The 87,236-nt window shown below is 61.1% G+C and carries 88 protein-coding genes and 4 pseudogenes; 32 read left to right on the top strand and 60 right to left on the bottom strand.

Features of this window, described 5'->3' with window-relative positions:
- Window positions 1-138 precede the first annotated feature (138 nt).
- Both istB and istA read right to left on the bottom strand, forming a co-directional pair.
- On the bottom strand, window positions 139-903 hold the full coding sequence (gene istB / locus ACP15R_RS23105) for an IS21-like element helper ATPase IstB (RefSeq protein WP_058317429.1): 765 nt from the start codon (window positions 901-903) through the stop codon (window positions 139-141).
- Window positions 900-2,399 carry an IS21 family transposase gene (gene istA, locus ACP15R_RS23100; protein WP_139246466.1) on the bottom strand — a complete coding sequence of 500 codons (1,500 nt, stop codon included), beginning with the start codon at window positions 2,397-2,399 and terminating at the stop codon, window positions 900-902. The genes istB and istA overlap by 4 nt, the downstream gene beginning before the upstream one ends.
- Before the next feature lie 131 nt (window positions 2,400-2,530).
- On the opposite strand from istA, the gene ACP15R_RS23095 reads away from it, so the two are divergent.
- The gene (locus ACP15R_RS23095; protein ID WP_424988355.1) at window positions 2,531-2,698 is read left to right on the top strand and encodes a hypothetical protein; all 168 of its coding nucleotides are present in this window, start codon (window positions 2,531-2,533) and stop codon (window positions 2,696-2,698) included.
- A 236-nt stretch (window positions 2,699-2,934) separates the two neighbouring features.
- On the opposite strand, the gene ACP15R_RS23090 is transcribed toward ACP15R_RS23095, so the two are convergent.
- From ACP15R_RS23090 to ACP15R_RS23070, 5 genes are all read right to left on the bottom strand, one after another.
- On the bottom strand, window positions 2,935-3,594 hold the full coding sequence (locus ACP15R_RS23090; protein ID WP_424988354.1) for an IS1595 family transposase: 660 nt from the start codon (window positions 3,592-3,594) through the stop codon (window positions 2,935-2,937).
- A 118-nt stretch (window positions 3,595-3,712) separates the two neighbouring features.
- Window positions 3,713-3,982, bottom strand: a complete 270-nt coding sequence (locus ACP15R_RS23085) for a Txe/YoeB family addiction module toxin (protein ID WP_424988353.1) — start codon at window positions 3,980-3,982, stop codon at window positions 3,713-3,715.
- Window positions 3,979-4,230 carry a type II toxin-antitoxin system Phd/YefM family antitoxin gene (locus ACP15R_RS23080; RefSeq protein WP_424988352.1) on the bottom strand — a complete coding sequence of 84 codons (252 nt, stop codon included), beginning with the start codon at window positions 4,228-4,230 and terminating at the stop codon, window positions 3,979-3,981. Before ACP15R_RS23080 ends, ACP15R_RS23085 begins: the two co-directional genes overlap by 4 nt.
- Before the next feature lie 331 nt (window positions 4,231-4,561).
- Window positions 4,562-4,828 (bottom strand): hypothetical protein, encoded by a 267-nt coding sequence (locus ACP15R_RS23075; RefSeq protein WP_424988351.1) that lies wholly within the window; start codon window positions 4,826-4,828, stop codon window positions 4,562-4,564.
- Window positions 4,785-5,642 carry a TRAP transporter substrate-binding protein gene (locus ACP15R_RS23070; protein WP_424988350.1) on the bottom strand — a complete coding sequence of 286 codons (858 nt, stop codon included), beginning with the start codon at window positions 5,640-5,642 and terminating at the stop codon, window positions 4,785-4,787. Before ACP15R_RS23070 ends, ACP15R_RS23075 begins: the two co-directional genes overlap by 44 nt.
- A 276-nt stretch (window positions 5,643-5,918) precedes the next feature.
- Here ACP15R_RS23070 and ACP15R_RS23065 point away from each other — a divergent pair, with 276 nt between their 5' ends.
- The 10 genes and pseudogenes from ACP15R_RS23065 to ACP15R_RS23020 form a co-directional block, all read left to right on the top strand.
- The gene (locus tag ACP15R_RS23065; RefSeq protein ID WP_424988349.1) at window positions 5,919-6,623 is read left to right on the top strand and encodes a GntR family transcriptional regulator; all 705 of its coding nucleotides are present in this window, start codon (window positions 5,919-5,921) and stop codon (window positions 6,621-6,623) included.
- Between the two features lie 23 nt (window positions 6,624-6,646).
- A complete protein-coding gene (locus ACP15R_RS23060) occupies window positions 6,647-7,891 on the top strand; it encodes a pyridoxal phosphate-dependent aminotransferase (protein ID WP_424988348.1) in 1,245 nt (414 codons plus the stop codon).
- On the top strand, window positions 7,888-9,540 hold the full coding sequence (locus ACP15R_RS23055; RefSeq protein WP_424988347.1) for a thiamine pyrophosphate-dependent enzyme: 1,653 nt from the start codon (window positions 7,888-7,890) through the stop codon (window positions 9,538-9,540). Before ACP15R_RS23060 ends, ACP15R_RS23055 begins: the two co-directional genes overlap by 4 nt.
- A 13-nt stretch (window positions 9,541-9,553) precedes the next feature.
- Window positions 9,554-10,804, top strand: coding sequence for a sarcosine oxidase subunit beta family protein (locus tag ACP15R_RS23050; protein ID WP_424988346.1), 1,251 nt, complete (start codon window positions 9,554-9,556; stop codon window positions 10,802-10,804).
- A 9-nt stretch (window positions 10,805-10,813) separates the two neighbouring features.
- Complete coding sequence (locus ACP15R_RS23045; RefSeq protein ID WP_424988345.1) at window positions 10,814-11,089, top strand: sarcosine oxidase subunit delta; 276 nt, start codon at window positions 10,814-10,816, stop codon at window positions 11,087-11,089.
- Window positions 11,086-14,016 carry a sarcosine oxidase subunit alpha family protein gene (locus tag ACP15R_RS23040; protein WP_424988344.1) on the top strand — a complete coding sequence of 977 codons (2,931 nt, stop codon included), beginning with the start codon at window positions 11,086-11,088 and terminating at the stop codon, window positions 14,014-14,016. Before ACP15R_RS23045 ends, ACP15R_RS23040 begins: the two co-directional genes overlap by 4 nt.
- Window positions 14,009-14,575 carry a hypothetical protein gene (locus tag ACP15R_RS23035; protein ID WP_424988343.1) on the top strand — a complete coding sequence of 189 codons (567 nt, stop codon included), beginning with the start codon at window positions 14,009-14,011 and terminating at the stop codon, window positions 14,573-14,575. Before ACP15R_RS23040 ends, ACP15R_RS23035 begins: the two co-directional genes overlap by 8 nt.
- The gene (locus ACP15R_RS23030) at window positions 14,572-15,996 is read left to right on the top strand and encodes an aldehyde dehydrogenase family protein (protein WP_424988342.1); all 1,425 of its coding nucleotides are present in this window, start codon (window positions 14,572-14,574) and stop codon (window positions 15,994-15,996) included. Before ACP15R_RS23035 ends, ACP15R_RS23030 begins: the two co-directional genes overlap by 4 nt.
- Before the next feature lie 3 nt (window positions 15,997-15,999).
- Window positions 16,000-17,394 carry an FAD-binding oxidoreductase gene (locus ACP15R_RS23025; protein WP_424988341.1) on the top strand — a complete coding sequence of 465 codons (1,395 nt, stop codon included), beginning with the start codon at window positions 16,000-16,002 and terminating at the stop codon, window positions 17,392-17,394.
- Window positions 17,395-17,532: 138 nt separating this feature from the next.
- Window positions 17,533-17,739: pseudogene (locus tag ACP15R_RS23020) on the top strand (hypothetical protein); the annotation flags it as partial.
- Between the two features lie 289 nt (window positions 17,740-18,028).
- Here ACP15R_RS23020 and ACP15R_RS23015 read toward each other — a convergent pair.
- From ACP15R_RS23015 to ACP15R_RS22980, 8 genes are all read right to left on the bottom strand, one after another.
- Window positions 18,029-19,195, bottom strand: a complete 1,167-nt coding sequence (locus tag ACP15R_RS23015; RefSeq protein WP_424988340.1) for an ABC transporter substrate-binding protein — start codon at window positions 19,193-19,195, stop codon at window positions 18,029-18,031.
- 48 nt (window positions 19,196-19,243) lie between these two features.
- Window positions 19,244-21,124, bottom strand: coding sequence for an AMP-dependent synthetase/ligase (locus ACP15R_RS23010; protein WP_424988339.1), 1,881 nt, complete (start codon window positions 21,122-21,124; stop codon window positions 19,244-19,246).
- A 9-nt stretch (window positions 21,125-21,133) separates the two neighbouring features.
- A complete protein-coding gene (locus ACP15R_RS23005; protein ID WP_424988338.1) occupies window positions 21,134-21,925 on the bottom strand; it encodes an ABC transporter ATP-binding protein in 792 nt (263 codons plus the stop codon).
- Complete coding sequence (locus ACP15R_RS23000) at window positions 21,922-22,713, bottom strand: ABC transporter ATP-binding protein (protein ID WP_424988337.1); 792 nt, start codon at window positions 22,711-22,713, stop codon at window positions 21,922-21,924. The genes ACP15R_RS23005 and ACP15R_RS23000 overlap by 4 nt, the downstream gene beginning before the upstream one ends.
- Window positions 22,710-23,819, bottom strand: a complete 1,110-nt coding sequence (locus ACP15R_RS22995; RefSeq protein WP_424988336.1) for a branched-chain amino acid ABC transporter permease — start codon at window positions 23,817-23,819, stop codon at window positions 22,710-22,712. The genes ACP15R_RS23000 and ACP15R_RS22995 overlap by 4 nt, the downstream gene beginning before the upstream one ends.
- A gap of 1 nt (window position 23,820) precedes the next feature.
- Complete coding sequence (locus tag ACP15R_RS22990) at window positions 23,821-24,696, bottom strand: branched-chain amino acid ABC transporter permease (RefSeq protein ID WP_424988335.1); 876 nt, start codon at window positions 24,694-24,696, stop codon at window positions 23,821-23,823.
- Between the two features lie 289 nt (window positions 24,697-24,985).
- Window positions 24,986-26,200, bottom strand: a complete 1,215-nt coding sequence (locus ACP15R_RS22985) for a hypothetical protein (RefSeq protein WP_424988334.1) — start codon at window positions 26,198-26,200, stop codon at window positions 24,986-24,988.
- Window positions 26,201-26,310: 110 nt separating this feature from the next.
- Window positions 26,311-26,559 (bottom strand): hypothetical protein, encoded by a 249-nt coding sequence (locus ACP15R_RS22980; RefSeq protein WP_424988333.1) that lies wholly within the window; start codon window positions 26,557-26,559, stop codon window positions 26,311-26,313.
- 191 nt (window positions 26,560-26,750) lie between these two features.
- Between ACP15R_RS22980 and ACP15R_RS22975 the strand changes: the two genes are divergently transcribed.
- Entirely contained in the window at window positions 26,751-26,888 is a 138-nt protein-coding gene (locus ACP15R_RS22975; protein ID WP_424988332.1) for a hypothetical protein, read from the top strand.
- Window positions 26,889-26,978: 90 nt separating this feature from the next.
- On the opposite strand, the gene ACP15R_RS22970 is transcribed toward ACP15R_RS22975, so the two are convergent.
- From ACP15R_RS22970 to nthB, 10 genes are all read right to left on the bottom strand, one after another.
- Entirely contained in the window at window positions 26,979-27,725 is a 747-nt protein-coding gene (locus tag ACP15R_RS22970) for a CbtA family protein (RefSeq protein WP_424988331.1), read from the bottom strand.
- Window positions 27,726-27,784: 59 nt separating this feature from the next.
- The gene (locus ACP15R_RS22965) at window positions 27,785-28,168 is read right to left on the bottom strand and encodes a nitrile hydratase accessory protein (RefSeq protein ID WP_424988330.1); all 384 of its coding nucleotides are present in this window, start codon (window positions 28,166-28,168) and stop codon (window positions 27,785-27,787) included.
- A gap of 69 nt (window positions 28,169-28,237) precedes the next feature.
- Window positions 28,238-28,723 carry a hypothetical protein gene (locus ACP15R_RS22960; RefSeq protein WP_424988329.1) on the bottom strand — a complete coding sequence of 162 codons (486 nt, stop codon included), beginning with the start codon at window positions 28,721-28,723 and terminating at the stop codon, window positions 28,238-28,240.
- A gap of 30 nt (window positions 28,724-28,753) precedes the next feature.
- A complete protein-coding gene (locus ACP15R_RS22955; protein WP_424988328.1) occupies window positions 28,754-29,716 on the bottom strand; it encodes an acetamidase/formamidase family protein in 963 nt (320 codons plus the stop codon).
- A 25-nt stretch (window positions 29,717-29,741) separates the two neighbouring features.
- Window positions 29,742-30,413, bottom strand: a complete 672-nt coding sequence (locus ACP15R_RS22950) for an ANTAR domain-containing response regulator (RefSeq protein ID WP_424988327.1) — start codon at window positions 30,411-30,413, stop codon at window positions 29,742-29,744.
- Complete coding sequence (locus ACP15R_RS22945) at window positions 30,410-31,609, bottom strand: transporter substrate-binding domain-containing protein (protein WP_424988326.1); 1,200 nt, start codon at window positions 31,607-31,609, stop codon at window positions 30,410-30,412. The genes ACP15R_RS22950 and ACP15R_RS22945 overlap by 4 nt, the downstream gene beginning before the upstream one ends.
- A 54-nt stretch (window positions 31,610-31,663) precedes the next feature.
- The gene (locus tag ACP15R_RS22940; RefSeq protein WP_424988325.1) at window positions 31,664-32,194 is read right to left on the bottom strand and encodes a DUF1097 domain-containing protein; all 531 of its coding nucleotides are present in this window, start codon (window positions 32,192-32,194) and stop codon (window positions 31,664-31,666) included.
- A gap of 142 nt (window positions 32,195-32,336) precedes the next feature.
- Complete coding sequence (locus ACP15R_RS22935; RefSeq protein WP_424988324.1) at window positions 32,337-32,537, bottom strand: CbtB domain-containing protein; 201 nt, start codon at window positions 32,535-32,537, stop codon at window positions 32,337-32,339.
- Window positions 32,538-32,565: 28 nt separating this feature from the next.
- Window positions 32,566-33,186: a nitrile hydratase subunit alpha gene (gene nthA / locus ACP15R_RS22930; RefSeq protein WP_424988323.1), complete on the bottom strand. Its 621-nt coding sequence runs from the start codon at window positions 33,184-33,186 to the stop codon at window positions 32,566-32,568.
- Window positions 33,187-33,264: 78 nt separating this feature from the next.
- Window positions 33,265-33,939: a nitrile hydratase subunit beta gene (nthB, locus tag ACP15R_RS22925; protein WP_424988322.1), complete on the bottom strand. Its 675-nt coding sequence runs from the start codon at window positions 33,937-33,939 to the stop codon at window positions 33,265-33,267.
- A 544-nt stretch (window positions 33,940-34,483) separates the two neighbouring features.
- Between nthB and ACP15R_RS22920 the strand changes: the two genes are divergently transcribed.
- Window positions 34,484-34,858, top strand: coding sequence for a DUF1636 family protein (locus ACP15R_RS22920; protein WP_424988321.1), 375 nt, complete (start codon window positions 34,484-34,486; stop codon window positions 34,856-34,858).
- 43 nt (window positions 34,859-34,901) lie between these two features.
- On the opposite strand, the gene ACP15R_RS22915 is transcribed toward ACP15R_RS22920, so the two are convergent.
- From ACP15R_RS22915 to ACP15R_RS22890, 6 genes and pseudogenes are all read right to left on the bottom strand, one after another.
- Window positions 34,902-35,288 carry a LysR family substrate-binding domain-containing protein gene (locus ACP15R_RS22915; protein ID WP_424988320.1) on the bottom strand — a complete coding sequence of 129 codons (387 nt, stop codon included), beginning with the start codon at window positions 35,286-35,288 and terminating at the stop codon, window positions 34,902-34,904.
- Complete coding sequence (locus ACP15R_RS22910; protein WP_424988319.1) at window positions 35,188-35,619, bottom strand: LysR family transcriptional regulator; 432 nt, start codon at window positions 35,617-35,619, stop codon at window positions 35,188-35,190. Before ACP15R_RS22910 ends, ACP15R_RS22915 begins: the two co-directional genes overlap by 101 nt.
- An 11-nt stretch (window positions 35,620-35,630) precedes the next feature.
- Window positions 35,631-36,107 (bottom strand): 3-isopropylmalate dehydratase small subunit, encoded by a 477-nt coding sequence (locus tag ACP15R_RS22905; RefSeq protein ID WP_424988358.1) that lies wholly within the window; start codon window positions 36,105-36,107, stop codon window positions 35,631-35,633.
- Between the two features lie 130 nt (window positions 36,108-36,237).
- Window positions 36,238-36,582, bottom strand: a pseudogene (locus ACP15R_RS22900) (aconitase family protein); the annotation flags it as partial.
- A 30-nt stretch (window positions 36,583-36,612) separates the two neighbouring features.
- Window positions 36,613-36,807, bottom strand: a pseudogene (locus ACP15R_RS22895) (aconitase family protein); the annotation flags it as partial.
- Window positions 36,788-37,273 carry an alpha/beta fold hydrolase gene (locus tag ACP15R_RS22890; RefSeq protein WP_424988318.1) on the bottom strand — a complete coding sequence of 162 codons (486 nt, stop codon included), beginning with the start codon at window positions 37,271-37,273 and terminating at the stop codon, window positions 36,788-36,790. The pseudogene ACP15R_RS22895 and the gene ACP15R_RS22890, both read right to left, overlap by 20 nt.
- Before the next feature lie 11 nt (window positions 37,274-37,284).
- Between ACP15R_RS22890 and ACP15R_RS22885 the strand changes: the two genes are divergently transcribed.
- Both ACP15R_RS22885 and ACP15R_RS22880 read left to right on the top strand, forming a co-directional pair.
- Window positions 37,285-38,172, top strand: a complete 888-nt coding sequence (locus tag ACP15R_RS22885) for a TAXI family TRAP transporter solute-binding subunit (RefSeq protein WP_424988317.1) — start codon at window positions 37,285-37,287, stop codon at window positions 38,170-38,172.
- Between the two features lie 106 nt (window positions 38,173-38,278).
- Window positions 38,279-40,018: pseudogene (locus tag ACP15R_RS22880) on the top strand (TRAP transporter permease); the annotation flags it as partial.
- Window positions 40,019-40,403: 385 nt separating this feature from the next.
- On the opposite strand, the gene ACP15R_RS22875 reads toward ACP15R_RS22880, so the two are convergent.
- Genes ACP15R_RS22875 through ACP15R_RS22865 form a run of 3 tightly spaced genes read right to left on the bottom strand, consistent with a single transcriptional unit; the run spans window position 40,404 to window position 42,805 of the window.
- Window positions 40,404-40,784: a carboxymuconolactone decarboxylase family protein gene (locus ACP15R_RS22875; protein ID WP_424988316.1), complete on the bottom strand. Its 381-nt coding sequence runs from the start codon at window positions 40,782-40,784 to the stop codon at window positions 40,404-40,406.
- A gap of 36 nt (window positions 40,785-40,820) precedes the next feature.
- A complete protein-coding gene (locus tag ACP15R_RS22870) occupies window positions 40,821-41,921 on the bottom strand; it encodes an aromatic ring-hydroxylating oxygenase subunit alpha (protein WP_424988315.1) in 1,101 nt (366 codons plus the stop codon).
- Window positions 41,918-42,805, bottom strand: coding sequence for a MurR/RpiR family transcriptional regulator (locus ACP15R_RS22865; protein WP_424988314.1), 888 nt, complete (start codon window positions 42,803-42,805; stop codon window positions 41,918-41,920). Before ACP15R_RS22865 ends, ACP15R_RS22870 begins: the two co-directional genes overlap by 4 nt.
- 102 nt (window positions 42,806-42,907) lie before the next feature.
- Between ACP15R_RS22865 and ACP15R_RS22860 the strand changes: the two genes are divergently transcribed.
- The 6 genes from ACP15R_RS22860 to ACP15R_RS22835 are packed head-to-tail and all read left to right on the top strand — an operon-like array spanning window position 42,908 to window position 50,266.
- Window positions 42,908-45,382 carry an FAD-dependent oxidoreductase gene (locus ACP15R_RS22860; protein ID WP_424988313.1) on the top strand — a complete coding sequence of 825 codons (2,475 nt, stop codon included), beginning with the start codon at window positions 42,908-42,910 and terminating at the stop codon, window positions 45,380-45,382.
- Window positions 45,379-46,479 carry a zinc-binding dehydrogenase gene (locus ACP15R_RS22855; protein WP_424988312.1) on the top strand — a complete coding sequence of 367 codons (1,101 nt, stop codon included), beginning with the start codon at window positions 45,379-45,381 and terminating at the stop codon, window positions 46,477-46,479. The genes ACP15R_RS22860 and ACP15R_RS22855 overlap by 4 nt, the downstream gene beginning before the upstream one ends.
- A complete protein-coding gene (locus ACP15R_RS22850; RefSeq protein ID WP_424988311.1) occupies window positions 46,476-46,628 on the top strand; it encodes a hypothetical protein in 153 nt (50 codons plus the stop codon). Before ACP15R_RS22855 ends, ACP15R_RS22850 begins: the two co-directional genes overlap by 4 nt.
- Window positions 46,625-47,740 (top strand): mandelate racemase/muconate lactonizing enzyme family protein, encoded by a 1,116-nt coding sequence (locus tag ACP15R_RS22845; RefSeq protein WP_424988310.1) that lies wholly within the window; start codon window positions 46,625-46,627, stop codon window positions 47,738-47,740. The genes ACP15R_RS22850 and ACP15R_RS22845 overlap by 4 nt, the downstream gene beginning before the upstream one ends.
- 33 nt (window positions 47,741-47,773) lie before the next feature.
- A complete protein-coding gene (locus tag ACP15R_RS22840; RefSeq protein ID WP_424988309.1) occupies window positions 47,774-48,877 on the top strand; it encodes a mandelate racemase/muconate lactonizing enzyme family protein in 1,104 nt (367 codons plus the stop codon).
- A gap of 27 nt (window positions 48,878-48,904) precedes the next feature.
- Window positions 48,905-50,266: an aminotransferase class III-fold pyridoxal phosphate-dependent enzyme gene (locus ACP15R_RS22835; RefSeq protein WP_424988308.1), complete on the top strand. Its 1,362-nt coding sequence runs from the start codon at window positions 48,905-48,907 to the stop codon at window positions 50,264-50,266.
- Between the two features lie 189 nt (window positions 50,267-50,455).
- Here ACP15R_RS22835 and ACP15R_RS22830 read toward each other — a convergent pair whose 3' ends face one another.
- The 9 genes from ACP15R_RS22830 to ACP15R_RS22790 all read right to left on the bottom strand — a co-directional run bounded on the left by ACP15R_RS22830 (window position 50,456) and on the right by ACP15R_RS22790 (window position 60,251).
- Complete coding sequence (locus ACP15R_RS22830) at window positions 50,456-51,178, bottom strand: amino acid ABC transporter ATP-binding protein (protein WP_424988357.1); 723 nt, start codon at window positions 51,176-51,178, stop codon at window positions 50,456-50,458.
- A gap of 36 nt (window positions 51,179-51,214) precedes the next feature.
- Entirely contained in the window at window positions 51,215-52,108 is an 894-nt protein-coding gene (locus ACP15R_RS22825; protein ID WP_424988307.1) for an amino acid ABC transporter permease, read from the bottom strand.
- 3 nt (window positions 52,109-52,111) lie between these two features.
- Complete coding sequence (locus ACP15R_RS22820; RefSeq protein WP_424988306.1) at window positions 52,112-52,867, bottom strand: amino acid ABC transporter permease; 756 nt, start codon at window positions 52,865-52,867, stop codon at window positions 52,112-52,114.
- Window positions 52,868-52,945: 78 nt separating this feature from the next.
- Entirely contained in the window at window positions 52,946-53,779 is an 834-nt protein-coding gene (locus ACP15R_RS22815; protein WP_424988305.1) for a transporter substrate-binding domain-containing protein, read from the bottom strand.
- Complete coding sequence (locus tag ACP15R_RS22810) at window positions 53,776-55,137, bottom strand: MmgE/PrpD family protein (protein ID WP_424988304.1); 1,362 nt, start codon at window positions 55,135-55,137, stop codon at window positions 53,776-53,778. The genes ACP15R_RS22815 and ACP15R_RS22810 overlap by 4 nt, the downstream gene beginning before the upstream one ends.
- The gene (locus ACP15R_RS22805; RefSeq protein WP_424988303.1) at window positions 55,134-55,706 is read right to left on the bottom strand and encodes a sarcosine oxidase subunit gamma; all 573 of its coding nucleotides are present in this window, start codon (window positions 55,704-55,706) and stop codon (window positions 55,134-55,136) included. The genes ACP15R_RS22810 and ACP15R_RS22805 overlap by 4 nt, the downstream gene beginning before the upstream one ends.
- Window positions 55,699-58,692: a sarcosine oxidase subunit alpha family protein gene (locus ACP15R_RS22800; protein ID WP_424988302.1), complete on the bottom strand. Its 2,994-nt coding sequence runs from the start codon at window positions 58,690-58,692 to the stop codon at window positions 55,699-55,701. The genes ACP15R_RS22805 and ACP15R_RS22800 overlap by 8 nt, the downstream gene beginning before the upstream one ends.
- On the bottom strand, window positions 58,689-58,985 hold the full coding sequence (locus ACP15R_RS22795) for a sarcosine oxidase subunit delta (protein ID WP_424988301.1): 297 nt from the start codon (window positions 58,983-58,985) through the stop codon (window positions 58,689-58,691). Before ACP15R_RS22795 ends, ACP15R_RS22800 begins: the two co-directional genes overlap by 4 nt.
- Before the next feature lie 9 nt (window positions 58,986-58,994).
- Window positions 58,995-60,251, bottom strand: a complete 1,257-nt coding sequence (locus tag ACP15R_RS22790; protein ID WP_424988300.1) for a sarcosine oxidase subunit beta family protein — start codon at window positions 60,249-60,251, stop codon at window positions 58,995-58,997.
- 152 nt (window positions 60,252-60,403) lie between these two features.
- Between ACP15R_RS22790 and ACP15R_RS22785 the strand changes: the two genes are divergently transcribed.
- Window positions 60,404-61,261 carry a MurR/RpiR family transcriptional regulator gene (locus tag ACP15R_RS22785; protein WP_424988299.1) on the top strand — a complete coding sequence of 286 codons (858 nt, stop codon included), beginning with the start codon at window positions 60,404-60,406 and terminating at the stop codon, window positions 61,259-61,261.
- 193 nt (window positions 61,262-61,454) lie between these two features.
- Window positions 61,455-63,062 carry a BCCT family transporter gene (locus tag ACP15R_RS22780; RefSeq protein ID WP_424988298.1) on the top strand — a complete coding sequence of 536 codons (1,608 nt, stop codon included), beginning with the start codon at window positions 61,455-61,457 and terminating at the stop codon, window positions 63,060-63,062.
- Window positions 63,063-63,113: 51 nt separating this feature from the next.
- Here ACP15R_RS22780 and ACP15R_RS22775 read toward each other — a convergent pair whose 3' ends face one another.
- Entirely contained in the window at window positions 63,114-63,539 is a 426-nt protein-coding gene (locus ACP15R_RS22775) for a universal stress protein (RefSeq protein WP_424988297.1), read from the bottom strand.
- A 104-nt stretch (window positions 63,540-63,643) separates the two neighbouring features.
- Window positions 63,644-63,805: a hypothetical protein gene (locus tag ACP15R_RS22770; protein ID WP_424988296.1), complete on the bottom strand. Its 162-nt coding sequence runs from the start codon at window positions 63,803-63,805 to the stop codon at window positions 63,644-63,646.
- A gap of 93 nt (window positions 63,806-63,898) precedes the next feature.
- On the opposite strand from ACP15R_RS22770, the gene ACP15R_RS22765 reads away from it, so the two are divergent.
- A complete protein-coding gene (locus ACP15R_RS22765) occupies window positions 63,899-64,090 on the top strand; it encodes a pirin-like C-terminal cupin domain-containing protein (RefSeq protein ID WP_424988295.1) in 192 nt (63 codons plus the stop codon).
- 190 nt (window positions 64,091-64,280) lie between these two features.
- On the opposite strand, the gene thiC is transcribed toward ACP15R_RS22765, so the two are convergent.
- From thiC to ACP15R_RS22735, 6 genes are all read right to left on the bottom strand, one after another.
- On the bottom strand, window positions 64,281-66,080 hold the full coding sequence (gene thiC / locus ACP15R_RS22760) for a phosphomethylpyrimidine synthase ThiC (RefSeq protein WP_424988294.1): 1,800 nt from the start codon (window positions 66,078-66,080) through the stop codon (window positions 64,281-64,283).
- A gap of 443 nt (window positions 66,081-66,523) precedes the next feature.
- Window positions 66,524-68,056 (bottom strand): sulfatase family protein, encoded by a 1,533-nt coding sequence (locus tag ACP15R_RS22755; RefSeq protein WP_424988293.1) that lies wholly within the window; start codon window positions 68,054-68,056, stop codon window positions 66,524-66,526.
- A complete protein-coding gene (locus tag ACP15R_RS22750; protein ID WP_424988292.1) occupies window positions 68,053-69,552 on the bottom strand; it encodes a tripartite tricarboxylate transporter permease in 1,500 nt (499 codons plus the stop codon). Before ACP15R_RS22750 ends, ACP15R_RS22755 begins: the two co-directional genes overlap by 4 nt.
- Entirely contained in the window at window positions 69,552-69,992 is a 441-nt protein-coding gene (locus ACP15R_RS22745; RefSeq protein ID WP_424988291.1) for a tripartite tricarboxylate transporter TctB family protein, read from the bottom strand. Before ACP15R_RS22745 ends, ACP15R_RS22750 begins: the two co-directional genes overlap by 1 nt.
- A 78-nt stretch (window positions 69,993-70,070) precedes the next feature.
- The gene (locus ACP15R_RS22740) at window positions 70,071-71,036 is read right to left on the bottom strand and encodes a Bug family tripartite tricarboxylate transporter substrate binding protein (RefSeq protein ID WP_424988290.1); all 966 of its coding nucleotides are present in this window, start codon (window positions 71,034-71,036) and stop codon (window positions 70,071-70,073) included.
- Window positions 71,037-71,173: 137 nt separating this feature from the next.
- Window positions 71,174-72,100: a LysR family transcriptional regulator gene (locus ACP15R_RS22735; protein ID WP_424988289.1), complete on the bottom strand. Its 927-nt coding sequence runs from the start codon at window positions 72,098-72,100 to the stop codon at window positions 71,174-71,176.
- A 126-nt stretch (window positions 72,101-72,226) separates the two neighbouring features.
- Between ACP15R_RS22735 and ACP15R_RS22730 the strand changes: the two genes are divergently transcribed.
- On the top strand, window positions 72,227-72,679 hold the full coding sequence (locus ACP15R_RS22730; protein ID WP_424988288.1) for a hypothetical protein: 453 nt from the start codon (window positions 72,227-72,229) through the stop codon (window positions 72,677-72,679).
- A gap of 137 nt (window positions 72,680-72,816) precedes the next feature.
- Here the strand turns inward: ACP15R_RS22730 and ACP15R_RS22725 are convergent, their stop codons facing one another.
- Both ACP15R_RS22725 and ACP15R_RS22720 read right to left on the bottom strand, forming a co-directional pair.
- On the bottom strand, window positions 72,817-73,935 hold the full coding sequence (locus ACP15R_RS22725) for an isocitrate/isopropylmalate dehydrogenase family protein (protein ID WP_424988287.1): 1,119 nt from the start codon (window positions 73,933-73,935) through the stop codon (window positions 72,817-72,819).
- 26 nt (window positions 73,936-73,961) lie between these two features.
- A complete protein-coding gene (locus ACP15R_RS22720) occupies window positions 73,962-74,183 on the bottom strand; it encodes a hypothetical protein (RefSeq protein ID WP_424988286.1) in 222 nt (73 codons plus the stop codon).
- Between the two features lie 184 nt (window positions 74,184-74,367).
- On the opposite strand from ACP15R_RS22720, the gene dctP reads away from it, so the two are divergent.
- The 4 genes from dctP (at window position 74,368) to ACP15R_RS22700 (ending at window position 77,444) form a co-directional block, all read left to right on the top strand.
- Window positions 74,368-75,390 carry a TRAP transporter substrate-binding protein DctP gene (gene dctP, locus ACP15R_RS22715; RefSeq protein ID WP_424988285.1) on the top strand — a complete coding sequence of 341 codons (1,023 nt, stop codon included), beginning with the start codon at window positions 74,368-74,370 and terminating at the stop codon, window positions 75,388-75,390.
- Window positions 75,391-75,451: 61 nt separating this feature from the next.
- Window positions 75,452-75,988 (top strand): TRAP transporter small permease subunit, encoded by a 537-nt coding sequence (locus ACP15R_RS22710; RefSeq protein WP_424988284.1) that lies wholly within the window; start codon window positions 75,452-75,454, stop codon window positions 75,986-75,988.
- A 4-nt stretch (window positions 75,989-75,992) separates the two neighbouring features.
- Window positions 75,993-77,306 (top strand): TRAP transporter large permease, encoded by a 1,314-nt coding sequence (locus tag ACP15R_RS22705; protein WP_424988283.1) that lies wholly within the window; start codon window positions 75,993-75,995, stop codon window positions 77,304-77,306.
- 12 nt (window positions 77,307-77,318) lie between these two features.
- Complete coding sequence (locus ACP15R_RS22700; protein WP_424988282.1) at window positions 77,319-77,444, top strand: hypothetical protein; 126 nt, start codon at window positions 77,319-77,321, stop codon at window positions 77,442-77,444.
- A 337-nt stretch (window positions 77,445-77,781) separates the two neighbouring features.
- Here ACP15R_RS22700 and ACP15R_RS22695 read toward each other — a convergent pair whose 3' ends face one another.
- The 5 genes from ACP15R_RS22695 to ACP15R_RS22675 form a co-directional block, all read right to left on the bottom strand.
- Window positions 77,782-78,486, bottom strand: coding sequence for an anti-sigma factor (locus tag ACP15R_RS22695; protein ID WP_424988281.1), 705 nt, complete (start codon window positions 78,484-78,486; stop codon window positions 77,782-77,784).
- Complete coding sequence (locus tag ACP15R_RS22690) at window positions 78,483-79,025, bottom strand: sigma-70 family RNA polymerase sigma factor (RefSeq protein ID WP_424988280.1); 543 nt, start codon at window positions 79,023-79,025, stop codon at window positions 78,483-78,485. The genes ACP15R_RS22695 and ACP15R_RS22690 overlap by 4 nt, the downstream gene beginning before the upstream one ends.
- Before the next feature lie 129 nt (window positions 79,026-79,154).
- Window positions 79,155-80,006 carry a DUF4394 domain-containing protein gene (locus ACP15R_RS22685; RefSeq protein ID WP_424988279.1) on the bottom strand — a complete coding sequence of 284 codons (852 nt, stop codon included), beginning with the start codon at window positions 80,004-80,006 and terminating at the stop codon, window positions 79,155-79,157.
- A gap of 335 nt (window positions 80,007-80,341) precedes the next feature.
- A complete protein-coding gene (locus ACP15R_RS22680) occupies window positions 80,342-80,710 on the bottom strand; it encodes a type II toxin-antitoxin system VapC family toxin (protein ID WP_424988278.1) in 369 nt (122 codons plus the stop codon).
- Complete coding sequence (locus tag ACP15R_RS22675) at window positions 80,711-80,950, bottom strand: type II toxin-antitoxin system Phd/YefM family antitoxin (RefSeq protein ID WP_424988277.1); 240 nt, start codon at window positions 80,948-80,950, stop codon at window positions 80,711-80,713.
- A 317-nt stretch (window positions 80,951-81,267) separates the two neighbouring features.
- Between ACP15R_RS22675 and repA the strand changes: the two genes are divergently transcribed.
- The 3 genes from repA (at window position 81,268) to repC (ending at window position 84,834) form a co-directional block, all read left to right on the top strand.
- Complete coding sequence (repA, locus tag ACP15R_RS22670) at window positions 81,268-82,506, top strand: plasmid partitioning protein RepA (RefSeq protein ID WP_424988356.1); 1,239 nt, start codon at window positions 81,268-81,270, stop codon at window positions 82,504-82,506.
- On the top strand, window positions 82,496-83,431 hold the full coding sequence (gene repB, locus ACP15R_RS22665; protein WP_424988276.1) for a plasmid partitioning protein RepB: 936 nt from the start codon (window positions 82,496-82,498) through the stop codon (window positions 83,429-83,431). Before repA ends, repB begins: the two co-directional genes overlap by 11 nt.
- A gap of 203 nt (window positions 83,432-83,634) precedes the next feature.
- Window positions 83,635-84,834 carry a plasmid replication protein RepC gene (gene repC / locus ACP15R_RS22660; RefSeq protein WP_424988275.1) on the top strand — a complete coding sequence of 400 codons (1,200 nt, stop codon included), beginning with the start codon at window positions 83,635-83,637 and terminating at the stop codon, window positions 84,832-84,834.
- 706 nt (window positions 84,835-85,540) lie between these two features.
- Here the strand turns inward: repC and ACP15R_RS22655 are convergent.
- Together ACP15R_RS22655 and ACP15R_RS22650 are read right to left on the bottom strand one after the other, a co-directional pair.
- Complete coding sequence (locus ACP15R_RS22655) at window positions 85,541-86,467, bottom strand: electron transfer flavoprotein subunit alpha/FixB family protein (RefSeq protein WP_424988274.1); 927 nt, start codon at window positions 86,465-86,467, stop codon at window positions 85,541-85,543.
- On the bottom strand, window positions 86,467-87,225 hold the full coding sequence (locus tag ACP15R_RS22650; protein WP_424985798.1) for an electron transfer flavoprotein subunit beta/FixA family protein: 759 nt from the start codon (window positions 87,223-87,225) through the stop codon (window positions 86,467-86,469). Before ACP15R_RS22650 ends, ACP15R_RS22655 begins: the two co-directional genes overlap by 1 nt.
- Window positions 87,226-87,236 lie beyond the last annotated feature (11 nt).

Here is an 87,236-nt window from a genome sequence, read left to right as displayed (position 1 = left end):
TGTCAACGGCGGAGTAAAATTCGGCCATTGTGGCGGAGCAAAAGTCGGCCAGTTTGGGGCGAGCGCCTTGGAGCGTGCGGCCCTCATATAGCAAGCCCGGTCCAAGGCGCATTGGCCGTCAGGCCAATTCTGTGAGGTTCATTTGTTAGCGGCGGCGAGGCGGGCGCGGCTTTGATTGAGGCGGTAGCTTTCGCCGTTCATCTCGAGGATGTTGACGTGGTGTGTCAGCCGGTCCAGCAGCGCGCCGGTCAGGCGTTCGGTGCCGAAGGTTTCGGTCCACTCCTCGAAGGGCAGGTTGCTTGTGATCAGGGTCGACCCTCGCTCGTAGCGCTGTGAGATCAGCTCGAACAGAAGCTCGGCGCCGGTTTTGCTCAAGGGGACGAATCCCAGCTCGTCGATGATCAGCAGTTTGACCTTGGCGAGTTTGCGCTGGAGTTGCAGGAGGCGTTTTTCGTCGCGGGCCTCCATCATCTCGTGCACGAGGGCTGCGGCGGTCACGAAGGCGACAGGCAATCCTTTCTGGCAGGCAGCCAGTCCCAGCCCGAGGGCGACATGGGTCTTGCCGGTGCCGGAGGGACCGAGCGCGATCACATTCTCCTTGCGTTCGATCCATTCGCAGCGCGCCAGCTCCAGCACCATCATCTTGTTGAGCGACGGGATCGCCTTGAAGTCGAAGCTGTCCAGGCTTTTGATGGTCGGGAACTTTGCGGCCTTGATCCGGCGTTCCACCATGCGCCGTTCCCGGTCGATCAGTTCCAGCTCGGTCAGCCGGGCCAGGTAACGCACGTGATCTACGCCTTCAGCGGCGCAGATACGGGCCTGCTTGTCATGTTCACGCAGGAACGTGGGCAGCCGAAGCGTTTTGAGATGGTGGGCCAGCAGCAGTTCGGGTGCATCCGTCATGCCCCACCTCCTGCCAGCAGGCTCATGTAGGATGCGGCGGAGGTGGTGGTGATGTTGGTTCTGGGCAGGAAGGGATAGACATCCAGATCCAGCCTCGGAGGCCTTTGCTCGACCCTGCACAAGATCAGGTGCTTGATTGCATCGAAGCTGACCGCTCCCATTCGCAGGGCATCTTTGACGGCAAGATGCAGCACGTCAATCTCGAAGCGCTCCAGAAGGCGCAGGACCTGCACATACTCGCGCTTGCCGGCCTTTCCCTGCCGGGCTTCCAGCAGTCGGCGCAGGGTTTTGAACGCTTCGGGCAACTCCCAGCCCTGCAGAGGCGCGGCCTGATCGAAGGACATGATCTTGCGTTCGATCAGCGCCAGGTAATGCAGTGGATCAAACACCATGTCGCCGGTGTCATAGGAGCGCGAATGCTCAGCGATCACCTCGGCGCCGCAGCCGATGACAACCCGGGTCACGAAGCCCTTGATCCAGACCGCACGGTGGCCGTAGGCAACCGGCACCGAGTAATCATTGCCGCGATAACGCACCACCGATGTCGATGTGACCTGGCCACTTTGCAACTCACAGGCCTCAAAGGGGGTGCCGGGCAAATCCCGCATCGCCGCGAGATCGGCCTTCAGCCGTTCCCCGATGCTGACCTTGTGGCCACGCAGAACATCACCCTGGCGCTTGCGGCACTGCTCTTCCAGGTGAGCGTTGAACGCGTGCCAGTCCGGAAAGGACGGGATCGGCACCATGAAGTTGCGACGTCCGTAGCCGACCAGCCCCTCCACGGCCCCTTTGTCATTGCCCTTGCCGGGACGGCCATAGCGGTCCCGGATCACGTAATGCGACAACATCGCGCTGAACCGCTGGGTTCTTTGCCGGGAGCCATCCGGCAGAATCCGGGCAACCAGGCAGCGGTCATTGTCATAAAGAACCGACTGGGGAACCGCGCCGAAGAACGCAAAGGCATGGACATGGCCGTCAAGCCACGCCTCGGTATTGGCCGCAGGATAGGCCCGGATGTAGCACGCGTCGCTGTGCGGCAGATCGAGGGCAAAGAAGTGTGCCTTCTGCTCGACGCCGCCGATCACGACAAGCGCTTCACCAAAATCGGCCTGTGCATGACCGGGCGGATGGCTCAGCGGCACGAACATCTCCTTGCCGGTCCGCTTCCGGTCTCGAACGTAATCCTTGACGATGGTGTAGCTGCCATCAAAACCGCACTCGTCCCGCAACCGCTCGAAAATACGCTTGGCGGTGTGACGCTGCTTGCGAGGGCGGCTCCTGTCTTCAGCAAGCCATTGGTCCATCTGGCTGGTGAACGCATCCAGCTTCGGGCGCCTGATCGGCGCTGTCCGCCGATATCCCGGCGGTTCCGAATAGGCCAACATCTTCGCAACACTGTCCCGGCTGATCCCAAAATCCCGGGCAATCTGACGCCCGCTCAATCCATCCTGGAAATGAGCGTGACGCACCTTCAAATACAAGTCCACGGTGTATATCCCCAAGCCCTCCCGAAATCCGAAAGGGCAAAAGTGGACGACTTTTACGCCGCCCGCGACAACACTATGCCGTCGCTACCGTGGCCGAGTATTGCTCCGCCGTTCACACCATCATCGTCGAAGCAATGCGCATGAATGCCATCGGTGAAGCACAAATCATGGCGCTCCTGACCCAAGGCATGGACGTATTCGAGCGCAATGAAAACATGACAAAGCACGAAACTTTCGGCGCAATCGGTACACTCACAAGCGTCTTGGACACGATCAAACGCACGAAAGACGCACAGCTGATAGACTGACCTCTGACGACCGTCCAAACGCAGTCAAGCCGTCAAACGATGGGTGATCAGCCTACGCTTACTACCGACCTCATCCCCGAGCACGTCCGCGCCAACGCCCCGATCGCGCCGCCGCCACCGCCGAAACGCCGTGGACGCCCGCCGAAAGCCAAGAACGGAGCTGCTGATCACTGAAACCGGCTGATCGCCGGACCCGTGCAAGTGGAGAACTTTACTTCGGCACTTTTGGGGAAAATTCAAACGGCGTTGACAGGGGTGTAGTCAGTAACCGGCAGCGCCTTCTGATAAGCCTTGTGCTCATCTGTGTGGACCTCTGAACCGGGTTTCACGTTCTCTACGATTTCTGGAATCAGTGACCACCGGGTCTGATCTGGCACGACCTTTAGCATCGCGTCACCGCCGCGCTCTACCATCCCCATGACAACGGCTTTGCGTTCACGCCAGTCCATGCCCTTTGTGACACCGCCACAAAACGTCTCGTCAACCTCTACGACCTTGCCTTCGCCGCCAATCGGTCCTTCACCGTCTACAGCGGCCATGTGTTCGCGGATAAGCGCCGCCATGCGCCACGCGGTCTTGTACGTCACGCCAAGCTGGCGCTGCAATTCCTTGCCGCTGACACCGTGCTTGGACGTAGTGAACAGGAAGATCGCATAGAACCAGAGTTGCAGCGGCGTGCGGCTCTTTTCAAAGATACTGCCGACTTGCGGGTGGATATGGTGCCCGCACCACTGGCAGGAGAACGCTTGTTCAGACTGCAAGCGATACCATTTCGCGGAGCGTTCACACTTTGGGCATTCGTGACCCTGACCGAAGCGGACGTTGAACAGATGCTCAAGGCAGGCTTCATCTGTGGGGAACTGTGCGAAGAATTGGCGGACGTTTGTCTGTTTCATGCACTATAGGCAGCCTTTCGACTACCGTATGTCAAGGGGATACACCCCAGAAATTCAACTGCACCGCCAGGACTTCGAGTGTCTATCTTATGTGAAAGTTGGCATGCGCGTACGGCGATCAATAGTGATATCGAAGTTGGGCGATTTCTAAGCTTTGACCATCGCCTGTGCCGCTCACTCGGTAGACGAAACGGTGTTCACTTGTTATGCGCCGAGACCACCAGCCGCTGAGATCGCCCTTCAGTGGCTCAGGTTTGACAATCCCTTTGAAGGGAATCCGCTGCGTTCCTTTGATAAGTTCATTGACCCGTTGCAAACCCTTTTCGTTGCCCGAGGATTGCCACCAGAGGCAATCCTCCCAAGCCTGATCGGAGAAGATGAGCCTCACAACTCAATGTCACGCTCGATGCCCTTGCCTGCATTCAATTGCGCGATCGCAGACTGAAGACGCCGCACGTTCTCGGGACTCTTTTGCAAATGCAGCGTTTCCTGTATGGCGTTGTATTCGTCGAGCGAGATCATCACGACAGCTTCACGTTTCTTGCGGGTCACAACGACTTCAATACGATCGTGTATGACACGGTCCATCACGTCTTTGAGCGATGCACGTGCATCGGTATAAGTTACTACGTCCATGTACATCTCCTGCGTTTCCACATAGATATGGACAGAATACCGTACATGCCAAGAGGGCGATCCCGTCTTACTGCGTTGCACGCATTTCGCTCGGGCAATTGCTGTTCCGGACATCGCAACCGACACGGAACTTCCTTTCGGGCATTGCCAGGTTGCTGAAGCCGCCTTGAAGTTGTAGCGCGAAACCACTTTAAATCTGTCTGATCTTCCCGCCTGAATGCGCTTGGGCCGACACCACTAACGGCTATGAAGCGGCGCGAAACGCTGCGGGTTAGGGCATAGCCAAGTGAGGCAGCGATCTCTCGGTGGGGGAGGATCATGTACGCCGGAGCTAAAACTCCTGACGCGCCTTCAGATTCTTGAGTTCCCTGCGCAATCGGATTCCCACATCCAGAAACGGTCGCGGAGGCAGTCGCTTCGGATCGGGGATCGACAGCTGCAGGTTCAAGAGATCGCTTTGCCCGCCTTGCATATACTCCGCCAAAAGCGCGCCGGTCGCCTCTCCTCGGGTCATCGGGGACACGTCGTTTGTCAGGATGGCAAACAGGTTGGTGTCATATTCCCCGAACACCGCGCCGTTGTTGGTGGTAAAGGCCATGGCCCCGCCCCAGCTGTGCTCGAAAGGCAGATCTGTCAAACTCGGCCAACGCGCGATCAACGCTCTGCGGTGCTCGGCGGCCATCCCAGACATCCTTGTTCACCACCACCAGATTGCGCGGCAGCCACATGTTCAGCTCGTAGTAATACTTGAGAACTTCCCACAACTTCTTTTCGACACCGGAAGAGCCCGAGCCAACCGTGGCATCGGCCACGCCGGTCGATAATGCCTGGGTCAGTTCGGCATATTCAACCTGAACACCCTGCGCCCCGGCCAATTCGGCCATGTGCAGGATCCCGGCATTGTAGCCGCGCACCTTCATGCCCTTCAGATCATCGATCGAAGTCAGCTCTTTTTTGGAATACAGGCCTTGCGCGGGCCAGGGAACCGAGAACAGGACAACCAGATTCTGCTCAGCCAGAATTTCGCTCAGCACCGGACGTGAAGCGTCCCATAGGGTCACGCTGTCCTCAAACGATGGCGCAAGGAACGGCACCGAGTCGACGCCAAATACTGCGTTTTCATTGGCATGGGCTGAAATGATGCGCTCACCGATCTGCACCTGACCGGTCTGCACGGCGCGTTTGATCTCATTGCCGGGAAACAGCGAGCCCGACGGATGGATGACGATGTCGATCTCACCACCTGTCGCGATACGCACCGCATCGGCAAAGTCGCGCAAGTTCTCGGTCATGTAGCTGTTGTCAGGATATGCGGTCGGCATGTCCCATTTTTCAGCCATGGCCGTGCTGGCCAGGCCGGCCGCAAGAATTGCGAAAGCGGCCGTTGCACTGCGGAGTTTATTGAGAATCATGGTTTCCCTCCATTGGACTCTCATTTGCATACAAAACAGAAGAGACGCTCGTCAACAAAAATCCCCAACACCCGCCCAGAGCACAGCCAGCTCCAGGGGAAAGCTTGCAAAATATTCCCGCAAATCGCCATAATTTTACTGCGATCGCCAAAAATTTAGACGCCCCACCCTCTCTCGCGCGTTCTCCCCCGACACGGGCCTCTGCAAATTGGGCGCTCAAATTTACTTGACTATTTTCTCATTTGCATACAAATCAATGGGGCGGAGGATAGAGCAATGCATACAAACGAGATCTTTGAGCGCTTCGTCACACGCCCTGCTGCGGAGGTTGACGCCACCCCTCTCCCCAAGGGAAAAAGCGAGCGGGTGGAGCTGCTGTATCGCGATCTGAAATCCGACATTCTCAGTGCAAAGTTCCAACCGGGTGAACGCCTTATCGAAGAACGGCTGACAGAACGCTACAACCTGACCAGTCGCACACCGGTGCGCGAAGTCCTTGCCCGGTTAAAAAGCGAAGGGCATGTCAGCGTGCGTGGGCGGTCTTATATCAGTCCGGAATACGCCGCCGAATCGCTGTTGCAACTTTATGATGTGCGCCTGTCGCTGGAGATTCTGGCCGTTCAGGGGGCCGTCAGCAGTCGCGCGGGAGCGACGACTCTGCGGTCGCGTCTTCAGCTGATGGCAGACGCGCAAGCACGCCATGATCCCATTGCCGTAAACGCCGCTGACGGCCTTTTTCACCTGGCTATTGCAGAAATGACCGGCAATCAGGTGCTGATTGATATGCTTTCGCAAATCCACGAACGCGTGTTCCAGATACGCAACCTGTTCTTTGCAACTGCCGAAGAACAACAAGATATCCTGCCGCCCCATCAGTTGCTGTTAACGGCAATCGAACGCGGCGTGAAAGAGGTCGCGATGGCCGAAATGTCATATCACCTGACCGAGTCGCGCCAAAAGTTCAAAGATCAGTTGAACTGAACCCAGAACAGGGATCCACAACCATGACGGACCATTCCACCTTGGCGGCAACCAGCCGCGCGACACGCATTCAGGGGATGGGTGTCTCGCGCATCCTGCAATTGGCGCAAACGGCGCGGGAAATGAAGGCGCAGGGGATTCCTGTCATAGACCTGTCCGCCGGCCAACCCGACTTTGACACGCCGGGAAATGTGCGCGACGCCGCCATGCGCGCGATTGATCGTGGCGAAACCCGCTATACAGCGCTGGATGGCACCGCCGCAATGAAGGACGCCATTCGCCACAAATTCGCGACCGACAACAAGCTGGCCTTCGCCGAAAACGAAGTCATGGCCGGTGCCGGCGCCAAGCAGCTGTTGTTCAACGCCTTGATGGCCACAATCGACCAAGGCGACGAAGTCATCCTGCCCACGCCTTGCTGGCTGTCCTATTTCGATATCGCAAAAATCACGGGCGGCGTTCCCGTCGCAGTCAGCGGATCGCTTGAAAGCCGCTACAAGATCACGCCCGATCAGCTGCGCAAGGTCATCACGCCGCGTAGCAAATGGATCTTGTTGAACTCGCCTTCGAACCCGTCAGGCGCCGTGTACGCGCATGATGAGCTTGCGGCTCTTCTGGCCGTGATAGAGCAACACCCGACACTCTGTGTCATTGCCGATGATGTCTATGAGCATATCCGTTTCGACGGCACGAGATTCGCCACCCCCGCTGCGGTGCGCCCGGATATGCGTGATCGCATCCTGACGATCAACGCCGTGTCCAAGGCCTTTGCGATGACCGGTTGGCGGCTGGGTTACGCGGGCGGGCCTGCCACGTTGATCAAGGCCATGTCGATCGTACAAAGCCAAAGCACCACGAACCCCTGTTCGATCAGCCAGGCCGCTGCGGTCGAGGCTTTGACCGGTCCCGGCGATTTTCTCGACATGGCCCGAGCGACCTATGCCCGGCGCCGCGAAACGCTGTTTGACGGGTTGGCGCGCATTGACGGGATCGAGGGCGTGCCGCCGGAAGGGTCGTTCTTTGCCTTTGTGCGTATTGCGCAACTGATGGGCACGCAGACGCCGGATGGCACGACGATCACCGATGACACGACCCTTAGCGACTATCTGTTGAACAGCGCAAATGTCGTCACCGTGCCGGGATCGGAGTTCGGTCTGCCCGACCATCTGCGCCTGTCCTTTGCCGTTGCCGATGAAGACATCAAAACCGCCCTGGCCCGCATGGAAATGGCGATCAGCGCGCTGCATCAAAAGAAAGTTCTGGGATGAAACATGACACTCTGAAAACCCGCGCCGCCGATCATCTGGTTGACCAACTGGTCGCCCAGGGCATCGATCAGGTCTATGGCGTGCCCGGCGAAAGCTATCTCCCCGTTCTGGACGCCTTGCATGGGCGCGAGGACGTGATCCGCTATGTGACCTTCCGCCAGGAAGGCGGCGCCGCCATGGCCGCGGATGCGTATGGCAAGCTGACGGGCAAGCCCGGCGTGTGTTTCGTCACCCGTGGCCCCGGCGCAACCAATGCCAGTGCGGGAGTTCATGTCGCGTTTCAGGATTCCACGCCGATGATCCTGTTCATCGGACAGGTGGCCCGAAACATGACCGAACGCGAGGCGTTTCAGGAAATCGATTATCGCCGGATGTTCGGGCAGATGACCAAATGGGTCGCCGAGATCGACGACGCCTCGCGCATTCAGGAATTCGTGACCCGCGCCATGCGCGTTGCGATTTCCGGGCGTCCGGGTCCGGTCGTGCTCTCGCTGCCCGAAGACATGCTCTATGACGAGATTGTTGCACCCCCTGCCCCCGCGCGGATCGACGTGCCGCGCTATGCCCCTGCACCCGACGCGATGGAGGCGCTAAAGGCCCGTATCGCCACGGCGAAGAAACCCCTGATTATCGCTGGTGGTGGTGGCTGGACCAATAGGGGCATTGCCGCCCTGGCAAAGTTTGCCGAAGTTCAGAACCTGCCCGTCGCCGTGTCGTTCCGATCGCAAGCCCTGATGGACAACGATCACCCCAACTATGTCGGCCATTTCAGCGTGGGGCAGACCCCGTATCTGGCCGATGCCCTTGCTGACAGCGACCTTCTGATCGCAATTGGCCCGCGTTTGGGCGAGATGACCACCGCCGGCTATACGCTGCTCGAACCACCGGTCCTGAAACAGGATCTGGCCCATGTCTTCCCGGCGGGCGAGGAAATCGGTCGGGTGTATGAGCCCACCGTTTCGCTGGTGTCGGACACCGAAAGCTTCTGCAGCGCCGCAGCCGCCTGGTCCCGGATTGCACCGGGTACATTCAGCGAGCGCACCGTGGAACTGCGCGCGCAATACGAAGGCTACAACAATCCGGCAACCGTGGGCGACGACCCTTTGGCCCCGATGTTTGCCCATCTGAACGAAGTTCTTCCGCGTGATGCGATTTTCTGTAACGGCGCCGGGAACTACTCGGGCTGGCTGCACCGCTTCGTGCGGTATCGCGCGCCAGGGTCGCAGCTGGCCCCCACGTCCGGATCGATGGGCTATGGCCTGCCCGGAGCCATCGGTGCCGCAACGGCCGCGCCAGATCGCGAAGTCTATGCCTTTGCGGGTGATGGGTGTTTCATGATGACCTGTCAGGAGCTGGCCACCGCCATGCATCACGATCTGAACCTGACCGTGATTGTCATCGACAACAGCCGCTATGGCACGATCCGCGCACATCAGGAACGCGAATACCCCAAACGTATCTCGGGAACTGGCCTGACCAACCCCGATTTCGTGGCCTTCGCGGCGTCGTTTGGTGCGGGAACGGCACGCGTTCATGATCTCGACGGGTTCAAGTCAGCCCTGGCCGAGGCCCGCGCCCGCAAGGGCCTGAACCTGATCGAAATCCCGTTGGACCACGGAATTTTGGCGCCGGGCAAACGGCTGGACTGATTGGAACTGACCCATGAAATACAACGCATGGAACATCTTTCGTCAGGGCCTGACCGGCAATAAGGGCTGGCAGGCAGCCTGGCGCAAGCCTGACCCGAAACCCACCTATGATATCATTGTCGTCGGAGGTGGCGGGCATGGTCTGGCGACCGCATATTATCTTGCCTCCAAGTTTGGCCAGCACCGCGTGGCGGTTCTGGAAAAAGGCTGGATTGGCGGCGGCAATGCCGGGCGCAACACTACGATCGTGCGCTCGAACTATCTGCTTGATGGCAACCAGCCGTTCTACGAATTCTCGCTGAAACTGTGGGAAGGTTTGGAACAAGAGCTGAACTTCAACCTCATGATGTCCCAGCGTGGCATGTTGAACCTGCTGCATTCGGACGCCCAACGCGACGCGGGCGTGCGGAGGGGCAATGCCATGCTGATGTCCGGGGCGGATGCCGAATTGATGGATCGCCCCGCCCTTGAGGCCGCCTATCCGTTCCTCGATTTCGACAACGCCCGCTTTCCGATCAAGGCCGGGCTGATGCAGAGGCGCGCCGGCACAGCCCGCCACGATGGGGTCGTCTGGGGCTATGCCCGCGCCGCCGACAGGCTTGGCGTCGATATCATCGAGAACTGCGAGGTCACCGGGTTCAGCATCGAAAACGGTGTCTGCACCGGCGTCGAAACCACCCGTGGCAAGATCGCCTCCGCCAAGACAGCCGTCTGCGTTGCCGGCAGCTCGGGCCGCGTCATGGCCATGGCCGGAATGCGCCTTCCGATCGAAAGCTTTGCCTTGCAGGCTTTCGTCTCCGAGGGGCTGAAACCGGTATTGCCAATGGCGTTTTCATTCGGGGCCGGGCATTTCTATGTCAGCCAATCCGACAAGGGCGGATTGGTGTTTGGCGGCGATCTGGACGCCTATAACACCTATGCCCAACGCGGTGGGTTGGACGTAGTCCAGGACGTAGCCGAATGTGCCATGGCTGTGATGCCTTCCATCGGGCGCGCGCGGCTGCTGCGCAGCTGGGGCGGGCTGATGGACATGTCGATGGACGGATCGCCCTATATCGACCAGACCCATATCGACGGACTCTTCTTCAATGGCGGCTGGTGCTATGGCGGCTTCAAGGCCACGCCGGGTTCGGGTTGGGCCTATGCGCATCTGCTGGCCACCGGACGCCCGCACGAAATTGCCACGGCCTATCGTCTGGACCGCAGCCTGACTGGCGCGATGGTCGACGAAAAGGGCCAAGGCCCAAACCCCAACAAGCACTGAGGTCGAACGATGATCATTCCTCATCCCCTTCTGGGCCCCCGAGACATGGCTGAATTCACATATCTGGGCGCGGCCAGTTTGATGGACCGCCCATCCCCCGAGGACGGCCTGCACGCGATGCATGAGCATGTCTATTTGCGAGATAACCCCGCCGGCGAGCACCGCGAGCTTTGGTACCACGCACAAGGCGATCGGTCGTGGTTGGTTGTTACACGAAACACGCTGACGCAAGAGATCACCTGCGTCGAACTGGCGCGCGATATTGCCTTGGAGGCATTGGCATGACCCGCCTTGAAGGGGCCCTGGTCGATCAAACCCGCCCGCTGAATTTCACCTTCAACGGCAAGCCAATGCAGGGGTATCACGGCGACACGCTGGCCTCGGCGCTATTGGCCAACGGTCAGAAGCTGGTCGCGCGGTCGTTCAAATACCACCGCCCGCGTGGGGTTTTCAGCGCCGGGTCCGAGGAACCCAACGCGCTGGTCACCTTGCATGACGGGGCCGCGACCACTCCAAACACCCGCGCAACCGTCGTTCCGCTGGTTGATGGGCTGCAAGTGCGCAGCCAGAACCACATGGGATCGCTTGAAAACGATCTGCTTGCGGCCAACGACCGGCTGGCGTCCTTCTTTGGTGCCGGATTTTACTACAAAACCTTCATGTGGCCTGCCGGCCTTTGGGAAAGGCTGTACGAACCCATTATCCGAAGGGCCGCCGGGCTGGGTAGGCTGTCGGATCAGGGCGACCCCGAAGAGTATGGCCGTGTACATGCCCATTGTGACCTGCTGGTCATCGGCGCGGGCCCCGCCGGGCTGATGGCGGCCCTGACCGCCGGTCGCGCAGGGGCGCGGGTGATCCTGGCGGATGAAGACTTCCAGATGGGCGGTCGCCTGAACGCCGAGCGTTTGCGGGTTGGTGACGACAGCGGCCAGGATTGGGCCGCATCTGTTGCCGCAGAGCTGACAAGCCTTCCCAACGTGCGTTTGCTGACCCGGACGACGGTTTGGGGCACCTATGACCACGGCATCTATGCCGCATTGCAACAAGCCCCGTTCACACGGCCCGAGGCAGGCAAGATCGGGTCGGTGCAATGGCGGATCACGGCGCGCCACTCGATCCTGGCCGCTGGTGCCACCGAACGCCCCATCGCTTTCGGCAACAACGATCGCCCTGGCGTCATGCTGGCCGGATCGGTGCGGGCTTATGTGAACCGCTGGGGTGTGGCACCTGGTGACACGGTGACCGTGTTCACCAACAACGATGACGGCTGGAAAACGGCGCATGATCTGACCGCCGCCGGGGTCACCGTTGCCGCGATCATCGACAGCCGCACAGACACGCAAATGACTGCTCCTGACGGGGTCGAAGCCATCTTGGGGACGGCGGTCATTGACACCAAGGGGCACAGGGCGCTGCGTCAGATCACTCTGGGTTCGGGGCGCAAGATTGACACCGATTGCCTTGCGGTTTCGGGCGGGTGGAACCCGAATGTTCACCTCAGCTGTCACCACCGCGCCCGCCCAACGTGGTGTGAGGAGCTGGCGAGCTTCGTTCCCGGAAAAAACCTGCCCCAGGGCATGACCGTGGCAGGTGTCGCCCAAGGCAGTTTCGAATTGGGCGCGGCCCTGGCCGAAGGCGCAAACCGCGCCGCAATCGTGTTGGACGCGCTTGGACGCCCGCACCAGACACCGGATATCCCACGGACTTTCGACACGCCCTATCGCATTCATGCCTTGTGGCAAGCAGGTGCAGGTCGGGCTTGGGTTGACCTGCAAAACGATGTGGGCACCAAGGACATCACCCTGGCCCATCGCGAAGGGTACCAGTCGGTCGAACACCTGAAACGCTATACGACACTGGGCATGGCGACAGATCAGGGGCGCACCGCGAATGTGCTGGGCCTGGCGCTGATGGCCGAAGCCCGCGGCCAATCCATCGAGGAAACCGGCACCACCATGTTCCGCCCGCCTTATACGCCAGTGCCCATCGGAGCGCTTGCTGGCGGGGATCGCGGCATGGCTTTCCGCCCGACCCGACGCACGCCTGCACATGACTGGGCCGAAGCGCAAGGTGCCGTGTTCGTCGAAAGCGGTGCCTGGTTGCGCGCCCAATGGTTCCCGCGTGACGGCGAAACCCATTGGCGCCAGTCCGTCGACCGCGAGGTCACAGCGACACGCGCCTCGGTCGGGATCTGTGATGTGTCGACGCTGGGCAAGATCGACCTCAAGGGGCGCGATGTCGCCACCTTCCTGAACCGCGTCTATGCCAATAAATTCGCCAAACTCGCCGTGGGCAAGACACGCTATGGCCTGATGCTGCGCGAAGATGGCGTGGTCATGGATGATGGCACAACGGCGCGGCTGGGGGAACATCACTATGTGATGACCACAACCACCGCCAATGCTGGCCCTGTGTTTCAACACCTTGAATTCTGCCTGCAATGCCTGTGGCCGGATCTTGATGTGCATTTGCAATCGACCACCGACGCCTGGGCGCAGTTCGCCGTGGCCGGACCCAGATCGCGCGCCTTGCTGGAAAAGCTTGTCGACGCGCCGTTTGATGTCTCGAACCAGGGTTTTCCCTTCATGGCGTGCGGGAACCTGACCATCTGTGGCGGCACGCCAGCCCGGTTGTTCCGTGTCTCGTTCTCGGGCGAGCTGGCCTATGAACTGGCCGTGCCTGCCCGGTTCGGCAATGCCTTGGCCGAGCGACTGATGGCAGACGGCAAGGAATTTGACGTCACCCCCTATGGCACCGAAGCGCTGAATGTCATGCGCATCGAAAAGGGTCACGCCGCGGGCAACGAACTGGACGGGCGCAACGCCGCCATAAATCTGAACATGGCGGGCATGACCGGAAAAGAGGTCGATTTCATTGGCCGCACACTTCAGGCGCGGACCGAAATGCAAGGTGATGAGCTGCCCCGCATGGTTGGTCTCAGAGCAATCGACACGCAGGCAGAACTGAGTGCCGGTGCCCATTTGATTGACCTCGGAGACCGCCCGACCACGCAAAATGATCAGGGTTGGGTCTCTTCGGCAGCGTGGTCGCCCACCTTGGGATGTCCTATCGCGCTTGGATTTCTGCGCGGTGGCCACAAACGCCTGGGCGAACGCCTGCGGGCCTGGGACGGCGTGCGCGGACGGGACTGCGAAGTCGAAGTCGTGTCGCCTCATTTCCATGATCCAGAAGGAGGGCTGCAACGTGGCTGAGACCGGATTGCAAGCGCGCCCATTGGGCGCGGGCATCACCCATAGCATTGGCGAAACGACCCTGTCTGTCATCGCCAGGAAAGAGCTGCTGGCAATTGCATACCCCCCCGCCATGGCGGCGCAGGTAGAGGTTGCCCTAGGCGCTTTGCCCACTCCAGCGACCAGCACCGCACTTTCCACCGGACAGCAGATCCTTTGGGTCGGGGTTGGACAGCTTCTTTGCTTTGGCACCTCCCCGCTGGGCGAAGGTGCCACGGCGGCCAAGCTTGAAGACAGCGGCTATGTCACCGACCTGTCCGACGGCTGGATTGCGCTGGACCTGTCAGGCCCGGACGCCCAGGCCAGATTGGACCTTCTGACCCTGCCGGATCTCAGCGACGAAGCCTTTGCCGTGGGCGCGGTCACCAGCACCCCCATCGGACATCTGCGCGTGGTGATCTGGCGCAAGACACAAACGCAGTTTGTTCTGCTCTCGGCCGCATCTTCCGCCCTGTCGCTGATCCAAACCCTTCAAGATGAACTCGCCCTGCTGGACAGGGTCTCGGAGACCATACGATGAAACAGAACTTGATTGCTGGTAAATGGGTCGCGGGAAGCGATGTTACGGAAAACCGCAATCCGGCCAATCCTGACGAACTGATCGACATCTATGCCCGTGCCACCCAAGCCGATGTCGAGGCCGCGATTGCCGCCGCAAACGAAGCCTTTGATCGATGGTCACAAACCTCGCCACAAGTGCGCGCAGACCTGCTGGACGCGATCGGCACACGCATACTTGCCCGAAAGGACGAGATTGGCCGCCTGTTGGTGCGTGAGGAGGGAAAAACGCTACCCGAAGCCATTGGCGAAACTGTTCGCGCGGGACAGTTGTTCAAGTTTTTCGCGGGCGAAGCGCTGCGGTTTTCCGGGGACCTGGTCGCATCAATCCGCCCTGATGTGGATGTCGATGTCACCCGCGAGGCGGTGGGCGTTGTCGGCTTGATCACTCCGTGGAATTTTCCGATTGCCATTCCCGCCTGGAAAATTGCCCCGGCGCTGGCCTATGGCAATACGGTGGTGTTCAAACCCGCCGACCTGACTCCGGGCTGCGCCCATGTTCTGACTGAAATCCTGCACGACTGTGGCTGCCCCCCGGGGGTGTTCAACATGGTCATGGGGTCGGGATCTCTGATCGGACCCCTGCTGGCGAGCAGCCCGGATGTGGATGCGATTTCCTTTACCGGGTCTGAACCGGTTGGGGCGGGCCTGGCTGAAACCTGCGGGCGCAATCGCAAGAAATTGCAGTTGGAAATGGGCGGAAAGAACCCGATGATCGTCCTGGACGACGCCAACCTCGACATCGCGGTCGATGCCTGCCTGAACGGTGCATTCTTTTCCACCGGACAACGCTGCACCGCATCGTCGCGCCTGATCGTGCAGGCGGGGATTCACGACCGTTTTGTCGACAGCCTGACCAAACGCATGACGTCCTTGCGTATTGGCGATCCGTTGGAGGATAGCACGCAGATGGGCCCGGTTGCCTCGCTCAAGCAGTTGCAAGGGAACCTCGGTTATGTCGACCTGGCCCGCCAGGAAGGGGCCGAGGTGATCGGCGGCGAGGCCTTGGACCGAACCGGATACTTCCAGGCCCCCGCCCTGTTCGTGAATGCAACAAATGACATGCGCAGCACCCAAGACGAGATATTCGGCCCCTGTGCTTCGGTCCTGAAGGTTGCATGTCTGGATGAGGCAATCTCGGTCGCCAATGACACGGTGTTTGGCCTGTCTTCGGGAATTTGCACAACCAGCTTGAAGGCCGCCCGTACCTTCAAGCGACGCTCGCAAGCCGGGATGGTAATGGTCAACCTGCCCACTGCGGGGGTGGACTATCACGTTCCGTTTGGCGGACGAAAAAGATCCAGCTTTGGCCCCCGTGAACAAGGCCGTTACGCGGTCGAGTTCTACAGCTCAGTCAAAACCGCTTATACTCTGGCGGTGTAAGCCATGGACCTGGCAACGGAAATTGGTGCTCTTCTGGGAACATCCGGCTGGCTGGTCGATACCGACGACACCGCGCCCTATACGCGTGACTGGTTGGACCGCTATGGTGTCGCGCCGCTTGGTGTGGCGCGCCCGGGGTCGACGGCAGAGGTCGCTGGCGTCATGCGCCTGTGCCACGCCGCTGGCACAGCCGTTGTGCCTCAGGGCGGGCGCACCGGGTTGGTTGGTGCGTCAGTCAGCGAAGCGCCGGGATCGGTCATACTGTCCCTGTCGCGGCTCAACCAGATCGACCAAATCGACCCGGACGGGTTTACCGCCACCGTGGGCGCCGGGCTTGTGCTCAGCCAATTGCACGATGCGCTGGAGCAGCAGGACCTAGAGTTTCCGTTGCATCTTGGCGCTGAAGGCAGCGCCCAGATCGGAGGGCTTGTGGCCACGAATGCCGGCGGCAGCCACGCGTTTCGCTATGGCACCATGATAGACCAAGTCCTTGGGCTGGAAGTTGTCCTGCCTAATGGTGATGTCTGGGACGGCATGCGCCGCTTGTTGAAGGACAATGCCGGGTTCCAGCTTCGCAAACTGTTTTGCGGCGCCGAGGGGCGTTTGGGCATCGTCACCAAGGCCGTTGTGAAACTGCACCCCGCCCCGAAATCCCGTCTGACCACAATGCTCGCGCTGCCCGATCTGTCCAACCTGCTGAAGATCGGGCGCAGCCTTCGGTCCACCACAGGCGATTTTCTGACCGCACTCGAATTCTTCGACGACGGGATCCTGGACCTTGCGCTGCATCACGTCCCGGATTTGCAGTTTCCAATGGAAACGCGTGCGCCGTTTTATCTTCTGTGCGAACTGGCCACCACATCGGACGGCGTTGACCTGGATGACGTTCTGGAACGCGCCCTGACGCCGGGCTTTGAAAGTGGGCAGATCGCCGATGCGGTATTGGCACAGTCCCACAGCCAACGCGCCGCCTTGTGGCGCATTCGCGAAGACCTGCCCGAAGGCACCCTGCGCGAAGGGCGTCAGCTGAAACATGATATCTCGGTCCCGGTTGCACGGTTCCCCGATTTCCTGACCACATGCGCGCCACGGGTCGATGCGATCCTGCCCGGAACGCGCATCTGGACCTTTGGGCATCTTGGGGATGGCAACATCCATTACAACTTATCCCCGCCCGCGGGTATGGGTGATTTTGGCGGCCATGACTCGGCACTTAACCACGCGATCTATGCCTGCGCCGAGGAACATGACGGCAGCTTTGCCGCCGAACACGGGATCGGTCGGTCGAAGCTGCCCATCGCCAACGCGCTGCGTACGTCCACAGAGCGCGCTCTGATGGCCCGCCTTCACGCCGCGATCGACCCCGAAAACATCATGAACCCGGGGGTCGTCGTGTGAGCCATGCCCCACCCCGCTCTGCGCCATATCCACGCCCTGCTGTTTCCCGAGCACCCGGCCGCCAGCCTATCAACAGCGCTTCCAAGCCGTCCGCCGTCGTGACGCGCTGATCGAGAAACTGGCCTCGCTGCCGGCGGCACCGGGTGCAGCCATCACGCCGATCTCGGGACGAAGAACCAGCGCTTCCGGGTCCACTACCTCCCGGAACCCGGCTGGAAGGCCGCGCCGCAAGCATCCATGACAACACACGCCGAAGCGTGCCGGGCCATGAATCGCTCAGATTACGGACGTATCAGCTTCTTGCGAAACCGCACCTCGCCCAACATCGGTACCCCATGCCGCTGAAAAACCGACTTTGCCAAGTCCACCCCAATCATTGCATCCACAAGTTGCCGTCCTCTCCGTATCGTGGCTGTAAACACCGCGACTTTGGCACATTGCGATGCCGTCAAGGGAGGGCGGCAACCATTCCATCTACTCTCAAAGGCAATAAGAGCCGCTGTTCAGGTATCGCTCGCATCGCAAAATTGTGCCGCTGCGCTCGAACACCGCGGTGGCTGGTGGCAGACGCGGCGAAGATCTCGGGGCTATCGGTGCGGGGCCAACCCAAACCCGGGCTGGCCCCGACCGGTCTTTACTGGCGCGCGATTTCCATCCAGTTGCCATCCTTGATGACCGAGATGACCACCTCGTCCGCGCCCTGGTGATCGGTTGCCGAGTAGGTCACGGTGTTGCCCGACACCACGTCTTCGTAATTGAGGCTTTCCATGCCCTTCTGGAAGGTTTCGGGAGTCAGGTCCGGACCGGCGGCCTCAAGTGCGCGCACCAGCGTTTCCGCCGATGAATGCCCGAGCAATGCGCCGGAACCGGGAAGCTCTTCGCCCGTTGCCTCGGTATAGCGCTTGAAGAACTTCTGCACTTCGGGCTTGTCCATGCGCGACAGCAGGTCGGCCCAACCGGATGCCGCATACATGCCTTCGGTCACGCCACCGGGCACCTTGGCCATCACCGTGTGAAAGCCCGCCGAAGAGTTGATGAAGGACATCTCCGTCAGCCCCAGTTTCTTGGCCGTGCCCGACACGGTGATCGCCTGGCGCACGCCCAGAGCCAGCGCCACGATTTGACAGCCATCCGCGTTCAGCTTTTGCAGCGCGCCGACAAAATCGGAATCATCCGGCTTGTGGGTGGTTTCCGACACGAAACTCAGCCCCTCCGTCTCGGCGGAAATGGACTCGGCCCCTTCCTTGATGTCCTTGCCAAAATCGGTTGGCAGATACATCGCACAGATATTGGTGGCGCCCTTCATCTCGGCCAGATGGGCCACGCCGACGCGGATCTGGTCATAATAGGTCGCGGTGCCGGCAAAATGCAGCGGGTGGAACGGTTCGGCCATCTGGCGCGCCGCCGTCAGCGGGCTAACATTCGCCACCTTCTTGGCGTCCTGCAACTTGAAGGCCGCGATGTTCATCGGGGTGCCAAGCGACAGCAACATGGCAAAAACCTTGTCACCATTGACCAGCTTGTTCATGCCCTGAATGGCCTTGGGCATCTGGTACCCGTGATCCTCGACGACAAAGCGGATCTTGCGGCCATGGATGCCGCCGGCCTCGTTCACCTCGTCAAAAACCAGCTGTGCCGCCTTGGTCGCCGGGGCGCCAAAGGCCGCAAAGGGGCCGGACAGATCATTGTTGGACCCGATCAGGACTTCGGTATCGGTGACGCCCTGCTGGGCATGAACGGGTGCCGCGGCCATCGCGGCGGCCATGGCGGCTGTCGCCAGCCTGGTTGTCAGTGTCTTCATTCCTCTTCTCCGTTGTTGTTTTCCTGTGAAAGGCCGTGTCCGATGAGCTCAGTACATCTGGCTGATCAACGCCCCGTGTTTGGTCTCTACAAAGCTGCGCTTGAGCTTCATGGTCGGTGTCAGCTCATCATCATCGGCACTCAGCAATATGTCGATCAGGCGGAAATCCTTGATCTGTTCGGCGCGCGCGAATTCCTTGTTGACCTCGTGGATGGTGTCGCGGATCAAATCCTGAACCTCTTTCGCGGCGCATAGCGAGGCATAGTTCGAAAACGGCACGCGTTTGTCCTGGGCAAATTTCTCGACGTTTTCCTGATCGATCATCACCAGGCAGGTCAGGAACTTGCGCTTGTCCCCGATCACCACCACGTCAGAGATATAGGGCGAGAATTTCAGTTTGTTCTCGATCTCGGCTGGCGTGATGTTCTTGCCGCCCGCGGTGATGATGATGTCCTTGAGCCGCCCGGTGATTTTCAGATAGCCATCGTCGTCGATCGTGCCGACATCGCCGGTGCGCAGCCAACCATCGCCGGTAAAGGTTTCGGCGGTTTTTTCCGGGTTGTTCCAATAGCCCTGGAAAACATTGCCTGCCTTGTACTGAACCTCGCCCTCCGGGGTGACGCGGATCCGGGCACCGGGCAGAACGCGGCCGACCGTGCCGACCCGGTTGTTGCCGTCGCTATTTATGGCAATGACACCTGAGCTTTCGGTCATGCCATATCCTTCGAGCACCGGCACGCCAATCGCGTGGTACCATTTCAGCAGTTCGGGTGAGATCGGCGCAGCCCCCGAGCCGCCACGGCGCAGGCGATCCATGCCGATCATGCGCCGCAGGTTTTGCAGCACGGCCATGTCCCAGAAACGATAGGCGAGGCTGGTGCCAAGCGGAACCCCCCTGCCCGCCGCCACGTATTCCGCCCGCGCCTCTCCGGCCTTGACCGCCTTCGCATAGGCCCATTTCTGCAGGTGCGTGGCATCGCCGATGCGAATGGCGACCTGCGAATAGATCTTTTCCCACAGGCGCGGCACGGCGACAAATGTCTGTGGGCTGACCTCTTGCAGGTTGTCGAAAATCGTCTCCGGGCTTTCGGCAAAGTTGATCGTCGAGGCCGCGGCGATGGGCGCGTTGACCGAGAAAACCCGCTCCAGAATGTGGCACAGGGGCAGAAAGCAAAGCTGGTCGTCTGTGGCGAATACCGGGCCATCGCGCAGCCCGGCGGACACGGAATACATCAGGTTGCCATGGCTGATCATCGCGCCCTTGGGTTTGCCCGTCGTGCCGGACGTATAGACCAGAATCGCGATATCTTCGGGTTTGATCGCGTCGATCGAGGCATCAAAGGCCTGCGGATGGGCGGCATGATAGGCCGCGCCGATTTCATACAGCTCATCCAGAAAGATGATGTCAGGGTCGGAAAACCCGTGCAGCCCCTCGCGGTCCATCACGATGACCTTGGTCAGGCCCGGAAGAGTGTCGCGGATTTGCAGGTACTTGTCCAACTGCTCGTCATTCTCGACAAACAGAAACCGGCTGTCCGAATTGTTGACCAGATACCCCAGCTGCGTCGCGGAATCGGTGGTATAGACCCCCGAGCATATGCCGCCCACGGACTGGACCCCCATGTCGGTGTACATCCATTCCTTGCTGTCTTCCGACAGGATCGACACGACCTCGCCGCGTTGCAAACCCATCGATACCAGCCCAAGCCCGAGATTCCGGGCACGGGTGAAATAATCGCTCCACGAATGCGACCGCCAGATGCCGAATGTCTTTTCGCGGTGGGCCGTGCGCGAGCCCAGCGTCTGTGCCCGCAGGCGGAACAGTTTTGGCGTCGCGTCCATGCCGTCGATGTAAAACGGACCCTGCGACAGGTCGGCATTGACCATGAGGCCGTGGATCTTTTCCTGGGGGGGGAGTGTGTCTGACATGATCAATCCCTATCGCCAAGTCTTGCGTTGTTTCCAGCGCCGTTGACCGCGTTGGTTTTCATCCTGGCTGACACCAAGATAGAATTCCTGGATGTCCTTGGACGCCGCCAGAATCGCCGCGGAATCGTTCATCACGATGCGGCCCAGCTCCATCACATAGCCATAATCCGCAGCATCAAGCGCCACTTTGGCGTTCTGCTCGACCAGCATCATCGTGACCTTCTGCTCTTTGTTGAGCCGCACGATGATCTCGAAAATCTCCTGCGTGAGCAGCGGCGACAGGCCCAGGCTTGGCTCATCCAGCAGCATCAGCCTGGGACGCGACATCAACCCGCGGCCAATGGCGAGCATTTGCTGCTGGCCGCCCGAAAGGGTGCCCGCGCGCTGCGTACGGCGATCCTTGAGGATCGGAAAATAGGAATAGACCATTTCCTCGTCGGCGGCGATCGTGCCGCGATCCTTGCGGGTATAGGCCCCCATCGAGATATTCTCGGCGACCGTCAGCAGCGGGAAAATCTCGCGCCCCTCGGGCACATGTACGATCCCGCGCCGCACGATGGCGTCCGGTTCCATCGACTGAATGTCGGTCCCGGCCAGCTTCACCGTGCCTTTCTCGGGGTCCATCACCCCCGATATGGTCTTGAGCAACGTGGTCTTGCCCGCGCCATTGGCCCCCAGAACAGTGACGATCTGGCCCTGAAGAACTTTCAGGCTGACACCTCTGATGGCCATGATGGGGCCGTAATAGCTCTCGAGATTGTCGATTTGCAGAACGACATTTTCACCGGCATCCGTGCTCATGTGCGTGATGTCCCCGTCTTGGAAATCTCGCCGGTGCCCAGATAGGCTTCGATCACGGCGGGATGGGATTGCACGTCGGCGGCGGTTCCGGTTGCGAGCTCCTTGCCATCGGACAGCGCCATGACGCGGCCGGACACCGCGGAAACCAGCCCCATGTCGTGCTCGACCATCATCACCGAGATGCCCATCTGCGTCTGGATGTCCTCGATCCAGAACGCCATGTCCTGGGTCTCTTCCACCGACAGGCCCGAGGCGGGTTCATCCAGCAACAGCAGCTTGGGTTCGGACGCCAGCGCCCGGCCCAGCTCGACAACCTTGCGCACCCCATAGGGCAAGCCGCCGATCATCTTGTCACGGTAATGTTGCAGGTTCAGAAAATCGATCACCTGTTCAACCGCCTCGCGGTGGCGCAGCTCTTCCCGGTAGGCTCGGGGCGAGAACACGATATTCGACATAACCCCGGTCTGACGGTGCCGGTGACGTCCGACCAGCAGGTTCTGCAAGACCGTCGCCTGTTCGAACAGCTCGATATTCTGGAACGTGCGCGCGATCCCAAAGCCGGGCACCTGGTCCGCCGTGTGGTTCAGCAGATCGATGCCGTCGAACGCGATGCGCCCCTCTGCCGGGGTGTAAAACCGCGAGATCATGTTGAAGATCGTCGACTTGCCGGCTCCGTTCGGCCCCACCAGCGCGAAAACCTCGCCCTCGTCGACCCGCAGCGACACGCTGTCAACCGCGGTCAGACCGCCAAACCGCAGGGTGACATTATCCATTTCAAGCAAGCTCATTGGACACGATCCGTCTTGAGGTATGACTTCTGCCGTTTGAACATGTCTTTTCGGTAGAACGGGAACAGTTCGAAATAAGTGCGGATCTTGAGCCAGCGGCCATAGAGCCCCATCGGTTCGAACAGGATGAAACAGATCAGGATAAGCGCGAACAGCGCACTTTCCAGGCCGGGCACGTTGATGTTCACATCAAACGTCGTCGCCAGAAACGAGCGGCCATTGGCAATGGCGACAGGGATGATCCCGACGATGACAGCGCCGAAAAACGCCCCGTGGATGAACCCCAGGCCGCCGATCACGATCATCAGCAACAGCGTGATCGACATCACCAAATCAAAGGTCTCGTTGGTGACATAGCCCGCCGAATGCCCGAACAAAGCGCCCGCCAACCCCGCCGCGGTGGCCGACAGAAAGAACGAGGTTGCCTTGGTGCGGGTCAGGTTGATGCCCATCGCGCGCGCCGAGATTTCGCTGTCGCGGATGGCGGTAAAACTCCGCCCCGTGGGGGTCCGCAGCAGGTTGCGATAGAACCAGACCAGCAGGATGGCGACAAACAGCACCAGAAAATAGAATTTGAACGGCGTGGCGTAGCGGTTGATTTCCATCCCGAAGATATTGATGTCCGGCACCGCTGCCCCGGCAATGCCGCCCGTCCACGGCTCGGCCATCACGACAAAGTCGCTGGTCAGCATCGACATGGCAAGCGTCGCCAGCGCCAGGTAGACACCGTGCAGCCGCAAGACCGGCAACGCGATCAGGGTGCCCAGGGCCCCGGCAATCAGCCCCGAAAGCGGAAAGGCGATCACCCAGGGCACCCCCGCCCCCAACAGGTTGATATTCAGGTAACAGCCAAGCGCCATAAAGGTCGCGTGGCCGAGGCTGGGCAAACCGGTATGCCCGGTCAGCAGCATCAGCCCCATGCCCGCGATGGCAAGGATCAGAACGCCGGTGATCTCACCCAGCAGGTAGGCGTCACCGATCGCGACGAAATAGAGCGGCGTGGCCAGAACCAGAAGCAGCAGCAACAGGCCGTACCAGACCGCCTGTGCGCGGTGCTTGAACAGGCGGATATCCGCGTCATACGACGTCTTGAAAACAAAGCGCATCTTACACCTTCTTCCGCTGCGTCTGGGAAAAGATACCGCCGGGCCGGAAAATCAGGATCAGCAGCAGGATCGCATAGGGCGCAATCTGGCTGACCCCGGGCGGCCCATAGCGCGAAGCCAGCGGCTCGACGAGGCCGATGATCAGCCCCCCCAGAAGCGCACCGGGCAGCGATCCGAAACCGCCGATCGCAGCCGCTGCAAAAGCCTTGATCCCCAAGAGTCCGGTCGATGGGTCGATGGCCCCCTTTGAGGCAAACAGGATGCCCGCGACCGCCGCAACCATGCCGGACAACCCCCAGACCAGACTGTGGATGCGTTTGACCGGGATGCCCATGTAATAGGCCGCTAGCTGGTTCTGCGAGGCCGCCTGCATCGCCAGGCCGATCCGGCTGCGCGAAAAGAACAGGTAGAACAGGCATGTCAAAATCGCCGTCACGATGACGATCATCACCTCGTCAACGCCCAGCACCACGCCGCCCACACCGATTTCCCGGCCCGCGAACGGGGTTTCGAGCGAGGTCGGCTCGTGACTCCAGAATGAGCCTGCGGCAAAACGGATTATGAACCCGACCGCGATCGTCAGGATCACGATCGAGGTCTGTGACTGGCCGAACATATGGCGCAGAATGCCCCAGTTGAACAGATAGCCGAACGCCCCCATCACCAGGATCGACAGCGGAACCGCCAGCCAGAAATCCAGCCCCATATACTCGTGATTGGTAAACCCGATGCACACGAATGCACCAAGCATCATGAAATCACCCTGGGCGAAATTCACCGCTTCGGTGGCCTTGTAAATCAGCACGAACCCCAGGGCGATCAGCCCATAGACGCACCCGTTCGCGAGTCCACTGATGACGAGTTGTAGAAAATCCACCGCGCTCCTCCCAAAGCTTAGGTGAGTCACGATAGGCAAATTTGCCGGTCGTCAAAAAGTATTTCTGACTCATAACCGCACGTTACGCAGCGTTATTGCCCTCTCGCAAGGGTACCATATGACTGGGACGGTGCGGCATGCGCTCTTGCGCGCCCGTTTTGGACGCCGGAAACCGGCCCCTGACAATCGGGCGGTCACGGCCGGGCGGGCTGTCAGGCCGTCAGGCGGCAGAACAGCGCGGCAGCGAGACGGCCGCGTTCTACCAGGCTGTCGATTTCGATATGTTCATTCAGCGTGTGCAACGCCTTCCCCCTGACGCCGATGGAATCGAGCGTGGGCAAACCGAGAACCCCCCCTGCCCCGCATCCGGGTGGGGCAGGGTTGCCCGCACGCTGTCGCCGATCCCCGCCCTCCCGGGAATCCGCTCGACCCGGGCGCCAAGGACCGCCAGTTCATGCTGCGCCAGATCCATCATCCGATTGACGGCAGCCGCATCAAATGTCGGGCTTTCGGTTTCGATCCAGGGCCTGAGACCGGCGAGCATCTCATCGGCATCAAAGGGCAGGTCAAGCGGGTTGGTCACGGGATGGGCCGGCACGTCACGGATGCGCCTGACCCCGAGGTCAAAAACACCGAACCGGTTATACCCTGCGGCAACGTCGTGAAACCGCTTTGCCTCGATACACCGGGACAGGTCTATTTCGGCAAAAATCAACCCTTTGTCTTCGGTGGTTTCCCCAATTTGCTGCCCGCTTGGATCCACAAAGAAACTTGGGGCACGGCTGCACCCATCCAAAAGCGCCCCGAGTTCGGCGACACCGCCCGCCACGGCTTCGGTGGCACGCCTGTCAAAAGGCGAAGCGACAACGATGCCAAAGCACTTGGCCTCAAAGCAATGACCCGCGGCACGGATGTGGTTTGCCGCGCGATTGTCATAGTTCAGGGCGTCCTCTGATGGGCGGGTCGGCCAGACCGGAGGATAGGAAGATATGTGGAGTTGCTCTCCCGGCGCAATGAGGCTGCAACGCGAAAGAGGGTTGGCATTTACCCAGCCAAATGTCCAGAGGGTCATCAGGGTGATGTATTTCCCTGCCCCGCCGTCAAAGGCGAAAAGTTCCGGTTTGGCGGTGGTCGCCGCAAGCCAGCCTTCCGACCAACCCCCGGGGCAACCAATGACCAGCAGCATCGCTCCAATCATCAGGAGCGCAAATATGAAACCCTGGATCACATCGGTCCGGACCACGGCACGGCTCCCCCCGACAAAGGAATAGACACCGACGCAGAGAGCGATCAGCAGAACTCCCAGGTAAAAGGTGATCAACCCGCCCGAGATGGAATTCAGCGCTAGCGCGATGCCGGTAATCTGGATGGCGGAATAGGGAAAGAGCAACCAGTTCACACCTGTCTTATGGTAAAATCCGGGCCCGCCAAGGAACGCGAATGTTGAAAACCACCTGGCGAACATCGTGCCGACAAGCATCACCGTGTTCGCGCCGCGCCCCATCAGGAACCAATCCTCTGGGTCGTCCTGTTTGTTCGTTTGTTAGGCCCGGTATGCAATGTAGAACATCAGCGCCAGGTACAGGCCGATGCCCAGAAGGGTGAAGGCGGTTGTCATTGCCACCCCTCCTCTGTGCGGCGGCTTTCCATTTCAACCCAAGCCAAGCGGCGGGTCACGAAATAGGCGAGCCCCAGAAGGCAGTTCAGCGAAAACACCCCATAGCAATAGAGCACGGTCACCGGCATCCCGAGCAAGCCCGACTCTGCACTGTTCCCGAGAAGGTCAAAGACCGGCAACAGGGCAAGGCGGCGCGCATATGGGCAGGCGGTGAACGGTGCTTGCGTGGGGCCAGATCGTTTCACGGTCTACCCAATGGCGTGCAGGCGATGCCATGGGGGAACCGTTTCGACGCCGCCCCTCGCTGGCTTTGCCGTAGAGATGTGGAAAGGGGATTCAGGGTCCGCTTGGACACGAGCACCGGTCTTCGCCGAAAAGCCGGTTGTCGTCGCCGGGCGTCTGAGAAGTCTATCTGCCCAACCTGCGGCAAAATGCAGTGTCCCAGACAACCGGCCGCGTACCCAAAGCCGTACCGGGTCTGAAAGGGCCGGAACGGGGCCGCCCGCCCTATCGCATCGTGACCGGATTGGGCACCACGCCCGACGGCCTGACGGGGTTGACGCCGCCCTCTTGATTGATTTTGCGGGCCGTCTCAATGCGTGAAACGACCGGACCAGCCGTCCGGTCGCTTCATCAATACGCGCCTGCGAGGCGAAGCCCCTGCTCAGGACAGGCCAGCTTGCCCGTGGTTGACATGCCGGTTGTACAGCCAGCCCGCGCCAAGGCCGATCAACAACCAGAGGATCAGGCCGTGGGTCAGCGCAGCGACGGAGAATTCGGCCGACAGATGCGCCGGAATGGCCGAGATTGCATGTGCGTCATCGGCGAGTTGTGGCGCGCCAAACGCATGTGGTGCCACGATGAGCAAGAGGCCAAAGGCCAGCTTTAGCGGCGTTGTCAGTGCCTTCGCCGGGCTTGTGAGCACCCAGAGTCCCCCCGCGGTCAGCACGACCGTCGCGACCCACCACAACTGGCGGCTCTCCAGCGCAGCCGCGTTCATGCCAGGCAGTTCGGGAGGCAACCCAAAGAAGGGTGCGAGGCTGAAGGCCATGAAACCGGCGCCGCCCCAGATCAGACCAGACCGGGCATTCACCGCCCCACCCCGCAGATGCATTGCCGCAACCAGAAGCATCGCAAAACCGATCCCCGCGAACAGGTTTGCCGCGACTGTAGCCGCTGTTCGCTCGGCGCCGTCATCCGGGGCCCATTCTCCGTGGTCACCATGCGCGTGCCCGTGGCTGTGATCGTGATCGTGGTGCCCCGCGACAGCCGCCCCGTCCGCCGCATCGGCGACCTCGAATGTTTCTGCCTCCAGTATGAGCGGCACCACATAGACCATCTGAAAGACCGTCGCACCAATCCCGCTCAGAAGGCCGACAAGCAGTGCAATACCGACAAGTTTCTTGACCATTTCATGTTCCTTTCCCTGGTAGGCCCGGATCGCGGGCATGGGCGCCGAGCAAATGCGCTTCAGCTATAATTGGCGAAGAATGAATATTCCCGTTTGCCGCTGGTGATTTCATCCGTCCGCTGGTCGATCTCGTCCTTGGTCACCATGCCTTTCTGGATGGCCAGGTTCTCGAGCGCGGCAAGCCATTGTTCGTAGTAAACCCAGGATTCGTCATTCAGATCATGAGAGTTTTCCCAATCTCCGATCGCGTTGATCAGGTTCTTCCGAAAGTCCTCGTAGTCGATGACCTTCTCTTCCGAGAAAGCCAGCACGATACCAAAGGCCCTGCTTTGCCAGGGTTCGTCGAACTGGAGACGATCACACCGCTTGGGGGGCGCGGCCTTGCTGCCTTCCAGGCCTTTCACAAAGCGCTCTTCCATTCCGGCGACTGTTTCTGTGGTCATTTTCATAACTCCTTGCGTCAGGTATTGTCAGGGGCTGAACGCCAGCACGTGCGCCCCATTTTGCGTCCTTCATCCGGACCGATCTCTGGACGTGTTCAGGGTGATGCTGTCGGCGACCGCCCGGCCATCGACCGCCAGGCTCTTGTGGTCGTTCGAAAACAGCCCCACCCTGATCTGAACCTGGCCGGCGGGAAGCTCGGCCAGATGAAACCAGTTGCCATAAAGCCGCCCGAGCTTTTGACCATTCACATAGATATGCCCGTGCCCTTCACCCACGACGTGGGCCGCGCCGCTTGCGGCGGGTGCAAAGGCAAAGTTTGTGGTTTGGACATGCAGATTCCACCCCTGGCCGGGGTCGCGCAGGACCGAAAGCACGATCGTAGGAGCCTGCCCGGCGGGCAGTTCGATGGTTTCGTGATGGGCGTGGACATGCGCATGATGCGGCGCATCGTGTTGATGCGGCCGCGATGGGTTCCCCTGCCCGCTGGCCAGCACATAGCCGGCACCGCTCCCTGCAGCGACCCCAAGGGCCAGTGCCGAAACAATCATGTTCATGTGACTTCCTCCTTCCGGGGTCCGCGGGGGTTAAACCAGGTAGCTCTTCAGGACCGAGGCACCCACCGTGTATTTTGGATCGACAATGTTGCCGACGCGAAGCCGGCCGGCCTGGGTAAGAAAGAAATACGCCTCGTACACGTCCCAGCCGTAATCCTTCATCATCCAGTGGATCAGCTCGCGATAGGCAATGCGGGCGGCATCTTCCAACGGGCGCGCAGAGCCAAGAGTCATGATGAAGGTCTCATTCTCGAGCCGTGGCCACGCGATCGGACTTTGCTTGATAAGATCGATCTGCAGCGTCACCGTCGCCGGCATTTCGACAGCGGTCCCACATAGCTCGCCATCGCCCTGCGCGGCATGGCAATCACCCAGGTAAACATAACCGCCCTTGGCCAGCACCGGGAAATAGACGATCGCGCCGGGCGCGACGTCGGGCACGTCCATGTTGGCCCCCCAATAGTCAGGTTGCAGCGAAGATACCGCCTCGATTTCCGGGCTGACACCAAGCGTGCCGATGAAGGGCTCGTAGGGCAATGTGATCCGATCGTTGAACTGAATGCCCTCCTCGGTGACATTCATCTTCATCACCTTTTCCGGCAGCGGATCATTCAGCATCGCGGTATTCGCGGTTCCGACGAGTCCGCCAAATTCCGGGATCAGCGCCGCCGTTCCCACCGGCTGAGGGCCGCGCGGCTTGATCGAGTGGATGCGCACGGCAATAACATCGCCCTTCTCTGCGCCCTCGACATGGATCGGACCACATTGAGGATTGAGAAAGGGCACATTCAGCCGCTCCGACGGGCTGGCCGAGGTCGAGTCCAACTGCCCTTCAAAGGCATCATGGGTGTCGGCCACCACGATGTCGCCCGGCTTGATGTGCAGCACCGGCTTGGCAAAAGGGCCATAGACATAGTGATAGGTGCCCTGCACGTCTTCAGTCAGCCTGTGGGTCTCTCCGGCGACACCTCGCGCGACTCCCTTGGTCGTCATCCAGGAATCTTTCATCCAATCCATTTCATCGTCCTCCGGAACTCATTGCCGGACCCTGCTCGTTCGGTCCGTTGCTTGTTGGGATTGAGGTGTCCCTCTGCTCTGCCAATGTCTTGAGCGGCGTTAGGGAACCCGAGTTTTCGATCTGTTCACAGAGGAACTCGATCGACACTTGCAGTCGCATTGCCTCCGAGCGCAGCAGGTCATAGGCGCCCTTGCTGTCGATGTTCATGCAATCCTGCACCAGCGTGATGGCGGTCACGACCGAAGGTCTCGCCCGGATCCGTGCGGTCAGGTCTGCGACCCTGCGTTGCAACCGGCTCCGCAGCTCGAAATCATGGAACGCGATGGCAAGTGCCGAGAAGATACCGTTTGGTTGCAGAGGCTTGACCAGGTAAGCCGAGGGCAACTGCCCCAACGTCCACTCGATCCTGCCCGGTGCCTCGCTGCCCATGAGTGCAATCAGCGGAACCGGTGCCTCGCCGGGCACCCAGGAGAATTGTTGGTCATAACCCCGGTCCGCGTCAAAAAAGACAACCCCGTGATCACCCGGAGAGACATTGTCCGCCGGCCAGCGACATTCCGCCTTGACCCCCAATCGCCCCAGCTGTGCCAGCAGGACGGCCGAATTGTCGCCGGGCGGATGAACGATCAACGCCCTCAAGCCGCGAAAGTTTGGCAGAGCGCGACGTTTCACAACGCCACCCTTTCGTCAGCCGGACGTCTGGCCGCAAACGTGTCGAAATCAACATCCACCAGATATGGATCCGGCCGCAGCGGGGCATCATAAGTGTGGAAGATTTCGAATTGACCCGACGGATTCGATACCGCGAGCGCCGGGGTCAAATAGCAATGGTTGTTGCCCCGATCGATCCAGACCCGGCCCTGCGGTGCGTCGAATTCGATCTCATAGAGCGCCGATTTGACGGCATCCAACTCTTGCGTGCCAGCCTTTTGCAGCGCACGTGCGAGAAGATGGCAAGTGTTGTAGGCCGCCTCTGAGTCCGCCGAGGTGACGCCTTGCGCACCGTAGCGCCGCTTGTATCCGCGAATGAAACGGGCGTTCTGCTCGCCCGGGGTGGATTGAAAATAGACGCTGGAGGCGATGTGGCCCGCGGCGGCATCTGGCGCTAGCCGGGTCAATTCCGGTTCGGACAACGTATGACTGCATACAGGCATGATGTCGCAGCTCAGTTCAGGATGCGCCAAACGCGCCTCTTGCATGGCGCGCATGAAGCTTTCGCTCGAGATGCCAATCAGCGAGTTGAAAACATAAGACGGCTTGTACCGGATGATCTCGTCGATGAACCTGCCGACATCAACCGATCCCACCGGCATGTAGCGTTCCCAAAAATCCCTGGCGCCGTGTTCGGTCACGCATTCGCGCATGATCCGGTTGCTTTCCCAGCCCCAGATATAGTCGGACCCGATGCAATAGGCCCGGTTTCCAAAATGCTCCAGCATATGCGCCATCAATGGCACGATGTGCTGGTTCGGCGATGCCCCGGTATAGATGATGTTGTTGCAATGCTCGAACCCCTCGTAATGGGAGGGGTACCAGAGCAACCCGTCATATTTTTCAAAAACCGGTGTGACTTCCTTGCGGCTGGACGAGGTATAACACCCGATCACATGTTTCAGCCCGCCCTGCTTGAGAAGTTCGCGGCAGATCGATTGATAGGCCGCGAGATCTCCGCCGGGATCGACGATGACCGGATCAAGCTGAAAGTCGAATTGCGGGTCTGCATTTACTTCGGCAACGGCCAGCAAGGCCCCGTTCTGCAATTCGCGGGCGATGCCTGCATAAGGACCCGAGGTGGAAAAGACGATGCCGACGCTGATCTTGTCTTTTGGGTCGCTCGAGTTTGTCCCGATGTCGTTTTGATTGTTCATCTGCGATCGCCCTTGTTGATCTTGCTTGGTTTCCTATGGCTGCGGATGGCCGCCCTATCCCGCGACCTCGGCTTGCCCGACCAGCAGGTCCGAGCCCTTGGCCGAAGCCAGCGCGAAACAGGCCCCCAGGAACATGGATAGCGGAAGAACGAAGTAGGAGCTTGCAAAACCCAGGGACAACAGCGCATCCGTGGAGAAGCGGTCTGGGGTTTGCAGCAGGAATGCAAAGGTTGCCGCATAGCCAAAGGTGGTGCCGGGAATCGAGGCCAGCGCCGGAATATTGGCCGCCAGAATATAAATTGCGATGCTGACCGCCACGACCAGCGCCGCCCAGACCGCGCCCCCGATAACGTCTCCCAGCGGCACGGCAACGATGACCAGCGCCGTGGTCGAGGCGACGCCTACGCCGAATGCATTGGAAATGACCGTGTCACGAAACGCCGGCGCATTGCCCCCCAAAGCGTAGAAACACGCCCAAGCGACAAAGGCCGCCCAGATAAGGATGGTTCCCACTGTCAGAAAGAACCAGACAGCAACAAACCCACAAAGCGAGACGCTGATCGCCAGCGAAGTGATCTTGGACATGACATTCTCCGTGCTTGCCGGGCGCCATTGGCGGCGCCGTTGAATTGCTATGGGTGGTGCGCGGTTGCGCGGCAGACCCTCCGCGGTGTCCGGCGGCCTGCGATCTGACCGCCCGCGAGGCGGTCAGACCGGCATGTCTTGATCAGTGGCAGGGAAAGCCAATTGCATGCCGCGTGTCATGCGCCGCGTTATGCGCCATCGACGTATTGGCAAGTCCGACGCCAAAGACAAAGACGGCGCCCAGGGCAATGAGCATGATCGACGATCCGAGACGCTCGGAAACGCTCCCCACGTCCTGCTCCCCCGCGGTCGCCGCCCCATTCTGCATTGTGTTCATGTTCATCTTACAATTACTCCTGAATATGGTTTCGTCAGTTGACGGTCACGAGGTCCAGCCCCTGCATCGCCTCGGTCGAGATGAGATCGGCGAGCTCTTCCTCGCTCCATCCATCGGTTCCCTCCGGGCGGGCGGGAATGACAAAGAACCGGATCTGCGCGCTGCTGTCCCAGATCTCGATCTTGGCCGAAGCGTCGAGCTCGACATTGAATTCCTTGAGCACCTCGCGCGGCTCGCGCACAATGCGGGCGCGAAAGGCCGGGTCCTTGAACCAGTATGGCGGCAGCCCGAGCAACGGCCAGGGCCAGCAGGAACACAGGGTGCAAGTCACGATATGATGCACCGAATTCGTCGACTCCACGGCCTTGAGATTCTCGCCTTCGATGCCGTCACGGATGCCAAGCTCGGCAATCGCGGCGTTGCAGTCCGCCAGCAGGCGCGCCTTGAATGCCGGATCGACCCAGGCCTTGGCGACGACCTTGGCACCGTTGAACGGCCCCATTTCCGTATCGAAGAAGTTGATGACGCGGTCGACCGTATCCTGCCCGATCAGGTTCTTTTCCCGAAACAGGGATTCGAGCGCCTTGGTGCGGGCGGCGTAATAGGACTCGGTCTCTCGAAGGTGATGGTGGTGGCCATCGTCTTTGTCAGACATGATCTATTCCTTGATTTCCAGAGTTGAGACCGGCCGGGACAAAGTTGCACCCCGACCGTTTGCATGGGTGGAGAAACCTCAGGCGGCTTCCAGGTAGGTTTCGAAGACTTCGCTATAAAGCGCATCATCGGTGTCGGGCCGTTCGGGCCAGATGTCGCGTGTCATGAATTTGACGCGATAGATCGGTTGCGGCGTGCTGATGCTGTCGGTGGGCACGCTGTCAGTATACAGGATCGCCTTTGGATAGACTTCTTCCACCACGCCGACCTTGTTGCGCAGATAGCCGATCAACCGGGTATGAACCGCCGAGGCCGGATCAAGCACGCGAACCTGTTGGCCCACCTTGAAGGTCGGGTTCATGGCAACGTCGCGATATGGGTTGTCGCCGGTGAACATATATTCGACCACCTGATCGGTCACCGCCGGGTTCCCGGTTTGCGGCAACGGTGCGTCGGGGTTTTCGAGGTAGTGACTGGTCCGCTCTTCGAGCTCGGACTCGTTGATATAGTTGCGCTCGATCAGGTAGGCACACATGCCGCCGAGCCATTTGATGTAATAGCGATACTTGAAATAATCGAGCGGGCTCATCCCTTCGGCTTTGACCCGCAAATGCGGCCAGGCCCAGATGCCCGTCCCCATCATGCACATGTGCACGCCGAAAAGCTGTTTTTCCCATTCTTCGACGAAGACCCGCTTCTCCGTGCTGACCGGGCCAACATTTTCGAGGCCACCTAGATATTGTTGCAACTTCATTGTCGCTCCTCCGTGCTGAGCACAAAAAAACCCCCATGATCCAACGGATCGCGGGGGCCACATTGCCGTGCGCTTATCGCGCCTATTTTGCGGATCAGTCGGTGCTGTATCCGTGCTCCAAGCGTGGCACGCTCATTGCGATGCAACAAGAAAAAATATCACAACCAACCCGAAAACCCGCGATTTCCACAAGGATTCACGATCGGGCGTGAATTTCGCTTAAAATTTCATCGTATATTTTTGTGCCTTATTACAGCATGTTAACTGCATATTTCGAGAAGATTCCTACAGACTATCCCATTTCGCCTAATATTTAATCGACCACCCAAAATATCGAGAGCCGGGGCTTCAACACGCGCGAATCATGTCAGACAGCGCCACGAGAATGCCGCGAAACAGGCCAGCACCGCGTCTGGCACCCATCGAAATCACAGCAAGGAACCAGCCCCAGCAGCCCGGAAAATTCGCGGATCGCTACCCGCTCGACAAGGCCACCCGATACACGCACACTCGGATCACAATGCAGGCAACCGTGGATCACGACATGAGCACACCCACCCATATCGTCCAGATCTGCCGCTCCTGTCATGTGCGAGATCAGGACCCGCAAGGCCCCGGCTTTGCTGACGCGTTGCGCCTGGCGCTCGCTGACCATCCGGACATCCGGAACGTCGTGGTGGAAGACTCCCGATGCATGCTGAATTGCGGCGAACCGCTTGCCTTTGCACTGAGCTGCACCGGGAAAATGGCCTATGTGTTTGCGGATCTGCGTCCCGAGCACGACCTGGACAACCTGCTGGCTCTTGTCAGGCTCTACTGGCAAAGCCCAACAGGTGCGATCACGGACGCACGCCCAATCGGTCGCCTGCGCCATTGTTTGAAGGGCCGCCTGCCTGTCGCGATGGCAAACAGGACGTAAACCCTTGGCCCATGGGCTCCGCCAACTTGAGTGTCCACGGCGGTCACGTCGAACGAATACCCTCAAACAGCCCTTTCACAATTTCGATGAACGCGCTGACGAGGTGCGAATTGCCTTTGGCACGGCATGCGATGTGCAACTCAATGCGCTTGTCGCCGTGTTCATAGGGCACGAAAGCGACGCCTGCCGGTGCTATTCCCTGCACCCAAGCAGGCACCAGGCCAATCCCCAACCCATGCGCCACGAATTGCAGCAGGGTGGATTTGTCGATCACCTCGCATATGATTTTGGGCTGGCAACCGGCAGCGCGAAACCCACTCCAGAGCATGTCATGCAGGATCAGGCGCGCATGTCTGGGGTAGCCGACAATCGGCTCGTTCGCGATGTCCGCCGGGCAATGCAGCTTCGGAGAAATCCTTGCGCAACTCAATCAGCGCGGTCGGCGGGATCATGGAAATGGCCTCATCCACGCCGCTGATCCGCAGAAGTTTCATACCCTCTTTGGATTTCTGCTTTGCATTCGAAACCGAGCGCGACCCATCCGCCAGGATGCGCTTGGCATCCCTCAGGAAATCCGATCCCGCCCGGGTCAGGCTGACCTGCCGCGTCGTCCGAAAAAAGAGCGCCGGGCCAAGTTCATGTTCCAGAGCCGCGATACGATCAGAAAGCGCCGATTGGCTGAGACCCAGACGCTCGCCTGCCTTGCGAAAGTGACGTTCCTCCGCAACGGCCACGAAACATTCCAGTTGCCTCGGATCCAATTTCGCACTCCTTACTTGACTACGTTGACCCGCATCCTGTCGGTCAGGCTTGCCTCATAGGCACCGATGGCGTCGGCATATTCAAGCGAATCCAGCGTGTCATCGCCGCCCCGGATCAACCCGGTTTGCGTTGCGCCATCCATCTTGAAAGGAATGACCAGATCGCCCGCGGTGATGGACCGGGCCGCGATATCAATCGTGATCCGGGTGCCGCCGGGGTCGCTTGCCAGTTGCAAAAGCTGATCGCGTGCTTGGGGTGTGACGATCGGCAGGACCAGACCGTTCTTGCGGGCATTGTCATAGAACATACTCGCAAACCCGGTGCCGAAGGCGCATGTAATGCCCAGTTGTCCCATTCCCCATACCGCATGTTCGCGGCTGGACCCGCAGCCGAAATTGTCGCCAACGATCAGGATTGTCGCCTTGTCCCAAGGGGCCTTGTTCAACACGAAGTCGGGCCGGGCCGCGCCCCTGTCGTCAAAGCGCAGATCGGCGAAAATGCCATCGGCAAGCCCCTCGCGGATAATCGTGATCAGGAACCGTTAGGGCATGATCACATCGGTATCGACATCGGCCAGCGGCAGCGGTGCCGCGAGGCCGGTTACGGTCGTGGGCATCTCAGGTCTCCTCGGAAGCAAAGCTGCGGACATCGGCAAGATGCCCGGAAATGGCGGCTGCGGCGACCATGGCCGGGCCCATCAGATGGGTGCGGGCACCCTGCCCCTGCCGGCCTTCGAAATTGCGGTTGGTCGATGAAGCGAGCCTTTCGCCGTCCATGGCGATATCGTCATTCATCGCAAGGCACATCGAACAGCCGCTTTCCGGCCGCCAGTCGAACCCTGCCTCGCGGAACACGCGGTCGAGCCCCTCTGCTTTGGCTTGCAGCCGCGTATAGGTCGAGCCCGGCACGATGATCGCATTCACGCCCTCGGCCACTTTGCGGCCTTTCAGGATCCTGGAGGCCTCGTCATGCGGGTCGCGTTGACGCGTGGCATTGACGTGGTCGACGACCGCCAGATGTGCCTCGGGCCGCCGGACTCCAAGCCCCTTGTGATCAAGACCCGAAAACGCCTGCGGGCTGGTGTATTCATTCATGATGTGAAAATCGACATAGATCAGCATGTCGTCATCGGGCAGGTCGCAGACCTTATGCGCATCGACCAGTTTGTCATAAAGCGTGCGGTTCATTCCGCGATCTCCTTCGTCTTGCTGTGGCGGGCAACAACACCATCATTTTTGCCGCGATTTCATCCGGGATTTCTTCGGCCGTGTAATGCGCGGCATCGACCTCGTGGCAGGTCACGTTCTCGGCTCTCTGCGTCCAAAGGGCGGCGGCGCCAAAGCAGCGCCCGATGACACCCTTCCTTGCCCAACAGGCCAAAAGCGGCATGGCAAGCTTGCGCCCCCCGTCTTCGTCGTCATGGCGAATGTCGATGGTCGCCGCGGCGCGGTAATCCTCGCAAGAGGCGTGGATTGCGTCCGGGTTGCGAAACGCTCCAAGGTATTCCGCCAGGGCCGGTTCGGCAAAGGGGTTCTCTCCGCCCTCCTGGTTGAAGCACTTCAGTTTCCAGAAATTGTCGGGGTTCTGTCCGATCATGGTTTCGGGGATCGGCTTGTCCTGCATCAGGGCGCAGCAGCAAGACCGGGATTGCAACGGAGGACACCATGACACTTACGAAACTGACCGCCAGCGTATTGGCCCTTGCGGCGGGCACGGCGGGCGCCCTGGCCGAGGAACTGGGCATTTCCGGCGGTGCAGAGATTACCGGCGGCCCGATGCAGAACATGGCGCTGGTCCATACCGGCGAGATCGCCTTTGGTCTTGCGACGCTCGGGCCGGCATGGGAATCGATCAATGGCATGAACCCGATCGCGCCGGGCCTGCCGATGACCAATGCCTGTGCGATGTTCCCGATGTACCAGACGCCCTTCTCCATCACCACGCTGAGCGCGTCCGGCATCACTTCGGTGGCAGAAATCCCGGCTGGATCAACAATCGGGTTTGGCCCTGCGGGATCGACCTCGGACACCTATTTCCCCCGCATGATGGAAGAACTGGGCGCCACCTTCGAGCGCCGCAACGGCGGCTGGTCCGATCTGGGAAGCCAGCTTCAGGACGGTCTGATTGACGTGGTCGCCTTTGCCGCCGGCGTGCCGGTGCCCGCGGTCAGCCAGCTCGAAGTGCAGACAGATGTGAATATTGTCGAATACACCGAAGACGAGCAGGAGGCCATCATCAATGCCTTCCCGGTCTCGGCCTTTACCATACCGGCCGACACATACACCACGCTCGGCCAAGAGGCCCGTTCCGTCGCGATGTGGAACTTCACCATTGCCAACTGCGACCTGCCCGAGAGCTTTGTCTATGCAGTTGTCGATGTGGTGATGTCGGACAATGAGCGCATGGTAAAGATCCACCGCGCGGCCGGCTCAACCATCCCCGAGAACTACGAGCGCAACAATGTGCTGATGTGGCATCCGGGCGCGGCGCGCTGGTTCATCGAAAATGCCGGCGCAACGATCGATGACAGCATGATCCACGGCGACATGTAACCGGGGCCCCGGCCTCTGGCATTGCGCTGCGGCACCGGTGTTTTCCGGGGGCCGCAGTTAATTTTAGGGATCTGCCGCCCACCCGGGAGGGTCGCCGCGCAACCGCGTTGCCACATCCGATCTGGTCATGGCGCTTTGCAGCCTGATCGTCGCGCTTTACCTTGTCACGGTCTATTCCACGGCCGCACGGAATTCGGTCGGCACCCCGTTTGTCCCCATCGGCGTCGCATTTGCAGCAACCGCCGGAACGGGGCTTATTCTGGAGCTGACACGGCGGGTCGCCCGGTTGGCCCTGGTCATCATTGCAGGGGTTTTCCTGATCTATACCTTCACGGCACATTTGCTGCCGGGTATTCTGGCCGTCTCCAATCCCTATACCTGGCAACGCTTTTTCGGCCATGTCTATTCGGATGCCGGGATCATTGGTCCGACCACGGCGGTTTCCTCGACCTGTATCATCCTCTTCATCATCTTTGCGGCCTTCCTGCAGGCGTCGAAAGTGGGCGATTACTTCGTCAACTTCGCCTTCGCCACGGCCGGTCGCGCCCGCGGTGGCCCGGCCAAGGTGGCAATCTTTGCCTCGGGACTCATGGGCATGATCAATGGCACCTCGGCGGGAAACGTCGTGGCGACGGGATCGCTCACCATTCCGCTGATGAAACGCGTGGGGTATCATGGCCGCACGGCCGGCGCGGTAGAGGCCGCCGCCTCGACAGCTGGGCAGATCATGCCGCCGATTATGGGTGCCGGTGCCTTCATCATGGCCGAGATCACCGGCATTCCCTATCAGGAGATCGCCATTGCCGCGATCATCCCGGCCATCCTCTATTTCGCTTCGATCTATTTCATGGTCGACCTGGAGGCCGCCAAGCTTGGCATGACGGGTATGGACGAGGACGAGATCCCGAAATTCCACAAACTGGTACGCCAGGTCTATCTCTTCATTCCGATCCTGATCCTGATCTTTGCGCTGTTCCTGGGCTATTCGGTGATCCGGGCGGGCACATTGGCGACCGTCTCTGCGGCTGCGGTCTCATGGCTGACACCGCACCGAATGGGTGCGCGCGCGATCCTGCGCGCCTTTGAAATGGCAGGTGTGATGTCGATCCAGATCATCTCGGTCTGTGCCTGTGCGGGTATCATCGTGGGGGTCATCTCGCTGACCGGAGTTGGCGCGCGCTTTTCGTCGATGCTCTTGGACATTGCCGATGCCAGCCAGCTGATTGCCCTGTTCTTTGCGATGTGTATCGCCATCCTGCTTGGCATGGGCATGCCGACAACGGCCGCCTATGCCGTGGCTGCGTCGGTCGTTGCCCCGGGGCTTGTCAATCTCGGCATTCCGGTTCTCACGGCGCATTTCTTCGTCTTCTATTTCGCGGTTGTCTCGGCCATCACACCTCCGGTGGCATTGGCCAGCTATGCGGCGGCGGGCATATCCGGGTCCAACCCGATGGCAACCTCCGTCGCCTCGTTCAAGATCGGGATCTCGGCGTTCATTGTGCCCTTCATGTTCGTCTACAACGGCAACTTGCTGATGCAGGGCCCGGTCGTGGACGTCGCCGGTGAAATGATCCATGAGCCGGCAAAATGGTACAACATCCTGCGGGCCTGGATCACCGCGGTTTTTGGCGTGTTCCTTCTGTCCTCTGGGGTCCAGGGCTGGCTCCTGGGCCGCCGGTCTGCCTGGTATCTTCGGGTCGCCCTGATCCTGGCGGCGCTCTTCATGATTGAAGGCGGGATCATCACCGATGTAATCGGAGTCGGCGCGGCGGTGGCAGTCTTTCTGGTCCAGAAGCTGTTCCACCCCTCACCCGATACCCCGTTCACGGTACGCGGTGCCGACTAGCTGTACGAAAGAACCCGGTGGCCTGACGCCCGGGCCACCGTTTGCCCATTGGGCGTGCATGATCCGGCAATCGGTCGGCAAGGCAAGCTGCGCGAAACCGGTGCCTTGAGAATTTGCCCAATCGGATCAAGGGCATTCGGCGGACATTTGTTCCAACCCCCGCAAAGTGGGTCATGTCGGCCCCATGGTCCGACCGCGTCAATCAAAGCAATGCCTGATCGTGTCGGCGACACCAACACGATCAACCCCGAAACCTCAGATTTGCCTTTACGGCAGCCGCACCACCAGGCCCTCCAGTTCGGGCGTTACTTTTCGCTGGCAGGTCAATCGGGACAGGTGCTGGTCCGGCTCAAAGGCGACAAAGTTGATTTTCACCATTTCAGGATCACTCCGGAAGGTCGCGTTCGGACAGAACCTTTTGTGCCACGCGAAAGCATTCGAGCGCCTGCGGCACACCGCAATAGATGCCGACGACATGGATGATGGCGCGGATTTCCTCGCGGCTGACGCCATTGTTGATCGCGCCCCGGCAATGGGTTTCCCACTCGTGCATCTTGCCAAGCGCCCCGATCATGGCGAGGTTCATCATCGAGCGGGTCTTGGCGTCGATGGTTTCGTCGCCCCAGCCAAATCCCCAGCACCACGCGGTCATCGCCTCCTGGAACGGGCGGGTGAAATCATCCGCCGCCGCGAGGTTTTTCGTCACATAGTCCGCGCCCAGGGTCGCTTTGCGCTTTTCCAGCCCGATATCGAATTTGTTGTCCATCTTCTGATCCTTCCTGTTGGGGCCTGCGCCCGGTTGTCAGCCTGCCGAACCGTCCACGGCTTCGCGCATCCATTGCTGGAGTTTGGCGACGGAATGCTCGCTCAGCACACCGCAATCGGGATCGAGCACCAGCGGGCCGGGGGTGTAGCCGCGCGATTTCAGCCCGCGGTACACCGACTCGACCAGGCGGATATCTTCTTCGACGGTGGTTTGCCGGTCCTGCACTGCAAGCCCGCGGATGACGTCGCTTTCGGCCCCTTCGGGCGTGTACCAGCCGCGCCAGACGGTACAGTCATCCACCCCATGCGCGCGCCAGTGATAGGTGTTCAGCACGTTGCCCGGATAGCACTGGAACGAGAACATCGGCCACAGGAACCAGCTCTGGTATTCGGCGGCATGGGGCACCGAGAGATCCACCGGATAGGTCATCTTTTCCATCGACTGGCATTCCGTCCTGTGGCGCAGAATGTAGCCGCCCGCGTCGTCGGGCCGGATCGTGTAGGTTTCCGGCTTGATCACACCTTCGGCAAAGGTCTGGTGGTTGGACGGGCAGTGATAGCATTCGGAGTAGTTTTCAATCGAAACCTTCCAGTTGCAGTGTTCAGGGATCTCAACCCATTCCAGCGGCGCAAGCTTGTTGATATTGGGCACGAACTTCGCCACTTCCGCGCGCACGCCGGGGTACCAGTCGTCCATCGGCGCGGCGTCATTGTCGAGATTGACGAACAGGAAGCCCAGGAAATCTTCGGTGCGCACTTCGGTCAGGCAGATTTTGCTGCGGTCGAAACCGGGGACTTTCCTGACATTCGGCCCCGCGCGCAATCCGCCGGTCAACTCATAAGTCCACTGGTGATAGGGACAGACCACAACGCTTGAATTTCCGGTACCGCTCACCAGCTCATGGGCGCGGTGCTGACAGACGTTGTAAAACGTGCGCACGACATGATCGCGGCCACGAATGGAAAACAGGCTCTGACCCGCTATCTCGAAGGTAAAGTAATCGCCGGCATTGGGAACCTGGCTGACATGGCCGGCGAACTGCCACGTTCGCGACAACAGCCCGGCCGTTTCCCGTTCGAAAACCTCGGCAGAGGTATAGTAATGTGCGTCCAATGAATGTGTCGGCGATGCATTCATGTCGGCTCCTCTTCGTACAGACCAAGTTGATGACGGCGCTGGTGGAATTTCTCGACGCGCTCGACCACGCGTTCGGACGCGGCGGCGATAACGAAACTCAGCAGGGTTTCGAGCAGGGCAATGATGGAAACCGACGATGGAAAGAATTGCGGCGTGTCGACCGAGACAACAAACCCATGGTCCGCGGCGCGGATAATCGGCGACGCCGGGCTGTCGGACACGGCGACCACCGTCATTCCCTGTTCCTTTGCCGTTCTGACCGCCTCGATCACTTCGCGGCGATAGGGTTTGCAGGTGATCGCGATCAGCACATCCCGTTCATCCGCCCAGGCCAGGTCATCGATCGCGCTCGAACCGGCGCGCGGGATGGCGTAGAACTGAACCATCCCGGTACGCGCGAGATAGGTGAAATTGCTCGCGTTGGCATGGTTCACACCGACGCCATAGGTATAGACGTTGCGGCACTGCCATATCGTCTTTGCAGCGGCTTGCAGCTCGACCGCGCCGATCTCCGCAAAGGTATCTTCGACATTGCGCAGGGCGGCGGACACCATTTCAGCGTACAGCTGTCCCATTTCGCCGCTTTTCTGCATATCCTGCAACCAGCGCACGCGATCAGGGAATGACGCCTCTCCCTTGCGAATGGCCTCGCGAAACGGCGCACGAAAGTCCTCATACCCCTCGAACCCGACCTGTCGCGCCATTCTTACAACGGTATTGGGCTTAACATTTGCCGCGCTCGCGATCTCGCGGACGGTCGAAACGCCCACGTCCCTTGGGTTTTCGAGCACGTAACGCGCCGCTTTTTTCGCTTCGGGCGTCAAGTCGTCAAGCTCTTCGGACAGGCGCGTCAGCACCGTGTTTGAGATGTCATTGGTGTTCATATCGATCCTCGGTACAATCATATGTACCATTTTTATTGACAGTGGTACAAATCATTCATAGCCATGTCTACAAGTTTCTTCGCATCGAACAGGACCTGCAAAATGTCTCAGAAGCAATTCCCAACCCGCGCCAGAGTGGTGATTGTCGGAGGTGGTGTGATGGGTTGTGGCCTTGCCTATCATCTGGGTCATGAAGGTTGGGGGAGCGACACCGTTCTGCTTGAAAAGGCCGAACTGACCTCTGGCTCGACCTGGCATGCGGCGGGGCAGATCACCCATTCCACAAGTTCCTATGGGCTTGGCCGGATGGTTGATTACAACATCGGCCTGTATGCCGGGGGTCTTGAAGCAGAGACCGGCCAGGCGGTGACCTGGCATGGCTGCGGCTCGTTCCGGCTGGCTTATACCGAGGACGAGATGGACTGGCTGCGCCACACCCTGTCCGTCGGCCGAGCGCTTGGGTTCAACATCGAGCTGGTCGGCCCCGAATTCATCGCCAAAAAGCACCCGTTCTATAATCTGGATGGCGTTTTGGGCGGGCTTTACACGCCTGATGACGGCCACGTTGACCCCTCCAATGTGACCATGGCGTTGGCCACCGGCGCGCGTCAAAAGGGTGTGCGGATCTTCCGCCACACCCGCGCCACCAACATCACCCAGAACGATGCCGGTGAATGGGTCGTCGAGACGGAAAAAGGCACGATCATCTGTGAACACGTCGTCAACGCAGGTGGCACCTACGCCCGCCAGATGGGGGAATGGTCCGACCTGCAATTGCCGATGACCTCAATGACGCACCACTACTTTGTCACTGAAGACGTGCCCGAGTTCAAAGAACTGGACAAAGAGCTGCCCGTCATCCGCGATGACAGGCTCGTCTCGGGCTATATCCGGATGGAGCAGAACAAGGGCCTGATCGGCATCTACGAAAAGGACAACGTGAATTCGGTCTGGCATGACGAATGCCCGTGGGATTACGAAAACTGGCTGTTCGAAGCCGATTACGACCGCGTGATGCCCTATCTGGAAAACGCGCTGGACCGGATGCCGATCTTTGCGGAACTGGGAATCACCCGCGAGGTGCATGGCGCCATTTCGCATCCGCCCGATGGCAACCCGATGGTCGGCCCGGCCCCCGGCGTCAGGAATTACTGGTGTTGCTGCGGAACCCAGATCGGCATCGGCTGGGGCCCCGGTCTGACCCGTGAGTTGGCCAAATGGATGGTGCACGGCTCGGCCGATATTTCCATGCGCGATTACGATCCGCGCCGGTTTGGCGCATACGCCAAGAAAGACTGGCAAGTCATCAAGGCGCATGAAGATTACAAACTGCGCCATGAAATCCCCTTTCCACACTTCAACCGCCTGGAAGGGCGTCCGATCAAACCCTCGCCGCTTTATGAGATCCTGAAAGACAAAGGTGCGGTCTACGAAGAGGTCTACGGCTTTGAGCGCCCGCGCTGGTTCGCCACCGGAGACGTCGAGCAACGCGATCACTACAGTTTCCGCCGCAACGTCGTGCATGATCTGGTCGGTGCCGAGGTCAAGGCGGTGCGGCAAGGGGTTGGGCTCATGGATGTCACCGCCTTTTGCAAGGTCGAGGTCAGCGGCCCGGACGCCTATGCGCTGCTGGACCGTTTGACCGCCAACCGGATGCCGCAGAAAACCGGGTCAATCACCCTGACCCACATGCTGAACCGCAGGGGGCGGATCGAGCTGGAAACGACGATCGTTCGCATGGCCGATGATCGGTTCTATCTGGTCTGTGCCGCGTTTTTTGAACAACGCCTGCTGGATCACCTAAACCAGAACCGCGCCGCCGAAGACGTGACCATCACCGCTCTCTCCGCAAGCTGGTCGGCGCTGTCCCTCAACGGGCCGAAATCGCGCGAAGTGCTCGCGCAATGCACGGATGCGGATCTGTCCAACGCAGGCTTCCGGTGGTTGTCGGCGCAAGAAATCACCGTTGCGGGGCACAGAGTCTGGGCCTTGCGCATGTCCTATGCCGGCGAACTGGGCTGGGAATTGCACATGCCGGACGCGGCCTGTGTCGATGTCTACACCGCGCTTTGGAACGCGGGCGAAGCGCACGGGATCGTCAATTACGGCTCCTTCGCGATGAACGTCATGCGTATGGAAAAGGCGTTCCGGGGCGCGGGCGAGCTGACCAACGAAGTCACCCTGCCAGAGGCCAATGTGGGCCGGTTCTTTACGCTCGACAAGGACTATCTGGGTCTTGCCGAAACCAGGGCTTCGGCTGCGCAAATGCAGGCGGGCAGATCGCCTTGGGTCTGTGCCTATCTGGAAATCGAACCTGACGGGATCGAAGACGGGCATGGTGGCGAAGCAGTCTTGGCCGAGGGCCATATTGTGGGCGCGACGGCCTCGGTGGTCTATGGGCATACGGTCGGCAAGATCCTTGCCTTTGCCTATATCAAGCCGCAGGCCCACATACCCGGCCGGGCCATCGAGGTGATCATCGCGGGCAAGCCGCGCAAGGGGCGCATCCTTGGTCAGGCGGCGTATGATCCCATGTCGAGATTGCCGCGCACCGATGCGATCGCCGAGCCAGCATGAGCGCGCTGCCGCCAACAATGAAGGCCATGCTCCTGACGGGGCATGGCGGTCTGGACAAGCTGGTGCTGTCGGACGTGGATACCCCCCGCGCCGACAAGGGCGAGGTGGTGATCAAGGTCGGGGCGTGCGGGCTCAACAACACCGATATCAACACCCGCACCGCGTGGTACTCCAAAGCCAATGATGTTGCATTGGGCGACGGGGCCGAAGACGGTTTTGACGCAACCAATGACACAGACAGCACCTGGGGTGCGGGAGCGATAGAGTTTCCGCTTGTTCAGGGAGCGGATGCGGTGGGAAAGATCGTTGCCGTGGGCGAAGGTGTACCGGAAACCCGGATTGGCGAAAGGGTCATGATCGATCCCTGGCTTCTTGGGCATGGCGATTGGCTGACCCCCGAAAACTCGGGCTATTTCGGGTCCGAACTGAACGGTGGCTTTGCCGAATACACCAAGATACGCAGCGCCAACGCGATTCCCGTGAACTCGGCGCTGAGCGACGCCGAACTGGCGACCTTTGCCTGCGCCTATACCACCGCGGAAAACCTGGTGCAGCGCACCGCGCCGCGTCCCGGCGAGAGCGTCGTAATCACCGGGGCGTCGGGCGGGGTCGGGTCCGCCGCGATCCAGCTGTGCCGCCTGCGCGGGTGCAGGGTGATTGCGGTTGCGTCCGCCTCCAAGGCCGATCGGCTGCTTGGGCTGGGCGCGGCCCATGTGATCGACCGGGACACCGGCGATCTGGAAGGCGCTATTCGCGCAGCCGCCAATGGCCCCGTCGACATCGCACTTGATGTGGTTGGCGCAACGGTCTTCATGCCGCTGATCAACGCGCTGCGCCAGGGCGGTCGCTATTCCACATCCGGCTGCATCAGCGGCCAGTTCGCCCGGTTCGATCTGCGCCAGCTGGTCTATAAGGATCTGCAGCTGACCGGGGCGACCATCTGCCCGCCGGGCACCATGCATCGCGTGGTCGGCATGATCGAATCCGGCGCCCTCAAGCCGCTGCTGGCGGCGACCTATTCGCTTGCGGACATGCACAGGGCCCAACAGGCCTTCATTGCCAAGGCGCATACCGGCAACATTGTGGTGATACCGTGAAGATAACGCGCATCCGCATTTGCAAGACCGGCCTGCCCCGTGTGGGCGGCACCTGTGCCTGGGGCTCCGGCACCGGGATCGGCGGACCGGCCCTGCGCGACCTTGACGGTCCCTGCGCGCCGGTGCTGGACATGGGAGGGCCGGAATGAAAATCACCGCGATCACGGTTTATCAGGTGGACCTGCCGCTGGCGCAGCCCTATTGGCTGTCGGGAGGACGGCTGAAGTTCGAAACGCTCGACAGCACCTTTGTGCGCGTCGACACCGATGCCGGGATCACCGGCTGGGGCGAGGGCTGCCCCTGGGGCCATACTTATCTGCCCGCGCACGGCCCCGGCATCCGCGCCGGGATCGGGACCATGGCGGGGTTTGTGCTGGGGCTGGACCCGCGCAGGCATCTGGCGGTCGAGCGGGCGATGGACCTGGCCCTGCCCGGCCATCTCTATGCCAAATCGCCCATCGACATGGCCTGCTGGGATATCGCCGGACAGGCCGCTGGGCTGCCGATTGCCGATCTGATGGGGGGCGGGTCGCGAACCCCCGCGCCGGTGGCTTCCTCTGTCGGGGCCAGAGATATCGACGAGACCCGCAAACTGGTCGAGAGCTATCGGGCACGGGGCTACCGGCTGCATTCGGTCAAGGTCGGCGGCGATGTGGCGCGCGACATTGGCCGCGTCCGCGACATGGAGACCATTCGCCAGGCCGGCGAAGCCGTTCTATATGACGTCAACCGGGCCTGGAGCAGGCAACAGGCGCTGCGCGTCATGACTGCCACCCGGGACCTGGACGTGATGTTCGAGCAGCCCGGCGAAACCCTTGATGATCTAGCCGCGATCCGCGCGCGCCATTCGGCCCCGGTCAGCGCCGATGAATGCCTGGTCACGCTGCAGGATGCCACCCGCATCGCCCGCGACGGGCTGGCCGAGGTGATGAACATCAAGCTCAACCGTGTGGGCGGGCTGACCAAGGCCGCGCGCATCCGCGATATCGCGCTGGCCCATGGCATCCACTGTTTTGTCATGGCAACCGGCGGATCGGTTCTGGCCGATACCGAGGCGATGCATCTGGCCGCCAGCTTTCCCGATGACAGCCTGCTGGGCGTCTGGGCCTGTCAGGACATGCTGACGCTGGATGTGGCCCCCGGCCGGGGGCCGCGCTGTGTCGACGGGCATCTTCGGATGTCGCAAACCCCGGGCCTTGGCGTGCATCCCGATCAAGACCGGCTTGGCCCCCCTGTTGCCACCTATGGAAACCGCCCCTGACCGGGCCTGTGCAAAACACCGAAAGCTCTGTTGATGAAGATCACGCGCATCACCGTCTGGGACGTTCCGCTGACCAGCCATGAGACCTATTACATGGCTGCGGGCAAGACCTGCGACACCACGCTGTCGGTGGTGTTGCGGCTGGACACCGATGCCGGCCTGTCGGGCTGGGGCGAGGTCTGTCCGATCCCCCATTACCTGCCGGCCTATGCGCGCGGCGTGATCCCGGCGCTCGAAGAGCTGGCACCGGTGCTGATCGGGGCGGATCCGGTGGGGCCCGAGGCGGTGATGGAGCGGTTGAATGACCACCTGATCGGGCATGGCTATGCCAAATCGGCCATTGATACCGCGCTGTGGGATCTGACGGCACAGGTGGCGGGCCTGCCGCTTTTTGCCTTGCTGGGCGGGCGCGCCGTGCCGGACATGCCGCTTTACCATTCGCTCACCTGTATCGCCACCGATGACATGGCCCGCATGGCCCGCGACGCCTTTGACGCGGGGATGCGCCAGTTCCAGGTGAAACTGGGGGCCGACCGCGACTGGCAGGCCGACGTGGCCCGGCTGACCCGCGTGCGCGAGGCCGTCGGCCCCGGCCCGCTGGTCTATGGCGACTGGAACTGTGGGGCGGATGCGCTGACCGCCATCCGCGTCGGCCGCGCGGTGGCCCATCTGGACGTGATGCTGGAACAGCCCTGCGCCACGATCGAGGAATGCGCCCATGTGCGCGCCGCCACCGGCCTGCCGATGAAACTGGACGAAAGCGCCCATGACATGCCGTCGATCATGGCCGGGCACCGGGCCGGCTGCATGGATGTGGCGGCGCTGAAACTTTCCAAGATGGGCGGGCTGTCGGCCATGCGGCGGATCCGCGACCTGTGCCTGGCCCTGGGCACCCGGATGTGCATCGAGGACACCTGGGGCAGCGACGTGACCACCGCCGCGCTGCTGCACCTTGCGGCCAGCACGCCCGCGCGCGGTATCCTGAACACCTGCGATCTGTCCCATTACGTGGGCCCGCGGCTCGATCCGGCGGCACCGGCCCGCAAGAACGGGCGCATCGCACCCCCCGAAGGCCCCGGGCTGGGCGTCGTCCCGGACGCCGCGGCCCTCGGCCAGGCCAGAACCATCCTTGATTGATGCCTGCAAGCGAACGGAAACACAGCCATGAACGATCTTCCCGACAGCTATCCCACCCATGATCCCGAATGGGTCCGCGACATGCATGCCGACCACTACCTGCAAAGCTGGTCGACGCAGGGCACCCGCCCGCCGGTGATCACCGGGGCCAGCGGCAGCTGGTTCTGGGACAGCGACGGCAAACGATACCTCGATTTCCAGTCGCAGCTGGTCAATGCCAATCTCGGCCACCAGCATCCCGCGATCGTGCAGGCGATCAAGGACCAGGCCGACCGGCTGTGCTATATCGGCCCGGCGATGGGCTCCGACGTGCGCAGCGAGCTGGCCGCGATGATGACCGAGATCACGCCCCCCAACCTCACCGCGACCTTGTTTACCACCGGCGGCGCGGCGGCCAATGAAACCGCCATCCGGCTGGCGCGGCACTATACCGGGCGCAGCAAGATCATCGCGCGCTACCGCTCGTATCACGGGGCCACCGGCGGCACGCTGTCGCTGACCGGGGATCCGCGCCACCACCTGACCCGCGCCGATATGCCGGGGATCGTGCGGATGCTGGACCCCTATGTCTATCGCCTGCCCACCGGGCACACCGATCCGGCCCTCTGCCCGGTGGCCCGGGGCGGGCCGCATCTGGAAGAGCTCCTGATGTATGAAAACCCCAACACCGTGGCGGCGGTCATCCTGGAAACCGTGGTCGGCACCAATGGCATCATCGTGCCCCCCGACGGATACCTGCAATCCATCAGGGAAACCTGCGAAAAATACGGCATCCTGCTGATCTGTGACGAGGTGATGGCGGGCTTCGGGCGCACCGGCAAATGGTTCGCCTGCGATCACTGGGGCGTGGAGCCGGACATCCTGACCGGGGCCAAGGGGATCAACTCGGGCTATGTGCCGCTGGGAACCATGAGCGTGTCCGGGAACATCGCGGGCTGGCTCAGGGAAACCCCCCTGCCCGGCGGCCTGACCTATGCCGGCCACCCGCTGGCCTGTGCCTCGGGCGTCGCGGCAATCCGCGCGATGCAGCAGGAAGGCACCCTGGTCCATGCCACCGCAATGGGCGAAAAAATGCGCGCCGCACTGCACAGGATGGCCGAAAAACACCCCTCTATCGGCGACATTCGCGGCCTGGGCATGTTCAACGGGATCGAGCTGGTCAGGAACCGCGAAACCCGCGAGCCACTTGTACCATTCGCCGCCAAAGGGGCCGAGGCCAAACCCATGACCGACATGATGCGCTTTGCCATGAACCGGGGGCTATACCTTTCGTTCTATTCGAACGTCATCCGCCTGACCCCGCCGCTGAACATCAGCGAAGAGGACATGATGCACGGGCTGGAAATCCTGGACCGCACGCTCGACATCGCCGACCGGAATTGCGGGTGATCCGGGGCGGGCAAGAGGATGGAGCGCTGCCGGGCGGCGCACACCCGGCCATGATGCGCCCATAATCGGACACCGGGATGTTCAGGGCGTGTGTGCCGGGTGTCATGCCGCCAGAACGCCCGTTCCTGCATCCCCCTGAATGATCGCCCACCTGCCGGCCACGGCCCGTATCGTGACCGCGGGGCAATGTCACAGGATCTGGCTCAGGAATTCCCTGGTGCGCGGATCTTCCGCCGCATCAAAGAAGGTCGCGGGCGGGCCATGTTCGACGATCACACCCTTGTCGGTGAAATAGATGTGGTCCGAAACCTCGCGCGCAAAGCCCATTTCGTGGGTGACAAGGATACAGGTCATGCCTTCGGCTGCGAGATCCTTGATGGTGACCAGAACCTCTTTCACCGTTTCCGGGTCAAGCGCGGCGGTCACTTCGTCAAACAGCATGACATCGGGGTTCATCGCCAGCGACCGGGCGATGGCCACGCGCTGTTGCTGCCCGCCGGAAAGCTCGCCGGGATAGCTGTTTTCCTTGCCTTCGAGCCGCACCTTGCGCAGCAGGGCACGTGCCTGTTTCTCAACATCTTCCTTGTTCTGTTTCAACACCTTGACCGGTGCCATCATGACATTTTCAAGGGCCGTCTTGTGCGGGAACAGGTTGTATTGCTGAAACACCATCCCGACTTTCTTGCGCAGTTCCAGCTTGTCGAGCTTGGCATCGTGGACTTCCTGCCCCTCGACGGTGATCGAACCGCCCTGAATGTCATTGAGCGCATTGATACAGCGGATGAGCGTCGATTTGCCGGAACCGGACGGGCCGATGATACAGATCACCTCGCCCTTCATGATGTCCATCGACACGCCCTTGAGAACCTCCAGCTGGCCAAAGGATTTGCGTACGTCCTTGATCGAAACGATCGGTTGGTCGGGTGTCCAGGTCATGTTGGGTCTCCCTCAGAGTTTGACGGCGAATTTGCGCTCCAGACGCACCGTGAGGCGGGCGATCGGATAGCAATAGGCAAAGAAGATCAGAAGCACGAAGCCATAGAACGGCACCAGCAGCTCGGGCCGGTTGTTTTCCGCCTCGATCGCCTGGCGGGTGAGGTTCAGCACCTCTTCCACGCCCAGGATCGAGACAATCGGCGTCGCCATGGTCAGGATGGCGTACCAGTTCATCCAGGGCGGGATCATGCGCTTGATACATTGCGGCAGGATGATCTGATACAGCACCTGCCGGCGGGTAAAGGCCAGGCTCTCGGCGGCTTCCCATTGCGCGGATGGCACAGAACCGATGGCACCTCGCACGATTTCCGAGATATTCGCCATAACCGGCAGCGCCAGGCCGATCACCGCCTTGGTCCAGTCCGGGATCGGGATGGTGACGCCAAAAAGTGTGACCTTGAACGGAAAGCTGAGCATCACGATGAACAGCAGCACCAGCCACGGAGAATTGCGGAATATCTGGGTGATCCAGTAGGCCGCGATACGGATGAACCGGTTCGGGCTGATCTGGCACAAACCCAGCACAACACCCGCGACGGTGCCCACGAGCATCGTCATGACCGAGATCAGTACCGTGAACACGAACCCCTTGGTGAGCAGAAACGGGATCCACCGCACCAGCACGCTGAACGGGTTTTCCGGCGGGGTGGCGGCGGTCTGGGCATAGGCCAGCACGGGCCAGGCCAGCGCCGCAACGATCAGCAGGAACGGCGCCCAGGGCGGCATGGACGCGAGCCAATGGCTGAAGCCGAGCGCGCGGGCGCTGTGCCGCGGCGCGGGTGGCGGTAACAGGACCGGCAGATCGGTCGTGGACGGGGCAGTCAGTCCGGGAATTCTGGATGTCATGGTTCAGGCTCCGTACCCGGGGATCCGCATCGAGCGTTCCCATGCGTTCATGCCCATCACCAGGATACCGACCAGCGACAGGTAGGCGACAAACAGCACCAGCATCATCGGGTTCTGCGCCGAGGGGTAATCGTTCCAGATCGTGATCGATTCATAGAGCAGTTCGGGCACCGCAATCACGAAAGCCTGGGTTGTCGTCTTGACCAGATTGACAAGATTGTTGTTAAGCGCCGGGATCGACACCCGCAGCGCCAGCGGCAGCACGATGTAAACAAAGGTCTGCAACCGGGTAAAACCCAATGCCTCGCCCGCTTCCTGCGTCGAATGCGGCACCGCTTCGACACCGGCCCGGAATATCTCGACATTGAACGCCCCGGCAAAAAAGCTCAGCGAAATGATCGCCCAGCCGACATTCGAGATGATCGGCACCTCAAGCCAGCCATCCGGGCTGTAGGTCGGGGTAAAGGCCCCGAGGGCGAAGTAGAAGAACAGGAGCTGTACAAAGGGCGGCGTATTCCTGAAGAACTGGATATAGCCGTTGACGATCCCGCGCACAAAGCGGCTGCTTGATCCCTGCATCGCGGCACCGACGATGCCGATTATGACACTGAAAATCACGCAGACGACCGACAGCTTGATCGTCATCCACAATCCGCTGACCACCTTGCCCCATTGCCGTTCTTCGTAGAAGAAAATGAAATTCCACGTCGGATGATCGGCGGCAAGGCTGCGGAAAAATTCCTGGAACGCCTCCAGCATCGCATACACTCCCGTTCAGTTTGTCATGCTGCCCCGGTCGCGCCGGGACAGTCATTCTCGCGGGCCAAGGGCCGGGTGTTACTCGGACAGCCAGTCCTGGAAGCGGTCATGCTCGCGCTGCACAAAGGCGGTGGACTGGATGCCCCATTTCTCTTCCAGCGCGATCAGCGTGCCGTCCTTGTGCCAGTTATACTGCATCCCGGACATGAACCGCCCAAAGACGCAATCCTGTTCCGCCTTGGGAACCGCCAGCGCCCAGGGATTGTCGTCCTCGGTGGGCATCGGCATGCCGAACCCGTCCCAATCGCCCGAGGCGAGATCGGCCATGATCGAGCTGTCGTCATAGACAAAGGCCACGCATTTCTTGTCGCGCAGCGCCTGCTTGGCCTCGGCATTGCCGGTAAAGGCGATGACTTCCGCACCATAGCGCTCTTCGACGATCTGGTTATAGAACGCGCCCTGCTTGCCGCAGACCGGCTTGCCGCGCAATTGTTCCCATTCGGTGAATTCCAGCGCATCCGGCGCCAGGATATTGGTGCCCGACGTGTAATAGTTCGGACCGACCACACCCACGATCTCGCGGCGGTCTGCCCGGTCGGACATGGTGGCGATCATCAGGTCGATCTTGCCCTGTTCCAGGAATTGCATGCGGTTGGACGATTGCACCGACACCAGTTCCAGTTCGACGCCCATGGTTTCGGCCACATCCCTGGCCATGTCGATCTCCATGCCGACAAGGTCGCCATTGGTGTCGCGAAAGCCCCAGGGCTTGTAGTCGGCCTTGACCCCGACCGTCAGCGTGCCCGAGGACATCACCTGGTTCCATGTGTCATTGCTGCATTCCGCCGCCGATGTCGCCACCGCCGAAACGCTGGTCATCAGGGCTGTCGTCAGTCCCAGTAGTTTTTTCATTGGTCTTCCTCCGTGTTGTGGTTTGCCCGGTTTACAATCCGGGCAAATGTTTGGGCCGGGTTTCCGCCCAGCCCGGTTTCGATCGCGCCCTTGCGCCCGCCATGGGTGATGGCGGCATCGAATTTCGAAATAAGTTCCGCGTCGCTTTGCGGGTTGTCGGGCATCCCGCGCGGCACGCCGCAGAACCCGCGCGCCGCGCGCCCGTCCCTGAGGGTCAGGGTGATCCGCGCGCTTTCGGGATGGGCCTGTCGGGCCTCGTCCGTCGAAAGATCTTCGGCAATCTCGGTCTGCACGCGGGCCATCAGCTCCTTTTTCTCCGGCGTCTGCTGGGCACCGGGCAAGAGATCCTCAAACCGGACCTTGCCATAAAGTGCCGCGCAGGCCACCGCAAAAGGCAGGCTGAACTGCGCCTCGGCGGGGGTTTGGGGATCGGGATAGACCAGGCTGATATGGACCAGATCGGGAACTTCCGCGCGGATGGTCTCGATATCGCCCGACGTGGCGTTCAGTTCCCGCAAGAGGCCATGGGTCTGCTCGATCGCGGCCTGCGCCGCCGAGCACACCGGGTTGGTCTTGAAGAGCAGGCCCGGCTCGACCAGACGCCAGCGTTTTCCCAGTGTTTCCAACTCAGAGAGCTTTGACTGACCGCCATTGAGCAACGCCAGGAAACCGCGCGAATCCTCGAATGCCTCTTGCGGGCCGCTGAGCCCCGCCCCGGCCATGCGCGCGAATGTGATCGCGCGCCGCGCGGCCTCGCCGACCAGAAAGGGCTTGGCGTCGTTTCCGAACACGACCTTGCCGCCGCCCGCCGCCGCTGCCGCCAGCCCGATGGCCGATTGCATCGCATCACGGCCCAGACCCAAGAGCACACCCGCCGCCGCCGTGGCCCCGACAAGGCCAAGGGTGACCGTGCTCCACCAGCCTTTGAAATAGTGGTCATGGGTGCAGATATCCGCGAGGACATAGGTGATTTCAGAACCGACAATGAAGGCGTGCCGTTGCAGGTCGGCCTCGGCCCGCATCTCGGCGGCAAGCGCCAGAACCGTAGGCAGGATCACCGCCGAACCATGCATGATACCGGTATAGGACGTGTCGTCGAAATCCCAGACATGGGCGGCCGTGCCATTGATCAGCGCGGCGGTCTCGGCCGGGGCCTGCCCGCCGATGGCCAGTGTGGCCGCGCCGTTTCGATCCGGATGGGTGGTGGCGACCGCCCGTGTCGTGGGATGCGCCGCACCGGCCGCGATCACGCCCAGCGTATCCAGAATGGCCCGGTTGGCCTGATGGATCACCTTGGCGGGCGGGTCCGTCCCGGCGTAGGCGAAATCGGCAAAGTGTCGCGCGACCGGTGCTGTCATGCGGCCTCCGGAACCCGGATGCCGTGGGGCAGCGCATTGTCGTACAACACATCCCAGACGCTTTCGGCCCAGGTCGCGGGGGCAAGGATGTCAAAACTCTGCGCGCCCGTGCACTGGATCAGGACGCCCACGTGATGCAGCCCGGTTTGCAGGAACATGCCGGGGGCAAGGGCCGTGGCGGAAACATCGACCGCAACCACCTGGGACAGGAGCGTGCGCGCGGCCTCGCCTTGCAGGGTTATGACCGTGCGGGCATGGCCAAGATCGAGAACGGCAAGGTTTTCCGAGCCGAAACCCGACAGATCCGCATGGGTTTCGATCAGCATCCTGTCAGGGGCGATGCGCCACGCGGTGCCGCGTTCACCGGCCCGGGCGGTCCTGTAATCGCCCAAGCCGTCCAGACCCAGATGGTCCAGCGCCGGTTTCGCGGCGGCGTCGAAATCATCCCACCCGGCCAGCTGCCAGAGGCCTTGCAGGGGCCGGGTGCCCAGGGTGATTGCCTCGCCCCCCGTGGCGCCGTGGCGTCCGGGGATGGTCTTGCGGTGCAGGGCAGATAGCAGTTCAGGCATTCTGACGCTCTCCTGATGGGTCATAGAAATGATGCGACACGACCTTGGCGGTCAGGGTCTGGTTACCCACAAAGTTCACCACGCGGACCGTTTCGCCCTTGCGCGTGGTGCCGTTTTTCAACAGCGCCAGCGCGATGTTCCTGCCAAGGGCTGGGGAGTAGGTGGTGGAGGAAACCCACCCCTCGCCATGGCCCTTGGTCTCGCCCGTGGCCGGGAACAGGAGAGAGCCCGCTTTCGCGCCCTCCGCGCCCTCGATTTCGAGGCCGACAAGGGTTGGCCGCGCGGGGTCTTCGAGCACTGCGCGTTTGCGCAGAACCGATCCGACAAACGGTTTCCTGGACGAGGCGAACCCCTCAAGGCCCAGATCTTTCATCGTGGTGCGACCGTCCAGTTCGGGGCCGGCAACATGCCCCTTTTCGATCCGCAATGCGCCCATGGATTCGGTGCCATAGGGCCTGAGATCGAAGTCCCGGCCCGCGTCATGGAGCGTTTGCCAGACATGCTGGCCAAAGCCCGCCGGGATGTAAAGCTCGTAGGCCAGCTCGCCGGAATAGGACATGCGGTGGATGCGGATATCGACGCCGCCAACCGTCGCATGGGTAAAATGATTGTTGGGCAGGGCCTCTTTGCCAAGATCGGCATCGGACACCTCGCTCAGGAGCGCGCGCGCATTCGGCCCCGCCACGGCAATCGCCGCCCATTGATCGGTGACCGAGGTCACATGCACCCTGAGATCGCGCCAAGCGGTCTGTAGCAGGTGCTCGGCAAAGGCCAGCACCCTGGCGGCGTTGGTGGTTGTGGTCGACATGAAATACTCATGCTCGCCCAGCCGCGCGGTTGCGCCGTCATCCATGACAAACCCGTCTTCGCGCAGCATCACGCCATAGCGCAACCGCCCGATTTGCAGGGTCTTCCAGCCGTTGACATACATCCGGTTGAGGAATTCGGCGGCATCCGGGCCCTGCACGGCGATCTTGCCGAGGGTCGAGACATCGACCATGCCCACATGCGCCCGCACATGCGTGGCCTCGCGGATATAGGCGCGTTTCAGGTCTTCGTCGCCTTGGGGATAATACCACGGCCGCATCCACGCCCCGGCCTCGGTCATCCGGGCACCGTGATCCACATGCCAGTGATGGATCGGGGACAGGCGGACCGGGCGGAAGTGGCGGCCATGCTCGTGCCCAACCAGCGCCCCGATCGCAACCGGGGTAAAGGGGGGACGGAAGGTGGTGGTGCCAACCTCGGGGATGGGTTTGTCGCGCAGGTTCGCCATGCGTGACAGCGCGTTGATGTTGCTCAGCTTGCCCTGATCGGTGGCCATCCCGAGGGTGGTATAGCGTTTCAGATGCTCGACCGAGACATAGCCCTCAAGATGCGCCTGATCGATATCACTGATCTTGACGTCATGCTGGAAGTCTACAAACGCCTTGCCGCGGCTCTTGCCATTGCGATCGAAAATCGCCCATGTCGGATCGAAATTCGACGGCCAGAATGCGCCGGTCGCATAGCTGGGCGGCGCTTGCCCCGGTGATTGGTCGGCCCCGGCCCTTGCGGCGGCTTCGGCACCCACGGCAAAGCCTTGCCGGATGATTTCGTCCACCGATCCGGCCGCCATCACAAGCCCCGCCGCCTGCATCGGATTGGCCGCGTTCGGGGCCGGGACGAAACACGCGGCCTCGTCGACGAAAACCGGCTTGCCATAACGATGCGACCACAGATGAACCGAGGGCGACCACCCGGCGGAGGTTGCAATCAGATCGCAGGACAGGGTCTTTTCGCGGCCCTTGGCATGGCCTTTCCCGTCGACGGGCACCACCACCGCCCCGCAGACCTTGCCCTTGCCACGCGCCTCAAGGACCGCGTGCCCCAAGAGGAGGGATACGCCCTTGGCGGTGGCCTGCGCCGTGATCTCGGAACTGACGGTCTGACGCACATCCACAAGGGTCACGCTGGCCCCGGCATCGGCCAGATCGGCGGCACTTGCATAGGCGCTGTCATTATTGGTCAGAACGATGATCGTCTCCCCCGCCAGGACCGCATAGCGATTGAGATAGGTCCGCGCCGCGCCGCTCAGCATGACGCCGGGTTTGTCATTGCCACCAAAAACCATGGGCCGTTCGATGGCACCGCTGGCCAGAACCGAGCGCCTGGCCTGAACCTGCCAATAGCGCTGGCGCACCTGATGGTTTTGCGGCGCGGGCAGGTGATCCGAGACGCGCTCGATCAGGGCATAGGTGTCACCATCATAGGCCCCGACCGCCGTTGTTCGCGTGAGGATTTGCACGTTGTTCATGGCCGCGAGTTCGTCCTGAACCTGCTCCAGCCATTGATCGCCCGCGCCGCCGACCGGCTCGGACAGGATGGCCCCGCCAAGATGGGTGTCCTGCTCGACCAGCAAAACCTGTGCCCCGGCCCGGCCTGCGGCCAGCGCGGCGGCAAGCCCGGCAACACCGCCGCCGATGACCAGAACGTCGCAAAAGGCATGGCGCTTTTCATACTGGTCCGGGTCCGGCTCATAGCTGCCGCGCCCCATCCCTGCGGCCTTGCGGATAAAGGTTTCGCACATCATCCAGAAACGGGTGGAGTGTTTGAACGGGCCGATGAAGGTCTTGTAATAGAACCCGGCGCTAAAGAAGGGCGACATCAGGTTGTTGACGGCACCGATATCGAATTTCAGGCTGGGCCAGGCATTCTGGCTGGTGGCGGTCAGGCCGTCGAACGCTTCGGTGACGGTGGCGCGGGCGTTTGGCTCGTGCCGGTTGCCATCGCGCAGATGCACCATCGCGCCGGGTTCTTCGGTGCCAGCGGAATAGATGCCCCGGGGGCGGTGATACTTGAAGCTGCGCCCGACAAGCGACACGCCGCCCGCAAGCATGGCCGAACCCAGGCTGTCGCCCTGATACGCCGGCAGTTTCTGTCCGTCAAAGGAAACGGTGATGGGGGTGGCGCGGTCGATCCGGCCGCCGGTTGCAAGGCGTTTCATTCCGCCGCCTCCGTCGTGTTGGTGGGCGTTGCCCCGGCGTCCCGTGCGAGGATGCAATCGCCGGTTTCATGGGTCAGGGTATTGCGCGCCAGCACCACCCATTGCCGGCACCCCTGAACGTGATGCCAGTATTCCCTGTGCCAGCCGCGGGGATTGTCGCGGTTGAACACATAATCCAGCCATGGCTGCGCCGCCGTTTCATCCATCGCCGGGCGCTCCTGGGTCGCGTCCGCGCCATAGGTGAATTCGGTTTCCGGGCGGAGCCCACAGATCGGGCAGTTGATCCTGATCATTTCCGTGCCTCAATGTGCATTGGGTTGCGGGCCGACGCCCTTTTCATCGATCTGATAGCCACGGTCGAACCGGTCGAGCGTGAATTCCGAATTGTCCGGGTGCGGTTCGTCCTTGGCAATGGTCCAGGCGAAACACCAGCCGCTCGCGGGCGTGGCCTTGAACCCGCCATAGCACCAGCCGCCATTCAGATAGAGCCCGTCCACCGGGGTCCTGGTGATAAAGGGCGAGCCGTCCATCGACATGTCCATGACCCCCGCCCAGTGGCGCAGCAGCTTGAGCCGCGACAGGCAGGGCATCAGCGCCTTGGCGCTGGCCAGCGTGTGCTCCACGATCGGCAAGCCGCCGCGTTGGGCGTAGGAATTGTACATGTCCAGATCGCCCCCCATCACCAGCCCGCCCTTGTCGGATTGGCTGATGTAGAAATGCGCGGCGCCAAAGCTGATCACCGTATCGACGAGCGGCTTATAGGGTTCGCTGACAAAGGCTTGAAGGCTGTGGGTTTCCACCGGCAGGCGCAGACCGGCCATCTTCGCCAGATGACCGGAATGACCCGCCACACAAAGCGCCACCTTCCTGGCGCGGATCTCGCCCCGGCTGGTTTGCACGCCGACGATCTTGCCACCTTCCCAGAGATAGCCGGTGACTTCGCGCTGTTGCAGGATATCGACGCCATGCCGGTCCGCGCCGCGTGCATATCCCCAGGCAACCGCGTCATGGCGCGCGGTGCCCGCACGGCTTTGATAGATCGCACCGTGGATCGGAAAACGCGCGTTCCCGGAATAGTCGAGATAGGGCAAGCGGCGCCTGACCTCGTCACGGTCGAACAACTCGGCGTCGATGCCATTGGCGCGCATGATGTTCCCGCGCCGGCGCGCCGCATCCATCTGTCCCGGTGAGTGGCAGAGGTTATACTGCCCGCGCTGCGAGATCATGACGTTATAATTCAGGTCCTGGCTGAGGTTTTCCCACAGCTTCATCGACCGCTCGTAGAACATCGTATTGCCCGGCATCATGTAGTTCGAGCGCACGATGGTGGTGTTCCGGCCGGTATTGCCACCGCCAAGCCAGCCCTTTTCGACAACCGCGACATTCTTGATGCCGTGTTCCTTGGCCAGATAATAGGCCGTGGCCAGACCATGACCGCCGCCGCCGACGATCAGCACATCATATTCCGGTTTGGGTTCGGGGTCGCGCCAGGCACGTGACCAGGATTTGTTCCCGCTCAGGGCGTGACGAAACACGGAGAAAGCTGAGTAGTGTGACATATTGGACCATCTGCTTCGAATCGAGATCAGTCTGCACCGTTTGATATTTTTTACAAGTGAAAATATATCAAACGGTCCTTTTTTCGATTTCGCCGACTTGCGCGCGCTTAAAAAGTATCGTTTGCTGCTTTTGCTGACATGTCGGGGGCCTGATGGACATTCTAGAAAAACTTCAGAAAGAGTTGCCCGGCCTGCCCAAAAAGCTCGCCCTGGCCGCGCGCTATGCGCTTGATACGCCGGACCGGATCGCGCTCAATTCGATGCGCTCGGCCGCGGCTGAGGTTGGCGTGACCTCGACCACGATGCTGCGGCTGGCCCGGCAGATGGGCTTTGACAGCTATGATGATTTCAAGGCCTGCTTTCAGGACAAGCTGCTGACCACGGGCTTTGGCGCGCGCGCGGGGGCCCTGCGCCACCAGAACGCCAGCGACACCAGCCGCACGACGCTGACCCAAGAGATGCTGGCGGCGTCCACCGACAACCTGGCGGGCACGCTGAACGAAGCCAACCTTCAACACCTGTCCCGGGTCGCCCGATTGATGCGAGAGGCCCCGGCGGTATATCTCGTCGGATCCGGTTCGCTGTTCTGGCTGGCCAGCATCATGAAAACCACGGGGTCGATGATCCTGCCCAACCTGCGGCTGGTCGGGACGGAATTCGCGGTCGCCGCCGAAGGGCTGAGCCAGGTCACAGGGCAGGACGTTGTCATCGGCTTTGGCGTCAACCCCTGCGCCACCCGCACGATCGAGGCGATGAGATTCGTCCGCGCACGGGGGGCACATGTGGTTGCCATGACCGACCGGCCCAGCTCACCGCTGACCGAACATGCCGAGTTCACTTTCTGCGCCGGCACCCAGAGCCCGCATTATTACCCCTCGATCACCGCGATGATGGCCCTTGTCGAGATGATGCTCGCCACCGTCGTCGCAGAAGGCGGCGCGATCGAACTGGACCGGATCAAGGCGCTGGAAGCGCATCGCAAGGCCAGCGCCTCGTATTGCGAATATTGATCGCGACCGCAGGCCCCGCCGGGCAGCGCGCGGGACGGGGACTCGAGCGGGATATGTGGCCCAAACGCCCGATGATGCAACCCGCCGCTGATTTTGCAGGAGATTTTCACGCCTAAGTCTGATTAACTGGGGAACAGACCATGCCGCGACGGGTGAAACCCGTAGAACCACAAGTCACCGAACTGGAGGTCACATGTCAGACACGGAAACCAACAAGACAGTCGATCCTGACCCAAGGGTCTGGGATTTCGAGACCGAATACGAACTGGGACAAGACAACATCCGGCCTCTTGGGCTGGACATTCACAACCCGGTCTTCATTGTATCCGGCCTCCTGATCCTCGGCTTCGTGATCGCGGCCCTGATCAATCAGGAAGCGTCCGCCGCATTCTTTGGCTGGCTGCGCCCTTGGCTGACCAGCACGTTCGACTGGTTCCTCGTTCTCTCTGTCGATGCGATCACCCTGTTCTGTCTGGCGCTCATCGTGCTGCCGGTGGGCAAGGTCCGGATTGGCGGCAAGGACGCCAAACCCGACTATTCCTATGCCGGCTGGATTGCCATGATGTTCGCGGCGGGCATCGGCATCGGCCTGCTGTTTTTCGGGGTGCTCGAACCGGTCTATTACAATTTTTCCGAAAACGGCGGCGCGCGGCCACTTGGCATCGACATCACCGAACCCGGAAACGAATATATCGGCGTTGTCGGCACCATTCACCACTGGGGGCTCGAAGGCTGGGCGGTCTATGCGGCGGTGGGCCTGTCGCTCGCGATCTTTGCCTATAACCTGAACCTGCCACTGACCCTGCGCTCGGCGTTCTTTCCGCTTCTGGGCGAACGCATCTGGGGGTTCTGGGGCCATGTCATCGACACGCTGGCGGTGTTTGCCACGCTGTTCGGCCTGACCACGTCGCTCGGGCTTGGCGCCCAGCAGGTGGCGGCCGGCCTGAACGAGGTGTTCGGCATCGCCCCCTCGCCCACCGTGACCGTTCTTCTGATCGTTGGCATCACCGCCATTGCCCTGGGGTCGGTCCTGATGGGCATGGATGCCGGGGTGAAACGCCTGTCCGAGATCAACATGGTCATGGCCGTCGGGCTGTTCATCTTCGTGATCGTCGTCACCGGAGTCGGCACGGCCATCACGCGCTATTTCTCGGTGATGGTCGATTACGTGACGTTGCTGCCGGCTTTGTCCAATCCGTTCGGACGGGAAGACACCAGCTTTTTCCACGGCTGGACAACCTTCTACTGGGCGTGGTGGATCGCGTGGTCGCCGTTTGTCGGCATGTTCATCGCGCGGATTTCGCGGGGCCGCACCGTGCGGGAGTTCGTCATCTGCGCCCTGATTGCGCCCACGGCGGTCTGTGCGCTCTGGATGTCGACCTTTGGCGGCGCGGCGATCGACATGCTGAATGCCGGCGGTGCCGAAGGCGTCAAGGCCACCGTGATCGACAGCTACGCCCCCGAGGGCGCGCTGTTCGGCTTTCTCAAGGAATTGCCGCTCTATTCCATCGTGGCCCCGATCTCGCTGATCCTGATCGTGATCTTCTTTGTCACCTCCTCGGATTCCGGCTCGCTCGTGATCGATACGATCACCGCCGGCGGCAAGCTGGACGCGCCGGTGATCCAGCGGGTGTGGTGGTGTACCCTCGAAGGGCTGGTGGCCATCGCGTTGCTCCTGGGCGGCGGCCTGAACGCCCTTCAGGGCGCGGCCGTGTCGATGGGCATTCCCTTTACGCTGGTCGTGCTGATCATGTGCTACTGCCTCTGGCTGGCGCTGCGCTCGGAATACAAGAAGATCTGATACCGTCAGATCACCCTGCCGGCCCCTGCAACGCGCGGGCGGCCGGCAGCGTCAGGTCACATCCTGACCGCGCACGACAAATACGGAACACCTGGCATGTGTCACGACGTGGCTGGCCGTGGTGCCCAGAAGGTAATCCTGCACCTTCGGATTCGCCGATTCCATGACAATGACATCGACATTACGCTCGCTCGCCAGCTTGACGATCTGACGATGCACCGCCCCCGTGCGCACAACGGTTTCCAATGCAACGCCATCCGCCGGGTGCTCGGCCACGAAGGTCCTGAGCTGCTGCGTCCAGTAGGCCACGGAATCATGAACATTCAGATTGCGCTCCATTTCCGGTGCAATGGTGGCAAGCAACAGCTTTGCGCCTCGGCGCTTGGCCATCGCGACCGCTTCGTCATAGGCGTTGAAATTGGCCTTTGCGTGGCGAAGGTTGACCGGGCAAAGGATAAGCTGGGTGTCGCGGCGCATCAGAAATCTTCCATCTTGCTGGCATCTGGCCTCGCGGTCTGCCTTGGCCCACGAGGGCGCAGCCCCGAGCTCGCTTGGTACAGCACCATTCCATAGCCCGATGGCTAAGCGCAAGTCGCGGCGAAGCGATACTGCATTTCGCGTTTCATCGGCAACATCACCGCGCCCGGAGAAACCGCCAGCGCGGCCAGCAAGGGCCCGAATACTCTCAAGATATGGTGGAAGGCCAACAAGGCGACTTCGCGCCCCATGGCCAGGGCGATCAACGACATTTCCGCCAACAGCGCCCGGCGAGTAGGCCAGGATCAACGCCAGAACATCCACCGCCTGCGGTGCCGCGGCCATCATTCCCCGAAGTCGTGATCTGGGCGGTTTTGGAGTCCGGCGCGGCGGGTGCGCGGCTGGTCTTGCTGGGGGGCGCAACCCTGAACGGCTCCAGACATGTCTGGTGGAATTTCGTCGCCTCAAGCCAGGACAAGATCGACGCCGCCAAAGTGGCCTGGGCCGCCGGGGACTGGGCGCATGGGCGTTTCCAGCTGCCCCAGACGTGACATGGCACCGATCCATGCGCGCACTCGGATGGGGCGGCCGCGTGACCGGGGTGATCCCCGCCCATGAACCAATCGCGCGAGCGCCCGGCGAAATCACCTCTTGTTCCTACGACGGTGCCAGAAGCCACCAGCAGCGCGGGCAGGCTCCCAGGCCCAAGCGGGGCCGGTCAAACCGACCCCGCAATCGCGATCATTCACCCGGTTCTTCGACGGGCATGTAAAGATCGCCCCCCTCGCGGAACTTGGCGGCCATGGCCTCCATCCCTTCTTTCTGGGCTTCGGCGCGAATGTCGTGGCTGATCCGCATCGAACAGAATTTGGGACCGCACATGGAACAGAAATGCGCCACCTTGTGCGCCTGTTTGGGCAGGGTCTGGTCATGGAATTCCCGCGCGGTATCCGGGTCAAGCGACAGGTTGAACTGATCTTCCCAGCGGAATTCGAACCGCGCGCGCGACAGCGCATCATCGCGGCGCTGCGCCCCCGGCAGACCCTTGGCCAGATCGGCGGCGTGGGCGGCAATTTTATAGGTGATCACCCCGGTTTTCACGTCGTCGCGATCGGGCAGGCCCAGATGCTCCTTGGGCGTCACATAGCACAGCATCGCACAGCCGAACCAACCGATCATCGCCGCGCCGATGCCGCTGGTGATATGGTCATAGCCCGGCGCGATATCGGTCGTGAGCGGCCCAAGCGTGTAAAACGGCGCCTCGTGGCAACACTCAAGCTGCTTGTCCATGTTTTCCTTGATCTTGTGCATGGCAACATGGCCCGGCCCTTCGATCATCACCTGACAATCCTTGGCCCAGGCGATCCTGGTCAATTCGCCCAGGGTTTCCAACTCGGCAAATTGCGCCTCGTCATTGGCATCGGCAATCGAGCCCGGACGCAACCCGTCGCCCAGCGAGAAGCTCACGTCATATTTGCGGCAGATGTCGCAGATCTCGTCGAAATGCTCGTAGAGGAAGCTCTCCTTGTGGTGATGCAGGCACCATTTGGCCATGATCGACCCCCCGCGCGACACGATCCCGGTGACCCGGTCGACCGTCATCGGCACCATATGAAGGCGTACCCCGGCATGGATGGTGAAATAATCGACACCCTGCTCCGCCTGTTCGATCAGCGTGTCGCGGAACACCTCCCAAGTCAGGTCCTCGGCGATGCCATTGACCTTTTCCAACGCCTGATACATCGGAACCGTGCCAATCGGCACCGGGCTGTTGCGGATGATCCATTCGCGGGTGTTATGGATATTGCGCCCGGTACTCAGGTCCATCACCGTATCCGCGCCCCAGCGAATGGCCCAGACCAGCTTGTCGACTTCTTCCTCCATCGAAGAGGTCACGGCCGATGTGCCCATATTGGCATTGATCTTGACCAGGAAATTGCGGCCAATGATCATCGGCTCGGATTCCGGATGATTGACGTTATTGGGAAGGATGGCGCGCCCGGCGGCAATTTCGCTGCGCACAAATTCCGGTGTCACGTAATCTGGAATGTTGGCTCCGAAGTCATTGCCATCCCGGTGACACGGAGAGGTTTCACGCAGTTGGTTTTCGCGAATGGCGACAAATTCCATTTCCGGCGTAGTGATCCCGGCCCGGGCATAGGCCAGCTGGGTCGGCGCCGCCCCGTCCTTGCCCCGCAGCGGGCGCGATTTGACCGGAAATTCCGGCGTCAGCTTGTCGCCCTGAACAAAGCCATTGTCGGCATCGGTGATCTCGCGCCCGTCATAGGCCTGGACATCCCCGCGCGCCCGGATCCATTCAGCGCGCAGGGGTGCCAGACCCTGTTTGATATCCGTCAGCACATTCGGATCGGTATAGGGGCCCGAACTGTCATAAACCGGCAGCGGTGCTTCTCCCGCTGTTGGATGGGTTGAGATTTCGCGCATGGGCACGCGGATGTCGGAATGCAATTCGCCGGCAACATAGATCTTGCGCGATGCGGGCAATTCACCCGTGGTGATTTTCGGATTTGGCACGTTCATTTTGGCGCTCCTCAAGCTCAAGTCTCAAAAAGACACCAGATGAGTTTGGGGAGGAGGCAAAGGCGGAGTGCACCTTCTGTTCAGGTTGCAGAGGCCTCTTGCGGCAATGCAACCTTAGCTTCCTACGCCAGTGTCAACTGGGTCAGGTTCAAAGGGTCGCATCACCGGGTTTTCACCCTTTCAGCCTCTCAGTCCCATAGGCGGGACTCCCCTGCGTAGGTCCCCGATAAAATGGAACAGCCGGCTTGTAAAGCTTCTACAGGCAGCCATTTGCAGGCCGGATCGCCATTGGACCCTGAGCTGGCCCCGTTTCGAGCGGACATCCTGGCCTGACCATGAAGGCGGCGGAACGGCCTGGCGCAAGGCCACGGGTGATGGCCCGAGATCGCGCGGCGAGGAACCGGCCCGAACGGTCTTCATGCAGCACCGTCCGGTGATCGGCATCACATGGCGTCCGCTGATCCTTGGTGTCTGGATCGCGGGGCAATTTCGACAATCGCATTTGCAAGCAGTCTACCATGTTCTTTGGCGGCATTCTTGTGCGTGACAAAATCGGGGGGCGGAAAGGCATGCTCCTTGTCCCAGTCGTCGCCGGTCTCGGTCATGCGATCAAGAACCCAGGTGTCGAGACCAAGCTGGATGCCGGCGTACTCGCGCCTGTTCACAAGATTGTTGTCTTCGTTCGGGTCGGCCTTCAGATCAAACAGCATCCTCGCGCCGTACCTGTCGCGCACATACAGCCAATCCTTGCTGCGACAACCGCGCAGAGCGCGCGGGTGCACGTCGCCTTCCAGCCCGCCGGTTTGCAACATCAGCTGGTAGAAAACCGCCTGGTGTCCCGCCGCATTGTCGCCGAACAGGATCGGTGCCAGGCTTTCACCCATAACGTCATTGGCAGGGGGAGCACCGGCGAGGTCCAGAAGCGTGGGCATCGCATCAACCGACAGATCGACCATCGAGTCCGATCTACTTCGCGCCGCGATCCGTCCCGGCCAGCGCGCGATGACAGGCACATGCATGGCGCCGCGATAGGCCACACGCTTGTTGCCGCAATAGTAACCGTGCTGGCCCAGCATGTCGCCATGATCGCTGAAAAACAGCACGAACGTGTCTTTGGCGAGGTCTTTGGCGTCCAGCCAATCCAGAATTCGGCCAATGTTCCAATCCACGTTGGCGATCATGCCATAATATTCAGCCACGTATTGGCGGATTTCGGCCTCGGTCTCGGGATCCCCCGCAGGCACGCGGCGATAGTCGATATGGCTGCTGTCGGCATTGGTCGGATCGCCTCCGAAATCCTGCGCGACGATCTCGGCCTGTACCTTGCGTTGCAGGTCCGGATCGGGCACGCCCTTGGGCAGTGGCACCTCTTCCGGGCGGTAAAGTGTCTTCCAATGCTCGGGGACTCGCATCGGGTGATGCGGTGGACCCAGGCAGATATAGGCAAAGAAGGGACGATCCCTGGCCGTTTGGGCACGCCCCATGAAGTCGATGACCTGATCGGTCTGGAAGTCCGGCTCGTGACGCGGACAATGATGCGGTGTCGGGTCGTCGTAGAAATAGATCGAACGATCATATTCGTGCCCACGGTTGAACCCCACAAAAGTCTCGAACCCGCAGCGATCCGGACCCGGCGGCACAAAACCCGGCTTGGGACCGCCATAGAGATGCCACTTGCCGATGTAGCCGGTGTGATAGCCCGCCTCGGCGAGATGATGGGGCAGGAATTTCTGATCTGTCGGGATCGGAAAGTGATTTGCATGCACCCCCGCCGCATGGGCATATTTGCCGGTCAGGAACGATCCACGGAACGGCGTGCAAAGCGGGGTCGAGACATAGGCTTGGTCAAACCGCATCCCCTCGAGCGCCAGCCGGTCGATATTGGGTGTGCGGATCACCGGATTGCCCGTGCAACCCAGGGCGTCATACCGCAACTGGTCGACATAGATGCACAGAATGTTGGGACGATCTGTCATTTGCTGGTTTTTCCTTTCAACAGGCGTTTGGTGATCGGCTCCCACAGGATCGTGGCGAGAAGGATGCCATAGATCGTCAGAGCGATCGGGGTGTTGAACACACCGACAAGGTTGCCGCTTGAGACAACAAAGGACTGGCGAAGCGCGGTTTCCAGGATCTCGCCGAGCACGAAGCCGATGGACAATGGCGCGATGGGAAATCCCAGCTTGCGGAACAGGTAGCCAAAGATGCCCGCCAGTATCATAACCAGGATGCCAAAGAGGTCGCCGGTGACACTGTAGGTTCCCAGGAAACACAGGATCAGAACCGACGGGATCACGATCTGAGACGGGATGGCGACGATTTTCGCGGCAAAGCGGATGGTCACGAGCCCGATGAAAATCATCAGGATGTTGATGACAAAGAGACCCAGGAAGATGGAGTACATGAGGTCGGGCCGATCGGCAAAGAGCTTGGGACCGGGCACCAGCCCCTGGATCAGGAAAGCGCCAAGCAGGACCGCTGCGGCCGGGCTTCCCGGGACACCCAAGGTCAGCGTGGGCACAAGCGCGCCGCCGATGGTGGCATTGTTGGCGGTCTCGGGGGCGACGATACCTTCGGGAATGCCGGTTCCGAATTTCTCGGGCGCGTCCGAGCGGCGCTTGGCCTCGGAATAGCTGAAAAAGGCGCCCACCGCTGCCCCTTCGCCGGGGATCACGCCGATGATTGTTCCAATGGCGGATGAACGGAAGATCAGCCCTTTCAGACGGTTCAGCACCGGAAGCGAGGGGAGCCGTGCCCGCAGGCTGTCGGAGTCGAACTTGCTGGCGCGCAGGTTGTGCTCGGCTTGGATGAACATTTCCGAGACCGCGAAGATGCCCAGCAGGAAGGGGACAAAGGGCATCCCTTCGTACAGATGCCAGCTGCCAAACAGATACCGCGTGGTGCCGTTCACCGGGTCCACACCCCATGTCGTCAAAAACAGTCCGATGGCGGCGGCGATCATGCCCTTGACCCAATCATCTCCGGCAACGCGCACCACAACGAGCAAGCCGAAAACCGAGATTGCGAGATACTCGCGCGGGCCGAACTGCACCGCGACACTCGCCAGAAAGGGGGCCAGAACCGCCAGCGCCAGGGCGCTGAAAAGTCCCCCGATAATCGATGCCGTCAGCGACAGGCCAAGCGCCTCGCCGCCCTGGCCGTTCTTGAACATCCTGTGCCCATCCAGCACCGTGGCCATGGCAGACCCGGTACCGGGAATGCCCAATGCGATGGCCGAGATCGAGCCGCCATATGTCGCCGCCGAATAGATCGCGAGCAGCAACATCAGGGATGGAACCGCATCCATGTAAAAGGTGAAAGGCAGCGCCACAGCGATGGCAATCGGCGGGCCCAGCCCCGGCAGTATGCCAATGACAAGACCCAGAACGATCCCGCCCACGAGGAGCAAAAGGCTCAGGGGGTCGAAAAGGTTCGCAAGACCCGCGGCCAGCGCAGTAAGATCGCCCGGCATTACAGTTGAACGCCCAGGCCGGCTTCAAAGACAAAGCCCGCGATGGGTCCGAACGCTGCCGCGATCGCATAGACCCACCAGCTTCGCGCCCGCAAGATGACGGCGCAGATCACGCCGAACAGCGCCGACATCACATGGAACCCCAGCGGCACCCAGGCATGGTATGCGCCCATCAGCAGAACAGCCAGTCCGATGACGCGCAACAGGGCTCCACCGTTTGAAAACAGCGGACCCGCCGTCGTGTCACGCGGGGTGCGCAGGATCAACAACACACATCCCGCTGCCGTGACGCCCATCATCGCGATGGGAAAGACATTGGAATCAAGCATCGTTGAACCAACGCTGGCGGCGCTGTCAAATCCAACAGCGATCCAGATCATCGTGACCGCAACGCCCAACAAGACAACCGCAAAACTCATGTTCGCCAACCGCATGGTCATTGGCTCCTCCAGCAAAAAAACGGAAAAAGGGGCGGGGCGCGCGCGATGGCATTACACGCGCCCCGCGGGAGGCATCACCTACTTTTGGGCCAGCCCAAGTTGGGTGATGATGGGTTCGTACAGGTGCCAGCCTTCCGCGACCAAGGCCTTGGTATCTTCGACGCCACCGACCCATGTCGGGACTGTGTATTTTTCGACCGAGGCCCTGTACGCGTCGTTGTTCATGACCTTTTCGGCAGCCGCGACCAGCCGTTCCATGATCTCGGGGGGCGTACCGGCCTTGACGGCATAGCCACCGTTGATCCAGCTGTCCGAGGGTTGGCCGGTCAGCTCCTCTGCTGTCTTGATGCCGGGAAGGTATCGCTCAAAATGCGGCAAGCGGCGGTCAAGTATGGCAAGCGCCCGAATCTCGTCGCCATAGGCCTCCTGCTGCTTGAGCTGACCGATGGCGGCATCCGTCTGCCCGCCGATCAGACCGGCCATCGAGTTCGGAATGGACTTTTGCGCGAGAACCGGTAGCTCGATATCGAAAAGCATGTTCAATTGCGCCACCGACATATGCGGCGGAGCGCCGATGGCGTTGATCCCGATCAACAGTTTCCGTGACTTGGCGGCCTCGACAAACTGCTGGAATGTTTCGAATTCGGAGTCACCCTTGACGTACAGCACGTTGGAATTCGTGGCGTCGTGAAAGATCGGTACGATGCTTTCGCGCGGGTCATAGGGAACATCGCGCATGATGGGGTTGGTGACCAAGGTCGGCGCAACCCACCGCAACAATGTATAGCCATCGGCCTCCGCGCCGAGAAACTTCATCACCGCGGGCACGGTGCCGCCACCCGGCACGTTGATCGAATTCACCGGCACGCCCAGCTCCTTGGACAGCGCTTCGTTTGGAATGCGCGTGATGATGTCCAGATTGCTGCCGGCGGGGAATGGAATAATCACGTTGATCGGCTTGCTTGGATAATCCCCGGCTTGCGCGACAGTCGCGACCGTCACGGCCAATGCACCGATCAGCGCGGCCTTTGCTCTGGTAAACATGTTTCTCCTCCCTGGAAGTGTAGCGTGCCAGCGGCCTCGCAGACCGTGCATGCCGCATCGTTCAAGGTAAGGTTAATCCAGCGCCTGCCATTATTGTATTGATAGTTTTCACCGCCTGTATTCAAAAAATGAATACATCACCAGGTTCGGAACTGTGGATGCCGCGCCTGCCACTCGTGGGCACTGGCCACCAATTGGGCCACGAAAGCGGTCTGGGCGTCCGAGGTGGCCCGGTCACCGAGCTGGTAACACCCGTAGATCAGTTCGATGGCGGGCTCATACGGTACAAAGGCAACCGTTGCTTCGAACCAGTCACAGCTCAGTGGTTCGCAGATCGCGACCCGGTTGCCCTTGGAAACAAGGCGCATGGCGTTGAGCGACACCTGCATGTCGATCTGGCCGGGTGCATTGGTTGGCCAGCCCGCACCCGGATGCACCATATGCGGCACAATCGGCCGCCCCTGATCCAGCAACAGTTCACGCATGGTGATGTCCTCCAGCGTGACAACCGGCTTTGAGGCCGCCGGATGCCCTCTTGGAACGGCCATGGCTGCATTCAACCTTAGCAACTGGGTATCTTGCAGATCGGGATGCTCGGACGGACCGGCGCTGACGCCGATATCGGCACGGCGTCCGACCACGGCGGCTTCGATCTGCGGACGTGTATGCCACTGAACGCGCAATTCCACTTCCGGGTGATCCTGCGCGAAACGGTCCAGTGCATCGACAAAAAAGTCCGAATTCAGAACAGGCGGCGTGGCACTGATCCTGATCCGTTCACGTTCGCTCGTCGAAATCCCGCGGGCGATCCACTGAAGCTCTTCCAACCCTTGCAGGGTGCCTTCGACCTCGTTGTAGAACCGCTCGCCAAGCTTGGACGGGATCAGGCGGTTATTGCCCAACCTCTCAAACAGCTTGAAGCCGATGGCATCTTCCAACATCGAAATCTGCCGACTGATTGTCGGCTGGGACAGGTTCAATGTTTCTGCCGCTCTTGTGACGCTTCCCGTCGCCACAATGGCTCGATACGCGCGCAACTGCCGATTGCTGATCCGCCCGGTCATCGGTCACCTTTCCCTTGTTCGCTCCGGTCGACAATAATTCGTGTCGGGCAACCTGCAACTCAAAGCGACCCACCGGAGGTTGTCACGTGGTTTCACCACAAGCGTCGAAAACGCCGGGGGCGTCGAATGCTGTCAGTCGATGATATCGGATCGTGGGGGCGGCACGGTGACATGCGGGTACAGAGAACCCGTTTCGGAATTTGGAATGGGTCGCTGACGAACCACAGCCAGACAGTGGATGTCACGCCCTGGCTGGTGTGGTTTGCAGAGGCCGTTCTGACAGCGCAGCAGGTCACGCTGGATCGCGTGCGCTTCTACATTGCCAAGGCACATCTTCATGATTTGCATCGCGACAAGCTGAACGAACGGCAGGCCAAGGCAATCGAGCGGATGTTCCGCCAAGGGCCAGATGGTTTTAAGGGTGGCCTGAGCGCCGAGAACTATATCTCGATCACCGGGACATCACCCGCGACCGCCACGAGGGTTCTGCAGGCCCTTGTCGAGACCCGAGCCCTCACCCGCACTGGCGAACGCCGATACACGCGTTACTGGCTCAGGCTTGAAGGTTTCGTCACATGAACTTCCTGCCCGCAAGGTAATCCGGGCATCGTCCGTTCCCGCTTGCGGAATGGGAACAACTGTTCCCGGATCGATGAGTCACGCCCTTGCACAGCCTTGCGCTTGGCGGCGCAAGGGCGTTGATGTGACAACACCCCTCAGGCTGCGTCCGACCTGGTGTCTTCGGCAATCAGCGTCAGCAGCTCATCGGTGACGGCACGTGTTCCCATGTCACCCCCGAATTCCATCGGCCGCAGGCGGTTGGCCTCGAACCCTGCCTCGACCGCGCCTTCAATCAGCGCAGCGGCACTTGCATAGACCGCCTCGCCGGACTTCTCGGCCAGATAGTCCAGCATCAGGGCACCGGACAGAATCGCGGCCAGCGGATTGGCCTTGTCCTGGCCCATGATGTCGGGGGCCGAACCATGAGCCGGTTGGAACAAGCCGTTGTCGTCGCCGATCTCGGCGCAAGCGGCCATGCCCATGCCACCGACCAGCCCGCCGGCGAGATCCGACAGGATATCGCCGAACATGTTCTCCATCACCAGCACATCCGCATCCCAAGGTGCCCGGATCAGGTTCAATGCCTGCGCGTCAACATAAGCATACCCTTTGCCGATCTCGGGAAAATCCGGCGCGATCTCGTCAAAGATCTTGCGAAAGAAGGCCATCGAGGCAAAGACGTTGGCCTTGTCAACGCAGGTGACATGACCGGGCCGGCCACGGGATTTGCGCTTTTCTGCGAGACGAAAGGCAAAACGGTGCAGCTTCTCGGTGGTGGCCCGGGTGATGCGCAGGGTGTCGCGCACCTCTTCGTCGCCGCGGATGTCGCTACGGCCATGGGCGGCGGCGGAATAGAACAGACCTTCGGTGGATTCGCGCAGAATGACCATATCGATCCCGGCGGCACGCGGATCGGCCAGCCGCTGCGGTGCATTGGGATAGGCCTTGACGGGACGCACCCCGGCATAAAGGCCGAAACGGTCACGCAGGCGCAGATGCGGGCTGATCTCGGTGCCGTCGTCATGCCGGATCGACGGAAGGCCAATGGCACCCAAAAAAATTGCATCGGCCGCCCCCGCGCGTTCCTCTCCGCCCGGCTCGATATCGTTGCCGGTCTCAGCAAAACAGCCCGCGCCGGCGCGGATCTCGTCATATTCAAGCTCCGGCGCAGCGACCTTTGCCAGCGCGGCCGTGACCACTTCAACAGTTGCCTCGGACACGTCGATACCGATACCGTCGCCTCTTATCAGGGCGACCTTCAATTGCTTGGCCATGTTCTTCTCCAGTGTTGTCCGGGTCGTCAGAGTTGCGAAAGCCGGTAGTTTTCAGGGATATCCAGCATTCGCTGGCGGCGCGTTGACGATGTTGGCGAAAGGCGCACCGGCGTGCGGCTCATGCCAAGACACAGGGCGATCTCGGGCTCCGGCACCTGAAATCCGGAGGCCATCCGGTTGGCACCAATCTCATCCCTGATCTGTGCACAGGCGTCGCCCACACGGGTGGTTCTGGTCAAAAGCGCCATCATCGGCCTCCTTGCTTGGCCAGTCTATAGCCCAGCATAGTATGCATCGTCAAATAAAATAATGTATGCATTGACGGATGCAATACGGGATGCTTTATACAGCAACACCCGAAACGACTCAGGCCCCGCGCCGCCGGTCGCCGGAACAATCACGAAGGGTCCGCTACGGACCAGAGGAGGACACATGTCATCGAAATTCATCGCCGCCGCCATGGCAGCCCTGATCGCCGGCGGCGCCGCCAGCGCACAGGAAACGCTCAAGGTTCAGACCTCGACCCAGTCGGGCGGCTTTTCCTTCGGCTACATGAACGACAACTGGGTCGCCAAGCTGCCCGAGATGACCAATGGAGAACTGGCGGTGGAATTCCTGCCCATCGGATCGGTCATGCCGCGCAATGAGACGCCCGAGGGCGTCTCGGCCGGCGTTTTGTCGGGCGACCTGACCTCGATCGCCTATTTCTCGGGCCGCAATCCCGCCTTCGCCATTCTCGGCGATCTGATCGCGGGCTACGACACGCCTGCGCAAGTGCAACAGTTCTGCCGCGAGGGCGGCGGCGCAGAGGCACTGCAAGAACTCTGGGACGCAACCCTGCCCGGCATGATCCACGTCGTCGGCTGCGGTGCCGTGTCGAAAGAGGCGCTGGTCTCGACCAAGCCGATCCGGGGTATCGATGACCTTCAAGGGCTCAAGATCCGCTCGCCCGAAGGGCTTGCCGCAACCGTGTTCCGCCTTGCCGGGGCCAGCCCGTCAAACATCCCCTTTTCCGAGGTGTTTACTTCGCTCGAAAAGGGCGTGGTGGATGCTGCGGATGCGTCCGCCTATGTCAACAACGACCAGAACGGTTTCCACCAGATCGCCAAATACCCGCTCCATCCCGGCATCCACTCGATGGCGGTGCACCAGTTCACCGTCAACCAGCGCATCTGGGACAATCTGAGCCCCGAGGCACAGGCCGGGCTGGAGGGGTGGTTCTATGCCGCCTATGCCGACCTGCTCGCCGCGCTGGATGCCGAAGACAAGGCGCTGGTCGAACGTGACAAGGCCGACCCTGACATCGAGGTGATCGACTGGTCGCAGGAAGACCGCGACGCCTTCCGCGCATTGGCCACCCAGGCCTGGGAAGAGACCGCCGCCAAGTCGCCCGAGGCGCGGGCCGCGCTCGATGCGCACCTGGCCTACATGAAAGAGATCGGTCTGCTGGACTGATCCAACGCCAAGGGCGGCGCCACCGGGGGCCGCCCATCCCACGGTGCGGAGGAGGAAAGACATGCGACGCAGATTTGCGACCGCCATAGGAAAGCTGAGCGTGTTTACGGGCAAGGCCTGCGGGCCGTTCTACCTGGCCGCCATCGGCCTGTCGGTCTGGGAGGTGTTCACCCGATACGCGCTGGATGCGCCGACGGTCTGGACCACCGAGATCGTCATGGCGCTCTGCGCCAGCGCCTGGATGCTCTCGGCCGCCGCCGTGACCCAGCAGCACAGGCACATTACCGTCACGGTGATGGAGATCGTCGTCGGCCACAAGACATGGGCACGAATGCGGCGCGTCGCCATGTTGGTCAGCCTGACTGCCGTGCTGGGCCTGCTCTGGGCCAACTGGCAGCCCTTCCTGCGCGCGATCGGCCACATGGAGCGCTCGGGCAGCGCGTTCAACCCGCCCCTGCCGACCTATCTGAAGGTGATGATCGTGATCTCGCTGATCATGTACGCGTTGCAGATCATCGCCCACATCCTTGATCCCGATGACCAGGTTCACGACCACGGAACCGGCCACATGGATCTGACCGTCGACATGAAGGATTGATCCGATGGGCATCGAAGTCATCACGTTACTGATCATCGCGAGCCTGTTCTTCCTGATGGCCGTCGGCGTGCCCCTGGGCGCCTCGACCCTGCTGGTCTCGCTCTCTGCCGCGCTCTTGAAGTTCGGCGCGCCAGGATTGATCCTGGTCAGTTCCAATGTCGTCCACGTGTTCGAGAAATACACGCTCGTCGCGGTGCCCTTCTTTGTCTTTATGGCCAATATCCTGGAACGCGGCGGCGTGGCGCGGGAGCTCTTCACCTCGATGGCGATTCTCGGCGGCCGGATGAAGGGCGGCGTGGCGGTACAGACCGTCTTTGTCTCGGTCATTCTCGCGGCGATGTCGGGCATCGTCGGCGGCGAGATCGTGCTCCTGGGCCTGATCGCGCTGCCGCAGATGTTCCGCCTGGGCTATGATCGCAAGCTGTCGATCGGCACCATCGCCGCGTCCGGTTCGCTCGCCACGCTGATCCCACCCTCGGTGGTGCTGATCGTCTACGGATCGGAGGCCGGGGTCTCGGTGAAAGACCTGTTTTCGGCCGGCTTCCTGCCCGGCTTCCTGCTGGCCGGTCTCTACGTGGCCTACATCCTGATCCGCACGCGGCTGAACCCGGCGCTGGCACCCGCCTATGACGCGCCCGAGGCCGCGCTGCCGTTCAACCAACGCCTGCGTTACATGACCGGGCTGATCCTGCCCTTCATCCTGATCGGCGGCGTGCTGGGCTCGATCTACACCGGAGTCGCCACCGTGACCGAGGCCGCCGCGCTCGGCGCCACCGGCGCGGTGATCCTCGCCGTGATGCGGCGTGAACTGACCTGGGCGGGCTTCCGTGACGGGCTGTGGGCCACCACGGTTACCACCGGCTCCATCGTTTGGCTGATCGTCGGCGCGGTGAGCCTTGTGGGCATCTACAACCTGCTGGGCGGCACCAGCTTCTTGAGGAACATGCTGACCGGAATGGACGTGGCGCCGATCGTCGTGATCCTGATCATGATGGGCATCATCATGCTGCTGGGTACTTTCATGGACTGGATCGCCATCGTCTTTATCACGGTGCCGGTATTCGCGCCGGTGGTGGTGGAACTGGGCTATGACCCGGTCTGGTTCGGCATCCTGTTTGCCATGAACATCCAGATCTACATGCTCAGCCCGCCCTTCGGCCCGGCCTGTTTCTACCTGAAATCCGTCGCTCCCAAAGATGTAACGCTGCAAGAGATCTTTCTCGCCGTCCTGCCCTTTATTGGCCTCCAGCTGATCGGGCTGACGCTGGTCATCATCTTCCCTCAGATCGCGCTCTGGCTGCCCGGCCTGGGACAATAACAGGAGAGACCCATGCAAACATCCAACGACAACGATCCCACGGTCTATGATTTCGGATGGTGGCCGGAACTCGCAGGCATACTCGGTGTCGCGGCGCTGATCACCTTCCTCGTGAGCTGCGCCACGGGCATCATGTGACCCCTGGGCCAGCCCGCCGGGTGTCGTCAAATCAATTGCTGTTCGATTGCCCGCCCTGTCACCCGGACATGGCTGACATCGTTTTCCGCCCCGGATGATCGCGCACATGGCGTGGCTGGAGCTGTGCTGCAATCCTGGCCAGCGGGAAGTCGACGGAAGGCTTCTGCATCGCGGGGACATGGGCAGGCTGCTGCCAACACGTCAGTGGTTCAGAGCATCCGCCGAATGGAACCCCCGACAACCGAAACCGCGATAACCGTCACGCTCTCAACCGCGTGCCCATCTCGGACGCGATTGTTCAGAGCGCCGGGGCCTTGGCGCGATGCGTGACGGGGTTTCAGCCAGCCTGGAACAAATCGGCGTCGAAAAACTCGTCGGTCGCCAGAATGGCCCCTGTGGGCGCGCCCGTGGGCGAACCGCCTTCGGGTTCTTCCGAGACAGCCAATGCACCGCCATCGATCAAGGCTGCGATCTCGGGCGTGATCTCAAAGAGGCTTTCGCGATCTGCCGGGATCACACCCAGGGACACGGGCGCGCCGGCAGTCGCGCCGATCACCCAAAGCTCGAAATCGCGGCCCGGTGCCGGCACGCCCAGTTCGGGGATCACCTTGAACAGATTGCCGTTCGGGGCATAGCCCGCCTCGATATGCACGGTGCCGTCTGCCGAGATCAGCGTCGCATGGAGCGACGGATCGAAGGCCGGACCGCGCAGCATGGGGCCGAGGACGAGGAATGCGGCGACCGCAACAGCGGCCAATGCGGGCAAGCTCAGCCAGCCCCTGAACCAACCGCGTCCCCGGCGTGTTCCGCCGGCATTCAATTCGGCGACCAGCTTTGCCCTGACCGAGGGCGGCGGCGCCTGATCCGGCAACCCGGTGGTCAAGGCCGCGAGCTCGGCTTCCCAGAACCGCACATGCGCAACAAGGTCCGCTTCGGTCCGCAGCCTTGTTTCAAATGCCCGCTCTGCCTCCGCGTCCAGCAGGCGCAAGACGTATTCGGCGGCCAAGGCCTCGTCTTCCGGTATGTCCTGTTGGTCGCTCATCGCGAAAGACACTCCTTCAGGGACATCAGGCTGCGGCGCAGCCAGGTGCGCATCGTGTTCAGCGGAACGCCAAAGCGCTCTGCAAGCGCCTGATACGTCGCTCCGTCAAGATAGGCGGCACGCACGGCATCGGCGCGCGCCTGCGGCAGTTCCTCGAAACAGGCGCTGATCCGGCGCTGCTCGGACGCGGCGATGCTTGCAGCCTCGGGTCCGGGGCGCTTCTCGACAAGCTCACCCACGCTGTCGAGACCCACATGACGGTCTTTCCTGGCGCGCAGCCGATCTATCGCGAGATTGCGCGCAACCGTGATGAGCCAGGTCATCGGACTGTGACCCGTCACCGCATATCTGTCGGCCTTGGCCCAGATCCGCAGGTACACGTCCTGAAGCGCATCCTCGGCTTCCGGCCGGTTCTTCAGGACCTGCAGGCAGACACCGAACAATTTCCCGCTTGTGGCATCATAGAGCAGGGCCAGCGCGGACCGGTCGCCAAGCGCAACCTTGCCGATCAGCTCTTCAATGTCCTTTCGGTCGGTCATGCACGCCTTGCGCCATTCAACTCGCTTCTGTTCCCTGCCTGCCTGACAGAAATGGCCCCGAACGGCAATGTCTCGCCGCCGGGACCATCCTGCACAGCTACCAGTCAACTCGCTACCCGATCGTCCCGGCTACTTGCCGAGCGATGCCGCAAAGCCGGTAATTCCACCCATTCCAAGGTCAGCCTTCATCGTGGCCGCACCGGTTTCAAGGTCGATCTCGTAAAGCCCGGCCGATGGCGCGCCTTCCCATTGCAGGATAGCAAGCGCCATGTTCTCGCCTTCCTTTGCCGAGACGATGTCGAACCCGCCCATCGGGGCCAAATCGACGGCCACGCCATCAACCGTGATCTTGCCGATGGTTTCCAATGTGCCCGCATTGTTGGCCAGGCTGACCAGCGTATCGGTCTGCGCGTCAAGCGCGTATTGAAAGGTCGCGCTGGCTGTCTCGCCATTGATCGCGTTTGTATAGGCATTGGCAAAGATCATCGGCGTTGCAGCCGCCATTGAATCGCCCTCGGCATAGGCCAGGCTGGTAAAGCGGCGCACCGAGCCGGCGCGCTCGTCATTGCCGCCGAAACCTTGCGGGAAATAGACGAGGTTATCTCCGGCCGATGTCACGGCGCGCACCGCGTCGATCTTGTTGTTGAAGTCGAACGCCACCATCTTGCCATCGCCGATCATCGCATCTTCCATAAAGGAGGCACCCAGATCGGTCATCTCGCCCGACATCGGATCGATGGCCGCGATCATGCCATCGGAAAACCCGAGCAACTCGCCCGTCACCGGACGCCAGGCAATCGCCTGCACCGAAGATGCCAGGCTGTGCGTCATCACGTCCGCCGGCGCCATCAGATCGCGCATCACAACCAGCTTTGCGCCGCCGTCAGCCAGCGCATAGCCGGAAACCGGCGCATGGCCCCCGGCAAATGCCGGACTGGCGGCAAGGGCGATCAGGGATGTCACAAGAGCCTGGGATTTCATAATCTTTCCTTTCAGGTTGGTCTCAACGCGCTCCGGCTTGGATGCGCCATGCCCTCAACCACGAAAGGCGACAGCGAGAAGTTTCAACATAGGCAAATTATTTCTGACTCAGTGAGATTTCGCCCGGCACCTGCGGCGCTTTCCTCTGGGCATTCGCGAGAAAACCGCCCCACCCGGTCTCAGTCATATATGTCTGATAATCTTGCATTATCGGATGCAAAGTGGAGCAGGCGAAATCCAACCCCCAGAGCCCGAGAATTCAAGCTCAGCTCCCTTACAAGGAAGCCCGGCTCGACGAACCCGTCACCCTGCCCTTTCCGGTGGCGGCGCAGGTTTCAGGTGATCAACGCGATGCCATAGGGCGTGAACTTGCCGTCTGAGCTGGCAAGAGTCAAATTCTCGCAGCTCGCCTGGGCGATCAGCATCCGGTCGAACGGGTCGTTATGATGCATCGGCAGTGCCGCTGCCGCTTCGGCATGGGTCCAGGAAATCGGCAGGGGCCGGCACCCGGCATCGACCGCGATGTCGAACAGGCTGTCCGGCACTTCGAGCTTGCCGATGGCCCGTTTGATCCCGATTTCCCAGACGCTCGCCGCCGACAGATAGATTTCCCCTTCGGAAATCGCCCGGGCCTGCGCCGGGGTCAGGCGCGGGTCGTTCAGGACAGCCCAGAGCAACACATGGGTATCAAGCAGAACCCGCACTCAGGAGGCCGCGCCCTTGTCGAACATATCCGCGATCTCTTCATCCGCCTCGAACATATCCGCCGGAAGCGTGAACGCCCCTTCCATGGAACCGATCAGAGACCGTTTGTTGGGCCGGGTTGCGGCGACGATCCGGGCCACGGGCCGGCCATAGCGGGTCAACTCGATCGCCTCTCCCGCCTCGGCGCGGCGGATGAGCTCGGCGAACTGGGCCTTGGCTTCGGCGATGGCGATCTGCATTGACGAACCTCCTGCATTATGACCTACATATAGGTCATAATAGAGCATCTTGCAAGGGAATCGGAGACTGGCGCGACTCGGCCCCTGCCCCGTCACGCCCGCAGCATCAAAGTCCGCCGCAATGCAGCAATTGGCGTGGCATGGCCGAAAGCCGGGGCAAATGGGCCCAACACTCTTGTGTTTCAATGGCCTGAAGCCACCGCATGTGGAAAAAAAGCTTGCAAGACTCAGAGTTTCTGCCCCATTAATTACGGAAACAAGCGAATGAAACGGCATGTACCGTAACAACAACGCTGATCGAGGGCAGAATGAACGACTTGGCCGCAGGCGCCGCCACACCACAGGATATATCCGTACCCACATCCGCAGGGCAACGGGGTGAACGCATTGACCTCCTCGTGGGGGAGCACGCAAAGCTGTTGTCAGAACGGCTGCAAGCGCATCGCGCGCAGCTGTTCCCGCCGGATGCCAAGCGGGTCCTGCGCAAATTCACCTCGGGCGAGGCGGCGGACCTGCTGGGCGTCAAGGACGCCTATCTGCGCAAGCTGCACCTGGACGGGCGCGGGCCGTCGCCGGAAACCCGCGCCGGCGGGCGACGCTATTATTCCCCCGAAGACATTCAGAACCTGCGCGAACTGCTCGAAGCCGGGGCCAAGACGCCGGGAACCTACCTGCCCGGCCGCCATGACGGCGATCATTTGCAGGTAATCACCGTGATCAACTTCAAGGGTGGCTCGGGCAAGACGACAACCGCCGCCCACCTGGCGCAGAAGATGGCGCTGGACGGGTACAAGGTGCTGGCGATCGACCTTGATCCGCAGGCCAGCCTGTCGGCGCTGCACGGGTTTCAGCCGGAATTTGACCTGCTGGACGGCGGTACGCTCTATGATGCGATCCGCTATGACAACCCGGTGCCGCTGCGCGAAGTGATCCAGCAGACCTATTTCACCAATCTCGACATCATTCCGGGCAACCTGGACCTGATGGAATTCGAACATGAAACGCCACGTGCGCTGGCGCAACGGGACGGCAACCTGTTTTTCACAAGGATTGGCGCGGCGCTGTCGACCGTGGAACAGGATTATGACGTGGTGATTGTGGATTGCCCACCGCAACTCGGGTTTCTGACGATGTCGGCGCTGTCGGCCGCGACCGCGGTGCTGGTGACGGTACATCCGCAGATGCTGGATGTCATGTCCATGTGCCAATTCCTGTTGATGACCTCGAACCTTCTCGGAGTTGTCGGCGAGGCGGGCGGCAACATGTCCTATGACTGGCTGCGCTATGTGGTGACCCGCTATGAACCCGGCGACGGGCCGCAGAACCAGATGGTCAGCTTCATGCGGTCGATGTTCGGCGAACATGTGCTGAATCACCCGATGCTGAAATCCACGGCGATTTCGGATGCGGGGATCACCAAACAGACACTCTACGAGGTGGAAAAGAGCCAGTTCACCCGCTCGACCTATGAACGCGCGATCGAGAGCCTGAATCAGGTCAATGGCGAAATCGAAACGCTGGTGCAATCTGCTTGGGGACGGGGCCATGGCGCGTAAGGATCTGATGAAGGGGCTGATGGATGCCCCCCCTGCCCCGGCCCAACCCGCCAGCGGCGCGCGGGTCGATGTCACCCGGCCGCGATACAGTTCCGGTGCCATCGGCGCGGTCAGCCAGTCCATTTCCGACCTGAAATCCCGAGCGGTCCAGGAGGTCGATCCGAGGATGATCGACATGGGTGGCCTGCGTGACCGTCTGGACGATTCGGCGGGGCTGGACGAGCTGATCGAATCGATCCGCGAATACGGGCAACAGGTGCCGGTTCTGCTGCGCCCCAACCCGAATGACGCCGAGCGCTATCAGATAGTCTATGGCCGCCGCCGCGTTGCCGCCCTGCGTGCCATGGGCGAACCGGTCAAGGCGCTCGTGCGGGTTCTGGATGACCGTGACCTGATCGTCGCCCAAGGCCAGGAAAACAGCGCCAGGCGCGACCTGAGCTTTATCGAGCGGGTCAATTTTGCCCGCCAGATGCGCGACATGGGCTATGAGCGCAAGGTGATCTGCGATGCCCTGCACGTGGATAAAACCTTGATTTCCCGTATGCTTTCCGTAGCTGACCGGATTCCCGAGGGGCTGATTGCCGCCGTCGGGGCGGCGCCCTCTGTCGGGCGGGACCGCTGGTTGAAGCTGGCCGATCTGCTGACCGAAAAGAATACCAACAGGGCGATCGACTCGGCGCTTGGCGAAAACTCGGATGACCGGTTTGATGCGGTGATGACGGCGCTGACACCGTCGCGTGTCCCCCCTGCCCCGCGCCAGGTGCAGGCTTTGACCGCCGAGAATGGCGCGCAGCTGGGGCAGGTCAAGCGCAGCGCCGGCAAGACGGTTCTGACGCTTGACCGCAAAAAGACCGCAGGATTCGAAGACTGGTTGATCGACAACCTGCAAGAGCTTCACACCCGCTGGAAAACAGGCGCGGGTTAAGAAGGGCGCCGGTTCACGGCGTCACGCAAACGAGCAGTAAACAATAACAGGAGGCACGACACCACAAAACGAAAAGACCCCCCAGGACAATGTCCCAAGAGGCCTAATCTGGTTTGTAGCAATTCCGATTTTGGTCCATCTGTTGACGGCTGTCAACTGGCGTCGAGTCCGGCGGGCGAAAAAGTTTTGTCTCGTGACAATACATGCAACAGCTTACAACGACGCCCTTCGGGCAGCGGCCGGTGACGGCTGCCCTGATGGCACGGCTTACCGCACAGCGGGCCGCGCCAGCGAGTCCGCATATCGACAAATGGCAAGTGTTCCGCGCCTTGTGTTGCGCGCGAAAACGCTATGACGTGAGCGACCGCGATCTTGCGGTTCTCAACGCCCTGCTCAGCTTTCATCCCGATGCAAACCTGTCGGATAACGGCAACCTGGTGGTTTTCCCGTCCAATGCCGCACTGTCAGAGCGCGCGCATGGCATGGCCGAGAGCACCCTGCGCCGGCACCTGGCGGCGTTGGTGCGGGCCGGTTTGATCGCCCGTCACGACAGCCCGAATGGCAAGCGCTATGCCCGCCGTGGCCCCGATGGCGCGATTGCCCGTGCCTTTGGCTTTGACCTGCGCCCCCTCCTCGTTCAGGCCGAAGAAATCCAGCAGCAAGCCGAGGCCGAGAAAGCCGCCCGTGCGGAACACGCACTCGCCCGCGAAGCCGTGACCCTGCTCAAACGCGACGCGCTGAAGCTGGCGCTTTACGGACAGGACCAGGGCCTGCCCGGCGATTGGTCCGCCGTATTGGACCGCCTGATGCAAGTTCACAAGGCAAGCCGCCGCAAGCTGGATCTCGTGCAACTGTCCGCTCTCAAATCCGCGCTTGAACAGATCTTGCGGGATATTCAGGCCATGTTGACAGTGGACAACCCCGCAGAAACAGAAAAAGCGAGCGGCAATGACAGCGAAAATGAGCGCCACTTACAGAATTCACAACCAGACTCTTATGAATCTGAACCGTCTTGTGAAGAAAACCACGCAGCGAAACCGAACCGCCCAAATAGACCCCAAGACATGTCTGAAAAAGATCCGTCAATTCCCTTGGCGCTGGTGCTGAAAGCCTGCCCGGATATCCTGCCTTACTGTGATCGCGTGCCACAAAACTGGCGCGAGTTGATCGGCGCTGCCGCCTTTGTCCGCAGCATGATGGGCATCAGCGCATCGGCCTGGGACGAGGCTCAACGGCATATCGGACCGGGCGGGGCGGCCATCACCGTGGCCTGCATTCTGCAACGTTTCAGCCATATCAGATGCGCTGGTGGCTACTTGCGAAACCTGTCGGGCAGGGCCGCCGAGGGAGCGTTTTCGCCCGGTCCCATGGTCATGGCTTTGCTCAACACCAACCGTGCGTAACCAACCAACATGAGCGCATCGTGACCGCGATCAGAGGCTGACGTGGAATGAGCAATATTCTCAGAGTTGCCCGTTGAGGCTGGGGAGACGCAAGCGGCACGGCGGCCTGTCAGGCATGATCTCGGGCGGGGCAGGGGGTCGAACTGTGCAGAGGGTCTTCTGGCCATATCAACCGGTCTCGGGGTGCCGCGCGCTAATTGCTGCGTTTTGTAGCTGGGAGTGCCTATTTCCATACGTTGGGACAGGGCTTGCGATGCCGCTGGCACACGGTGTTGACAGCTGTCAACCGGCCCAAACCGCGTCATGCGTAGACAGTAGCCCGCCAGATCGGCGCAAGTAGTACAATCACAAGTTGTGTGGCCCGGGTGGGGAGACCCTTTGGCTCACCATTATCCAGGTTAATGACAACGGCTCTCGATGCCGTCGTTTCCGACTTAAAAGAGATCGAGTTGACAGCTGACAACTCCCATTACGTTGCTAAGCCGGACAAGGGCGCGACAGGGTAGGGGGCAAGGCAATGGAAGAGGGCGCAGCAGGAGGCAGGTCAAAGACGCAAAAGCCGAAGAAGATGGGGGTTTGGGCGGCGACATGCTGCCGAGTCTGAATCGTGCGAACGGACTTTGAGGGCCCACGGAAACCGCGAGTATCGTCCAGCGGTTGTATGAGTCCGGCCGGGTGCTCGGGGGGTCACCCGGCCGGAGCCGCTTCACAGTTTCCCGGTGAGTTCGGGGACGGCTGTGAAGAGGTCGGCGACGAGGCCGAAATCGGCGACCTGGAAGATCGGGGCCTCTTCGTCCTTGTTGATGGCGACGATGATCTTGCTGTCTTTCATGCCGGCGAGGTGCTGGATGGCGCCCGAGATGCCGATCGCGACATAGAGATCGGGGGCGACGACCTTGCCGGTCTGGCCCACCTGCCAGTCGTTCGGCGCATAGCCCGAATCGACCGCCGCGCGCGAGGCTCCGACGGCGGCGCCCAGCTTGTCGGCGAGGCTCTCGATCAGCGCGAAATCCTCTTGCGAGCCGACGCCGCGGCCGCCGGAAACCACCACCCCCGCCGAGGTCAGCTCGGGGCGATCGCTCTCGGCAACCTTGTCCTCGACCCATTCCGACAGGCCCGGATCCGCCGCCGCCGACACGGTCGCAACCGTGGCCGACCCGCCGTCACCCGCCGCGTCAAAGGTCGAGGTGCGGATCGTCACGACCTTTTTCGCATCGCCCGATTTCACCGTCTGGATCGCGTTGCCCGCATAGATCGGGCGCTCGAACGTGTCGCCGTCGACAACCCCGGAAACGTCGGAAATCACCATCACGTCCAACAGCGCGGCCACCCGCGGCATCACGTTCTTGGCGTCGGTCGTGGCCGGGGCAACGATATGTTCATACTCTCCGGCCAAGCTGGCAATCAACGCTGCCGTCGATTCGGCCAGGCGGTGGCCCAGGCTGGCATCCTCGGCCACCAGAACCCTGGATACCCCCGCGATCTTCGCGGCGGCCTCACCCGCGGCGGCGGCTGAGGCGCCACAGCACAGCGCGGTCACATCGCCCAGCATGGTTGCGGCGGTCACCGCCTTTGCCGTCGCGTCCAGCGCCAGTTCGCCATCCGTAACCTCGGCAAGCAAAAGTACAGCCATTATACAGCCCCCACTTCCTTGAGTTTCGCAACCAGCTCGTCCACCGAACCCACCTTGATCCCCGCGGCGCGGGCCTCGGGCTCGGCGGTCTTGACGATCGACAGGCGCGGCGCCACGTCGACGCCGTAATCCGCCGCCGTCTTTTCATCCAGCGGCTTTTTCTTGGCCTTCATGATGTTGGGCAGGCTGGCATAGCGCGGCTCGTTCAGGCGCAGGTCCACGGTGATGATCGCCGGCATCCTGACCTTGATGGTCTGCAGGCCGCCATCCACCTCGCGGGTCACCACCGCGCTGTCGCCATCGATGCCAAGCTCGGAGGCAAAGGTGCCCTGGCTCCAGCCCAGCAGCGCCGACAGCATCTGACCGGTGGCGTTCATGTCGTTGTCGATCGCCTGCTTGCCACAGAGCACCAGGCCGGGCTGCTCTTCATCCACGATCGCCTTGAGGATCTTGGCCACCGCCAGCGGCTCGATATCGCTGTGAACGTCATCCGCGGCCACCACCAGGATCGCCCGGTCCGCCCCCATCGCCAACGCCGTGCGCAGCGTCTCCTGGCTCTGCTTGACACCGATCGAAACCGCCACGATCTCATCCGCCTGGCCCGCTTCCTTCAAACGGATCGCCTCTTCCACCGCAATCTCGTCAAACGGGTTCATCGACATCTTGACATTCGCAAGATCAACACCGCTTCCGTCCGCCTTCACTCGAACCTTGACGTTATAGTCAATCACGCGCTTGACAGGCACCAATACCTTCATATGCGTCTCTC

This window comes from Microbulbifer sp. S227A, from assembly GCF_049800935.1.
The sequence above is the reverse complement of the archived record's forward strand: the minus strand, read 5'-3'. Positions and strand labels throughout refer to the sequence as shown.

Excerpts from the sequence above, each read along its gene's own strand:
- istB (WP_058317429.1), bottom strand. The coding sequence starts at position 903 with ATGACGGATGCACCCGAACTGCTGCTGGCCCACCATCTCAAAACGCTT.
- ACP15R_RS23095 (WP_424988355.1), top strand. The coding sequence starts at position 2,531 with ATGAATGCCATCGGTGAAGCACAAATCATGGCGCTCCTGACCCAAGGC.
- ACP15R_RS23090 (WP_424988354.1), bottom strand. The coding sequence starts at position 3,594 with ATGAAACAGACAAACGTCCGCCAATTCTTCGCACAGTTCCCCACAGAT.
- ACP15R_RS23080 (WP_424988352.1), bottom strand. The coding sequence starts at position 4,230 with ATGGACGTAGTAACTTATACCGATGCACGTGCATCGCTCAAAGACGTG.
- ACP15R_RS23075 (WP_424988351.1), bottom strand. The coding sequence starts at position 4,828 with ATGGCCTTTACCACCAACAACGGCGCGGTGTTCGGGGAATATGACACC.
- ACP15R_RS23070 (WP_424988350.1), bottom strand. The coding sequence starts at position 5,642 with ATGATTCTCAATAAACTCCGCAGTGCAACGGCCGCTTTCGCAATTCTT.
- ACP15R_RS23065 (WP_424988349.1), top strand. The coding sequence starts at position 5,919 with ATGCATACAAACGAGATCTTTGAGCGCTTCGTCACACGCCCTGCTGCG.
- ACP15R_RS23060 (WP_424988348.1), top strand. The coding sequence starts at position 6,647 with ATGACGGACCATTCCACCTTGGCGGCAACCAGCCGCGCGACACGCATT.
- ACP15R_RS23055 (WP_424988347.1), top strand. The coding sequence starts at position 7,888 with ATGAAACATGACACTCTGAAAACCCGCGCCGCCGATCATCTGGTTGAC.
- ACP15R_RS23050 (WP_424988346.1), top strand. The coding sequence starts at position 9,554 with ATGAAATACAACGCATGGAACATCTTTCGTCAGGGCCTGACCGGCAAT.
- ACP15R_RS23045 (WP_424988345.1), top strand. The coding sequence starts at position 10,814 with ATGATCATTCCTCATCCCCTTCTGGGCCCCCGAGACATGGCTGAATTC.
- ACP15R_RS23040 (WP_424988344.1), top strand. The coding sequence starts at position 11,086 with ATGACCCGCCTTGAAGGGGCCCTGGTCGATCAAACCCGCCCGCTGAAT.
- ACP15R_RS23030 (WP_424988342.1), top strand. The coding sequence starts at position 14,572 with ATGAAACAGAACTTGATTGCTGGTAAATGGGTCGCGGGAAGCGATGTT.
- ACP15R_RS23025 (WP_424988341.1), top strand. The coding sequence starts at position 16,000 with ATGGACCTGGCAACGGAAATTGGTGCTCTTCTGGGAACATCCGGCTGG.
- ACP15R_RS23015 (WP_424988340.1), bottom strand. The coding sequence starts at position 19,195 with ATGAAGACACTGACAACCAGGCTGGCGACAGCCGCCATGGCCGCCGCG.
- ACP15R_RS23010 (WP_424988339.1), bottom strand. The coding sequence starts at position 21,124 with ATGTCAGACACACTCCCCCCCCAGGAAAAGATCCACGGCCTCATGGTC.
- ACP15R_RS23005 (WP_424988338.1), bottom strand. The coding sequence starts at position 21,925 with ATGAGCACGGATGCCGGTGAAAATGTCGTTCTGCAAATCGACAATCTC.
- ACP15R_RS23000 (WP_424988337.1), bottom strand. The coding sequence starts at position 22,713 with ATGAGCTTGCTTGAAATGGATAATGTCACCCTGCGGTTTGGCGGTCTG.
- ACP15R_RS22995 (WP_424988336.1), bottom strand. The coding sequence starts at position 23,819 with ATGCGCTTTGTTTTCAAGACGTCGTATGACGCGGATATCCGCCTGTTC.
- ACP15R_RS22985 (WP_424988334.1), bottom strand. The coding sequence starts at position 26,200 with ATGGGGCGCGGCGCGAACACGGTGATGCTTGTCGGCACGATGTTCGCC.
- ACP15R_RS22970 (WP_424988331.1), bottom strand. The coding sequence starts at position 27,725 with ATGGTCAAGAAACTTGTCGGTATTGCACTGCTTGTCGGCCTTCTGAGC.
- ACP15R_RS22965 (WP_424988330.1), bottom strand. The coding sequence starts at position 28,168 with ATGACCACAGAAACAGTCGCCGGAATGGAAGAGCGCTTTGTGAAAGGC.
- ACP15R_RS22960 (WP_424988329.1), bottom strand. The coding sequence starts at position 28,723 with ATGAACATGATTGTTTCGGCACTGGCCCTTGGGGTCGCTGCAGGGAGC.
- ACP15R_RS22955 (WP_424988328.1), bottom strand. The coding sequence starts at position 29,716 with ATGACGACCAAGGGAGTCGCGCGAGGTGTCGCCGGAGAGACCCACAGG.
- ACP15R_RS22945 (WP_424988326.1), bottom strand. The coding sequence starts at position 31,609 with ATGAACAATCAAAACGACATCGGGACAAACTCGAGCGACCCAAAAGAC.
- ACP15R_RS22940 (WP_424988325.1), bottom strand. The coding sequence starts at position 32,194 with ATGTCCAAGATCACTTCGCTGGCGATCAGCGTCTCGCTTTGTGGGTTT.
- ACP15R_RS22935 (WP_424988324.1), bottom strand. The coding sequence starts at position 32,537 with ATGAACATGAACACAATGCAGAATGGGGCGGCGACCGCGGGGGAGCAG.
- nthA (WP_424988323.1), bottom strand. The coding sequence starts at position 33,186 with ATGTCTGACAAAGACGATGGCCACCACCATCACCTTCGAGAGACCGAG.
- nthB (WP_424988322.1), bottom strand. The coding sequence starts at position 33,939 with ATGAAGTTGCAACAATATCTAGGTGGCCTCGAAAATGTTGGCCCGGTC.
- ACP15R_RS22920 (WP_424988321.1), top strand. The coding sequence starts at position 34,484 with ATGAGCACACCCACCCATATCGTCCAGATCTGCCGCTCCTGTCATGTG.
- ACP15R_RS22885 (WP_424988317.1), top strand. The coding sequence starts at position 37,285 with ATGACACTTACGAAACTGACCGCCAGCGTATTGGCCCTTGCGGCGGGC.
- ACP15R_RS22875 (WP_424988316.1), bottom strand. The coding sequence starts at position 40,784 with ATGGACAACAAATTCGATATCGGGCTGGAAAAGCGCAAAGCGACCCTG.
- ACP15R_RS22870 (WP_424988315.1), bottom strand. The coding sequence starts at position 41,921 with ATGAATGCATCGCCGACACATTCATTGGACGCACATTACTATACCTCT.
- ACP15R_RS22865 (WP_424988314.1), bottom strand. The coding sequence starts at position 42,805 with ATGAACACCAATGACATCTCAAACACGGTGCTGACGCGCCTGTCCGAA.
- ACP15R_RS22860 (WP_424988313.1), top strand. The coding sequence starts at position 42,908 with ATGTCTCAGAAGCAATTCCCAACCCGCGCCAGAGTGGTGATTGTCGGA.
- ACP15R_RS22855 (WP_424988312.1), top strand. The coding sequence starts at position 45,379 with ATGAGCGCGCTGCCGCCAACAATGAAGGCCATGCTCCTGACGGGGCAT.
- ACP15R_RS22845 (WP_424988310.1), top strand. The coding sequence starts at position 46,625 with ATGAAAATCACCGCGATCACGGTTTATCAGGTGGACCTGCCGCTGGCG.
- ACP15R_RS22840 (WP_424988309.1), top strand. The coding sequence starts at position 47,774 with ATGAAGATCACGCGCATCACCGTCTGGGACGTTCCGCTGACCAGCCAT.
- ACP15R_RS22835 (WP_424988308.1), top strand. The coding sequence starts at position 48,905 with ATGAACGATCTTCCCGACAGCTATCCCACCCATGATCCCGAATGGGTC.
- ACP15R_RS22825 (WP_424988307.1), bottom strand. The coding sequence starts at position 52,108 with ATGACATCCAGAATTCCCGGACTGACTGCCCCGTCCACGACCGATCTG.
- ACP15R_RS22820 (WP_424988306.1), bottom strand. The coding sequence starts at position 52,867 with ATGCTGGAGGCGTTCCAGGAATTTTTCCGCAGCCTTGCCGCCGATCAT.
- ACP15R_RS22815 (WP_424988305.1), bottom strand. The coding sequence starts at position 53,779 with ATGAAAAAACTACTGGGACTGACGACAGCCCTGATGACCAGCGTTTCG.
- ACP15R_RS22810 (WP_424988304.1), bottom strand. The coding sequence starts at position 55,137 with ATGACAGCACCGGTCGCGCGACACTTTGCCGATTTCGCCTACGCCGGG.
- ACP15R_RS22805 (WP_424988303.1), bottom strand. The coding sequence starts at position 55,706 with ATGCCTGAACTGCTATCTGCCCTGCACCGCAAGACCATCCCCGGACGC.
- ACP15R_RS22800 (WP_424988302.1), bottom strand. The coding sequence starts at position 58,692 with ATGAAACGCCTTGCAACCGGCGGCCGGATCGACCGCGCCACCCCCATC.
- ACP15R_RS22795 (WP_424988301.1), bottom strand. The coding sequence starts at position 58,985 with ATGATCAGGATCAACTGCCCGATCTGTGGGCTCCGCCCGGAAACCGAA.
- ACP15R_RS22790 (WP_424988300.1), bottom strand. The coding sequence starts at position 60,251 with ATGTCACACTACTCAGCTTTCTCCGTGTTTCGTCACGCCCTGAGCGGG.
- ACP15R_RS22785 (WP_424988299.1), top strand. The coding sequence starts at position 60,404 with ATGGACATTCTAGAAAAACTTCAGAAAGAGTTGCCCGGCCTGCCCAAA.
- ACP15R_RS22780 (WP_424988298.1), top strand. The coding sequence starts at position 61,455 with ATGTCAGACACGGAAACCAACAAGACAGTCGATCCTGACCCAAGGGTC.
- ACP15R_RS22775 (WP_424988297.1), bottom strand. The coding sequence starts at position 63,539 with ATGCGCCGCGACACCCAGCTTATCCTTTGCCCGGTCAACCTTCGCCAC.
- thiC (WP_424988294.1), bottom strand. The coding sequence starts at position 66,080 with ATGAACGTGCCAAATCCGAAAATCACCACGGGTGAATTGCCCGCATCG.
- ACP15R_RS22755 (WP_424988293.1), bottom strand. The coding sequence starts at position 68,056 with ATGACAGATCGTCCCAACATTCTGTGCATCTATGTCGACCAGTTGCGG.
- ACP15R_RS22750 (WP_424988292.1), bottom strand. The coding sequence starts at position 69,552 with ATGCCGGGCGATCTTACTGCGCTGGCCGCGGGTCTTGCGAACCTTTTC.
- ACP15R_RS22745 (WP_424988291.1), bottom strand. The coding sequence starts at position 69,992 with ATGACCATGCGGTTGGCGAACATGAGTTTTGCGGTTGTCTTGTTGGGC.
- ACP15R_RS22740 (WP_424988290.1), bottom strand. The coding sequence starts at position 71,036 with ATGTTTACCAGAGCAAAGGCCGCGCTGATCGGTGCATTGGCCGTGACG.
- ACP15R_RS22735 (WP_424988289.1), bottom strand. The coding sequence starts at position 72,100 with ATGACCGGGCGGATCAGCAATCGGCAGTTGCGCGCGTATCGAGCCATT.
- ACP15R_RS22730 (WP_424988288.1), top strand. The coding sequence starts at position 72,227 with ATGCTGTCAGTCGATGATATCGGATCGTGGGGGCGGCACGGTGACATG.
- ACP15R_RS22725 (WP_424988287.1), bottom strand. The coding sequence starts at position 73,935 with ATGGCCAAGCAATTGAAGGTCGCCCTGATAAGAGGCGACGGTATCGGT.
- ACP15R_RS22720 (WP_424988286.1), bottom strand. The coding sequence starts at position 74,183 with ATGGCGCTTTTGACCAGAACCACCCGTGTGGGCGACGCCTGTGCACAG.
- dctP (WP_424988285.1), top strand. The coding sequence starts at position 74,368 with ATGTCATCGAAATTCATCGCCGCCGCCATGGCAGCCCTGATCGCCGGC.
- ACP15R_RS22710 (WP_424988284.1), top strand. The coding sequence starts at position 75,452 with ATGCGACGCAGATTTGCGACCGCCATAGGAAAGCTGAGCGTGTTTACG.
- ACP15R_RS22705 (WP_424988283.1), top strand. The coding sequence starts at position 75,993 with ATGGGCATCGAAGTCATCACGTTACTGATCATCGCGAGCCTGTTCTTC.
- ACP15R_RS22700 (WP_424988282.1), top strand. The coding sequence starts at position 77,319 with ATGCAAACATCCAACGACAACGATCCCACGGTCTATGATTTCGGATGG.
- ACP15R_RS22695 (WP_424988281.1), bottom strand. The coding sequence starts at position 78,486 with ATGAGCGACCAACAGGACATACCGGAAGACGAGGCCTTGGCCGCCGAA.
- ACP15R_RS22690 (WP_424988280.1), bottom strand. The coding sequence starts at position 79,025 with ATGACCGACCGAAAGGACATTGAAGAGCTGATCGGCAAGGTTGCGCTT.
- ACP15R_RS22685 (WP_424988279.1), bottom strand. The coding sequence starts at position 80,006 with ATGAAATCCCAGGCTCTTGTGACATCCCTGATCGCCCTTGCCGCCAGT.
- ACP15R_RS22675 (WP_424988277.1), bottom strand. The coding sequence starts at position 80,950 with ATGCAGATCGCCATCGCCGAAGCCAAGGCCCAGTTCGCCGAGCTCATC.
- repB (WP_424988276.1), top strand. The coding sequence starts at position 82,496 with ATGGCGCGTAAGGATCTGATGAAGGGGCTGATGGATGCCCCCCCTGCC.
- repC (WP_424988275.1), top strand. The coding sequence starts at position 83,635 with ATGCAACAGCTTACAACGACGCCCTTCGGGCAGCGGCCGGTGACGGCT.
- ACP15R_RS22655 (WP_424988274.1), bottom strand. The coding sequence starts at position 86,467 with ATGGCTGTACTTTTGCTTGCCGAGGTTACGGATGGCGAACTGGCGCTG.
- ACP15R_RS22650 (WP_424985798.1), bottom strand. The coding sequence starts at position 87,225 with ATGAAGGTATTGGTGCCTGTCAAGCGCGTGATTGACTATAACGTCAAG.